The sequence below is a fragment of the Mesorhizobium sp. L2C066B000 genome, from assembly GCF_000502335.1.
GTDB lineage: Bacteria > Pseudomonadota > Alphaproteobacteria > Rhizobiales > Rhizobiaceae > Mesorhizobium.
Window position 1 is genome coordinate 1 of the sequence record NZ_AYWZ01000018.1, and the last position, 97,179, is coordinate 97,179.

Genomic DNA, 97,179 nt, shown 5'->3' on the forward strand with positions numbered 1-97,179 from the left:
GTCGGGGTCGGCGCAACCGTCGGCAGCGGTGTCGGGGTCGGCGCCGGTGTCGGGGTGGGCAATGGGGTGACGGCCGGGGTCGGGGTCGGCATTGGCGCACCGACCGCGCCCACCAGCCCTCGGGATCCCAACACGCCGGCGGTGCCGACGCGACCGGCGGTGGTTGCCATCAGCGCCATGTCGGCCGGCCAGATCGCCAAGATGAAGAAACGCTGCGCCAGCGTGCTCAGCGGCAAGGGCACCTACGACCGGGACCTGAAGGAGCTCTGCCGGATATTGGCGCGGCGCTGAGTACCGCAACATCGCATGTGCCGTGGTGCATCAGTCTCTCAGCCAGCCCCAATGCCGCAAGGTGGCGGGCATTCTTAGGGAGAGAGCTTTGCCGAGCGGTTCAGCGTTTCGCGGAAAGGCGGAACCGGTCAGGCTGTGCGCTTTCATCGGCGGTATTCTGCATGGCTTGGTCGCCGAGCCGAAGGAAGCGCGCCGCCCGGTTGCGGCCTTAATCTGACCTCTGCCGTCCGTCCGGTCACCCGTTTGGGCCGGCTCGAAGATTCGCCTCTGGCCTTTTGTATCACCCGCTCTAGCTGCTTTGTGTTAGGCTCGTCATGTTAGCCTTGTCTTGCTGATGGAGGTTTTGATGGATCGGCGATCATTCTTGACAGCATTGTTTGGCGTTGCGGGGGCCGCGGCGCTTGCTACCGCGGTTCGGCCTCTCGAGGCCGTGGCCGGGGTTCCCAATGTCGGCAACGGCATTCTCGATGAACTCGACAAGCAGGATGCCAATTCGTTTGATGACGACGAAGGCGCTGGCGATGTCGAGCAGATCTCGCATCGGCGATGGCACCATCGTCGCCACCACAGGCGGCATGTCTGGAGACGGCACTGCCGCACGTTCTGGCGGCATGGCCGGCTGCGCCGGCGCTGCTATCGCAGGCGCTCCTTTGTCGTCTTGCGGTTCTAACCGCGGCACGTTCCCGGATAGTCCCTGCCCTGAGGCACAACCACCAAACAGACCCATCCCGATTTGCATCGGGATGGGTTGGTTCAGCTTTATCCAGCCACAGCTGCCACCGACTCCCGCTCGACCAGCGGGCATTCCAGCTTGGTGATGGGATAGCGGCCGCGGCCGGCAGGCGGCGGCACTTCGAGCTGTTCGATCGCCCATTGGCCCATCGCCATGTGCGGCAGGATCGATGTCGTCAGCGGCGGGAACAGGTGACGGGCGATCTCCTCGTCGTCATAGCCGACGACGGAGATGTCCTGCGGGATGTGCAGGCCCGCCTCCTTCAGCGCTTCGTAACAGCCGATGGCCGTGCGGTCGTTCTGGCAGAAGATAGCGGTCGGACGCTCTTTCAGCGCCAAAAGCTTCACGGTCGCCGCGTAGCCGGCGCTCGCCGACCAGTCGCCCTCGACCACCAGTTCGGGATCGAACGGGATGTCGGCGGTGGCGAGCGCCCTGCGGTAGCCTTTGAGCCGGTCCTGCGCGGCCTGCATCCACGGCTCGCCGGTGATGGTGGCGATGCGGCGGTGGCCGTGGCCGATCAGATGCCGGGTCGAGTTCTGGCCGCCGGCGATCTCGGACGGCACCACGGCCGGGAAGGCATAATCGGCCGTGTAGCAGTTGAGCAGGATGACCGGGATGTCGAGGCCGTAGAGGAAGTCCGGTGCCGTGATCTCGCGGGTGAAGATGGTCATGTAGATCAGCGCCGAGATGCCGCGCCTGGTGAGCGCCGCAATGGCGCGCGGCTCCATAACGGAGTCGCCCATCGTCTGCGCCACGAGCAACACATTGCCGGCGTTCCACGACGCCTGGCGCGCGCCCTCGATGGCGACAACGGCTTCCGGGCTTGTCGCCAGCTGGTCGACAGCGAAACCGATGACACCGTCAAGTCCATCGAAGGCGGCAACAGGTTTGCGCAGCGCCGAGAAGGCGGGTGCTGCGTAGCCGAGCGCACGCGCGGCGTCGATCACCCGCTCGCGCGTCTGCTGCGACAGCCGGATGCCGGGCGAATCGTTGAGCACGAAAGAGACGGTCGCCTGCGAGCAACCGGCTGCCCTGGCGATGTCGGTCATGGTGACGCGGCCGCCCTTGGCGGCTCTCGCCGGCGCCTTGCGCCGCTTCGCCGTGTCGTCCGGATCCCTCGTCTCGCTCATGGCATTGCGTCCCAATCCCCAGCCTGTCTAGTCGCAAGCCTGCCACACCGACAAGATGGTGTCGCGCCGTCGACCAATGGAAATAGTCGAAGGCGTTTATCTTTATTAGCAGCTTTGAAGTTCGCCGCCATGCCGCTTCGGGCCGCGTGAAATTTGAGGACTGCAAGGCATCTGCTTGCGCGAAGCCGTGCTGCACCTGTTCGGGCAAACTAGACCTAGGGCCACCGCCGAGTGTCCGCGCGAGACCTCTGCTAATAGTGTTTACTAATACAAAACGACGCTGTAACGTCAATCCGCCGTGTCCGGTCAGGTGGGACCCCGTGCGGCGAGAAGTGCACGTGAATGGCCCGATGGCGAGCGGGGTTTGCCTCCGCAAGCCTGGTCTCGGACATGTGATATGTCAGACAAATCAGACTATTTACGAGCACGGGATGAGTCTCTAAAGTCCGTGATCGCGACCGACGACGCCATTCTTCAGCGCCGGGAACCCCTGAGGAGGAGGGCGTCCAAATCGCGAGCGGCAAGTCAGTGAATTCAGATCGGTCAGTCCGACGACTGAGCCAAAACGGGAGGTTGAACATGAAATCCTTGATACGACATGCATCCGTGGCCACCGCAGCCCTGCTGCTTGGCCTGACCGCGACAGCCATTGCGCGCGCCGACGACAAGCCGACGCTTGCCTTCGTCGTCAACGGCGCTTCCGATTTCTGGAAGGCCGCCGAAGCCGGCGTCAAGAAGGCGCAGGCCGAATTGCCCGACTACAATCTCGAACTCAAGTATCCCGAGCAGTCCTCGGTCGCCATCCAGCAGCGGCTGATGGACGATCTGGTGACCGCCGGCGTCAAGGGCATCATGGTCTCGGCCGTCGACCCCAAGACCTCGACCGACGGCCTGAACAAGATCGCGTCGGAAACGGCGCTGTTCACCACCGACTCCGATGCCCCGCAGACCAAGCGTGTTGCCTATATCGGCTCGTCCAATGTCGACGCCGGCAAGCAGGCGGCCGAGATCGCCAAGAAAGCGATGCCGGACGGCGGCAAGTGCCTCGGCTTCGTCGGCCTGCTCGGCGCCGACAATGCCAAGGAACGCATCCAGGGCATGAAGGACGGCCTCGCCGGCAGCAAGATCGAACTGGTGGACGTGCGCGGCGACGACATCGACCAGGCGCGCGCCAAGAAGAATGTCGAGGACGCGCTGGTCGCCAGCCCCGACATCACCTGCATGGTCGGCTTCTATTCCTACAACACGCCGCGCATCTATGAAGCGCTGCGCGACGCCGGCAAGCTCGGCTCGATCACCGTCGTCGGCTTCGATGACGATCCGATCACGTTGGGCGGCGTCAAGGAAGGCACCGTGGCGGCCACCGTCGTGCAGCAGCCCTTCGAATGGGCCTATCAGGGCATGAAGCTGATGGCCGCCTATCTCAAGGGCGACAAATCAGGCATTCCGGAAGGCGGCCTGATCATCATCCCGACCAAGATCATCGGTAAGGACGATGTCGACACCTATGCCGCCAATCTGAAGGCGATGTCCGGAAACTGAGACCACGAGCAGTTGCGCCGGCTCAGGGTTCGCCTTGAGCCGGCGATCGTGTTGACGGGTCGGCCAAGGCCCGTCAGTCTGTAGCCCACCGGCTGCTGGCAAGCCTGATCAAATATGGCGTGATGAATTATTCCGACCCATCTATCGTCGCAACCACCCCGTTCCTCGGCCTCGAGAACGTGCGCAAAACCTATCCGGGCGTGGTGGCGCTGGACGGCTTTTCCATGGAGGTCAGGCCGGGCGAGGTGATCGGCCTGGTCGGCGAAAACGGCGCCGGCAAATCGACCTTGATGAAGATCCTCGGCGGCGTCACCAGGCCGGACAGCGGCGCCATCACCGTCGACGGCGTTGCGCATGACGGGCTCACCGTCGAAGGCAGCCTGGGGTCGGGCATCGCCTTCGTCCACCAGGAACTCAATCTCTTCGAAAACCTCGATGTTGCCGCCAATATCTTCTTCGGCCGCGAGCCGTTGCGCGGCGGGCCGCTGAGATTGGTCGACCGCGCCAAGCTGCGCGAAATGGTGGCGCCACTGCTGAAGCGCGTCGGCGCCAATTTCTCCGCCGATACGCCGGTTGCCTCGCTGTCGCTGGCGCAGCAGCAGATGGTCGAGATCGCCAAGGCACTGTCGATCAAGGCGCGGCTGGTGATCCTCGACGAGCCGACGTCGAGCCTGCCGCTCGCCGAAACCGACAAGCTGCTCGACGTCATCAAGGCGCTGAAGGCCGATGGCATCAGCGTCATCTTCATTTCGCACCGGCTGCATGAGGTCGAGCGCGTCGCCGACCGCGTCGTGGTGCTGCGCGACGGCATGCTGGCTGGCACCTTGCCGAAGAGCGCCATCAACCACGACCAGATGGTCAAGCTGATGATCGGCCGCATGCTGAAGGAGCGCGAGAAGGCCTCCGAGGCGGCTCGGGCGCCGGGCGCCACTGCGCTCTCGGCCAAAGCCATCCGCACCCCCGCCTACCCTGCCCGGCCGGTCGACCTCGACATCAGGCGCGGTGAAATCCTCGGCCTCGCCGGCCTTGTCGGCTCCGGCCGCACCGAACTGGCGCGGGTGTTCTTCGGCATCGACAGCACGCTTGGCGGTGGGCTCGAACTCGACGGCAAGCCGCTTGTGCTGGGTTCGGCGGCCGATGCGGTCGCGCATGGCATTTTTCTGGTTCCGGAAGACCGCAAGCTGACCGGCATTTTGCTTGACCTGTCGATCGCGCAGAACATCTCGCTGCCCAACCTGCCGGCGCATGCGAAGCGTCGACTGGTGTCGGCAAGCGCCGAGACCGCCACCGCCGAGAAGCAGAAGAGCAATCTCGGCATCAAGGCGCCGTCGGTGCAGACGCGAACCGGCACGCTGTCGGGCGGCAACCAGCAGAAGGTGGTGCTGGGCAAATGGCTGGCGATGAACCCGAAGGTGATGATCCTCGATGAGCCTACGCGCGGCATCGATATCGGCGCCAAGGCCGAGATTTACGGGCTGATGCGAGCCTTGGCCGATGCCGGCGTCGCCGTGCTGATGATCTCCAGCGACATGGAAGAGGTGATCGGCGTGTCCGACCGCATCGCCGTCATGCATGAGGGCCAGATCTCGGGCATTCTCGACAAGGAACAATTCAGCCAGGAAAACGTGCTGTTGCTGGCGGTCGGCAAGCCGGCAAACTAGCGGGCTTCAGGCGATTGCCGGTCCGGCGCATTGGGGAGAAGACGATGAGCAAAAAAGATCTCGGCCTGCTGATCCTGATCCTGGTGGTCGGCGCCGTGGTGACCGCCATCAACCCGCGCTTCCTTTTACCGATCAACCTCGCCAACACCTCGAACCTGATCGGCCTGTTTGGGATCCTCGCCATCGGCCAGGCCTTCGTCATCATCACCGGCGGCATCGAATTGTCGGTGGGATCGCTGGTGGCGCTGCTCGGCACGCTGTTCATCGATTTCATCGCCGTGCGCGACATGCCATGGCCGGTGGCGCTGCCGCTGATCCTGGTGCTGGGCGGCATCATCGGGCTGGCGCATGGCTGGCTGATCACAAGGCTGAAATTGCAGCCCTTCGTGGTGACGCTGTGCGGCCTTTTGATCTATCGCGGGGTCGCCCGTTTCTATACCGCCGACGGCACCGCCGGCTTCGCCTTCGGCCAGAATTTTCCCGAGCTCGAATTCCTCACTGCGGGCCGCAGCTATGGCGTGCCCAACAGTTTCATCGCACTGATCGTCATTTCGATCGTCATGTGGGTGGTGCTGCACCGCTCGGTGTTCGGACGCTACCTCTATGCCATCGGCAAGAACGAAGAGGCGGCTAAATATTCGGGCATCCGCACCGGCCGCGTCGTGATGGCCGCCTATGTCATCTGCGGCGTTCTGACGGCGCTGTCGGCGATCTATTTCGCGATGTACACGCGCTCGATCTCGCCGGCCAGCCACGGCCAGTTCTACGAACTCTACGCCATTGCCGCCGCCGTGCTCGGCGGCTTCTCGCTGCGCGGCGGCGAAGGCTCGCTGGTTGGCGTCATCCTGGGCACCGTGCTGCTGCAAGAGTTGCAGAACCTGGTCAATCTGCTCGGCATCCCGTCCTCGCTCAACTTCGCGGTGATGGGCGGCGTGATCCTGATCGGCGTGCTGGTCGACCAGCAATGGGGCGTGTTCCGCGCAAGGCGGCTGATGCTCGATGCCAGCCGGAAGACTGTCGCGGCGGAGTAGCGCTACATCACGCCGGATATATCCGAGAAGGCCATCGCCTTGCGCAGCACCTCGGCGAAGCGTTCTCCGGCGGCTTCGCGCCGGCCGCCATTGTCGATCGAGGTGACGCCGGAGCCGGACAAAGCGATATTGGCGCTGCGGGCGAGCCGAGCCAGCACTTCGCCGCGCGATTCGCGGCCGCGCTGGGCGAGACGCTCGGCGAGGATTTCCGGCGAGGCGGTGATCTCGACGACAGCCAGATTGGCATAGCGCTCCCGCAGCACCGGGATGACTGCGCGCGAGACATTGGCGACCGCGACATGGCCATTGGCGATGGACCAGTCGACATCGGCCGGAATGCCGTAGCGCAGCCCGTGCGCCTCCCAGGAAATGGCGAAGGCGCCGTCGGCCTCGGCTTCGACAAAGGCCGCGTCGGCCAGCGTGTCGTGATCCTCGCTTGCGGCGTCGCTCGGCCTGGTGATGACCCGGCGGACGAACTCCAGCCTCGTCTCGTCGGCAAACAAGGTGCGGGCATAACCGATTACCGTATCCTTGCCGGCGCCACTCGGGCCGACGACGGCGACGAAGACGCCGTTGCGGACCGGAAAGGCCTCGCTGCTGAGTTCGCGCTCGATCGACGCCGAGACCATCAGGCGACCCGCCGCCCTTGGCGCCAGACGGTGCGCACGACCGGCACATGATCGTCGAGGCGCACCCGCACGAGGTCGGCGCGGCGGCCCTGTTCGATGACGCCGCGGTCGTTTAGGCCGATCGCCTCGGCCGGATTCTTCGACACCATCGCAACCGCCTGCGGCAGGGAAATGCCCTCGACGACGTCGCCGAGGAAGAAGGCCGACTGGATCAGGCTGAAGGGAATGTAGTCGGACGACAATATGTCGAGCAGGCCGTCGCCGGCCAGCGTGCGGGCCGAGACGTTGCCCGAATGCGAGGAGCCGCGCATGACGTTGGGCGCGCCCATCAGCACGCCGAGCCCGGCATCCTTCGAGGCCTTGGCGGCTTCCAGCGTGGTCGGGAATTCCGCGACGCGCACGCCTTGTTCGATCGCCTCGTCGACATGGCCTGATGTGGCGTCGTCATGGCTCGCCAGCACGATGCCCCGCTCGTTGCAGGCGGCTGATATCGCCACCCGGTTCGGTCCCGAATTCTTCGCCGATTCCGACATCCGCTTTTCGCAGAACAATTGGAAGTCGCGATCGGTCAATTTCAGCTTGCGCTGATAGTAATGGGCGTAGGTGTCGAGATTGACGAACTGACGCTGTCCCGGCGCATGGTCCATCAGCGAGGCCAGCTTGACCCGCTCGTCGCCATCGAAATTGGCGAAAGCCCGCAAGCAATCCGGCGCCGAGACCTCGCAGCGCAGGTGCAGGAAATGGTCGGCCCGCAACCGGTCTTTCGCGACGCTGTCCTCGATCGCGCCGGCGAGCTTGCGGATGTCGTCGGAGGTAATATCCGCGTCCTCGTCCATGCCGACACGCAACGCGTCGAGGACGGTGGTGATGCCGGCGGTGGCCACCTGCGCGTCATGGGCAAGGACGGCGGCGATCGGGTTCCAGCGCACTTTCGGGCGCGGCGCATAGTGGCCTTCGAGATGGTCAGTGTGCAGCTCGACCAGGCCGGGAATGATGTAGTCGCCGCCCATGTCCTCGCCGCCCATGCTCCCGCCGATTTGGCCGGTGCCGGCGTCGATGCCGGAGATAAAACCGTCGCGCAGCACGAGCGACCCTTCGACGATCTCGTCGGCAAGCACGATGCGGGCGTTGTGGAGAACGGTTTCGGCGGTCATTTCAGGCAGTCCTTGCTTACTCGGACGAATTGTGGTCAGGCAGTTTTTCGGGCAGCTCGGCGGCCGAGCGCATGATGCGAAAGCACCATGAACGGAGCGCCCGGTTCGGTCTCGACGAACAGCGTCAGCGCATCCACCAGCACCGGTTGCCGCAGCACCTGCGCAAAGAGGCTGTCGATCGCTGCGCGCAGACGTTGGCTTTCCTGCGGCCCGGCCCGGCCGGACAGCGTCATGTGGAAACGAAAGGTCTCAAACACATAGGGATAGCCCCACTGGCAGAGATTGCGGAACTCGGCTGGCTTCAGCGAATCCGGGCTGCGCCGCTCGATCTCGGCCTCGGTGAGCGGCGCGCGAAAACGGTCGAAGCTAAGCACGACATCGTCGGCGAAACGGTTGAGCGGCGGCAGCGGGCCTTCCGGCACCAAAGCGAAGAAACCATCGATCTGGCTGACGACCAGGCGCGGGATGGTGACCGTCGGCGTTGCTTCGGCAAAGGCGTCCAGCGCCGCGCGCAGCGAGCTTTCGGTTTCGTTGGCGGCCAACCGGAAGGGCGCTTTCAGCGTCGCATGGAAACCGTAGCGCCGCGCCGATGCGGTGTGAAAGGCGACTTCGGCCGCCGACAGCTCGCCCACCGCCTCGACCGGCCTGGTGGCGGCGCCAAAGGGGTCGCGGCCCAGCCAGTTGGCGGCGAGCCGCGCCAGCGGTTCGTCCTGCCTCGGGGTGAAATAGATGGCGTAGCGCATCGAAAAAAATCCTCGTCAGCCCGCTGCCATAGGTGATTTCCATGACGGATTGACGAAGCTTATGCGGGTTTTCGAAGGCAAATCGACCCCGTGGATCGTTAGCCGACGATTTTTCGCTGCTGGACCAACAGCTTCTGGCGCAAGCGAAGGCCGATCAGGCCTTCATGAGCCATTCGTGCTCGGGCGCGTTGTGGAACTTCCACGTCCGCTTCGGCCCGGCCATGACGTTAAGGTAATAGAGGTCGTAGCCGTGGCAGGCGGCGCAGGGGTGATAGCCCTTGGGCACCAGCACAACATCGCCGTCCTCGATCGCCATGGCTTCGTCCAGCTCGCGGGCGCCGGTCTTGTCGGCGTCGGTGTAGACGCGCTGGAAGGCAAAACCCTGCGGCGGGTTGAGGCGGTGGTAGTAGGTTTCCTCAAGATAGGATTCGGCCGGCAGGTTGTCCTGATCGTGCTTGTGCGGCGGGTAGCTCGATGTGTGGCCACCGGGCGTGATGACCTCGACCACCAGCAGCGAGTCGGCGGGCTTGCCCTCGGGCAATATGTTGGTGACGTAGCGCGTGTTGGTGCCTTTGCCCCGAGTCTCCTGGCCGAGGTCGTCGGGTGCGATGACGCGAACGGGCAAGCCGCCGCCCAGGCCCGGCGCCGAGCAGACCGCGAGTTCGAGATCGGTGTCGGCGGTGACCGACCAGTCCGAACCCTCCGGAATATAGACCGACCACGGCTTGCCCTCGAAGGGCGACATGCGCTCGCCGAGCAGGCCGAGTTCCTGGCCGCCGGCCCTTGCCGTGCCCTTGCCGGTGACGAACACCAGGCAGACTTCGCGATCCTGCGTCTTGCCGGATGCGGTCTCGCCCGGCTTCAGGCGGTGCAGGTCGAAGCCGACATAGGTCCATCCGGCGCTGTTGGGCGTGACATAGGCGACGCGGCCATGGCCCTTGTCGGCTTTGACGAGCAGTTTCGACATGTTTTGTCTCTCCTATCGCAAGTCTTCGAGGTCGGCCTCTCAACTTCGTCATCCTAGAGCGAAGCTCCGTCGCGAAGACCCTAGGATGACGAAGCGAGGGACGTTCCGGCCAATCACCGACGTAGGCGATACGCCAGGTGTCGAGTGTCCGACCCGCAAGCCCTTCCGAGCCACGGCCGCTTCATTCCTTCGGTTCGGCGTCCGCCTTCGCTTCGCCGGTCTTCGGTCGATCAGGCGCAGCCTTGCTCTCCTCCACCGGCTTGTAAAGATAGAAGAACTGCCACACCGCGTAGGCGGCAAAGCCGAGCGCAATGATGCCCCAGAATGGGGTGCCGGAGGCGAATTCTATTCCGGCCCAGATCACGCAGACGGCGACGACGGCAACGCGCCGCCACAGCGGCCGGAAGAACGGGTGCTCGTAATCCTTCATCGGACCGGCTTACGCATTGGGAAAGCCTTGCGTCTCGACCGTGTAGCCGGCCGCCGTCATCACCCGCATCAGCTCCTTGTAACCCACGTGGGCCATCTTCAGCGGCGGGTTCTTTTTCGGGTCCTGCTCGGCCTCGACGACGAACCAGCCTTCATAGCCATGGTCGGCGAAGCGCTGCACGATGGCGCCGAAATCGAGCGAACCGTCGCCAGGCACCGTGAAGGCACCGAGCGCCACGGCGTCGAGAAAGGACTGCTTTGTGCGGTCGAGCCCGTCGATCACGCCCATGCGCACATCCTTCACATGGACATGGCTGATGCGCTTGTGGTGGTTGTCGATGGCGCGCAGCACGTCGCCACCGGCAAAGGCGAGATGCCCTGCATCGAGCAGCAACGGAATGCCTTCGCCGGAATGGCGCATGAAGGCATCGAGCTCCGGCTCGGTCTCGACCACCGCCGCCATGTGATGGTGATAGGACAGCGGCATGCCTTGCTCGGCGCACCATTCGCCGAATTCGGTGAGGCGCCTGGCATAGGCCCTCATCTCGTCGTTGGACAATTTCGGCTTCGTGGCGAGAGGCCTGGAGCGATCACCCTGGATCGAGCGGCCGACCTCGCCATAGACGATGCAAGGCGCATTCACCGCCTTGAACAGGTCGATCATCGGCTGGATGCGATCCTTGTTCTTGCCCATGTCCTCATCGACCAGCGTGCCGGAGAACCAGCCGCCGCACAGCGTCACGTCGGCCTTTTTCAGGATAGGCAGCATGATTTCGGGGTCATTGGGAAAGCGGCGGCCCATTTCCATGCCGGTGAAGCCGGCCGAGCGCGACTGGCGCAGGCACTCTTCCAGCGAGACGTCGTCGCTGAGTTCGGCAAGATCATCGTTCCACCACGCAATGGGGGACATGCCCAGTTTGGCTTTCAAGTTTTAGCTCCGGTTTCTTGTTCACCCTCCCCCTTGTGGGGAGGGTCGCTGCGAAGCAGCGAGGTGGGGTGCGGCGCCAGACCCCCACCCGGACCTTCGGTCCGACCTCCCCACAAGGGGGAGGTAGGGGCCGGGTGCATGTACATCAATCGCCGATTGTCTGCATCTGCCGCTTTTCGTCGTAGGCCTTGCGGGCTGCGTTGACCTGCGGCCGTGCGGAGACTTCCGGCACCGCGACATCCCACCAATGGCCGCCGGCATCGGTGGAAATCAGCGGGTCGGTGTCGATGACCAGCACGGTGGTGCGGTCGTTGGTTTTCGACTTTTGCAGCGCGGTCTCCAGGCCGGTGATCGACGGCACCTTCTCGGCAATAGCGCCCATGCTCGCCGCATGCGCGGCGAAGTCGATGTCGGGCAGGATCTCGTGGCGCGCGTCCTTCAGGAGGTTGTTGAAGTTGGCGCCGCCGGTGGCCATCTGCAGCCGGTTGATGCAGCCATAACCCCTGTTGTCGAGCACCACTATGGTCAGCTTCAGGCCGAGCATCACCGACGTGGCGATTTCGGAATTCATCATGAGGTATGAGCCGTCCCCGACCATGACGACGACCTCCTGGTCGGGCTTGGCCATCTTGGCGCCGAGCCCGCCGGCAATCTCGTAGCCCATGGTCGAGAAGCCATATTCGCCATGGTACGAGCCGGGCGCGCCTGCCTGCCAGAGCTTGTGCAACTCGCCCGGCAGGCCGCCCGACGCGTTCAGCAAGGTCACGCCGGATCCCAGCGCGCGCTGCACGGCGCCGATCACCTGCGCGTCCGACGGGAAGGCGGCGTTGGTCGACGCCGTCACCTTGGAGGCTTCGGCCTGCCAAGCCTTCTTGCCTTGGGTCGCATTGTCGGTCCATGTCGCCGGTGCTTTCCAGTTCCCCAGCGCAGCACCGAGTTCGGCGAGCCCTTCGGCCGCATCGGCGACCAGCGGCAGCGCGCGGTGCTTGCCGGCGTCGAAAGGCTGCACGTTGAGGCCGATGATGGTCTTGCCGGAGTTCTTGAACAGCGCCCACGAGCCGGTGGTGAAATCCTGCAGGCGGGTGCCGATGGCGAGCACGACATCGGCTTCCTCGGCCAGCCGGTTGGCCGCGGACGTGCCGGTGACGCCAACCGCCGCCATGTTGAGCGGATGTGTGTCGGGCAGCGAGGACTTGCCGCCTTGCGTCTCGCAGACCGGAATGCCGGCGCTCTCGGCGAATTTCGCCAGTTCGTCCGAAGCCTGCGCATACAGCACGCCGCCGCCGGCGATGATCAGCGGTTTTTTCGCACCCTTCAGCGCGGTGACCGCCGCCGCCAATTCATGCCGGTCCGGACGCGGCCGGCGCTGGTGCCAGACGCGCTCGGCGAAAAAGCTCTCGGGATAGTCATAGGCCTCGGCCTGCACGTCCTGGCAGAGCGACAGCGTCACCGGGCCGCATTCCGCCGGATCGGTCAGCACCTGCATGGTCCGCGCCAATGCCGGGATGATCTGCTCGGGACGGGTGATGCGGTCGAAATAGCGCGACACCGGACGGAAGCAGTCATTGACCGTCGCGGTGCCGTCGGAAAAGTCCTCGGCCTGCTGCAGCACCGGATCGGGGATGCGGTTGGCGAAGACATCGCCCGGCAAAAACAGGACGGGCAACCTGTTTACGTGGGCGAGCGCCGCCGCCGTCACCATGTTGAGCGCACCGGGGCCGATCGAAGAGGTCGCGGCCATGAAGCGGCGGCGGAAATTGGCCTTGCCATAGGCGATCGCCGCATGCGCCATCGCCTGCTCATTGTGGGCGCGGAAGGTCGGCAATTCGTCGCGCAGCTGGTACAGCGCCTCGCCGATGCCGGCGACATTGCCGTGACCGAAGATCGCCCAGACACCGCCGAAGATGGGCACTCGTCTGCCGTCGATCTCGNCATCTGCTTGCTCAGAAAGCGGGTCAGCGCCTGCGCCATCGTCAGGCGGATTGTCTTGCTCATGGTGTTTTCCTCCGCAGTCCTCTTGCCGCGCCTTTATGCTGCTTTACGGCCACGCGCGGCAAGCCACGCTTCGGTCAACTGTTCGAAGCGCGCGGCCATGTCGGCGATAGCCTCGTCATCCGTCATCTTGCCCGCCAGCCATTGTTCGGCGGCGTGGACGAAGATGGTGCGGCCGACGGCAAAGCCCTTGACGATCGGCGCCTTGGCGGTGGCGGCAAAGGCCGCTTCCAGTTCGTCCTGCGGCGCTTCGAGACCCAGCAGCACGACGCCACGACACCAGGGATCGTGCTTCAGGATCACCGCTTCGATCTTGGCCCAGGCGCCGGCCGACGCCTGCGGTTCGAGCTTCCACCAGTCCGGCTTGATGCCAAGCGCATAGAGTTCTTCCAGGGCGCGCGGGATGGTCGTTTCGTCGAGCTTGCCGTGCTTGCCGGCGATGATCTCGACCAGAAGCTCCCGGCCGACCTTCCGCGCGGCTTCGAACAGCGAGCGCAGCTTCTGCTGCTGCTCTTCCTTGAGCGCTGCCGGATCGTCGGGGTGATAGAAGCACAGGCATTTGATGCAGTGGTCGACCGGCCATTCCACCAGTTGCGAGCCGATGTCCTGCGAGAACTCGAAGCGCAGCGGCCGCGAGCCCGGCAGTTCGACGGGACGGCCGAGCCAGGCAAAGGGGTGGCGGGCGAATTCGAACATCGCTTCGCGGCCATGCTTCTCGTCGATCAGCATGCCATAGCCGTCGCGGCCGGCGGCGACTTTCGCCGCAGCCTTGACCGCCAGCACCTTGAAATCGCGGATGCGCGCCGGATCGGCGCCGGTCTTTGCCGCGACGTCCTCAAGCTGCACACGGTGGTCGCAGGCGAGCGCCATCATCGAGGGGATATCGCGGCGGCGGGTCGTCGCCCAATGGATGTGGTTGATCGCCTCGTCCTTGCGCAGAGCGAGGTGCTTGCTGCCGTTCCTGAGGAAGAACTGCAATTCCTCGAAGGTCGGATATTCCGGCGCGCAGAGCAGCCGCGACACGGCGAAAGCGCCGCAGGCATTGGCCCAGGTCGCCGCTGTCGCATGATCTTCGCCACCCAGCCAGCCGCGCAGGAAACCGGACATGAAGGCATCGCCCGCGCCCAGCACATTATAGATCTCGATCGGAAAGCCCTTGCCGACGATACCGTCTTCCAGATCGTCGCTGACCGGCCCGTCATAGACGATGCAGCCCATGGCGCCGCGCTTCAGTACGATGGTTGCCTTGGACAGCGCGCGGATCGTCTTCAGCGCGCTCAGGCAATCGTCGGCGCCCGAGGCGATCATGATCTCTTCCTCGGTGCCGACGATGAGGTCGCAATCGGGCAGCACCGTCTTCAGCTGGGCTGAGACGCGGTCGGATTTGACATAGCGCTCAAAACCTTCGGCATGGCCGGCGAGCCCCCAGAGGTTGGGGCGGTAGTCGATGTCGAACACCACCTTGCCGCCCTTGGCCTTGATGATGCGGATCGCCTTGCGCTGGGCGGCGTCGCTGTTGGGCCGGGAAAAATGCGTGCCGGTGACGACGATCGAGCGGGCCGAGGCGATGAAGGCTTCATCGATGTCTTCTTCGGCGAGCGCCATGTCGGCGCAGTCGCTGCGATAAAAGATCATTGGCGAGACGCCTTCGCTCTCGACCGAAAGCAGCACCAGGGCCGTCAGCCGTTCCTGGTCGGTCTTGAGCCCATCGACATTGACGCCTTCGCGCCGCAGCTGCTCGCGGATGAAGCGGCCCATCTGCTCGTCGCCGACGCGGGTGAGCAGCGCCGAGCGCAGGCCTAGTCTCGCCGTGCCAACCGAGATGTTGGCCGGGCAGCCGCCGACCGATTTGGCAAAGGAGGTGATGTCCTCCAGCCGCGAGCCGATCTGCTGGCCGTAAAGGTCGACGGAAGCGCGACCGATGGTGATGACATCGAGCGTCGCCTGTTTGGCGTCCACGGCTTCGCTCATTGGAACCTCCCGTCGGTCTTGTTTTCTTGAGCAACGTAGTTGGGGGACACGCGCGAGCGGCAGCGTGGCGCCGGGAATATGAAATAATAATTCCAATCCATAGTCAATATGGAATGAGCATTCCTTCCTTTAAAAGTGCCGAAGAGCGATGGCTGCTGGAGACTTAGGATGGAGACCCGTTACCGCGCAACCAGATGTGGATCGAGACGAGTTTGAGGGGGAAAGCCGCCAGCCGACAAAACGATTCGGTTATGAAAAAGCACGCCAGACCACACTCCCAAGGTCGGGAGAGTAGCGGGCGATGATAGCCTCCTGATCATTTTCCTGCGTCAGAGTTACCTGCTTCCCAGTAGCGTCACCTAGCAATCGCACAAAGCGGTCAAGGTGCTCAATCTCAGTTTCTCCGCTGACTTGCCTAGGATCGAAGTCGAACTCGATTTCGACAACGGTGAAGAAGTGACATGCAAGCTGGATTGGCCCGACGTAAAAAGAAAGTAGGCTGTCTGTTTCGCTTTCCAGGGCGGCTTCGACCCCCAATGGCATCGATTCGATCTTGCCGGAGACACTGAAATTGGCGGGGTCCATTCGAGGAGGATGTCCCAGACGGCCTGCCAATCTGCCTCAGACGTGTTCAGAACGTAGATATCTCGCCATGAGCCGTCCCAAGCGAAATCCGATGCGATCTGTTCCCAATTCATGCATGAACCATTCTCGATGAACTTCGGTTCTAGCATGGCATACGGGATGATCCCTTTCCACAGATCCCAAGTCCGCATTTTCCGGACGGAAAACCGCTTCACGCCTTTTTCTGGGATTGCCTAGACCTTGCGCTTCTTTCCGGTGCTGCGCCGCTTCTCGCCGACGCCGACGGTGAGCGCCATGGCCAGCGCCATGGTGGCCGACAGCGAGCGGAAGCCGGCGAAATCGGCCTCGGCGACTTCGAACCAGACCTTGGCGAACTGCGCTAGTGGCGAAAACGAACTGTCGGTGATGGCGACGATCGGCACGCCCTGTTCGGAAATGGTGCGGGCTTCCTCGATGGTGGCCGGTGCGTAGGGCGAGAAGCTGATGGCGATGACGGCGTCGGCCGGGGTGGCGAAGGCGACCATTTCGGCATTGAGGCCGGCGGCGGATTCGATCAGCTGGTTGCGGATCTTCAGTTTGCCCAAGGCATAGGCGATATAGCTTGCCACCGGGTAGGAGCGCCGCTTGGCCAGGACATAGATGGTCTCGGCCTTGGCCAGCAGCGAGATCGCGTCTTCCAGATGCGCCTCGTCGAGCGTTCGCGAAATATCGTTGAGCGAAGTGCTGGCGGCGGCGACGAAGCCGTCGAAGATGGCTCGGTGTCCAGCACCCGCATCGGCCTTGGCGCGCAGCGCCTGAAGGCGTTCGTCATAAGAGGAATTGCGCTCGCGCAGCCGCTCGCGAAACACCTGCTGCAAGCTGGTGAAGCCGTCAAAGCCTAGTTGCTGGGCAAAGCGGATCAGGGTGGACGGCTGCACGCCCGCCGAAGCAGCGATGCTGGCGGCGGTGCCGAAGGCGATGTCATCAGGGTTGTCGAGCGCGTAGGCGGCGATCTGGGCGATGCGCTTGGGCAAGGTTTCACGGCGATCGAGGATCGTGGCGCGCAGCGTCTCGAAGTCGCGAGGTACCCGTTCGTCCATCGTCGCCCCGTCCAAGCTCATCTAGAGCATGATGCCGAAAAGTGTGCAGCGGTTTTCGGACGACATCATGCTCTCTTTAACTCAAGTGACGTCCTCTCTGCCCCATCATAGCGAGCCTGCGCAAGAAGGCCATAAAAAATGAGGCAGACATTCCATTCGGAGAAGAAATGGACTAATTCATCCATCGATCGCTTCAGGTATTGGGAGAAAGAAATGGTCGGCGTTGGTCTTATCGGCACGGGTTTCATGGGCAAATGCCACGCCATTGCGTGGAGCGCCGTCGGTGCCGTCTTTCCCGATGTCGCCAAGCCGAAGCTGGTCCATCTCGGCGAGGTCAACGAGGAGCTGGCCAAGCGCAAGGCCGGTGAGTTCGGCTTCGCCAAGGCGTCGGGCGACTGGCGTGCCGTCGTCAACGACCCCGAGGTCGATATCGTCTCGCTGACCACGCCCAATCAGTTCCATCCGGAGATGGCCATCGCTATTCTCGAAGCCGGCAAGCATCTGTGGTGCGAGAAGCCGATGGCGCCGAGCTTTGCCGAAGCAGCGGCGATGGCGGCCGCGGCGAAGAAGTCCGGCAAGGTCGCAGCGCTTGGCTACAACTACATACAGAGCCCGGCCATCCGCCACATCGGCGCGCTGCTCGAGGAAAAGATCATCGGCGAGGTCAACCATCTGCGCATCGAGATGGACGAGGACTTCATGGCCGATCCGGAAGCGCTGTTCTTCTGGAAGCATGAGGCCGCATCCGGCTATGGCGCGCTCGACGATTTCGCCGTGCATCCGCTGTCGCTGGTGTCGACGCTGTTCGGCCGCGTCGCAAAAGTCATCTGCGACATGGCCAAACCCTATGTCGACCGCAAGCTGGCCAGCGGCGGCCGCCGTGCGGTGGAGACCTACGACATCGCCAGCGTTTTGATGCATCTGGAAAACGGCATTGCCGGCACGCTGCTGGTCAACCGCTCGGCCTGGGGCCGCAAGGGCCGCATCGCCATACAGATTTTCGGCTCCAAGGGATCGATCCTGTTCGACCAGGAGCGGATGAACGAAATCCAGCTCTACGTCACCGCCGATCGCCCGACCGAACAGGGCTACCGCACCATATTGGTGGCGCCGCACCACAAGCCTTACGACGCCTTCCTCCCGGCGCCGGGCCATGGGCTAGGTTTCAACGACCTCAAGATCATCGAGTGTCACGAATTGCTGACGCGGCTTGCCGGCAAGCCGGCACGGGTCATCGAATTTGCCGAAGGGCTGGAGATCGAGCGCACCGTGCACGCGATGGCGAGGTCGTTCGAGGAAAAGCGCTGGGTGGATGTGCGGTAAGATCCGCTTCAGCCGCCAGCGACAGCGTTCGCCTCCCAGCCACTGACCCAGACCTGCCGCAGGCGATCGCCTTCGCCCTTGAAGCGCAGCCCGGTCGCCCGGCAATCCGCGATGCGGTCGCTGCGGAAATTGCGGATGGCCTGGCGCAATTCGCACCAGGCGACGATGTTGGCGGTTTCTGAATAGTAGATCAGCGCGATCGGACGGATCAGCCGCTCGGAGGCGCGGCCGATTTCGTCGCGATAGGACAGGTCGAGCTTTTCCTCGTCGCGGATGGCGCGGCGCACAAGCGCCAGATCGATGGTGCCGATTGCCGGTGCTGCGAACCCCCAGACATGCAGCGCGTTGGCGTCGAACGCCTGGCGCAACGGCGGCGGCACGGCGCTGGCGATCTTGGCGCTGACGCGCTTGGCCGCCTGCTTGAGTTCGCTGTCTCCCGTGCGCTCCAGCAGGGCGAGCGACAGGACGATCGCTTCCATCTCCTCGATCGAAAACATCAGCGGCGGCAGGTCGAAGCCGGGCCGCAATATGTAGCCGATACCGCGCCCGCCTTCGATCGGCACGCGCATTGCCTGCAGTGCGGCGATGTCGCGATAGATCGAACGCACCGTGACTTCCAGCTGCCCGGCGATCATCGCCGCCGTCACCGGCTGCCGCGCCAGCCGCAGGATCTGGATGATCTCGAACAGGCGCGACGCCTTGCGCATTTCCTCTCCCTGATTAAACGCTACTGACACATCCCCGTCAGTTGGGGTGATTTATTGGACTGCCTATCAGGTTGAAAATCAACAAATTCCTCAACGGCACCCCAGCAGGAAGCGACAGGCAACTGACATGAGTTACGCGGAAAATCTATGGCTGTTCTTTATCCTGCTGTCCGGCATCATCATCGTGCCCGGCATGGACATGCTGTTCGTGCTAGCCAACGCGCTCACCGGCGGCCGCGACCGGGGACTCGCCGCCACCGGCGGCATCATGGTCGGCGGCATCGTGCACACGCTGAACGGCGCCATCGGCGTCGGCCTGCTGATGCATTTCGTGCCGATCCTGTACAAGCCGCTGCTGATAGCCGGCGCAGCCTACATGGCCTTCATCGGCATCTCGCTGGTGCGCAGTTCCATCACCGTCGGCCACGACGGGCCCGCCGGCAGCCGTACGGCCTGGAAGGCCTTTCGCCAGGGACTGGTGACCTGCCTGATCAACCCGAAGGCCTATCTCTTCATATTTGCCGTCTATCCGCAGTTCCTGAAGCCGGATTACGGCCCGATCTGGATGCAGGCGACGGTCATGGGCTTGCTGACGATGCTGACGCAGGCCGCCATCTATGGCGGGCTCGCCATCACCGCCGGCCGCAGCCGCAATCTGCTGGTGGCCAATCCGCGGGCGACCGCTTTTGCGGGCCGGGCGGCCGGACTGCTGCTGTTTGCGGTCTCGGTGTTTACGGCATGGGAAGGGTTGAGGGCAGCGTGATCCCGATCAAGCGATGACGCCGCGTATCTTCGTCTCGGCGCTGCGCTTGCGGATCACTGTCGCGGTCTTTTCGTCGTCGAGGGCGGCAGCAACCCCGTCCCCGAGATCGATGACGTCATGACCGCCTCACGCTCTCGCCCAAGACGACGAGAAGCTCGTCCAATTGCTCGAACGTCTCGCCCATCGCATCCGCCGCCCCGGTACCGGCCGCGTCGAGAGCCTCCTTCGAGGGATAGAGTTCGTGCATGACCAGCAGCGTCTTGCCACCCTTTTCCTCGAAGGTCAGCGTGGTGACGGGTCCACCGTCACCACCTTCGTCATTGGTCCAGACGAGGCGTGAGTGCGGTGTCACTTCGATATACCTGCCGAAGAATTCGTGAAGGTCCGAGGCGTCGTGGCCGAACACCAGGCGGTACGTGCCTCCGGTACGAGCATCCATCTCACATGAACGCAGGAACATGCCCATCGACTTCGGCACCCACCACTGCTTGAACAGCTCGGGCTTGGTCCACGCCTCGAACACGATGCGCGCCGGACCGTTGACTGTTCGCGTGACGACCAGCTCGCGTTCGGACTTCCGTTCGACCGTGGTGCGGCTGTTCGTGGGCTCACTCTCGGTTCTTTGGCGCATCGGCTTTCTCCTTCCGTTTCAATTCCTCGACAACCTTGTCCAACTCGTTGAAGCGTGCGTCCCAGAGCAGGCGGTGCCGCTCGATCCAGGCCGCCTCTTCCTCCAGTCCGCGCAGGCCGAGCTTGCAGGTCCGCACGCGGCCAACCTTCTGCGTGGTGACGAGCCCCGCCTGCTCCAGGACGCCGACGTGCTTCTTCATGCCCGTGAGGGTCATTTGGAACTTTCCGGCAAGCTCGGTGATCGAAGCATCTGCGCGTCCGAGCTGCTCCAGAACGCCACGCCGGGTGGCGTCCGAGAGCGCGGCGAACGAGGAGTCCAAGTCGGCATACTGAACCATATGGTTCAGTATCTAGCAGACCGGTGGCCGGGGTGCAAGGGGAGCCGCAGCGTCCTTCCCGCGCATCGCCTCGTATCAGGCGGCGCCCGGCCGGTTCTCCATCATGGCGCGGCGGGCTGAGCGGCGCCATTCTACGGCGCCGGCGAGGCCGTGCAGCACCGTCTCGGTGGTCGCCCAGTCGATGCAGCCATCTGTGATGCTCTGGCCATAGACGAGCGGCTTGCCGGGCACGACATCCTGACGGCCGGCAACGAGATTGCTCTCGATCATGAGGCCGATGATGCGTTCGTCGCCCGCCGCGACCTGACCGGCGACATCCGCCGCCACCTTGGGCTGGTTCTCCGGCTTCTTGGCCGAGTTGGCGTGGCTGACGTCGATCATCAGCCGGGGTGCAACGCCGATGCGGGCGAGTTCGGCCGAGGCTGCCTCGACGCTCGCCGCATCGTAATTCGGCTGAACGCCGCCGCGCAGGATGACGTGGCAGTCCTCATTGCCGGTAGTAGTCGCAATGCCGCTGCGTCCGCCCTTGGTCACCGCCATGAAATGATGCGGCTGGGCGGCGGATTTCACCGCCTCGGCGGCGATCCTGAGATTGCCGTCGGTGCCGTTCTTGAAGCCGACCGGGCAGGACAGGCCGGAAGCCAGTTCGCGGTGGATCTGGCTCTCGGTGGTGCGCGCGCCGATGGCGCCCCAGGCGACGAGATCGGCAATGTATTGCGGCGTCGTCATGTCGAGAAATTCGGTGGCCGAGGGCAGGCCGAGATTGTTGACCGCCGACAGCACGTTGCGCGCCATCCGCAGCCCCTTGTCGATGTTGAAGCTGCCGTCGAGATCGGGATCGTTGATAAGGCCCTTCCAGCCGACGGTCGTGCGCGGCTTTTCGAAATAGACCCGCATGACGATCTCCAACCGGTCGGACAGGGTCTCGCGCAGCGCCACTAGCCGGCTGGCATAGTCAACGGCCGCGACCGGGTCGTGGATCGAACACGGGCCGACGATGACAAGCAGCCGGTCGTCGGTGCCGTTCAAGATGGCATGGGTGGCGTTGCGTGATGCGCTCACGGTGCGCGTTGCCGTCAGCGTGCGCGGGATCTCCCGCATCACCTCGTCCGGCGTACTCAATTCTCGGATTTCCTTGACCCGAAGATCGTCTGTGGTGGTCAACACGGCTTTCTGCTCCTGTTTTTAGGAGACCTGCCGGCTGATACAAAAAAGCCGCCAGGTCTGGCGGCTGTTCGGACTTGTTGCTGCAATCTTCAGATCGAGCGCAATCCTCCCGCCGCCAGCGAGCTGCTAAAGTACCAATACGAGGCGGTCAGGTTGATCATCAGGCGTCATATAGTCGATGCCGAGGCGCTTGTCACGTGGGGTATGCGGAGACAATTCGGGATGGGCCGAATCCTCGCGATTTCGTCATCCCTGGGCGGAGCAGGAGCGAAGCTCCGTCGCGGAGACCCTGGGATCCATTCCGTGACCTGGGCCGTGGAGTGCGGCGGAGCAGAATTCTGGACCGTAGCAGCGCTCTGAAGTCGCGGCATGGATCCTCGGGTCTGCGCTGCGTCGCTACGCTCCTTGCTCCGCCCGTGGATGACGAAGTGCCGGCGGTTTCGCCAATCGCCAACACGTATAACGCGGAGCGGCTCATGCCGTCCAGGGATCGAAGAGTTCAAGCCCAAAGCCTTCGAAATCTTTCGTATTGCACGTTGCCAAGGTGAGCTCGTGCGCAATCGCAGTGGCTGCGATCAGGCCGTCCATCGACGACAGACCACGACCGCGGCGCTTGGCAAGACCCATCAGGTCGCCCCAGGCCAAGGCAACTGCATCGTCCACCGGCAAAACCCGCTGTTCGAAGCGCTGGGGCAGGTCCCGGGCGAGCCATTCGGCCAGCGCCTCGCGTTTACGGCCCTCATCCATCGGAGAGACGCCGCGCCGGATCTCGGCGATCGACACTACGCTGATGAAGGAGCGGTCCTCATCAAGCTCGTCCAGCCAGCCCAGGACACTTGCGTCAGGCGCTGGCCTCGTCACCTCGGACAGGACATTCGTGTCGAGCAGCAGTCTCACAGCGGCAGGTCACGCGGTTCGTCGCGCTGACGTTCAAGCTCGAGATCGGCGCCGCGCAGCGGCGAGCCCAGCAGGAACTCGGCAAGCGTACCCTTGCGTGCGATCTTGCGCTGCCATTCCTCGGCCGAGACGACAACCACGCTTGGTTTGCCGTTCTTGGTGATCGTCTGCGGCGAGGACTGTGCGCGCTCGATGACCTCGGAGAGCCGGGCTTTTGCCCCGGCAACCGTCCAGTTGGTGTCTTTGGATGACGTTAGCATCGCATGCTCGTGACTAGCCTGACTATCATGACTATGTGGGAATGGCGATGTTGCTGCAACAGGGTTTGAGGCTACTCCGGCGAGGTCCCCGCGACGTTCTGGTCGTAGTCAACCAGCGAGCCGGTCATGACACCGGATTGCGGGCTGGCCATGTAGCTGATCAGCCGCGCCAGTTGGTCGGGCTTCACCAGTTGGCCCATGGGCTGGCCGGCCTCTGCCTTTGCCAGCCAGTCGTCGGAGGCACCGTGCCATTTCTTCTGCACGATGTCCTCGCCCTCGGTGTCCATCCAGCCCGGCAGCACGGCGTTGCAGCGGATGCGGTTGAAACGATAGGCGTTGGCGACGTTCTTGGTCAGCGTCGCCAGCGCACCCTTGCTCGAGGAATAGGGCGCCAGGAAGGACTGGCCGCAATGCGCCGACATAGACAGCACGTTGACGATCGAGCCCGGCGCCTTCTGGTCCAGGAGATGGGCCACCACGCCCTGCATCAGGAAGAACGGGCCGCGCACGTTGGTCTGGAAAATCTGGTCGAAGGTCTCCTCGGAGGTTTCGACCAGCGACCCGCGCGCGGAGGTGGCTGCGGCGTTGACCAGCGCGTTGATGGTGCCGAAATGCGAGACGGCGGTGGCGACGGCACGCTTGCAGTCGGCCACCTTCGAAACGTCGGCGCTGATGAAGATCGCGTCGACGCCGGCGTTGTTGAAGTGGGCGACCGCCTTGTCGCCCTTCTCCTGCGAACGGCCGATGAGCGCCAGCGCCTTGCAGCCCTCGTCGGCCAGCGCTTCGGCGACGGCAAAGCCGATGCCTTGCGCGCCGCCGGTGACGATAGCGCGCGTGTTCGAATTGCGATCGGCGGATGTGCTCATCGCTCTGCTCCTGTGCCTTGGTTCCGGTTCTTACTTGTCGAGACGGACGGTCTTGCCTGATGTCGCCGACTTCAGCGCGGCATCGGCCAGCTTCAGCGCCACGAGGCCGTCGGCGCCGCTCGGCGATGCCTTCTTGCCCGAGGTTGCAGCAGTGATGAAAGCGGCAATCTCGATGGCGTAGGCGTCGAGATAGCGGGTCATGAAGAAGTCGTGCAGCGGCGGGCGCGTATAGCCCTTCTCATTGGCGACCTCGATCGACACAGGCCGCTGGTTTTCGGCGGCGACCATGCCCTTGGAGCCATGCACCTCGATGCGCTGGTCGTAGCCATAGGTGGCGCGGCGCGAATTGGAGATGACGGCCTGCTTGCCGGACGCGGTTTCGAGGATGACGCTGACCGAATCGAAATCGCCGGCCTCACCGATCTTCTTGTCGACCAGAACCGAGGCATGGGCGCTGACCGCGACCACCTCTTCGCCGAGCAGGAAGCGCGCCATGTCGAAGTCGTGGATGGTCATATCGCGAAAGATGCCGCCGGAGCGCTTGATATAGTCGATCGGCGGCGCACCGGGATCGCGCGAGGTGATGGTGACCATCTCGACCTTGCCGATCGCGCCGTCGTCGATCGCCTTGCGCACGGCGGCGAAATGCGGATCGAAGCGGCGGTTGAAACCGACCATCAGCGTCGCCTTGGCCTTGTCGACCACGGCCAGGCATTTCTCGACACGCTTGACGTCGAGGTCGATCGGCTTCTCGCAGAAGATCGCCTTGCCGGCCTTGGCGAAACGCTCGATCAGATCGGCATGGGTGTCGGTCGGCGTGCAGATGACCACGGCGTCGATGTCCTTGGCCTTCTCGATCGCGTCGATGGTGCGCACTTCGGCGCCATAGGCGGTTGCCAACTCGGTCGCCGCCTTTTCAAAAGCGTCGGCAACGGCCACCAGTCTGGCCTGCGGGTTGGAGCCGACGGCGCGGGCATGGACCTTGCCGATGCGGCCGGCACCGAGGAGGGCGAAACGAACAGTCATGGGGTATTTCCTCTAGGGGGATGGGTTCGAGAGAGTTGTGTCTCCACCTTCCTTTTGAGAAAGGTGGCAAGATAATTTTTCGAGCACGCCAGAAAACAGGATGACCATCCTGTTCAGGCCGCGAGTTCCGCCTCCCCGGTCTTGGCGCCGGTGATGTAGGAGACGATGTCGTTGCCGTCGGTGTTTTCCTTGCGCAGGTTGGCGACGATGCGGCCGCGCCGGAAGACGACGATGCGATCGCACAGGTCGAACACCTGGCGCATGTTGTGGCTGATCAGGATCAGCGGCTCGCCATTGTCCTTCAGCGTGCGGATGATGTTTTCGACCTGCGCCGTCTCCTGCACGCCAAGGGCTGCCGTCGGCTCGTCCATGATGATCAGCTTGGAGGCGAAGGTCGCGGTCCGGGCGATCGCAACGCACTGGCGCTGGCCGCCCGACATGTGGCGAATGGTGTTGGACAAATTGGGGATTTTCACTGCCGTGCGGATCAGCGCCGCCTCGGTCGCCTTGCGCATGTATTTGCGGTCGAGGATCGAGAACGGGCCGAGATTGAAAAGCACCTTTTCGCGGCCGAGGAACAGGTTCGACGGCACGTCGAGATCGTCGGCCAGCGCCAGGTTCTGGAACACGGTCTCGATGCCCGCCGTGCGCGCTTCGATCGGCCCGGCAAAATTCACTTCCCTGCCGTCGAACCAGATCTGGCCACTGGTGCGTTGCTCGACGGCGGTGATCTGGCGCACGAAGGTCGATTTGCCGGCGCCATTGTCGCCCATGATGGCGACATGCTCGCCCTTGCGCAGCTCGAAATTCGCGCCTTCCAGCGCGTGGACGCCGCCATAACGCTTGGTCAGGTTTTCGGTCTTCAGGACGATGTCTGTCGTGGAGATATCTGGCATGGTCAAGCCCTCAATGCCCGCATGCGCTGGCGCCATTGGTCGAGAACGACCGCGCCGACGATGATCACGCCCTTCACCATCTCCTGATAGTAGGCGTCGAGGCGCAGGAAGGTGAAGCCGGAAATGATGACGCCGAAGATCAGCGAGCCGATCACGGTGCCGACGATCGAGCCGCGGCCGCCCGACAAAGAGACGCCGCCGATGACCGCCATGGCGATGGCGTCGAGTTCGTACATGACGCCCATGCCGGACTGTGCCGTCAGGTTCTTGGAGGAGAGCACGACGGCGGCCAGCGCGGCGAGGATGCCGGCAATGACATAGACGAGGATCTTGTGGTTGGCGATCTTGATGCCGGACATGCGTGCGGCATCCTCGTTGGAGCCGATGGCGTAGCAGTGCTTGCCGTAGCGTGTGTAGGTCATGATCAGCTGGAACAGCACCGCCAGCGACAGGAAGATGATGACCGGCATCAGGCCCTTGCCGATACCAGCGAAACTTTCGGTCGGAAACGAGATCGGCTGACCCTTGGACCACCATTTGGCAATGCCGCGCGCGGTCACCATCATGCCGAGCGTGGCGATGAACGGCGGAATGCGCGTGTATGCAATCAAGGAGCCGTTGACGAGACCGGCGAGCAGACCGCAGCCGATGGCGACCAGCACCGGCACGATGACCGGCAGGTCGGTCCAGCCTTGCGCCAGGAACATCGCCTTGGGGTTGGGGTTACCGTTGACCGTCGCCACCTGGGCAAAACTCATGGCGATCATGGCGGTGGCGCCGACGATCGAGCCCGAGGACAAGTCGATGCCGCCGCAAATGATCACCTGCGTGACGCCGATGGCGATGATGCCGACGATCGACACCTGCAGGATGATGATCTGCAGGCGGGCCTCATTGAAGATGCCGGCGACGTTGTCGCGCGTGTTGAACAGGAAGCTGTCGCCAAGAAAGATGCGGCCGATCATTTCAAAGATGACGACCAGAATGACCAGCGCCAGGAAGACGTTGAATTCGGCCGGCCATGTCCGCCTCTTCGCGTCATAGCTGACCCCGCCGACGCCATGAGATGTCTGTGACATGTCTGTCCTCCGTGAGGCGGCATTTGCCCTCCCGCACGTAAGGGCGGTGAGGGAAACGGGAGCGGCGCGATTGATGCGCCGCTCCGTTAGTCGAACGAGTCGCCGGCTCAGTTCTTCTTCAGGAACTTGTCGATGTTGGCTGGCGTCACGAGTTGGAAGGGCACGTAGACCTTGTGCTCGACCTTCTCGCGCTTGGCGAGCTTCAGCGCTGCGTCCAGAGCGCCGGCGCCCTGGCCGGCCGCATCCTGGAACACGGTGGCATCGAGGTCGCCGGCCTGCATGGCGGCAAGCGCGTCCTGCGTGGCGTCGACACCGCCGACGACGACCGTCTTCATGTCGATGTTGGCGGCCTTCATCGCCTGGATGGCGCCGATGGCGCTTTCGTCATTGTTGGCGATGACGCCGTCGAACGGCTTGCCGGTCGACAGCCAGTTGGTCATCAGGTTCTGCGCTTCGTCGCGGTTCCAGTTCGAAGTCTGCTTGTCGATGATCTTGATGAAGCTGCACTCCGGCGTGGCGATCACCTCTTCGATGTCCTTGGTGCGCTGCACGGCGGCCTGGTTGGAAAGCTCGCCCATGATGACATAGACATTGGCTTCCTTCTTGCCGGCCTCGGTGAACAGGCGGCAGACTTCCTTGGTCTCGAGCGTGCCGGAATCGGCCTCGTTCGACGCGACGAAGGCCTGGTTGTCCGGCAGCGTGTCGACATTGACCGGCTGGCGGTTGACATAGACCAACGGGATCTTGGCGGCTGCGGCGGCGTCCGACATCGCCTGCGTGGCCGAGGTATCGACCGGGTTGACGATGATGGCGTCGACGCCCGAGGCGGCGAAGTTCTTGATCTGGTCGAGCTGCTTGGCGACGTCGTTCTGCGCGTCCTCGACCTGCAGTTCCACGCCGCTCATGCCCTTGGCCTGCTCGATCATGCCGTTGCGCAGCACGGTGAGGAAGTTGTCGTCGAACTTGGCCATCGACACGCCGACCTTGGCGGCAAAAGCGGACGAACTCATCAGCGCCGCAAAGGCGACGCCCAAAATCAGTTTCTTCATTGTGTTTCTCCTCCACATTGGTGTCCGGCTGCACCGATCTACCCGGAATCCCCGATAGCCCGAGGAATCGCTCCCTGATGCCTTCCTGTTCCGTATGGCGTTTTGTCCAAGGGATGGAACGCCAGGCTCCCAGTTTGAAACAGATGTTCCGGAACGAAAGAACCAAAATACCAATCTGATGAAATATTTATTCCATTTTTTCGCAAGACGTCAAGAGCGATTCCTAAGTCGGAAAGCGGATTTTCGGTCGCCGCGCCGCAATTTCACGTCGAATCAAGGCCGACAGCGGCCCAGGCCGAGTCTGAAGGCAGAATCTGATAGATTCTATCATCGCCGGGAGAGCCCACGCCGAACGGGTCGGCGCGGCAGAACGCGTTAGATATTTTCCGGCAGATAGATGTCGAAGGGCAGAAAGGTCTGGCCCGGCGCGTTGGCGGCGCCGGCCTCGATGGAATGCGCCATCAGGTCGACAAGCTCGCGGCACAAGGCGGCGAGCGGAGTCGAGATCACCATTGTCAGGATGTTGTCGGCGAGTGCCGCGCGCGATTCGGCGTTGATCTCGTTGCAGACGACCACCGGCATGTTTGCGGGCTTCGCTGCGCGCAGCGCCGAGACCGCGCCTTCCATGCCGCCGCCGGCGACATAGCAGCCGGCAAGATCCGGATACCGCACCAGGAGATCGATCATCGCATCGTGGGTGACCTGGTTGGCTTCCAGATTGACCAGCGTTTCCATCACCGTGAAGTCCGGCGCATGTTCGCGGAAGAAGGAGCGAAATCCGATCTCGCGCAGTTCATGGCCGTGGAAGCGATGACTGCCGACGAAAAGGGCGACCTTGCCGGGGTTCTTTGCCGCCCTGGCGATCATCCAGGCCGCGGTGCGACCGACCTTGCGATTGTCGAGGCCGACATATCCCTCACGGATGCCAGCGGCAAAGTCGGACAGCAGCGAGAAGACAGGTTGCCCCCTCGCTTTCAGCGACTCCACGACCGCCGTCAGCGTCGGATGGTCCGGACCGACAACGGCGATTGCTCTGGATTTCGCTGCCAGCTTGCGCATCTGGGCGGCGATCTCGTCGGCGGCTAGCGAGCTGGCGAAATCGATGGTGGCGACGCCGCGGAAGCGCTGCGATTGCGAGACCGCCATTTCTAGCTCCCTCGCGAAATCGCCGTAAAAAACATCATTGCCCCGCAGCAGCAGAAAGCCGAGGCGGTATTCCGGCAATTCCTGGCGCATGCGCCGCTTGATCAGCCCGGCGGCGTGGTAGCCGATGCCGGTCGCCGCCTCATAGACGCGGCGCGCGGTTTCCTCGCGCACCGGCAGCCGGTTGTTCAGCACCCTGTCGACAGTGGCGACGCTAACGCCGGAGATGCGCGCCAGATCGGTGATGGTTGGCCGTTTTGCCATGACTGTCCCGCATGAGTGCCTGCAACTGCTTACATCGTTCTGATGGAAAATGATAGAAACTATCTTTGTGATATTGAGACTATCACCGCATGGCGCTATTTTGCGCTCGGACACAGGCGCCTGTAATGGACATATCCGTCCTGACGGATGCTGTGGCCGACGGAGGCAGCCCCTATGGAAGCGACACTATCCACACTACCGTTTCGGCGCGACTACAGCCTGATGGGCCGCGATTCCAAGCTCGCCGTCGAGACCGGGCTGGCGGCGGCCGAGTGGTATCACACCGATATTCCGCGCAAGCAGATGAAGGAGCTGATGCAGCGCTCCGACGGGCCGGCGATCCGCGACACCGCGATCTGGCTGGCCGCGCTGATCCTGAGTGCCGCCGGCGGCGCCTGGTTCTGGGGCAGCTGGTGGTGCGTGCCGTTCTTCTTCGTCTATGGCGTGCTCTACGGCTCGTCGACCGACTCACGCTGGCACGAATGCGGCCACGGCACCGCCTTCCGCACCCAGTGGATGAACGACGCGGTTTACCAGATCGCCTGCNGCTGGCACGAATGCGGCCACGGCACCGCCTTCCGCACCCAGTGGATGAACGACGCGGTTTACCAGATCGCCTGCTTCATGATCATGCGCAATCCGGTGACCTGGCGCTGGAGCCACACCCGCCACCACACCGACACCATCATCGTCGGCCGCGACCCGGAAATCTCCGTCATGCGGCCGCCGGATCTGTTCCGGGTCGCGCTTGGCTTTATCGGCGTGCTGGATGCCTGGCATGCGATGTCGGACATGCTGCGCAATGCCGCCGGCAATATCAGCGCGGCGGAAAAGACTTTTATCCCCGAACAGGAGCAGCCTAAGGCCATTCGCATCGCCCGCATCTGGACGGCGATCTATGCCGTGACGATCGCGCTGGCGCTTTATTTCGGTTCATGGCTGCCGCTGATGCTGGTCGGGCTGCCCCGGCTCTACGGCGCCTGGCATCATGTCATGGTTGGCCTGCTGCAGCATGGCGGGCTGGCGGAAAATGTCATCGACCACCGGCTGAACAGCCGCACCGTCTACATGAACCCGGTCAGCCGCTTCATCTACTGGAACATGAACTATCACGTCGAACACCACATGTTCCCGATGGTGCCCTATCATGCACTGCCTAAACTGCATGCGCTGATCAAGCACGATCTGCCGGCGCCGACGCCGTCGATCCTGGCCGGCTACCGCGAGATGATCCCGGCCTTTTTGCGCCAGCTGCGCAACGGGGACTATTTCCTCAAGCGCGAACTGCCGCCAACGGCGCGGCCCTATCGCGAGGAACTCCACAACGACGCCGTCGCCGCCGCGGCGGAATGATCGCGCGATTAAGCTTTTGTTTTGTCGCAACTCCGAACGGAAAACCGCAACGCACTTTTCCTGGAATTGCTTTTGGGAGGAACACATGAGCGACTGGATCGAGGCCTGCGCCGCCGGCGACATCGACGAAGAAGATGTGATGCGCTTCGACCATGGCGGCCGCACCTTCGCCATCTATCGCAGCCCTGACGACGATTATTTCGCCACCGATGGCCTGTGCACGCACGAAAAGGTGCATCTGGCCGACGGGCTGGTGATGGATGACATCATCGAGTGCCCCAAGCACAATGGCCGCTTCAATTACAAGACGGGGGCGGCACGCGGCGCGCCGGTTTGCGTCAATCTCGCCACCTATCCGGTAAAGGTCGAGGCCGGCAAAGTGCTGATCCAGATCGGGTAGGACCATGCACGCGGGAATGGTCATCATTGGCGCCGGCGAGTGCGGCGGGCGGGCAGCCCTTGCTCTGCGCGAACTGGGCTATGACGGGCCGGTGACGCTGGTGGGTGACGAACCCCATCTGCCCTATGAGCGGCCGCCCCTGTCCAAGGACGCAATGACGAGCGACGCGGCCGAGATCAAGACGATCGCCAGCGACGAAATTCTGGCCGAGAAATCGATCCGGCATATCCATTCCGTTCAAGCGGTGGCGATCGACCGCCCGGCGCATATGGTGCGGCTGTCGGACGGTTCGGCCCTGCCCTACGACAAGCTGCTGCTGGCGACCGGCTCGACACCGCGCAAGCTGCCGATGCCGGGATTGGGGTCGCGCTGCGTCTACCTCCGCACCTTTGCCGACGCGCTGGCCATTCGCGCCCACCTCAGCCCGGCAAACCGCATCGCCATCATTGGTGGTGGCTTTATCGGCCTGGAGCTCGCCGCTTCGGCGCGCAAGCTCGGGGCCAGCGTCACGGTCATTGAGGCGCAGCCGCGCATCCTCCTGCGCGGGGTGCCGGCGGAGATCGCTGAAATCATCCATCAGGCGCATGAGGCCGAAGGCGTGACCGTGCTCACCGGTCAGGGCATCGCTGATATCGCCGACGACGGCGCTGAGGTGCACATCATGCTCGCCGATGGGCAGGACATCGTCGCCGATCTCGCCGTCATCGGCATCGGCGCCGTGCCGGTGACCGGGCTTGCCGCGGAAGCGGGCCTGACCGTCGATAACGGCATCGCCGTCAATGGCGAACTCCAAACAATCGATCCCGACATCTTCGCCGCCGGCGATTGCTGCTCGTTTCCGCTCGCTGTCTATGCTGGCCGGCGGGTGCGGCTGGAAGCCTGGCGCAATGCGCAGGAACAGGGTGCGCTGGCCGCGAAGAACATGCTGGGCGCCCGCGAAGCGCATGCCGCGGTGCCATGGTTCTGGTCGGATCAGTATGGTTTGTCGCTGCAGGTCGCCGGCCTTTCGGACGAGGGCAAAAGCACGGTCCGCCGCGATCTCGGCGACGGTGCTTTTATTCTGTTTCATCTGGCCGAGGATGGCAGGCTGGTGGCGGCGAGCGGCCTCGGTACGGGCAATGCCGTGGCGCGCGACATCAGGCTGGCCGAGATGCTGATCGCCAAGCGGGCTAGGCCGGCGCCGGAGGCGTTGGGGTCGCCGGATGTGAAGCTGAAGTCGTTGCTGGCAGCGTGAAGGACTGACTTACCCTCCCCTTGTGGGGAGGGTCGCTGCGAAGCAGCGGGGCGGGGGTGCGGCACCGGNGCCCCCCACCCGGACCTGCGGTCCGACCTCCCCACAAAGGGGGAGGTAGACGGCTGAGCTAAGCCCGCTAAAACAGCGCCTTCAGCTCGTCCAGCTTGTCGTTGACCAGCCAGCCGTAATAATTCTCCTCGGGCAGTTTGACCGCCTCACCCGCCGCGCGGCGCTTGTCGTTCTCGGCCTTCAGCGCATAGGCGCGCTGCTCGGGATTGCCGACATTGTAGAGCGTGGCGGTCAGCCCCGGATTGCCTGAGATGTCGAAGCCGGCAATGTTTTTGTAGGCGTCGATCGACTTCCTGATCGTCGCTGCGACGTAGGGCAATGTCAGGTCCGGATCCATGATGGTCTTGTAGACCCCATTGGGATCGCCGACATCGAGCTCGGGCAGCCCCGACACCTTGTGCACGAGATCGCTCATCTGCAGCGCGGTCAGCGGGTTGAGCTGGCCGAGGCCAAAGGTCTGGCCGGCATAGTAGGGCTGGAAGAAGGTTGCGCCGAAGCGGTCGTTGGGAAAGCTTGTGCCGCCGACGGTCTTGCCGCGGAAGGAGCGGTTCCACGCCTGCTCGCGGCATTCCCACAGGTCGTAGCTGTCCGACATCGTGCACTTCTTGAATTCCGGCCGCTGCACGAAATCGGTGATGTCCTCTCCGTCATAGGCGAAGGACAGCTTGCTGGAGAGGTAGGAAATCGCCTTGACGTAGTAGGTCTGCAGCCGGTCGTAGGCGTCGACATTGTAGGTGTGCTCGCCGACGATGGCGCCGACGATGTGCAAAGGATTGATGCCGTAGGCAGCGGCGGCCTTCCTGATCTTGGCGCGCAGTTCGGCGTCGTTCTGAAGCAAGGCGTAGACCTTGCGGTATTTGGCCTGGAAGGTGGTGTTGGTGGCCTGGGTGCGGCGGCTGGAGGCGCCCGGTATGTCAGGTTGCACGGCATTGCGGTTGCCCGCCGGCACCAGTGTCGCCGCGTCGGCCGCGAACAGCGTCGCCGCCAGCGTCAAGCCGAGAATGACAAGGATCAGTTTTTTCATGCGCCGCCGCCCAAGCAATTCCAGGAAAAGTGTGAAACGGTTTTCCGTCCGGAATTGCGTCTAGAGAATTGCCGCGCAAACTAGGGAGTGCTCCCGGTTGAGTCGAGAGCGCCCTTGCACCCGGCAAGACGAAAGGTGGCCCGATGATACCATCCGGCCACACATCAAGCTGTTAGCCGGATTGTTGCCTAAGCATCGGCCCAAAGATCGAAACCGATTTTTGGAAAGTCCGATGCATCGATTCAATACTGCTAGAGCGACCTTTGCGTGTCCAAAAGACGCGCGGCGCCCTAATACCGGCGCCGGATGAACCGGCGCCCTCGTTTAAAGGATGAATCGCGACAAATCTGTGTTTCGCGAGAGGTCGCCGACATGCTTTTCCACATAGGCGGCATCGATGGCGACGCTGGTGCCGTTGCGGTCCGGCGCGTCGTAGGAGATCTCGTCCAACACACGCTCCATCACCGTCTGCAGGCGTCTCGCTCCGATGTTTTCGACGCTGGCGTTGAGGTCGACGGCAATGCCGGCCAGCGAATCGATGGCGTCGTCGGTGAAGGTGAGATCGACGCCTTCGGTCTTCATCAGTGCGATATACTGCTTGATCAGGCTTGCCTCGGTCTCGGTGAGGATGCGAATGAAATCGTCCTTCTCCAGCGCCCGCAACTCGACACGGATCGGCAGGCGGCCCTGCAATTCCGGCAACAGGTCGGAGGGCTTGGAGACATGGAATGCGCCCGAGGCGATGAACAGTATGTGGTCGGTCTTCAACGGTCCGTATTTGGTCGCAACCGTCGTGCCTTCGATCAGCGGCAGCAGGTCGCGCTGCACGCCTTCGCGCGAGACGCCGGCGCCCATGCCACCTTCGCGCGAGGCGATCTTGTCGATCTCGTCGAGGAAGACGATGCCGTCATTTTCGGTCGCATCCAGCGCCCGGCGCACGACTTCGTCCTGGTCGAGCAGCTTGTCGGACTCGTCGTTGACCAGCAGCGCGTAGGATTCCTTGACCGTCGTCTTGCGCGCCTTGGTCTTCTTGCCACCCATCGCCTTCGACAGCATGTCGTTGATGTTGAGCACGCCGATATTAGCGCCCGGCATGCCGGGGATCTCGAAGCCGGGCATGCCGCCGGTGCCGGTGTCGGCAACCTCGATCTCGATCTCCTTGTCGTCGAGCTCGCCGTCGCGCAGCTTCTTGCGGAAGGAATCGCGGGTTGCCGGGCTCGCCGTCTTGCCGACCAGGGCTTCCAGCACGCGCTCCTCGGCGTTGAGGTGCGCGCGCGCCTTCACGTCCTCGCGCATCTTCTCGCGCACCAGGCCGATGGCGATCTCGACCAGGTCGCGGATGATCTGCTCGACATCGCGGCCGACATAGCCGACCTCGGTGAACTTGGTGGCCTCGACCTTGACGAAAGGCGCGCCGGCGAGCCGCGCCAGGCGGCGCGAGATCTCGGTCTTGCCGACGCCGGTCGGGCCGATCATCAGGATGTTCTTCGGCATCACCTCTTCGCGCATCTGGCCTTCCAGCTGCTGGCGGCGCCAGCGATTGCGCAAGGCGATGGCCACGGCGCGCTTGGCGTCCTTCTGGCCGATGATGAAGCGGTCGAGTTCCGAAACGATTTCACGGGGAGAGAAGGTGGTCATATCACTAAATTCCACTTTGCCACTGCTTGATGGACTCGAACGGATGCAGCAGCATGATCACGTTGAGCGTCAGATTGTCCCGGATTAGGTAGCCGACACCCAGTTCGAAGATGAGGGCGAGGCCGACGATGCTCCATATAGGTAGCTTTCGCGCCATCACAAATCCCAGCATCATGGCCAGCGTGTCGGACACCGAATTGATGATGCTATCGCCATAGTAATCCAGCGAGATGGTGCCGGCGCGGTAGCGCTCGATGATGAACGGGCTGTTTTCCAGGAGTTCCCAGCCGCCCTCGATGACGACGGCGAATGCCAGGCGCAGACCGATTGGCGAGCGCGGGAACAGGAACCAGGCCAAGGCGTAGAACAGGAAGCCGTGGATGATGTGCGAGAACGTGTACCAGTCGGAAATATGCTGGGAATTCTCCGAACTGTTCACCACACCGTGCCAGAGTTTGACATAACCGCAGGTGCAGATCGGCGTGCGGCCCATGCCGTAAAGCGCGCCGGCCTGGAAGATGAGCAGAGCGAGCACGAGCAGAAGCCCCATCCGCCAGCTGTCTTCATAGGCCGAGTAATTTTTGGCAGTGCCCGGTGTCGCCATCAACTCATTCCCCTTCTTCCGCGTCGCTCTCTTCGGCATCGACGGCCATCAGCACGACGTCCCCATATCTAGAGTGTCTGCGATCGATAGCCCTGAAGCCCGCTTTTTCATAGGCGCGGATGGCGCGGCCATTGTCGGGATGCGGATCGATGATGACGCGTGGCGCGCCTTCCTCGAACAGTTGCTCGACGAATTGCCTGACGATCGCCGAGCCATGACCTCTGCCGACCAGGTCCGGCACGCCGATCGACAGGTCGATGCCGAGCGTGCCAAACGGCTGGTCGGCATAGGGATGGCCGTCTTCCAGATGCGGATCGTAGCTCTGCAGATAGGCAATCGGCCTGCCGTCGAGCTCGACGATCAGCGGCTCTACAGAAATAGAGTCAATGTGCTCCCGGATTTCGGCGATTTCCGTCTCCGGATCGTCCCACCATTCGGCGACATGCGGCTCGGCCAGCCAGCCGGCGATCATCGGCAGGTCTTTTTCGGTAACCGGTCGAAAATCATAGAGCACCGGCGGGTTAGCCGGCATCGAGCGTTTCGACAACAAAGTTGTTGTTGGTGTAGACGCAAATGTCGGAGGCGATCTGCATCGCCTTGCGGGCGATCTCCTCGGCATCCTTGTCGCTGTCCATCAGCGCGCGGGCAGCGGCCAGCGCATAATTGCCGCCGGAACCGATGGCCATGACGCCGAATTCGGGCTCCAGCACGTCGCCGGTGCCGGTGAGCGCCAGCGAAACCGACTTGTCGGCCACCAGCATCATCGCTTCCAGCCGGCGCAGAGAACGGTCGGTGCGCCAGTCCTTGGCGAGCTCGACGCAGGCGCGCGTCAACTGGTCGGGATATTGTTCGAGCTTGGCTTCGAGCCGCTCCAGAAGGGTGAAAGCATCCGCCGTGGCGCCGGCGAAGCCCGCAATGACATTGCCGCCTTTGCCGATGCGGCGCACCTTTTTGGCGTTGCCTTTCATGATGGTCTGGCCAAGGCTGACCTGGCCGTCGCCGGCGATCACCACCTTGTTGCCCTTGCGCACCGTCACGATGGTCGTGGCGTGCATGCTCAGTTCATTGGACATTTTTAGCTCCGATTCGCGCGATCCCGATAAGGCGATTGGCGCGCGGTACGAGTGATTTCGATCGGCCATATGTATGCATGGGGCGGGTGATTGCAAACGGCGTACGCCATGGCCGGTGGCTGTCCGCATCGCAACTGGCAATCGCCGGATCATGCTGCTAGAAGGCTTTCGTTTTCAAGCAAATGACAGCTTGGAACCCCGTCTTGAGTTTCGAACCCCTCAGCCAAGGACAAGGTCATGGCGTCCCGTTCCGCCGAAGTCAGCCGCAAGACCAAGGAAACCGAGATCAGCGTCTCGGTCCATGTCGACGGCACCGGAAAATCCGACATGTCGAGCGGCGTCGGCTTCTTCGACCACATGCTGGACCAGCTGTCGCGCCACTCGCTGATCGACATCACGGTGAAGGCCAAGGGCGACCTGCACATTGACGACCACCACACGGTCGAGGACACCGGCATTGCGATCGGCCAGGCGCTGGCCAAGGCGCTGGGCGAGCGGCGCGGCATCATGCGCTACGCCTCTGTCGACCTTGCCATGGACGAGACGCTGACGCGGGCCGCGATCGACGTGTCGGGCCGTCCGTTCCTGGTCTGGAATGTCGCCTTCTCGTCGCCCAAGATCGGCACGTTCGACACCGAACTGGTGCGTGAATTCTTCCAGGCGCTGGCGCAGAATGCCGGCATCACGCTGCATGTCACCAACCATTATGGCGCCAACAATCACCATATTGCCGAGACCTGCTTCAAGGCGGTGGCGCGCGCGCTGCGTTTCGCACTGGAGCGCGACCCGCGCCAGCCGGAAGCGGTTCCCTCCACCAAGGGATCTCTGAAAGGGTAGGCTGATGGCCATCTATGTCGTGATGGAACCGCCAGGCCGCACCGAGGCGGCCGACGCAACCATTTTTGTCCGCGACGGTTTTTCCTGGCTGGCTTTCCTGGTGGCGCCGCTGTGGCTCGCCTGGCACCGGCTTTGGATCGAGGCCGCGCTCGCCTTCGTCGCCATGGGGCTCATCTCGGTGCTCGGCCAATGGCTGGGACTGGACTGGGCCGGCTCCGCACTGTCTTTACTGGTCTCGCTCTATATCGGGCTGGAAGGCCAAGGGTTGCGGCTCGCAGCCCTTCGCCGCCGCGGCTGGCATGAATGGGGCGTCATCGAAGCCGACAATCCTGATGATGCCGACATTCGCCAGACGCTGGATGCCGAGGCGTTTGCCGATGAGCCGGCGCCGCTGCCGCGCATCGTGCCGGACGCCAGCCTTGCCCGACCGGCTCAGATCGGGCTGACGCTGGGCCTGAGCCATACGCCGGGAAAAGCCTGAGATGCGGGTTGCCATCATCGATTACGGGTCGGGCAATCTGCGCTCGGCCACCAAGGCCTTCGAGCGCGCCGCGCATGAAGCCGGCATTGCCGCTGCCATCGAGCTGACCGCCGATGCCGAGCGTGTGCGCAGCGCCGACCGCATCGTTTTGCCCGGCGTCGGCGCCTATGCCGATTGCGCGGCGGGCCTGCGCGGCGTCGCCGGCATGTGGGAAGCGGTGGAAGAGGTAGCGATCGCCAAGGCGCGGCCGTTCCTCGGCATCTGCGTCGGCATGCAGCTGATGTCGGAGCGCGGCCTGGAAAAGACCGTGACCAAGGGCTTCGGCTGGATTGCCGGCGACGTCGAGGAGATCACGCCCGCCGATCCGGCACTGAAGATCCCGCAAATCGGCTGGAACACCATCGATCTGGAGCGCAAGCACCCGCTGTTTTCGGGTATTGCGACCGGGCCTAAGGGTCTGCACGCCTATTTCGTTCATTCCTACCATCTCGACGCGACAAGGCCGGACGAAGTGCTGGCCGTCGCCGATTATGGCGGCCCGGTAACGGCGGCGGTCGCGCGCGGTAACCTTGCCGGCACGCAATTCCATCCGGAAAAGAGCCAGGCGCTCGGCCTGGCACTGATCACCAACTTCCTGCGCTGGAGGCCTTGAGATGAGCAAGAAGGGCTACTGGATGGCGATGGTCGATGTGACCGATCCGGAAAACTATCCGAAATACATCGCCGCCAACAAAGCGGCGTTCGACAAATACGGCGCGAAATTCCTGACGCGAGGCGGTCAGTCGTCAAGCCCGGAAGGGCCATCCGGCAATCGCCATGTGATCGTCGAATTCGAAAGCTACGAGGTCGCGCTGGCTTGCTTCCATTCCCCCGAATACCAGGCAGCGCTGAAATTCCGGCGCGCTTATTCGACCTCGCATTTCGCCATTGTGGAAGGGGTCTGAACGGTGATCCTGTTTCCGGCCATCGACCTCAAGGACGGCAAGTGCGTGCGGCTGAAGCACGGCGATATGGCGACCGCGACCATCTACAATGACGACCCTGCGGCCCAGGCCAAGGCCTTCGAAGAGCAAGGGTTTGAATGGCTGCATGTCGTCGACCTCAACGGCGCCTTCAAGGGCCAGAGCGTCAACAGCGCGGCGGTCGGCGCCATCCTCAAGGCGACGAAAAACCCGGTGCAGCTCGGCGGCGGCATCCGCACGCTGGCGCAGATCGAGGACTGGCTCGACCGCGGGCTGGCCCGCGTCATCCTCGGCACGGTGGCGGTGCGCGATCCCGACCTGGTCCGGGAAGCCTGCAAGGAATTTCCTGGAAAGATCGCCGTGGGCATCGACGCCAAGGGCGGCAAGGTGGCGGTCGAAGGCTGGGCCGAGGCCTCCAGCCTCGGCGTCATCGAACTGGCGCGGAAATTCGAAGGCGCCGGCGTTGCCGCCATCATCTACACCGACATCGACCGCGACGGCGTTCTGACCGGCATCAACTGGGACGCCACGATCGATCTCGCCGACGCGGTGTCGATCCCGGTCATCGCCTCGGGCGGGCTGGCCTCGATCGCCGACATCGTGCGCATGACCATGCCCGACGCAAAGAAACTCGAAGGCGCCATCTCCGGTCGCGCGCTCTATGACGGGCGCATCGACCCGGCCGAGGCGCTTGCGGTGCTGCAGGGCAAGGCGATGGAGACCCGGCCGTGAAAATCTCCATCATCCTGGCCTCCTATGACAGCGGCCACTATCACGGCGGCATGGGCCGAGGCCCGGATGCACTCATCGCCGGCGGGCTTGTCGACGCGCTGACGCTCTCCGGGCATGACGTCGTCGTCACCGATATCGGCAGGGTTGGCGACGAACAGCAGCGCGAGATCGCCACCGGCTTTGCCGTGTGCGGTGCCCTCTCCGGCGAGGTCCGCATCGCCATAGACCGCGGCCGGTTTCCCATCGTGCTGGCGGGCAATTGCCTGACATCGGCCGGTGCGGTTGCCGGCGAGGATGCCGATGCGATCATCTGGGCCGACCAGCATGGCGATCTCAACACCCCGGAGACGTCCATCTTCGGCTTTCTCGATGGCATGGCGCTGGCCACGGTTCTCGGCCTGTGCTGGAAGCCGATGGCCTCGGCCATCCCCGGCTTCAGGCCGATCGATCCGGCGCGCTGCGTGCTGGTCAACGCACGCGATCTCGATCCGGCCGAAACGGAGCTGTTGAAGACGTTGCCGGTCATCCGCACCGAATGCCCGGACTGGGCCACGGCGTGCGGCAGGCTGAAGGCGCCGGATGCGAAGCGGGTGCACCTGCATCTCGATCTCGACGTGCACGACCCCGGGGCGCTGCAGGCCAACCGTTACACCACGCCCGGCGGCCCGGAGCCGAAACAGCTGCGCCAGGCTGTCTGCGGCATGGCCGGCCTGCTGCCGATTTCCGGCATCACCATTTCCGCCTACGATCCGGCGTTCGATGCGCAGGCCGAGGTTCCGCCGCTGGTCGGCGAACTGCTCAGCGAGTTGCTGGCGACGATGGAGAAGGGCTGATGCTGAAGGCCCGAGTCATCCCTTGCCTCGACGTCAAGAACGGCCGCGTCGTCAAGGGCGTCAATTTCGTCGACCTCATCGATGCCGGTGATCCGGTCGAGGCGGCCAAAGCCTATGACGCGGCCGGCGCTGACGAGCTTTGCTTTCTCGATATCACCGCGTCGTCCGACAACCGTGAAACCATCTTCGACGTCGTCGCCCGCACCGCCGAACAATGCTTCATGCCGCTGACCGTCGGCGGCGGCGTGCGCCAGGTGGCCGATATTCGCAAACTGTTGCTGGCCGGCGCCGACAAGGTGTCGATCAACACTGCGGCGGTGAAGAACCCCGATTTCGTCGCGGAAGCCGCCGACAAGTTCGGCAACCAGTGCATTGTCGTCGCCATCGACGCCAAGAAGGTGTCGGCACCCAATGAAGCCGACCGCTGGGAGATCTTCACCCATGGCGGCCGTGAAAAGACCGGCATCGATGCGGTCGAGTTTGCGCGAAAAATGGTCGATCGCGGCGCCGGCGAGATTCTTTTGACCTCGATGGACCGTGACGGCACCAAGGCCGGTTACGACATTGCGCTGACCCGCGCGATAGCGGATGCGGTGCGCGCGCCGGTGATCGCGTCGGGCGGCGTCGGCACGCTCGATCATCTGGTCGAGGGCATTCGCGACGGCCATGCCGGCGCCGTGCTCGCCGCCTCGATCTTCCATTTCGGCACTTACACGATTACGGAAGCCAAGGCGCATATGGCCGAGGCCGGGCTGCGGATGCGGCTGGACTATCCGGTTCAATCCACTCCACAAAGGCTGTAGGCTGCGCCATGGCTGAATTTTCGCTGTCCGATCTGGAAACGATCATTGGCGAACGCGCCCGTTCCGGGGACCCGGACTCGTGGACGGCAAAACTGTTCGCCAAAGGCATCGACAAGGCGGCGCAGAAGCTTGGTGAAGAGGCAGTCGAGACCGTCATTGCCGCCGTCAAGGGCGACGAGAAAGCCCTCGTTTCCGAAAGTGCCGATCTCATATATCATTGGCTCGTCGTGCTTGGCATGGCCGGCGTTTCGCTGGGCGAGGTGCTGAAGGAGCTTGAGGGCCGCACCGGCCGTTCGGGCGTCACTGAAAAGGCATCCCGGCCGAAAGGCTGACCGCTAGAGCCGGATGATTTCGGGCCGAGGCCTTAAATCTGAATCCGTCTCTCAATTGATAGAGGGAGCATGATGTCGCTCGAAAACCGCTTCACACTTTTCGGCCTCATGCTCTAGAGGGCAGGAAACTCGATGGACCAGCTCGCTCCGACCGAGAAATATTCCCCCTATCGTTTCTTCTCGGCCGAGCAATGGTCGAACTTCCGCGCCGACACGCCGATGACGCTGGGCGAAGACGAGATCAACCGTCTGCGCTCGTTGAACGATCCGGTCGACCTGGAAGAAGTCAAGCGCATCTATCTGTCGCTCTCGCGGCTGCTTTCGGCGCATGTCGAGGCCAGCCAGCTGCTGTTTCGCCAGCGCCAGGCCTTCTTCAACGCGCTGGATGTGGTCAAGACACCGTTCATCATCGGCATTGCCGGTTCGGTTGCGGTCGGCAAATCGACCACGGCGCGCGTGCTGAAGGAGCTTCTGGCGCGCTGGCCGTCGAGCCCCAAGGTCGATCTCATCACCACCGACGGGTTCCTGCTGCCCAACAAGGTGTTGCGACGCGACAATCTGATGGAGCGCAAGGGCTTTCCCGACAGCTACGATGTCGGTGCGCTGCTGCGTTTCCTCTCGGGCATCAAGTCGGCGCAGCGCAATGTCCGCGCGCCCGTCTATTCGCATTTGACCTATGACGTCATTCCCGGCGAGTTCGTCACCATCGACCGGCCCGACATTCTGATCTTCGAAGGCATCAACGTTCTGCAACCCGGCAAATTGCCGAAGGACGGCAAGATCGTGCCGTTCCTGTCGGATTTCTTCGATTTCGCCATTTATATAGATGCCGACGAGAAGCTGATCCACCAATGGTACATCGCCCGCTTCATGCGCCTGCGCGAGACGGCGTTCCGCAATCCGGACTCCTTCTTCCACCGCTATTCGCAACTTTCGGAAGACGCCGCGCGCGCCATTGCGGAAGGCTTGTGGGCCAACATCAACCTGAAAAACCTGCGCGAGAACATCGTGCCGACACGGGCGCGGGCCGACCTCATCCTGCGCAAGGGCGCCAATCATCTGGTCGAGGAAGTGGCGCTCAGGAAACTGTGACGGCCGCCTCCGAGCGGCTGCCGCCAGCCGCCGATTGCCGGGCCGGGCCTGGCATCAGGATTTCGCCGTCGGGTACCAGCTTGCGGACGGCCGCACATAGGGCGATCGTGAGCGCGACCGCCGCATAACCATCGATCGCATAGTGCCAACCAAGATAGACCGAACTCGCGACTATGAAGGCGACATACAGAAATGCGATGGCGCCCAACCGCTGGTCGTACTCCCAGGTATACACCGCATTCAGGGTGATCAAGGCGACATGAACGCTTGGAAATGCCGATATTCCCGACGCGAGTCCAGTCACACCCTCGGTCTGGAGCGTCCACAGATACTGCTGGTACACGGCGGCGGAACTCGGCGACGGGCTTTGCGCAAGAAACGAAAGCTGTTCACCGAAGCGTGGCACATCGCCGGTGACATAGCCGTAGAACGCCGGTCCGGCCGACATGAACAGCCCGGCCAGGATGTTTCCGACGACCACCCACACCACCATGAAGGACAGCACATAGCGTCTCTTCAGATGCGTGGTGCGTGGTGACGTGACCATGAAAAACAGCATGCTGTAGCAAATGATGAACCACAGCATGTCGTAGTTCCATCCGACGGATTCCCGTACCCAGTCATGCTTGCCGATAACGTAGAGCCATCGCCACGGATCAGTGCCGAAATGCAGATAGGCATCGATATCCGCCAAGGCGCGATCATAGGGGAAACCTTGCCACAGGACGGACATGCCGTTCTTGACCGAGGTGAAGGTGCTTTGGAAAATCATGATGCCCATCAACAGACATATGCCGGAAAAGAGAACCGCCATCCGCTCGGCTGAGAACATCTTGCCCGCAGCAAATTTCCGCCGACGCTCAAATCGATGCAAAAGCCAGCCGGTTTCCAGGAGAAGCGATACCGCCGGCAGCACGAAACCGAAAACCATAAGCCATATCGGCACGTAGGTCTGGTATGCGGTGCGATGGAGCGCGCCGACCCAAGCCAGAAACCCCAGCCCCGTTGCAGTGTAGATGCCAATGAACAGGTAGAGCGATGCATCCGAGCGGGCGATCGAAACCGTGCGCCATGCGGCATTTCGAATGTAGCGCCAAATCACTTCGGATTCGATTTCGAGCATGGTATCCACACCGGGAATGATGACGTTTTGGCGCAGACTAGCGGCCGAAACCTTAAATTCCGTTAGGGACTTTTCATTCGCAAGGTCAGTGGTTCAGTAAGTGCAAGAATGCACTCTCACCTCTTCAAGGCAAGGTCACCCGCCGCAGCGTCAGATTGATCCTGCCGCCATTTTTCAGCAGCGCCGAGGTCGACGGATAGATTCGGTCGACGCCGTGGAAGCAGAGCCGGCCTTCGCCGCCGAGCACGACGACGTCGCCGCTTTTCAGGCGGAACGATTTGGTACCGCCGTCGCGTGTGGCCCCCCTGCCCGTCACTTGGCCGACCCGGAACAGGCAATCGTCGCCAAGTGACACCGAGACCACTGGGGCCGAGAAATCGGCTTCGTCGCGATCCTGGTGCAGACCCATTTTGGCGTCCTGCGTATAGAAATTGACCAGGCAGGCCTCCGGCGGATTCGGATAGGCGGCGACCTCCCGCCACAATTGCAGCAGCGCGTCCGGGATCGGCGGCCATGGCTCTCCGGTGAGTGGGTGCGTTGGCTGGTAGCGATAGCCCAGCTCCTTGTCGGTGACCCAGCCCAGCGTGCCGCAATTGGTCATGCGCACGCTCATCTCCTTGCCGGTCCGCGGCATCGCCGGCACGTACAGCGGCGCCCGCTGTACTATGGTCCTCACCTCTTCGACCAGCGCTTCCTGCGCCGCGCGGGACAGATAACCAGGCATGTGGCGGACGCCTTTGGGCAGAACGAGCATGACTTCGCCTCCGGTTGATACTGAAACCATGCCACCGCCAATCAGAAACGGCGACCCGAAAGCCACCGTTGTCGGCCTCCCTTGCTGTGGCAATGGTGAAACCTTGCGGCTGCGGCAGGGGAGGCCGCTTTATGCACGCAGTCGGCGCGGTCCTTAGTCGTTCTCTACCCGGCCGCGCAGCTTTTTGATCGTGCCGCGCCCTGCCTTGCTTTGCAGCCGCCGCTCTACCGAGCCTTTCGACGGCCTGGTCTTCTTGCGCGGCGGCGGCGGCGGTTCCGCGGCCTTGGCGACCAGCGCCGTCAGCCTTGCCCGGGCATCGGCCCGGTTCTGCTCCTGGGTGCGGAAGCGGCCGGCCTCGATGACGATGACGCCGTCCTTAGTGGCGCGCTGGCCGGCGAGCTTGATCGTGCGCGCGCGCACGCGTTCGGACAGGCCAGCCGCATTGGCGGCGTCGAAGCGCAACTGGACCGCGGTCGCCACCTTGTTGACGTTCTGGCCGCCGGGACCCGACGAACGGATGAAATCCTCGTGCAGGTCGCCCGGATGGATTACGGCTTCGTCTGATATGATGATGTCGTCGATCGGCATGCCGCAGTCATGGCGCGGCGGACCAAAAAAGAAAAGGCCCGATCGAGACCGCGCCTTTCAAGGATGCTTCGGTGAAGACGCCTCGACTATTCCGCAGCTTCCTGCAGGCGGGGTGCTGCGCCGAGCACGACGGCATCGACATGGCTCTCGAATTTCTCGAAGTTGACGGCGAACATGCCGACCAATCGCGCTGCCTGCCGGTCATAGGCTGCCTTGTCGGCCCAGGTCGAACGCGGGTCGAGAATGGCGCTGTCGACGCCAGGCACAGCAACCGGCACCTCGAAGCCGAAATTGGCGTCGGTGCGGAAACCGGACGCCTTCAGCGAACCGTCAAGCGCTGCGGCCAGCAAGGCGCGCGTCGCCTTGATCGGCATGCGCTTGCCGGTGCCGTAGGCGCCGCCGGTCCAGCCGGTGTTGACCAGCCAGCAATCGGCGCCGTGGCGGGCGATCAGCTCGCGCAGCAGATTGCCGTATTCCTTGGGGTGGCGCGGCATGAACGGGGCGCCGAAGCAGGTCGAGAACGTCGCTTCCGGCTCGGTAACGCCCTTCTCGGTGCCGGCCACCTTGGCGGTGTAGCCGGAGAGGAAGTGGTACATCGCCTGCGCCGGGGTCAGCCGTGCGATCGGCGGCATGATGCCGAAGGCATCGGCGGTCAGCATGATGATGTTTTTCGGGTGGCTGGCCCGTCCGCTCTTCGAGGCATTGGGGATGAAATCCAGCGGATAGGCGCAGCGCGTGTTTTCGGTGAGCCGGCCGTCGTTGAAGTCCGGCACGCGGTCGGCGTTGAGCACAACATTTTCCAGCACCGTGCCGAAACGCTGCGTGGTGGCGAAAATCTCCGGCTCGGCCTCGGCCGACAGCCGGATCGTCTTGGCGTAGCAGCCGCCTTCGAAGTTGAAGATGCCGTGCGGTCCCCAGCCGTGCTCGTCGTCGCCGATGAGCGTACGTGACGGATCGGCCGACAGCGTCGTCTTGCCCGTCCCGGAAAGCCCGAAGAAGATCGCTGCGTCGCCGCCCGGGCCCTCATTGGCCGAGCAGTGCATCGGCATGACGCCCTTTTCCGGCAGCAGATAGTTGAGCATGGTGAACACCGATTTCTTCATCTCGCCGGCATAGGAAGTGCCGCCGATCAGCACGATCTTGCGGGTGAGATCGACCGCAATCACCGTTTCGGTGCGGCTGCCGTGGCGGGCCGGATCGGCGCGGAAGGACGGCAGGTCGATGATCGTCATCTCCGGCACGAAATCCTCGAGCTCGGCGGCCTGCGGGCGGATCAAAAGATTGCGGATGAACAGCGAGTGCCAGGCGAATTCGGTGATGACCCGCGTCGGCAGCTTCAGCTCGGCATCGGCGCCGCCGACGAGGTCCTGCACATAGAGATCGCTATTCGCGGCGTGGACAAGGAAATCGGCGAGCAGCATTTCGAACTGGCCCGCCGAAATCGCCTTGTTGTTGTCCCACCAGACATGGGGCTCGGTGGCGCCATCGCGGACGACAAACTTGTCCTTGGGCGAGCGGCCAGTGTGCTGGCCGGTCTCGGCAAGCAGCGCGCCGCCGGCGGTCAACCGGGCCTCGCCACGACGGATCGCTGCCTCATAAAGGGCGGCCGCACCAAAATTATAATGCACCCTGCCGGTGGTTTTCAGGCCGATACGATCGATCGCGCAAGCAGAATTGCGTTTGCCGACTTCCGACATCAAGGGTCCCTTCTTCTGGATTCGCCGCACTTTGCCGGCGCGTTTCCGGCGAGCCCGCGTTAGGGGCTGAGACGGTGAGAACCAGAAAACTCGAACGATATCAAATCATTAATCGATTTAAAAATTTTAAAAGTTGTTTAAATCGTTTATATGTGCAAAAAATCACGGTGGTTGCCCAAAGGATTGGCACACAGTGTTCGTCCAACCCGTGTAGAGGTTCCGATGGGGCCGCCGGCAAGCCGTCCGCCACAGCGGGTGGAGCCTGTGCCACATTTTGTACCTAATTTGTCCTGCAAAAGCCCCTTCTCTAAGACAGAAGGGACAGCTCATGAGGGAGCCGCTTGAAATGGCAACAATCGCGCTTGTCGATGACGACCGCAACATTCTGACATCGGTGTCGATCGCCCTCGAGTCCGAGGGGTATCGCGTCGAGACCTACACGGATGGTGCGTCGGCGCTTGAAGGCCTGGCGGCGCGGCCGCCGAATCTCGCCATCCTCGACATCAAGATGCCGCGCATGGACGGCATGGAGCTGTTGCGCCGGATGCGGCAGAAGTCGGACCTGCCGGTGATCTTCCTGACCTCGAAGGACGATGAGATCGATGAGCTTTTCGGCCTCAAGATGGGCGCCGACGATTTCATCCGCAAACCGTTCTCGCAGCGCCTGCTGGTCGAGCGGGTGCGCGCCGTGCTGCGCCGCGCCAGCGCCCGCGAAGCTGCGGCAAAGGCGCCCAGCCAGCAGGCCCGTTCGCTCGAACGCGGCCAGCTCGTCATGGACCAGGAACGCCATACCTGCACCTGGAAGGGCGAGCCGGTGACGCTGACGGTCACCGAATTTCTCATCCTGCACTCGTTGGCGCAGCGCCCCGGCGTGGTAAAAAGCCGTGATGCGCTGATGGATTCGGCCTATGATGAGCAGGTCTATGTCGACGACCGCACCATCGACAGCCACATCAAGCGGCTGCGCAAGAAGTTCAAGGCCGTCGATGACGACTTCGAAATGATCGAAACCCTTTACGGAGTCGGATACCGGTTCCGCGAAGCTTGAGTTGATGCATGTCGCCCAAAAGTGGTCGTGGTTTTTGGGACGACGACATGCATAAAACCAAAGACTAGGCGGGAGCTGCTATTCGATGGCAGTGGATGTACAGCGGAGCAGACGACCGAGCGCTGTCAGGCGGCCGCGGATTCTACCCGCATTCCTGTCGAGGTTGACGGTGCCGATGCGCCGCTTCCTCGGCCACCACATCTTTTCCAGCCTGACCCGGCGCATCCTGTTCCTCAACCTGGCCGGCCTCGCCGTGCTGGTCACCGGCATCCTCTATCTCAACACCTTCCGCGACGGGCTGATCGACGCCCGCGTCGAAAGCCTGATGACGCAGGGCGAGATCATCGCCGGCGCCATTGCCGCGTCGGCAACGGTCGAGACCGATTCGATCAGCATCGATCCGGAAAAACTGCTCGAACTGCAGGCCGGTGAAAGCCTGGGGCCGGGCTCAGACCAGCTTGAGAATCTGGATTTCCCGATCAACCCCGAGCGCGTCGCGCCGGTGCTGCGGCGGCTGATTTCGCCGACGCGCACACGGGCCCGCATCTATGACCGCGACGCCAATCTGCTGCTCGATTCGCGCCATCTCTATTCGCGCGGCCAGATCCTGCGCTACGACCTGCCGCCGGTCGAGGACGAGCAGCCGGATATGCTGGAGCGCGTGCAGAAATTCGTCTTCGACTTCTTCCGCAACAAGGACCTGCCCGTCTACCACGAGCAGCCCGGCGGCAACGGTGCGGCCTTCCCGGAAGTGGTCAAGGCGCTGACCGGCAGTCCATCGACGATCGTGCGGGTGAGCGAACAGGGCGAGCAGATCGTTTCAGTGGCGGTGCCGATCCAGCGCTTCCGCGCCGTTCTCGGCGTGCTGATGCTGTCGACGGAAGGCGGCGACATCGACAAGATCGTCGCCGCCGAGCGCAAGGCTATTTTGCGCGTGTTCGGCATCGCCGCCCTGGTGACCGCCATCCTGTCGATGCTGCTCGCATCCACCATCGCCAATCCGCTGCGCCGGCTGTCGGCGGCGGCAGTGCGGGTGCGGCGCGGCGTCAAGAGCCGCGAGGAGATCCCCGATTTCTCCGATCGCCAGGACGAGATCGGCAATTTGTCGGTCGCGGTGCGCGACATGACCAATGCGCTCTATGCCCGCATCGAGGCGATCGAAAGCTTCGCCGCCGATGTCTCGCACGAGTTGAAGAACCCGCTGACCTCGCTGCGCAGCGCGGTGGAGACCTTGCCGCTTGCCAAGAACGACAATTCACGCGGCAGGCTGATGGAGATCATCCAGCACGATGTCCGGCGTCTCGACCGGCTGATCACCGACATTTCCGATGCCTCGCGCCTAGACGCCGAACTGGCGCGTGAGGATGCCGCCACGGTCGATTTGAAGAAATTCATCACCGATCTCGTCGCCGTGTCGCGCGAAGCGACGCGCAACAAAAAGGCTGTCGAGATCGAATTCAAGGCCGCCAAGCTGCCGCAAGGCGTCAAAGGCTATTTCGTCACCGGCCATGATCTGAGGATCGGCCAGGTCATCACCAATCTGATCGAGAATGCCCGCTCCTTCGTGCCGGAGGACCACGGCCATATCGCCATTTCCCTGGCACGCTCGGGCAAGGTCAACATCGTCACCGTCGACGACAACGGCCCCGGAATCCGCGCCGACGCCATCGACCGCATCTTCGAGCGCTTCTACACCGACCGCCCGGCGGGCGAGGCGTTCGGCCAGAATTCGGGGCTTGGCCTGTCGATATCCAGGCAGATCGTCGAAGCCCATGGCGGCACGCTGACCGCCGAGAACATCCCCGGCACCAAGCCCGGCGACATCAAGGGCGCGCGCTTCGTCGTTACGCTGCCGGCCGAAGGCTGATCGCGGCTGCGCATGCCCGATCCCACCGCGGAACCCGAGAACATCCATGCCACCGCAGTCCTGATTGGCGAGCGGGGCGTCCTGATCACCGGGCCGTCCGGCTCGGGCAAGACAACGCTGGCGCTGGCGCTCATCGACCATTTCAGCCGGCTCGGGCTGTTTGCGCGGCTGATCGGCGACGACCAGCTGTTTGTCGCGGCGCGTTTCGGGCGGCTGGTCTGCCATGCGCCCGCCAGCATTGCCGGCCTCGCAGAGGTGCCTGGACTTGGTCCGAAGCCGCTTTTGTTCCAACCTGTGGGAGTCATCGACCTTACGATCCAGCTGGTTGCCGCTAACGCTGTGGAGCGTTTCCAGGAAGAGTCGAGCGCGACCATTGCCGGCTGTGTGGTGCCGCGCATCGACCTCGTTCAGCGCAACGTCACTGCGGCTTTGCCGGCGGTAATGGCGCGGCTGGCGATTGCGCCTTTCGTATGATCCGCCGCCGGTTTTTTGCTGCAATGCGTCAAATTGGCCATGGCCGACGCAATTTTGGGCTTGTCAACGCGCCGCGCGTCGACAAGATAGCGCTCCCGCCGCCTGGGATGGCCGGCGAGCATAAAAAGCGCCTGTGAAGCGGCGATGACGGGAGCCACCATAGAATGATCGGACTCGTGCTTGTAACGCACGGTCAACTGGCCGCCGAGTTCCGCCATGCCGTGGAACATGTCGTGGGGCCACAAGACAATTTCGAAACCGTGGCAATCGGCGCCGATGACGATATGGAGCAGCGTAGGCGCGATATCGTCGACGCCGTCGGCCGCGTCGACACCGGGACCGGGGTCATCGTTCTGACCGATATGTTCGGCGGCACGCCTTCCAACCTCGCCATTTCGGTGATGGAATCCGGTCGCACCGAGGTCATCGCCGGCATGAACCTGCCGATGCTGATCAAGCTGTCATCGATCCGCAAGGGCGACAACATGGCGACCGCGCTCGACGAGGCGCAGGCCGCGGGGCGCAAATACATCAACGTCGCAAGTCAGCTGCTGAGCAGCAAATGAACGCGCTGTCGCCCGGTGAGATCGTGCGCGAGTTCCCGATCGTCAACCAGCGCGGCCTGCATGCGCGCGCCTCGGCGAAGTTCGTCCAGGTCGCCAGCGGCTTCGACGCCACCGTCCATGTCGAGAAGGATGGTCTCAAGGTCGGCGGCACCTCGATCATGGGGCTGATGATGCTGGCGGCGAGCCCCGGTTATTCGATCCGCGTCACCGCCAGCGGCGCTGAAGCCGCAGCGGCGATGGACGCGCTGGAGCAGCTGGTCGCCTCGCGCTTCGGCGAAGAGTGCTGAAGTTTTTGCTTTGGACGCCGTTGTCCCAAAACCGCGGGATACTTTTGGGCGGCATGCATCCCCGTAAACACATACGCGCATAAAGATTTCTTTATATCCCATTGTCGTCTTGGCGGCGATCTGCTAGTCAGGCCGGCATTCCGCGCCCTTCGACGCGCCGTGTGGCGCAGGCGCATTCTGAAGACAAATCACACCGGAGCACTGCCATGACAGGTAGCAAGGACTATGTGGTCGCCGACATCTCGCTTGCCGGCTGGGGCCGCAAGGAACTCGATATCGCCGAAACCGAAATGCCGGGCCTTATGGCCTGCCGCGAGGAATTCGGCGACAAGAAGCCGTTGAAAGGTGCGCGCATCACCGGATCGCTGCACATGACCATCCAGACCGCGGTGCTGATCGAGACGCTGAAGGCGCTTGGCGCCGATATCCGTTGGGCATCGTGCAACATCTTCTCGACCCAGGACCATGCGGCCGCGGCCATCGCCGAGGCCGGCATCCCGGTGTTCGCCGTGAAGGGCGAGTCGCTCGAGGAGTATTGGGAGTACACCGACAGGATCTTCCAGTGGGCCGATGGCGGCCTCTCCAACATGATCCTCGACGATGGCGGCGACGCCACCATGTACATTCTCATCGGCGCCCGCGCCGAGGCCGGCGAGGACGTGCTGTCCAACCCGCAGAGCGAGGAAGAGGAATACTTCTACGCCCAGGTCAAGAAGCGGCTGAAGGCTTCGCCCGGGTTCTTCACCAAGCAGAAGGAAGCCATCCGCGGCGTCACCGAAGAGACGACCACGGGTGTCAACCGACTCTACCAGCTGCAGAAGAAGGGCCTGCTGCCCTTCCCGGCGATCAACGTCAACGACTCGGTCACCAAGTCGAAGTTCGACAACAAATATGGCTGCAAGGAATCGCTGGTCGACGGCATCCGCCGCGGCACCGACACCATGATGGCCGGCAAGGTTGCGGTCGTCTGCGGCTATGGCGACGTCGGCAAGGGCTCGTCGGCTTCGCTCAAGGGCGCCGGCGCCCGCGTCAAGGTCACCGAAGTCGATCCGATCTGCGCGCTGCAGGCGGCGATGGACGGCTTTGAAGTCGTCACGCTGGAAGATGCCGCACCGACGGCCGACATCGTCATCACCACCACCGGCAACAAGGATGTCGTCACCCTCGACCACATGCGCTCGATGAAGGACATGGTGATCGTCGGCAATATCGGCCACTTCGACAATGAGATCCAGGTCGCGTCGCTGCGCAACCTGCAATGGACCAACGTCAAGCCGCAGGTCGACATGATAACCTTCCCGGACGGCAAGCGGATGATCCTGCTGTCCGAGGGGCGCCTGCTCAACCTCGGCAACGCGACCGGTCATCCGAGCTTCGTGATGTCGGCCTCGTTCACCAATCAGGTGCTGGCGCAGATCGAACTCTACACCAAGCCCGGCCAGTACCAGAACCAGGTCTATGTGCTGCCCAAGCACCTCGACGAGAAGGTGGCGCGTCTGCATCTCGACAAGCTCGGAGCCCGCCTGACCGAACTGTCCGGCGAACAGGCCGCCTATATCGGCGTAACCCCGCAGGGTCCGTTCAAGCCGGAACACTACCGCTATTAACAGAAGCGGCGTTTATCACTAGATATTGAAGCCGGGCGATTGACTTTTCGCCCGGCTTCTTTTTTGCGCGGATGATTCTTCACGCCGATTCCAGCACGCGCTATTGTGCTGATTCGTGGGCCGGGGACGAGGGCCGGCGTACGCATCGAGAGCATGATTCGAACCGAAGGACCGCGTCAGGGAAAAGTGGGAAGCGGTTTTCGGAAAGATCATGCTCTTCAAGAGAGAGTTAGGTCAGAAGGGCGTTTCTACCAACGTGATCCTGATCTGGGCGGTCTTGCATTCAGGCGGCGAAGAGGACCAAGACATGCCGGGGGAAAACCCGCCTCGCGCGGGATCGGCCGTTTCCGGCGGCCATGACGATTCCGATAGCACTGGCTCCGTCACGATAGGCGGTGGCCTGAAGAGGCGCGTCGGCGCCCGCACCGCCGGCTTTCTTGCCACCTCAGCTCTTGCCGGCCCGCTCACCTCGTTTGCCGCCCATGCCGAGCCGGCCATTGCGCAGAAGGCCGGACTGTCGGTCAGCGCGGTCGAAGTCATCCAGCTCGCCATGTTCGTCGGCGTCATGGGCGCGGCACTGGTCTCGGCCATCTTCCTGATCCGCGAAAGAGCCCGCACCTCGGCGCAGAATGTCGAACTCAGAGCCCGCATTGCCGACATCAATGCGGCGCTGCAGCGCTCCGAGGCGCTGCTCAATCTGCGTGACCAGCGCGTCATCGTCTGGGCGTCGGAGAACAAGAAGCCGGAGCTCATCGGCACACTGCCGCTGGAAAGCGGTGCGCCGGACGACCGTGCAGCCTTCCTCGCCTTCGGCCGCTGGCTGATGCCGCGCTCGGCGGCGGCGCTCGAAAATGCCGTCGCTGGTCTGCGCGAGAAAGCGAAACCCTTTGATCTCGTGATCGAATCGCAGGCCGGGGCGCCGCTTGAAGTGCATGGCCGCAAGAGCGCCGCGCATGTGCTGGTGCGCTTCGTCTCGCTGTCGGAAACTCAGAGGAGCCAAGCCAGGCTGAAGATCGAGAACCAGCGTCTGGCCGCCGACTACGAGACCATGATCGGCCTGCTCGACGCCTTGCCGATGCCGGCCTGGCTGCGCGCCACCGACGGGCGGCTGAAATGGGTCAACCGTGCCTATGCCGGAGCGGTCGAGGCACCGAACGCCGAGACCGCCGTGCGCGAAGCCAAGGAATTCCTCGGCGCCCAAGCGCGCGAACAGATCGCCGCGCAGCACAAATCGCGCCCAATCTTCGAACAAACGCTGTCGACGGTGATCGAGGGCGACCGCCGCGTGTTCGCCGTCACCGACTTCGCCGGTGCCGACGGCTCGGCCGGCCTTGCCTGCGACACCAGCGCCACCGAAACCATTCGCGGCGAATATGAGCGCACGGTGCGCAGCCATGCCGACACGCTCGACCAGCTCAACACGGCGGTGGCGATCTTCGATGCCAACGAGAAGTTGCGCTTCTTCAACCAGGCGTTCCAGAAACTGTGGGGGCTGGACCCGGGCTTCCTGCACAGCGCGCCCGACAATGCGCTGCTGCTTGACCGGCTGCGCAGCGAAGGCAAGATCGCCGAGCAGCCGGAATGGCGGCGTTGGAAAGAAGGCCTGCTTGGCGCCTACCGCGCGGTGGAATCGCAAGAGCATTGGTGGCATTTGCCCGACGGCAAGACCATCCGCGTGGTCGCCAACCCCCAGCCGAAGGGCGGCGTGACCTGGGTGTTTGAGAACCTGACCGAGAAGATGGACCTCGAAAGCCGCTACCAGACGGCGGTGCGGGTCCAGGGCGAAACGCTCGACAATCTGGCCGAAGGCGTCGCCGTGTTCGGTCCCGACGGGCGGCTGCGCCTGTCGAACCCGGCCTTTGTCGCGCTGTGGGGACTGAGCCAGGATGTGATCAAGCCCAACGTCCATGTCTCGGCGATCCGCGATCTCAGCGACCAGCGCGCCGTCGACAGCCCGTGGGGCGGGTTCGTCGCCGCCATCACCGGTTTCGACGACGAGCGCCGCGACCGCCATGGCCAGACCGAACTGAAGAACGGCACAGTGCTCAGCTACGCCGTCATCCCGCTGCCCAACGGCCAGGTGATGATGACCTTTGTGGACGTCACCGACAGCGTCAATGTCGAGCGCGCGCTGAAGGACAAGAACGAAGCGCTGCAGAAATCCGACCAGCTGAAGAACGAGTTCGTGCAGCATGTCTCCTACGAGCTGCGCTCGCCGCTGACCAACATCATCGGCTTCACCGAGCTTCTGTCGCTGCCGGCGACCGGGCCGCTCAGCCCAAAGCAGCGCGAATATGTCGAGCATGTCGGCTCGTCATCCTCGGTGCTGCTCACCATCGTCAACGACATACTCGACCTCGCCACCGTCGACGCCGGTATCATGCAGCTCGACATTTCGGAAGTAAGCGTCGAGCGCACCATCGAGGCCGCGGCCGAACTGGTCGCCGACCGGCTGCAAGAGCATTCGATCAAGCTCCGGATCGACGCCGCTGCGGCGCCGAAGAGTTTTCACGGCGACGAGACCCGGGTTCGCCAGATCCTCTACAATCTGCTCAGCAACGCCGCCAATTACGCGCCGGAGGCGAGCACGATCACGCTTGCCTGCCGGCATTTGGAGCAAGGTGTGGAATTCTCCGTCCATGACAACGGCCCCGGCATGCCGCCGGACCTGCTCGATTCGGTGTTCCGCCGCTTCGAGCCGCGCACCAATGGCGGGCGCCGGCGCGGTGCGGGCTTAGGCCTGTCGATCGTCAAGAGCTTTGTCGAGCTGCACGGCGGCAGCGTGCGCATCGAGACCGGCAAGGACAAGGGCACCACCGTCATCTGCACCTTCCCCGATGCACCGTCGGGCATCCGCGCCGCGGCCGAGTAGCGCGCTCGATGACTGTTGTTGTGCTGGAGCGTTTTCTCGCCGACGAGGCTGCGACCGCAAGGCTCGGCGAAGACCTGGCCATGGCGCTGCGGCCGGGCGACGTGCTGGCGCTCAAGGGCGATCTCGGCGCCGGCAAGTCGACGCTGGCGCGGGCCCTGATCAGGGCGCTGGCCGATGATGCCGGCCTCGATGTGCCGAGCCCTACCTTCACCTTGGTGCAAAGCTACGACACGCGCATCCCCGTGCACCATTTCGATCTCTATCGCCTGTCCTCGGCCGGCGAGATGGACGAGCTGGGTTTCGACGAGGCGCTGCTGCAGGGCGCTGCCCTTGTCGAGTGGCCGGAACGGGCGGAGGCCGCTCTTCCGAGAACGTCGATCTGGATCGAACTCGTCCATCAGGACGAAGGACGATTGGCGAAACTATCGGGCCAAGGCGTTGCCTTCGAACGCGTGGCGCGATCGCTGGCGATGCGCGATTTCCTCAAAACGGCCGGTTGGGGCGACGCCGCGCGGCGCCATTTCGTCGGCGACGCCTCGGCGCGCTCTTACGAGATTGTTTCGCTCGCCGGCCTTGCGCCGCGCGTGCTGATGAATTCGCCGCGGCTGGTGCTGGGGCCGCCGGTGCGCGACGGCAAGCCCTATGCCGTGATCGCCCACACGGCGCAGTCGGTCACCGCTTTCGTCGCCATCGACAAGGCGCTGCTGGCGCAAGGTGTCAGTGTCCCAAAAATCCATGCCGAGGATCTCGAACGGGGCTTTCTGCTGCTGGAGCATCTGGGCTCGGAAGGTTTTCTCGACGGCAATGATGAGCCGGTGGCCGAGCGCTACGCGGCAGCGGCCGAATTGCTGGCCATGATGCATGGGAAGACCTGGCCGCAGCGCATGGAGGCCGTGCCGGGCGTCTTCCACGAGGTGCCGCCGTTCGATCGCGACGCCATGCTGATCGAAGCCGATCTCTTGGTCGATTGGTATGTGCCGATGGTGACCGGCAGCCCGGCAAGCGAGGCTTTACGCGCCGGCTATCACAGGGAATGGAACGCGGTTCTCGATCGGCTGGACACACAGGAATACACGCTGATGCTGCGCGACTTCCATTCGCCCAACATCATCTGGCGCGGTGACCGCAAAGGCCACGACCGCCTCGGCATCGTCGACGTCCAGGACGCGCTGATGGGTCCTGCGGCCTATGACGTTGCGTCGCTGGCCATGGATGCCCGCGTCACCGTTTCGCCCGATATCGAGCAGCGGACCGTGGACGCCTATGTCGCTGCGCGCCACGCCGCCATCGGCTTCGACGAGCTCGCTTTCCGTGAGGCCTATGCCATCATGGCGGCGCAGCGCAATTCAAAGATCCTCGGCATTTTCGTGCGGCTCGAAAAGCGCGACGGCAAGCCCTATTATCTCCGACACCTGCCGCGCATCCGCGATTATCTCAGGCGGGCGCTGGCGCACCCGGCGCTGGCTCAGCTGAAGGAGTTTTACATGGCACATGGCCTGCTGGAGGAACGGCTCCCGTGACCTTGACCACAGCGATGGTGCTGGCGGCTGGTCTTGGCAAGCGCATGCGGCCGATCACCGACACCATGCCGAAGCCGCTGGTGCGGATCGCCGGCAGGACCTTGCTCGACTGGGGGCTGGACAGTCTCGAAGCGGCCGGCGTCGAGAAAGCCATCGTCAACGTGCACTATCTGCCGGACCAGATCGTCGCCCATATCGCCCACAGGCGGGCGCCAAAGATCGTCATTTCCGACGAGCGCGACGCACTGCTGAATTCGGCGGGTGGCATCGTCAAGGCATTGCCGCTGCTGGGCAGCGACCCCTTCTACATCATCAACGCCGATACGTTCTGGATCGACAGCGGCCAGCCCAGCCTCGAGCGCCTTGCCCTTGCATGGGACGGCGCGAAAATGGATATTCTGCTGATGCTTACCGATCTCGACTCGGCCACCGGACACGGTGTCGGCACGGATTTCCTGATGGCGCCGGATGGCGGCCTGCGGCGCTCGAAAGGCGATCCGGCCGGGTTGATCTATGCCGGAGCGGCAATCGTCAATCCCGCCATCTTCAGGGATGCGCCGGCCGGGGCGCATTCGCTCAACACCCATTTCGACAAGGCAATCGCCTCTGGCCGTCTGTTCGGCATGCAGATGCGCGGAAGCTGGATCACCGTCGGCACTCCCGACGCCATTCCGCAGGCGGAAGCGGCGGTCGCCGACGCTCTCGCGAAGGTGGTATGAGCGGCGCGCGCCGCGTTCTTTCGATCCCGCCCGGAGCGCCATTCCTGCCGACTCTGGCCGAGGCCTTGCTGGCCGGACGGCTGGTGCCCGGCTTCCGGTTCGACGGCGATCCGCTGGCGCTGGCTGATGTCACCATCTATGTGCCGACACGGCGCGCGGCCCGTGCGCTGCGCGGCGCTTTTGTCGACGCGCTTTCGGGACCGGGAGGGAGCCGCCGTTCGGCGATCCTGCCGGTCATCCGCCCGCTCGGAGAGTTCGACGAGGACGAAGCCGCCTTCGACGCCGGCACGCCGACCGAGCTTGAAATGGCGCCGCCGATCGCAGCCATCGAACGCCTGCTGCTGCTGGCGCCGCTGGTGCGGGCCTGGAAGCGCACCTTGCCGGCGCATGTCCTTGATATGTTCAACGAAGAGATCGTCGTGCCGGCCTCCGCCGCCGATGCGATCTGGCTAGCGCGTGACCTCGCCCGGCTGATGGACGAGATCGAAACCGAAGGCACGGACTGGACCAGGCTTGCCGATCTGGTCACCGGCAATCTTGCCGGATGGTGGCTTGTGACGCTCGATTTCCTCCGTATCGTCACCGAGGCCTGGCCGAAATTGCTGGAGGAGCGCGACCGCTCCAACCCGGCCGCGCACCGCAATGCGCTGATCCGGCGCGAGGCGAAGCGGCTGGAACGCAACCCGCCCAAAGGCCCGGTGATCGCCGCCGGCTCGACGGGCTCTATTCCCGCCACGGCCGAACTGCTTGCCACGGTCGCCAGCCTGCCCAACGGCGCCGTGGTGCTGCCCGGGCTCGATGGGATGCTGGACGAACCGTCTTTTGCCGCGATTGGGGCGCCCGGTGCGCTGCTTGGCCACCCGCAATACGGCATGGCCAAGCTGATCGGCAAGATTGGCGTGCTGCGTGGCGATGTCGAGGAAGTGGTCTCCGCCGAGCCCGCACTGGCGCTCCGCGCGGCCCTTGTCGGCGAGGCGCTGCGGCCGGCCGAGACCACGGAATTATGGGCCGAGACCCGCATATGCTTCAACGCCGTAGACATCGCCGAGGCCTTCGCCGACGTGACGCTGGTCGAAGCCGCCAGCGAACGCGACGAGGCGGCGGCGATCGCCATCGCGCTGAAAACCGCCGTGGAACAGCCGGGGCACAGGGCAGCGCTCGTTACCGGCGACCGCGGGCTGGCGCGGCGCGTCTCGGCCGAGCTGTTGCGCTTCGGTGTGATCGCTGACGATTCCGGCGGCACGCCGCTCGCCAACACGCCTGCAGCCAGCCTGCTGCGGCTCACACTTCAAGCGGTATTCCGGCCCGGCGATCCCGTCGGCCTTTTGTCGCTGCTCAAGCATCCGCTGCTCGGGCTCGGACTTGAGCGCACCGGCGTGCGCCATGCCGCCGAGCTCATCGAACTCGTGGCGCTGCGCGGCGGCACCGGACGCCCCGACATCGCCGCCTTGCCAGCACTGTTCGAGGAGCGTCTCGCCGGGCTGAGCGGGGACAAGCGCCAGCCCTTCTGGTTTTCGCGCCTGAGCGTGCGCGGCATCGACGATGCCCGCGATATGCTGAGCCGGCTTGTGACGGCACTGGCGCCCCTGACCGCCTTTCGCGGTGAAGAGAATGCCGATCTTGTCGCGTTGACCAGAGCGAGCGTCGCCGCGCTGGAAAATCTCGGCCGCACGGCGGAGGGCAGCCTGGCTGAATTTTATGCCGGCGACGCCGGCGAGAAACTCGCCGAGCTGCTGCGCGGTGTGGTCGCGGCCTCGGCGTCGTTCGACTTCCCGGCCGACGAATGGCCTGATGTGATGGACGCGCTGGTAGCACCGGAAACGGTCAAGCCCGGGCAAGGCACCGACCGCAACATCGCCATTTGGGGGGCGCTGGAAGCGCGGCTGCAGAATGTCGACACGCTGGTCATTGGCGGGCTGAACGAGGGCGTGTGGCCACGCAAGCCGGAAAGCGATCGCTTCATGTCGCGGTTGATGAAGACCGGCATCGATCTCGAGCCGCCGGAGCGCCGTATCGGCCTTGCCGNTTGCCGCCCACGACTTCCAGATGGCGATGGGGGCGAAAAAGGTGGTGCTGACGCGCTCCGCCCGAGCCGGCGACGCACCGGCGGTGCCGTCGCGCTGGCTGCAGCGCATCCTCACCTTCATCGGCAAGGATCCGGCGGCCGCATTGCGCGGGCGCGGCGACGAATTGCTTGCCTGGGCGCGCGCGCTCGATGCCGGCGAGCGGCAGCATTTCGCGCCGCGACCGCAGCCGAAACCGCCGCTGAGCATGCGGCCGCAGCATTTCTCGGTCACTGAGATCGAGACGCTGCGCCGCGACCCCTATGCAGTCTATGCCAAGCGTATTCTGAGCCTTCTGCCGCTCGAGCCGGTGATCCGCGACCCCGGCGCGGCCGAGCGCGGCACGCTGTTTCATCACATCCTGCATCTGTTCTCGACAGAGGTGGCGGATCCCCGCGCGCCCGAAGCTCTGGAACGCCTCATCGCTGCCGGCCGGACCTGCTTTGCCGAGATCGCCCTGCCCGCCGATGTCGAGGCTGTGTGGTGGCCGCGCTTCGAAAAGCTTGCCGCCAACATCATCGAATGGGAGCGCGGCCGCGCTCCCGCCGTCGCTCGGCGGCATGCCGAGGAGCGCGCCGAAAAGACCGCCGTCGGCCGCACCGGCGTGACGCTGTCCGGCTATGCCGACCGCGTCGACCTTTTGGCCGGTGGCATGGCCGACATTCTCGACTACAAGACCGGCTCGTCCCCGTCCAAGGCGCAGGCCCACACGCTGCTGGCGCCACAGCTGGCGCTCGAAGGGGCGCTGCTCCGGCGCGGCGCCTTCAAGGGGCTTGGCGCGCGCGAGCCCTCCCAGCTCGCATTCGTGCGGCTGAAGCCGAATGGCGAAGTGTTCGAGGAATCCATCCTTGACTACAACCGCCAGCCCCGGACCGCCGAAGACCTCGCCGAGGAGGCCTGGGCGCGGCTGGAAAAGCTGCTGGTCCATTATGCCGATCCAACGACCGGCTACCTGTCGCGGGCGCTGCCGTTTCGCGAGGGCGAGAGCGATGGCGATTACGACCATCTGGCACGCGTGCTCGAATGGTCGGCCGGCGGCGACAGCGATGACGAGGCGGGGGAGGCATGAAAAAAGCCTATCCCATCCCCAGCGAAACCGCCGCCAGCCAAGCGCGCGCCTCCGACCCGAAGAACTCGGCCTGGGTGTCGGCCAATGCCGGATCGGGCAAGACGCATGTGCTGGCCCAGCGCGTCATCCGGCTGCTGCTCAACGGCACCGATCCGTCGAAGATCCTGTGCCTGACCTATACGCGGGCGGCCGCCGCCAACATGTCGAACCGCGTGTTCTCGACCCTGTCGGAATGGACGGCGCTCGGCGATGCCGAGCTTGCCACAAAGATTGAGGCGGTGGACGGCCGTCGACCCGACCGCGACACGATGCGGCGGGCGCGCCGGCTGTTTGCCGAAGCGCTGGAAACGCCGGGCGGGCTGAAGATCCAGACCATCCACGCCTTCTGCGAATCGGTGCTGCACCAGTTTCCGCTGGAGGCCAACATCCCGGCGCATTTCGAAATGCTCGATCCGCAGATGGAGGCCTCGCTGTTTGCTGGCGCCCGCCGCGACATGATTTCGGGCACGTCAGCCGGAGACACCGGACTGGCCGAGGCCTTTGCCACCGTGCTGGAGCGCGGCGGCGAACACGGACTCGATGCGCTGCTCGCCGAAATCGTGCGCAAGCGCGACGGCTTACGCGGCTTCATCGATGCGGTCCGGCGCGACGGCGGCGGCTTTCAGGCCCTGTTCGACGAATTCCATTTTCGCCCCGGGCAGAACGCCGAAGACATCGCGGCATCGGTATGGCCGCTGCCGGGTTTCCTGCCGGACTTCTTTGCAGTGTTCGCCAGTGCCGCCGAGGCCGCCGACGCCCGCACCGTGCTCAACAATCTCCTGCCCTATGCCCGCTTGGCCTTTGCCGAGACGGACCCAATCCGCCGGCTGCAGATGCTCGGCAAAGCCTTCCTCAAGGCCGATGGCGAGCCCTATGATCCGGCAAAGGCATTCAAGAAGGCGCTGCTCGAGCGGCTGCCCGACCTTCCCGAGCGCTATCTGGCGGCCGTCAAGGCGATATCAGAGGTTTCCGACCGGCTGGCGCTGTTCCGAATGCTGGAAGGCACGGTCGCGGCGTTGACCATAGCCGACTGGCTGATCGTGCGTTACGAGCGCCTGAAGCGCGGCCGCGGCTTTCTAGACTTCAACGACCTCATCACCCGCACGGTCAACCTTCTGGCGCGGCCGGATGCCGGCCCCTGGGTGCAGTACAAGCTCGACCAAGGCATCGACCACATCCTGCTCGACGAGGCGCAGGACACCAGCCCCGACCAATGGGAGGTGGTGAAGCGGCTGGCGGAGGAGTTCTTTGCCGGCCACGGCCAGCGCGGCACGGCCAATCGCACGGTGTTTGCCGTCGGCGACGAAAAGCAGTCGATCTATTCCTTCCAGGGTGCCGCACCGGATTCCTTTGCCGACAGCCGGCTCTTGTTTTCCGGACGCGTGAACGCAGCCAATGCTTCGTTTGCCGACCTGAAACTGACCTGGTCGTTCCGTTCGACCGACGACGTGCTTGCCGCAGTCGACCGCGTCTTTGCCGATCCGGGCGTGCGGCGCGGCATCAGCCACGACCCCGATCCGCTCGACCACAAGGCGATCCGCAACGACGCGCCAGGCTATGTCGAGGTCTGGCCGTCGCTCGGCGCCGACGCCGTCGAGGAACCCGACGACTGGACGCTGCCGGTCAACCACGCCAGCGCGCCGGCGGTGCGGGTGGCCGAGCATGTGGCGGCGACCGTCCAGGCATGGCTCAAGGACCGCGAGATCATCGAGGGCAAGGGACGCAGGCTGAGAGCCGGCGACATTCTTGTGCTGGTGCGCAAGCGCGACCGCTTCGTCCATGCGCTGTCGCGCGCGCTGAAGGACCGCGATATTCCCGTCGCCGGCGCCGACCGGCTGAGCCTGCCCGGCCATATCGCGGTCAAGGACCTGATCGCACTCGGCCATTTCCTCATCCAGCCGCAGGATGACCTGTCGCTCGCCGCCGTGCTGCGCAGCCCGGTCTTCGACGTGTCGGAGCAGACGCTTTTTACGCTTGGCGCCGGACGGCCAGCCGGAACATCACTGATCGCGTCACTACGCCAGCATGCCGGCGACAATACCGCACTGACCGCTATCGTTGCCCGGCTCGATGGCTGGGCCAACGAGGCGGCGTTCCGGCCGGTGTTCGAATTCTACGCCGGGGTGCTGGCGCGCGACGGCCTGCGCAAGAAGATGATCGCCCGGCTCGGCCCGGAGGCCGGCGATATTCTCGACGAGTTCCTGAGCTTCTGTCTGGCCGAAGAACGCACCGGCTTGCCGGGGCTGGAGGCTTTCCTGGCGACGCTGGAAAACACCGGTCCGGAGATCAAGCGCGAGATGGACCAGACGCGCGACGAGGTCCGCGTGATGACCGTGCACGCCGCCAAGGGCCTGGAAGCGCCTGTTGTCTTCCTGGTCGATGGCGGGTCGGCGCCGTTCAGCGACCAGCATCTGCCGCGGCTGATGCCGTTCGACGCTTCGGGCCGCAATTTCGACGGCAAGGGCTATCTCTGGCGCTCGGCCGCCGATGTCGCGAACGGCTTCTCCAAGGCGGCCTCGGCCAGGGCGCGGGAGCTTGCCGACGACGAATACCGCCGGCTGCTCTATGTCGGCATGACGCGCGCCGAGGACCGGCTGATCGTCTGCGGCTATCACGGCAAGCGTTCGCCGAGCACCGGCACCTGGCATTCGATTGTCAGCCGCGCGCTGCTTGCCGCGCCGGAAAGCACGGAGCGCCATCATCCCGCCAGCGGCGAGCCGGTGCATCGCTTCGTCATCACCAAGCTGCCGCCGGTGGCGCTGGCAGCCGCCGACGAGGCGCGGCTGCCGCAATCGCTTTTGCCGTTCTTGCCGGCAAACCTGTTTCGCCCTTTGCCGCCTTATGAAGAACTGCCGCGCCCGCTATCGCCCTCTGGCGCTTCGGCGCTGATCGACGAGGGCAAGGAGGCGGTCGTCGATACGCGTTCGCCGGTGCTGGACAGCGAAGCGGAGCCCGGTTTTGCCGTGATGCGCGGGCTGGCGCTGCACAAGCTGCTGCAGATGCTGCCCGGTTTTGCCGAAGACGAACGGCAAGGCGCGGCGGCGCAGTATCTCATTCGAGCCGGCGCCGACTGGCCCGAGGCCGAGCGTAACAAGGCGCTGGCCTCGGTGATGGCGATCCTCGGAGATTCTCGCTTTGCCGGGCTGTTTTCGCCCTCGTCACGCGCTGAAGTCGCGGTCATGGGCAGCCTCGAAGTCAAAGGCAGACTGCGCTCGATCTCGGGCAAGATCGACCGGCTGGCGGTGACGCCCGAGCGCGTATCGATCGTCGACTACAAGACCAACCGGCCGGCGCCCGCAGGCCTGGCCCAGGTGCCGCCGGCCTATGTCCTGCAGCTGGCGCTCTACCGCGCGCTGCTCCAGCCGCTTTACCCCGGCCGCGCGGTGACGGCAGCACTGCTGTTCACCGAGGCGCCGAGGCTGATCGAACTCCCGGCGCAGGCGATGGACGACGCCCTTGCCCGACTCACGGGAGCGTGACACAAGTTCTGCTTGAAGAAGGGCAGCTCAACCACCACATTTGGTGCGAGATAAGTTTCGAAAGGATTTTCGCATGGCCACCGTCAAGGTCGACAAGAGCAATTTCCAGGCCGATGTGCTCAACGCCTCGCAGCCCGTCGTCGTGGATTTCTGGGCCGAATGGTGCGGCCCCTGCAAGATGATCGGTCCGTCGCTGGAAGAGATCGCCAATGAGCTCGGCGACAAGATCAAGATCGCCAAGCTGAACATCGACGAGAACCCCGAGCTGGCCGCGCAGTTCGGCGTGCGCTCGATCCCGACGCTGATGATCTTCAAGGGCGGCGAAGTCGCCGACATGAAGGTCGGCGCCGCCCCGAAGACCGCGCTGTCGCATTGGATCAATGGCAGTCTCGCCTGATCCTGTAGGAAATTTTAATATCTAAGCCCGGCCCTCGCGCCGGGCTTTTCTTTGGCGCCATCGCCCGACCGCCTCTGGCCCTCGCATGCGCGCACTCCATGTCGTCTGCTTGAGGCAGGACAGGGAGAGACAGAATGACCGGATCCGCCAAGGCCACCGTCTTCATCGACAATGAGCGCGTCATCGTCACCGAGTATCGGTTCCAGCCCGGCGACAACACCGGCTGGCATCGCCACGGCCACGACTATGTCGTGGTGCCGCTGATGGACGGCAAGGTGAAGCTGGTGACCAAGGAGGGCGAGAGTTTTGCCGAGATGAAGAAGGGTGCGCCCTATTTCCGAAAGGAGGGCGTCGAACACGACGTCGTCAGCGCCAATGACGGCGAATACGCCTTCATCGAGATCGAGCTAAGGTGATGGCTTGCCATCCTCTGCCATCTTGATGGCTCGTCCTAAATGGGGGATATATTTTCTCGAAGGTATTTTGAAATGGCCGAACCCCGGCTTTCCGTCCGCGCGCAAAAGCACGAGATCTTGCGCATCGTCTTGCTCATCGCGAAAACCGCTCGATAGCGGATATCGTCGAACGCGCGCTTGAATCCTATGAGATTCGGGAGGCGGGGCGAGAACCGCGTCCACCTTCTACTCCCGCCTGACGGCAAGCAGTGGCGCGGATATCGATCTGGAAGAAATCATCCGGAAAAGCCGCAAGGTCCATACAGGGCCGGAGCTTTGATCCTCGTCGACACCAACACAGCTCACCAGTCGGCGATGCGGTCGCCGCCGGCGAATTGCGCGCTTTTGGCGGTGTATTCGAACAGCTCGATCTTCACGCCGTTGGGATCTCGGATCCAGGCCTGAAAAGTGTCTTCGCAGGCATGCTTCTTGGCGGTAACATCGATGCTCTTCGATTTGATATGGGCGATCGCCGCGTCGAGATCTTCGACTTCCAGGCAGAAATGGTTGATCTGGTTCTGCTCGCTGTATGCAGTGCCGTCCTTCTGGAACACCTCGACATGGCTGCGGCCGCCGCAATTGAGGTAGAAGCCGAAGACCTTGTCGTCGCGCAGGAAATTGAACTGCGTGTCGAGGCCAAGCACGTCGCGGTAGAAGCTTCGCGTCGCCTATGCGCGAAGATGCAGACATGGGCGAGTTGCTTGACCTTGATCATGATGGGCTCCTCGCAGTGAAATGGCTTCAGGTTGGCGGCGTGCCGTTTTCGGCCAGCACCGCGCCGGCGAGATATAACGACCCGCCGATCAGGATGCGTGGCGCCGGCCCGTCCCAGGTGTCGCGCAGCAGCATCAGCGCACTGGCGACGGAACTGACCGGTTCGGCCGTGAGGCCGGCTTCGGTCGCCCGCACCGCCAGCTCGTCATTCGGCACGCCGGCATCGCTCATGCTCACCGGCACGGTGTAGACATGCCGTGCCAGGCCCTTGAAGGCGTGGAAGTAGCCGCTCTGGTCCTTGGTGTTGATCATGCCGGCAATCAAAAACAGCGGCCGCGGGTTCTTTTCCTCCTGCTCGGCCAAGGCTTCCGCCACCACCACGCCGGCGCCCGGATTGTGACCGCCATCGAGCCAGATGTCGGCGCCCTTGGGAGCGAGGTCCGCCAGCCGGCCCTGTGCCAATTTCTGCATGCGGCCCGGCCATGCGACTTTTGCCATCGCCTTTTCAGCGGCGCGATGGCTGATCTCGAAGCCGGCGGCCTTGACCGCGGCAATCGCCGCCGCCGCATTGGCGAACTGGTGGCGCCCGGGCAGGCGCGGCGGCGGCAGGTCCATCAGGCCGTCCTCGTCCTGATAGACCATGCGGCCGTTCTCCTCGAAGGCGAGAAAATCCTGGCCGTAGACGAAGGTCGGGCAATCCAGCCGCTCGGCGGTTTCGATCAGCACTTGCAGCGCCGTCTCGCTCTCCTGCGCGCCGATGACCACCGGGCAGCCGCGCTTCATGATGCCGGCCTTTTCGGCGGCGATCAGTTCGACCCGGTCGCCGAGATAGGCTTCGTGATCCATCGACACCGGCATGATCACCGACACCGCCGGCCGGGCAACGACATTGGTGGCGTCGAAGCGGCCGCCAAGGCCGACCTCGATGATGGCAGCGGCGGCCGGATGCTCGGAAAACAGCACGAAGGTGACAGCGGTGAGGATCTCGAAGACGGTGATCTTCTGGCCGGCATTGGCCCGGGCGACGCGGGCAATAGCCTCGGCGAAGGTCTCGTCGTCGACCAGCCGGCCGCCGCCCTCGGCCGCCAGTCGGTAGCGCTCGGCCCAGTTCACCAGATGCGGCGAAGTGTGGACATGGACAAGGTGGCCGCCGGCTTCGAGCAGCGCGCGCGAAAAGGCCGCGCACGAGCCCTTACCGTTGGTGCCGGCGATATGGATGACCGGCGGCAGCCGCTCCTGCGGATTGCCGAGGCGTTCGAGCAGCCTTGTGATGCGGTCGAGCGAAAGGTCGAAGCCTTTCGGATGCAGCGCCATCAGGGCTTCGATTTCACGATCTGCGGCAAGCGTTGTCATGAGCGAATCCTACGCATGCGCGCAGGTGCACGCAATCGCGGTTTGCGGCCAGAAATGTCGCGTCAGGCCTGCGGGCGGGCTTCCGTCGGGATGACCGACGGCGGCAGGATTTCCGGCTCCAGCGGCTTTTGCTCCTGCGGCAGTTTGAGCAGGATTTTCAACAGCCGTGAAATCGTCTCGCGCAGTTCCAGCCGCGACACCACCATGTCGACCATGCCGTGCTCCATCAGATATTCGGAGCGCTGGAAACCGTCCGGCAGTTTCTCCCGGATAGTCTGCTCGATGACGCGCGGGCCGGCGAAGCCGATCAGCGCGCCGGGCTCGGCGATATGCACGTCGCCCAGCATGGCGTAGGAGGCGGTGACGCCGCCGGTGGTCGGGTTGGTCAAGACGACGATGTATGGGAGGCCGGCTTCCTTCAGCCGATCGACGCCGATCGTGGTGCGCGGCAACTGCATCAGCGACAAGATGCCTTCCTGCATACGCGCGCCGCCGGAGGCGGCAAACAGGATCAGCGGCCGCTTGCGCTGCAAGGCGACCTCGAAACCGTGCACAATGGCGTCACCCGCGGCCATGCCGAGCGAGCCGCCCATGAAGGCGAAATCCTGCACCGTCACTACAACCGGCAGGCCCTCGACCGTGCCCAGCGCATTGATGATGGCGTCTTCCAGGCCGGTCTTGGCCTTGGCGTCCTTCAAGCGGTCGGTGTAGCGCTTCTCGTCGCGGAACTTGAGCGGGTCCTGCATGACCTTGGGGTTCTCAAGCTGCTCGTATTTGCCGTCGTCGAGGAAGAATTTCAGCCGTTCCTTGGCCGAAATCTTCATGTGATGGCCCGATGACGGGATGACGAACTGGTTGGATTCCAGGTCCTTGTGAAACACCATCTCGCCGGTCTCGGGATCCTTGATCCAGAGATTCTCGGGCATGTCGGTGCGCCGGCCGAGCATCGAATTGATCCTCGGGCGAACGTAATTGGTGATCCAGTTCATCGCTTCGGCTCCTGTCCTGACGAAGAGTTGGCTCGTGCATGTCGCCCAAAAGTGGAACCGGTTTTGGGATAACGACTTGCACAAGGCCTAAGTAGGGAAACTATTCGGCAGCAGCAAGGCGGGCCGAACGCACGCCCTGAGACAGTCCGCTGACCAGGGTGGCGACGGCCTCGGCCGGGTCGGCGGTCTTCTCGCCCTTCGGTCCCAACACATTGGCGACCGCGTTGACGATCGCGGTGCCGACGACGACGCCATCGGCATTGGCGCCGATAATGCGCGCCTGCTCGGCGGTCTTGACGCCGAAGCCGACGCAGACTGGCAAGTTGGTGTGGCCCTTGATGCGCTTGACCGCGGCGGCAACCTTGCCGGTGTCGGCCAAAGCCGAGCCGGTGATGCCGGTCATCGACACGTAATAGACGAAGCCCGACGTATTCTGCAGCACCTTGGGCAGGCGCTTGTCGTCGGTGGTCGGCGTTGCCAGGCGGATGAAGTTGATGCCGGCCTTCAGCGCCGGAATGCAGAGTTCTTCGTCCATCTCCGGTGGCAGGTCGACGACGATCAGCCCGTCAATGCCGCTGGCGATGGCGTCCTTGAGGAAGCGATCGACGCCGTAGATGTAGATCGGGTTGTAATAGCCCATCAGCACGATCGGCGTTTCATTGTCGGTGGCGCGGAAATCAGCCGCCGTCTGCAGCGTCTTGACCAGGGTCTGGCCACCTTTCAGCGCCCGCAGGCCAGCGGCCTGGATCGCCGGTCCATCGGCCATCGGATCGGAAAACGGCATGCCCATTTCAATGATGTCGGCGCCGGCCTTGGGCAGCGCCTTCATGATCGACAAAGCGGTGTCATAGTCGGGGTCGCCGCTCATGAAATAGGTGACGAGCGCCGGGCGGCCCTCGGCTTTCAGTTTTGCCATGCGGCGGTCGATGCGGGTCACCATGATCAGATCTCCATGCCCAGCATCGAGGCCACTGTGTGCACATCCTTGTCGCCGCGTCCCGACAGGTTGACGATGACGATCTGGTCCTTGTCCATATCAGGCACGATCTTCACCGCATGCGCGATGGCGTGGGCGGATTCCAGCGCCGGGATGATGCCTTCGACGCGCGTCGTCAGCTTGAAGGCTTCCAGCGCCTCGTCGTCGAGGATCGGCACATATTCGACGCGGCCGCTGTCGCGCAGCCAGGAATGTTCGGGGCCGACGCCGGGATAATCGAGGCCGGCCGAGATCGAATGGCCGTCCAGGATCTGGCCGTCGGCATTCTGCAGCAGATAGGTGCGGTTGCCATGCAGCACGCCGGGCGCGCCGGCGTTCATCGAGGCGCAATGCTCGATGCCGTCGAGGCCGCGGCCACCTGCTTCGATGCCGATGATGCGGACTTCCTTGTCGTCGAGGAAGGGATGGAACAGGCCGATGGCATTCGAACCGCCGCCGACGGCGGCGATGATGGTGTCGGGTAGCCGGCCTTCCTGCTCGAGGATCTGGGCGCGCGCCTCGGTGCCGATCACCGACTGGAAGTCGCGCACCAGCTCCGGATAGGGATGTGGGCCGGCGGCGGTGCCTATGAGGTAATAGGTGTCCTCGACATTGGTGACCCAGTCGCGCAACGCCTCGTTCATGGCGTCCTTCAGCGTGCCGTGACCGGCGGTCACCGGCCGCACTTCGGCGCCGAGCAGCTTCATGCGGAACACGTTGGGGCTTTGGCGGGCGACATCGGTGGCGCCCATATAGACGACGCAGGGAAAGCCGAAGCGCGCCGCGACCGTGGCCGCGGCAACGCCGTGCTGACCTGCGCCGGTCTCGGCGATGATGCGCTTCTTGCCCATGCGCTTGGCCAGCAGGATCTGGCCGAGGCAGTTGTTGATCTTGTGCGAACCGGTGTGGTTCAGGTCCTCGCGCTTGAAATAGACCTTGGCGCCGCCCCCGAGGCCCTTCGCCGAGGAAACCTCACGAAGATGTTTGGTCAGGCCTTCGGCGAAATACAGCTTTGACGGCCGCCCGGCATAGTGGGTCGAGAGGTTGGTCAACTCAGCCTTGAAGTCCGGATCGTCCTTGACCTCGTTCCAGTGCCGCTCGAGGTCGAGGATCAGCGGCATCAGCGTCTCGGCCACGAAGCGGCCCCCGAAGATGCCGAACATGCCCTGTTCGTCGGGTCCCGTGCGGAAGGAATTGGGTGTCGCCGGCTTGTTCATCGCCGATCTCCTGGTCTTGGTTCTGAGCATGTCTTATCGGAAAACCGGTTCCCACTTCTCCGGAACATGCTCGGGTTCGAAAGAAGTGCCTCAGGCAGCGCGGTCGTCGCGCGCGGCCCTGACGGCCCGGAAAAACTGCTCGATCAGCGCCGGATCCTTGACGCCCAGGCCGCTTTCCACCCCCGACGAAATGTCTATCGCGGGCGGATTGGCGGATCTCAGGGCGTCGCCGATATTGGCGGCGTTGAGCCCACCGGAAAGCATGTAATCGAGCCCGGCGTCAAGGCCGGCCAGGATGCGCCAGTCAAAGGCGACGCCATTGCCGCCCGGAAGTTGCGAGCCCTTTGGTGGCTTGGCATCGAACATGAAGCGATCGGCAACGCCGATGAACGGCTTTAGCCGCTCGAGATCGGCTACCTCACTGACGGAGAACACCTTCATGACAGGCAGGCCGTAGCGAGCTTTCACCTCGGCCACCCGCTCGGGCGTCTCCGTGCCGTGCAACTGCAGCATGTCGGGGCGCATCTTTGCGACGATCTCATCCAGGAACGCGTCATCGGCATCGACCGTCACGGCGACCGCCCTGGCCTTGCCGATTGCCGCCTCGCGCAGGCGGCCGGCTGCCGCAGGCTCGACATAGCGCGGGCTTTTAGCAAAGAAGATGAAGCCGACATGGCTGGCGCCGCCGGCCAGGGCCGCGGCCATTGCCTCATCGGTCTTCAATCCACAGATCTTGATATCGAGCGCCATGGCGCGGGGATTGGCACGAAACCGGCCAAGAGTCGAGAAAAAGCATGCTGTTTGCCGGCAACGCCAAAGGCGCTACCTATTGATGGGAGAAGCAAGGCGGAGCAGACGAATGGCCGACCAGAGCATAGCCGAACTCAGGCAGAAGATTGCGCAAGCCCGCGACGTCATCGCCCATCTGATGCAAAAGGCCGCCTTCGACGGGGCAGAAGCGCACCGGGTCCTGGATTATTTCGGCAGCGATGCGTTCGAGCAGAATTTCCTGCCATGGCCGCGCCATGGCGACGAAGGGCTGCGGCCTGAAGAGCTTAATGCGGCCAATGATGATTGAGCGCGGCGCCGGCGCAGGCTAATCGAACACGATCGCCTGCAATGCCCCACCATTCCGCTTCAGCCAGTCCTTGCAGCGGTCGGTATCGGGACAGAGCTGCTCGCACAATTTCCAGAATTTCGGGCCGTGGTTCATCTCCTTGAGATGCGCCACCTCATGCGCGACCAGGTAGTTTATCACCGGCGTCGGCGCCATCATGATGCGCCAGGAGAAGGACAGATTGCCATCGGAAGTGCAGGAACCCCAGCGGCTCGACGTGTCCTTGAAGCGGATCGCCTTGGCGCGCTTGCCGATGGCCTCGGTATGCTTGACCACCAGCTTCTCGATGTCCTTCTTGGCCTCACGCTTGAGGAAATCGGCGATGCGGCGCGGCAAATGTATCCGCTCGCCATGGACGATCAGCAGCGGACCGCGGTCGTCGCGCGACACGGTGACGGTGCCGCGTTTCGACGGTTCGTGGACGATGCGATGCGCGACGCCGCGTATCGGGATCTTGATGCCGGGGCGCACTTGCGGCCGTGTCGGCACCTTGGCCAGACGCTGCTCCAGCCAGTCCTGGTGGCGGTGAAGGAATTTCTCCACCTCGCCGCGGCGCAGGCCCGGCGGCACGGTGATGCGCAGCCCCTGGCCGCCCGAATCGATGCGCAGCGTCAGCCGCCGTGCGCGGGCGCTCTCGACGATCCTGAGCGGCAGTGTGCGGCCGGCAACGACGTGCTCTCGCTCTTCGACAGGCGAGGGTTTTGGTTTGGTCAGGTTGCGGAAAAAGCCGAAGGACATGGCTGAACGATACGCGATTCGAGGAAAACGACCAGAACAAAAAAGAAACGGCGCCGCTCGCGCGACGCCGTCCATCATGCCAAGGCCTGTCCTACAGCGCCGCGCGTCTCTGACGCGCAAAGGACGCTGTAGCACTCTAATTTGGCGCATGAACCTCTCCGAAAATCGGTTCCGATTTTCGGGGTCATGCGCGCAGCCTCAGTCGTCAAGCAGGTTCGGGCCCTTGCGCTTGGGGGTCGCGGGCTTGGCCGTTTCGGCCGAGCCTGTTTTCGCAGGCGCCGTCGACTTGTTGCGGTTGGCCATGAAGCGGTCGAACTCGTCCTGGTCCTTGGCGCGGCGCAATTCGCGGGCGTACTCGTCGAACTCGCTCAGCATCTCGTCGAGCTTGCGACGCTCTTCGGCGAGGCGTTCGAGTTCCTTCTCGCGCCAGTCGTCGAAAGCGACATTGCCGGTGCGGGCCGAACCGTGGCCCCAGCGCGCGGCCTTGTCGGAACCGCGGCGGCAGCCGGCGAAGATGCCGTCCGTGGCGCGGTTGACGTCGCGCTTGAAGCCGTCAAGCCGGTCGCCCCAGATGATGTAGGCGAGCATGGCGAAGCCAAGCGGCCAGAACACCATGAAGCCGATCACCATCAGCGCGATAGTCGCCGGCGTCCAGGCCGGGCGGATCAATGCGGATGTGTTCATTTTCTCCCATTCCTTCGGTTGGAGACAGCCAAGAGTGGCTGCGTGGATTCGAAATGGGATGAGAAAAACGGCGATTCAAGACAACGTCCGCCAAAACCGGACAAGGGCCTGAAATGATTATCGCTTTTTGAGCGCTTCGAGGGAAAGCACGACCAGGCCAGCGACCAGACCCCAGAAGGCGGCGCCAACGCCGAACAAGGTCAGCCCCGACGCGGTGACAACGAAGGTGACAGTAGCCGCCATGCGCTGGTCCTCGTCCTTGAGGGCGATCGACAGCGCGTTGGCGAGCGATCCCATCAGCGCCAGGCCGGCTACCAGAACGATCAGGCTCTGCGGCAGGACGGCGAAGATCGCCACCAGCGAGGCGCCGAAAACCGCGAAGATCAGATAGGCAAGTGCATAGAAGGGTCCGGTCTTCCAGCGCTCGGCCGGGTCGGGATGGACGTCCGGCCCGGTGCAGATCGCCGCAGAGATCGCGGCCAGATTGGTGGTCGAGCCGCCAAACGGCGCCGACAGCAGCGAGAACAGGCCGGTGACGCCGATCAGCGGGCCGGGTTCGGGGTGATAGCCGGCGGCGCGCAAGACGGCGAGACCCGACAGGTTCTGCGACGCCATGGTGACGAGGTAGAGCGGCAGCGCCAGGCCGATGACAGCTGCGGCGCTGAAATGCGGGGCAATCAGCGTCAGCGTCGACAGTTCCGGCGCCGGCAGTCCGCCGACGCGGCCTGTCAGGAATGCGGCGATGCCGCCGCCGATCAGCACCGCCAGCACCGACAGCGCCGGGTTGAACAGGCGAATGACGAAGAAGGCCGCGATCAGCGGCAGGATCAGCCAGGGATCGACCGGAATGGTCTTGACGGCATTGAGCGCGAAGGTGACGACGATGCCCGCCAGCATGCCGGACGCGACCGACGTCGGTATCCTTGATATCAGCTGGGTCAGCGGCTTGAACAGGCCGGTGGCGATCAACATCAAGCTGGTGACGATGAAGGCGCCGACCGCATCGGCCATGGTAAACCCGCTCGATGCCGCCATCAGCGCCAGGCCCGGTGTCGACCAGGCGGTGATGATGGGTATTTTCGTGCGCCAGGACAGCCACAAGCATTCGATCGCCATCGCCACGCACACTGCCGTCACCCAGCTCGCGGTTTCGGCTTGCGTGGCGCCAACCGCCTTGGCGGCGGCAATGACGACGGCCAGCGTGCCGCCGAAGCCGACGATTGCCGCGACAAAGGCGGATATCGGGACGGAAATGCGCATTCTCGCCTACCCCGCCCGCTGAACCATGTCGCCCACCGCCCTCAGCAGCATGTCGAGATCCTGCGGCCGCGACAGGCGGTGGTCGCCGTCGGGAATGAGCGACAAGGTGACGTCGTCGGCCGGCAGCAGCGAGACCAGCTTCAGCGCATGGCTTGCCGGCACGTCGGCGTCGGCCAGGCCCTGCAGGATGTGGACGGGGCAGTGGGTATCGATCGGCCCGGTCATGACCCGGTTCGCCCTGCCGTCCTCGATCAGCGCGCTTGTGTAGATGTAAGGCTCGTCGGAATAGTCCGAAGGTTCTTCGAAAAAGCCTTTCTCCCGGAGGTCGCGCCTCTGTTCCTCCGTCAGAGCCGGCTCGACCAGCTCGGCGGTGAAATCCGGCGCCGGCGCGAGCAGCACCAGGCCAACCACATTGCTGTCGCCCGCCTTGCGCAGTTCCTGCACCATGCGCAGCGCGATCCAGGCGCCCATCGACGAGCCGACCAGGATTTGCTTGCCCTCGGTGAAACGCCGGAAGACGGCGAGGCTCTCGCCAAGCCATTTCGAAATGGTGCCGTCGGCAAAGGCGCCGCCGGATTCGCCATGACCGGAATAATCGTGGCGCAGATATGCGCGGCCTTCCCTTGCCGCCCAATCCGACAACGTCTGCGCCTTCGTGCCCAGCATGTCGGATTTATAGCCGCCGAGCCAGACGATGCCGGGCGTTGCGCCCGAGGAATGGCGAACCGCGATATCAATGCCGTCGACATCCAGCAGGGTTGGGGTGGTCGCGGTCATGGCTGTGGATCAATCCTGGTTCTGGGGGCCTGATTGCGGGAGCCTGATTTTACTCGCCGGTCTTTTGACACAGGCACAGGCGAGGCGGAAAGTGCTCGCGACATCCTTTGTTTGGTGCAGGCCTGCGATCAGGGTGATTTTCTGTCAGCGCTGTGCTATTGACTCCGCCCGCGCGCTCACCACATTGGCGCGTCCCGAACATTTCTAGATTTGAACCCTGAACGAAACGGCCAAGGAGACCACGACCATTCGCAGACCTTTCAAAGCAGCGGCGCCCACCAAGGATGGCCCGCGCTCAAACCGTGATATCCGGGTTCCCCGGGTCCAGCTGATCGACGCCGATGGCCAGAACCGCGGCGATATTTCCATCAACGACGCATTGCTGCTCGCCGAAGAGGCAGGGCTCGATCTGGTCGAGATCTCGCCCAATGCGGTGCCGCCTGTCGTCAAAATTCTCGATCTCGGCAAATTGAAATACGCCAACCAGAAGAAGGCGGCCGAGGCGCGCAAGAACCAGAAGGTCATCGAGATCAAGGAGATCAAGATGCGCCCGAACATCGACAGCCATGACTACGAAACCAAGATGAAGGCCGTGCGGCGCTTCTTCGAGGAAGGTGACAAGGTCAAGCTGACGCTGCGCTTCCGCGGCCGCGAGATGGCGCATATGGAACTCGGCATGCAGCTCCTGAACAAGGTGCGCGAGGAGACGGCTACCATCGCCAAGGTCGAAGCCGAGCCGAAGCTGGAAGGCCGCCAGATGATGATGGTGCTGGCCCCGCGCTAGATCAGTTCGGGCGTTGCGCTCTAAATCCGCCTGAATCCTGTCTCATGGCGTCCCGGCGATCGGCGGGACGCCGATTCTCCTGTCCAGACGCCGCGATCGCCGGCAAAGCTTCTCGACGATCGGATTCCCGACATGGCCAATGAAATCAACCCTGCGCCCATCAAGGAGCTGGGCGGCTACCAGCACATGCGCCGGATGGTGCTTGCGGTGCTGGTGGTGGTGCTGTTTGCGGCACTGCTGTTCGGCCAGTCGACCTTCCCGCCCGATACCCCGGTGCATGAAACGATCGAGATGGTCGGCGTGCTGCTGATCTTCCTTGGCGTCGTCGGCCGCTTGTGGTCGACACTCTATATCGGGGGGCGCAAATCCTCCGAAGTGGTCACCGGCGGACCCTATTCGATCACCCGCAATCCTCTCTACGTGTTCTCGACCGTTGCCGCCGCCGGCGTCGGGGCGCAGATCGGCTCGTTCTCCGGCATCGTCCTGTTTGCGCTTTTGTGCGCCGGCGCCTTCCACATCGTCATCCTGCGCGAGGAACGGTATCTGAAGGAGGTTCTCGGCGCGCCCTACACAGCCTATCTGGCGCGGGTGCCGCGTTTCTTCCCCAAGCTGTCGCTCTACCAGGAAGGCGACACTGGCAGCTTCAAGCCGCGCCTCTTGCTGACCACCTTGCTCGACGGGCTGGTGTTTCTGGTGGCGTTGCCGGTGTTCNGGCAGCTTCAAGCCGCGCCTCTTGCTGACCACCTTGCTCGACGGGCTGGTGTTTCTGGTGGCGTTGCCGGTGTTCGAGACCATCGATGGCGCCCAGCAATCGGGCATTCTGCCGGTGCTGTTCAGGCTGCCCTGATCGCGGACAGAGCGTCGCAGCCGCTCGGGTGTTGCGCGCCAGCCCGCTTTGACGTATAGGACCGCCGTTCCAAGAAAACCGCCCGGCAGGGCATGCCGTGGCGGTTTCATTTGCTTTTCGGGCTTATGGTCCGCCCGAAGCGAACAAGAAGCGCGATTGTGCGCCACCAATACGGAGTAGCAAAATGCCCAAGATGAAGACCAAATCGGCCGCCAAGAAGCGGTTCAAGATCACAGGTACGGGTAAAGTCCTGTCGGCTGCGGCCGGCAAGCGTCACGGCATGATCAAGCGTTCCAACAAGTTCATTCGAAATGCCCGCGGCACGATGGTTCTGGCTGAACCGGATGGCAAGAAGGTCATCAAGAATTTTCTGCCGAACGGCCTCTGAGCATTCGGTTTCAGGAACAGCGTTTAAGGAGATCATGACATGGCACGCGTAAAAAGAGGCGTCACCTCGCACGCCAAGCACAAGAAGGTCCTGAAAGCCGCGAAAGGCTTCTACGGCCGCCGCAAGAACACCATTCGCATCGCCAAGCAGGCGGTCGAAAAGTCGATGCAGTACGCGTATCGCGACCGCAAGAACCGCAAGCGCTCGTTCCGCGCGCTGTGGATCCAGCGCATCAACGCCGCGACGCACGAGCATGGCCTGACCTATGGCCGCTTCATCGACGGCCTCAACAAGTCCGGTATCGAGATCGATCGCAAGATCCTGTCCGACATGGCCATCCATGAACCGCAGGCGTTCGCCGCACTCGTGGCCAAGGCCAAGGTCGCGCTCGAATATCTGAAGAACACCACCCCGAATGCTTTTGAAAGCGCTGTCGCCTAGAGCATGATGCCAAAAAGTTGCTGACTTTTTGGACAACATCATGCTCAGGGAAATTTAGCGAGGAGCGCGATCTTTCCGAAAAGTCTGCAACTTTTCGGGATCGGGCTCCGAGCCCAGCGCTTCCCAGCATTCGCAATTCTGATTGGGGAACCCGCGCTGGCACGGCTGGCGCGGGTTTTTCTTATGGCTGAACTTTCAACTTGAAAGTGACTTTCACCTCAAAGTTGACTCCCAACACAGCGAGTTTGACCGTGAACGACATAGCTACCGGCTTGGATACTCTCGAAAACTCCCTGATGGCCGACGTCGCGTCGGCCGCCGATGAGGCTGCTATCGAAGCCGTGCGCGTCGCGGCTCTCGGCAAAAAGGGGTCGATCTCGGAATTGCTGAAGACACTGGGCGCGATGAGCGCCGAGGAGCGCCAGGTCAAGGGCCCCGCGATCAACGGCCTGAAGAACCGCGTCACCGAAGCGCTGACGACACGCAAGGCCGAGCTGAAGGATGTGGCGGTCACGGCGCGCCTTGCCGCCGAGACGGTCGACGTGACGCTGCCGGTGCGGCAATCGCCGGCCGAGCGCGGCCGCATCCATCCGATCAGCCAAGTCATCGACGAGATCGCGGCGATCTTCGGCGATCTCGGCTTTGCCATCGCAGAAGGTCCCGATGTCGAGAGCGACTATTACAATTTCACCGCGCTGAATTTCCCCGAAGGGCATCCGGCGCGCGAGATGCACGATACCTTCTTTTTCCAGCCGGACGAAAAGGGCGAGCGCAAGCTGTTGCGCACGCACACCTCGCCGGTACAGATCCGCACCATGGAGAAGCAGAAGCCGCCGATCCGCATCGTCATTCCCGGCAAGACCTACCGGCAGGATTCCGACGCTACCCACTCGCCGATGTTCCATCAGGTCGAGGGGCTGGTGATCGACAAATCGGCCAATGTCGCCAACATGAAGTGGGTGCTGGAAGAATTCTGCAAGGCTTTCTTCGAGGTGCCGCAGGTCAAGATGCGCTTCCGGCCGTCCTTCTTCCCGTTCACCGAGCCCAGCCTCGAGGTCGACATCCAGTGCGACCGCTCGCGGCCCGGCGAAGTGCGATTCGGCGAAGGCTCCGACTGGATGGAGATCCTCGGCTGCGGCATGGTCCACCCCAATGTGCTGCGCGCCGGCGGGCTCGATCCCGACGAATATCAGGGCTTTGCCTGGGGCATGGGCATCGACCGCATCGCCATGCTGAAATACGGCATGCCGGACCTGCGCGCCTTCTTCGACGCCGATGTGCGCTGGCTGTCGCATTACGGTTTCAGGCCGCTCGACATGCCGACGCTGTTCGGAGGTCTTTCCGCATGACGGCGCCGCACGCCGGTGGCTGCCGCTGCGGCGCGGTACGGTTCGAGGCCTCGGTCGAACCGCACCATATCAGCTATTGCCATTGCGGCGATTGCCGGCGCGCCAGCGGTGCGCCGGTGTCGGCCTTTGTCGGCTTTCTGACCGAGCAGGTGGCTTTCACCGGCAAGGCACTGAAGATGTACGAGAACGGCCCGGTTACACGCTCGTTCTGCGGCATTTGCGGCTCGCCTATCGCCTATGTCGACGAGCGGCTGGAAGACCACATCTATTTCATGCTGGGCGCCATGGACATGCCGGCCTATTTCCGGCCGACGCACCATGCCTATGTGCGCGAGCAGCTGCCCTTCGTGCATATGCCCGACGACTTGCCGCGCCATTTGAAGACAAGCGTACCCAGACCCGATGGACAAGTTCCGGGCGGGTACAGACAAAACGGAACATAGTGATGAAACTCACCCTTTCCTGGCTCAAGGATCATCTCGACACCGACGCCACGCTCGACGAGATCGTCGAGAGGCTGACCTCGATCGGCCTCGAAGTCGAGCATGTCGACGACAAGGCCGGCCTGAAGCCGTTCGTCATCGCCAAGGTGCTGACGGCGGTGCAGCATCCCGACGCCGACCGGCTGCGGGTGCTGACCGTCGACACCGGCAATGGCGCAGCCCCTGTCCAGGTGGTGTGCGGTGCGCCGAATGCCCGCGCCGGCTTGATCGGCGCCTTCGCCGCGCCCGGCGCCTATGTGCCCGGTATCGACGTGACGCTGACCGTCGGCAAGATCCGGGGCGTCGAGAGCCATGGCATGATGTGTTCCGAGCGCGAGCTGGAGCTGTCGGATGAGCACAATGGCATTATCGACCTGCCGGCCGATGCGCCTGTCGGCACCAGCTTCGCGGCTTACGCGCATCTCGACGATCCGGTGATCGAGATCAATCTGACGCCGAACCGGCCGGATGCGACCAGCATTTACGGCGTCGCCCGGGACCTGGCGGCAAGCGGGCTTGGCCGGCTCAAGACCGCGCCGGTCGAAGCGGTCCTTGGCAAAGGTGAAACGCCGGTCAAGGTGACCATCGAGGCGCCGGAGCTCTGCCCCGGTTTCGCGCTGCGCCTGGTGAAAGGCGTGAAGAACGGGCCGTCGCCGAAATGGCTGCAGCAAAGGCTGATCGCCATCGGCTTGCGCCCGATCAGCGCGCTGGTCGACATCACCAACTACGTCACCTTCGACCGTGGCCGGCCGCTGCATGTGTTCGATGCCAAGAAGGTCGCCGGCAATCTCGTCGTGCGCCGCGCACGCGACGGCGAGAAGGTGCTGGCGCTTGACGGGCGCGAATACACGCTGACGCCGCAGATGTGCGTGATCGCCGACGACAATGGCGTCGAATCGATCGCCGGTGTCATGGGCGGCGAGCATTCCGGCTGCGACGAGAACACCACGGACGTGCTGATCGAATCCGCTCTTTGGGATCCGATCACCACGGCCCGCACCGGCCGTACGCTCGGCATCATCACCGATGCCCGTTACCGTTTCGAGCGTGGCGTCGACCCGGAATTCATTGTGCCCGGCGTCGAGCTGGCGACAAAGCTGGTGCTGGAGTTCTGCGGCGGAGAGCCGACCGAGACGGAGGTGGTCGGCTATGCCGGCTACAAGCCGAAGATCGTTTCCTTCCCGATCTCGGAAGTGAAGCGGCTGACCGGCATCGAGGTGCCGAAGGCGGAAAGCCTCGACATCCTGACCCGCCTCGGCTTCAAGCCGTCAGGCTCGGGCGACGTCGTCGATGTCGCTGTGCCGTCCTGGCGTCCTGACGTCGACGGCAAGGCCGACCTGGTCGAGGAAGTGATGCGCATCCACGGCGTCGACAACATCGCGCCGCAGCCGCTCGGCGCGCATGACGCGGTCAACTCCAAGATACTGACGACGCTGCAGGTTCGCACCCGCACTGCCAAGCGCTCGCTCGCCGTGCGGGGCATGCTGGAGGTTCTCACCTGGTCGTTCATCCCGGCCAAACACGCCGAACTGTTCGGCGGCGGCCAGACGGCGCTGAAGCTCGCCAATCCGATTGCAGCCGACATGTCCGATATGCGGCCCTCGTTGTTGCCCGGCCTGATCGTCGCCGCGCAGCGCAATGCCGACAAGGGCATCGGCGATGTCGCGCTGTTCGAGGTCTCCGGTACCTATGAGGGCGACGGCCCCGACCAGCAGCGGCGCGTTGCCGCCGGTGTGCGCCGCGGCACCGCCAAGCTCGACGGTTCCGGCCGCAGTTGGGCCGGCAATTCCGGTCCGGTCGGCGTGTTCGACGCCAAAGCCGACGCGATTGCAGCGCTGGAAGCCTGCGGCGCGCCGGTCGACAGGCTGCAGATCGAGCCAGGCGGTCCGGCCTGGTATCATCCCGGCCGCTCCGGCACGATCAAGCTCGGCCCGAAGACAGTGCTCGGCACCTTCGGCGAGTTCCACCCGAAGACGCTGGAGGGGTTGGACGTTTCCGGACCGATCTGCGGTTTCGAGGTCTATATCGACGCCGTGCCGGAGCCGAAGGCCAAGCCGACGAAAACCAAGCCGAAGCTGGAGCTCTCCGCCTTCCAGGCAGTGAAGCGCGACTTTGCTTTCGTCGTCGACAAAGGGGTCGAGGCCGGCACGCTGGTGCGGGCGGCGCTCGCCGCCGACAAGAAGCTGGTCACCGGCGTCTCGGTGTTCGACGTCTTCGAGGGCGCTTCACTCGGTGCCGCCAAGAAGTCCATCGCCATCGAAGTGTCGATTCAGCCGGTTGAAAAGACGCTCACCGACGAGGATTTCGAGGCGCTGGCCAAGCGCATCGTCGACAATGTCGGCAAGCAAACGGGCGGCATGCTGAGAACGTAGAGCGGCTAACGCCGCCCTACGTATTTCGACTTCACGCAATTCTTAGGGAAAGCGCGTCTTAGGGAAAGCGCGGCGCGCTTTCCCAGTAAAACCGCTACACACTTTTCCTGGAATTGCTTCTGAGGATTGCCGGCAGTTGCGAATCGCTCTCCAAAGGGCGATGGACCATCTGCGCTATTCCGGTCTGCCGTTCGAAGCCCAGCGCGAAGCGTTTCTCGCCATGGTGTTGGCGGATGCGCTCGTCAGCGACGCGCTGGAGCGGGCCCGCACGCTGGCGTTGCCGGACTGGCTGGTGGTGTCCGGCGCGCTCTACAACAGCGTCTGGAACCACCTGACCGGCAAGGCGCCGGGCTACGGCATCAAGGATGTCGATCTCTTCTACTTCGATGACAGCGACCTGTCCTACGAGGCCGAGGACGCGGTCATCCGTCGAGCCGCGCAGCATTTCGAGGGGCTGGCTCTGCCGGCCGAGGTGCGCAACCAGGCACGGGTGCATCTGTGGTATCCGCAGAAATTCGGCCAGCCCTGCCCGCGCTATACGAGTTCCAGCGAGTCGGTGAGCTATTTCGCCTCGAAGACGCATGCGGTCGGGGTGCGATACGATGCCGATGGGCAGCTTGAGGTCGTGGCGCCGTTCGGGCTGGATGACCTCTTCGCGTTTCGCATCACGCCCAACCGGCTGATGGATAACAGGCGCACGCATGAGGCCAAGGGGGCGAGGGCGAAGGCGTGCTGGCCGGAGATTACGGTGGTGCCGTGGTGAGACTTACCCTCCCCGTTGTGGGGAGGGTCGGCTCGCTGTCGCAGCGAGGCGGAGACAGAGAGACGGGGTGGGGGTGCGCCTCACGAGGACCCCCACCCCGATCCGCTTCGCGGATCGACCCTCCCCACAAGGGGGAGGGTAAAGGCACTCACCCATTCACCAGCGCCAACAGCTCCTCCGTATAGCGCTTGCCAACCACCTTGTCCGGCGACAGCGCATCGCCGATCGCCGCGACCTCAGCCGCGCTCAGCTCGATCCCGACCGCCGCCGTGTTCTGCTCGAGATGGCGTATCTTTCTTGCGCCGGGGATCGGCACGATGAAGTCGCCCTGGTGCAGCACCCAGGCCAGCGCCAGCTGGGCCGAGGTGACGCCTTTTTCCACCGCCAGCTTTTCCAGCGTCGCAACGACCTTGGCATTAGCGGCCATGGCGTCGGCCTGGAAACGCGGCAAGGTCCGGCGCCAGTCGTCGTCGCTGAGGGCCTCGGGCTTGGCGATGGTGCCGGTGAGCAGGCCGCGACCGAGCGGGCTGTAGGGGACGAAGCCGATGCCGAGTTCGCGGCAGACATCGAACACTTCGTCTTCGGGGTCGCGGCTCCAGAGCGAATATTCACTCTGCACGGCAGCGATCGGATGCACGGCGTGCGCCCGGCGGATGGTGGTGGCACTGACCTCCGACAGGCCCAGCGCCCGCACCTTGCCGTCGCGCACCAGTTCCGCCATGGCGCCGACCGTGTCCTCTATCGGCACGCCGGGATCGACGCGGTGCTGGTAGTAGAGGTCGATGACATCGGTATCGAGCCGTTTCAGCGAGGCTTCCGCCACTGCCTTGACGTGCTCCGGGCGGCTATCGACGCCAACCATACGTTCGAGGCCTGAGCCTTCCTCGGAAATCTTGAAGCCGAATTTGGTGGCGATCGTCACCCTGTCGCGCACCGGCTTCAACGCCTTGCCGAGAAGGATCTCGTTCTCAAAGGGACCATAGACTTCGGCGGTGTCGAAAAACGTCACGCCGATCTCGACAGCGCGGCGCAGCGTGGCGATTGCGTCCGCCTCGGCCTGACCGCCATAGGCGAAGCTCATGCCCATGCAGCCGAGGCCGACGGGGAAGACTTCGAGTTCAGTACCAAGTTTGCGGGTTTTCATGGCGCGTCTCCTTGTTGCGATGAAAGAGAGATAGCGCTTGGCTTTACGTTCGATAATTGGCTGTCATTCGCACGGGCTGTTCTATAAAATAGAGCAATGAACCGAGCGCATCTTTCTCAACTCGCTGTACTGGCAACAGTCGCCCAATGCGGCAGTTTTCGTGGCGCGGCGCGCGAACTGGCCATAGCGCCCTCGGCAGTGAGCCATGCCGTGTCCAGCCTGGAGGCGCGGCTCGGCGTGCGGCTTTTGGCGCGCAGCACCCGCAGCGTAGCGCCAACGGAAGAGGGCGCGCAGTTGCTCGAACGGCTGCGGCCGGCGCTGTCCGAGATCGATCTGGCGCTGGAAACGGCGATCGAGGCGCGCGACCGGCCGGCCGGGAACCTGCGGCTGACCGTGCCGCGCACCGCGGCCCACCTGGCATTGACGCCCAGGCTCGGCGGCTTTGCCGCGGCCTATCCTGACATCGTGCTGGAAATCGTCATCGAGGATCGCTTCACCGACGTCGTCGAAGGCGGCTTCGATGCCGGCGTGCGGCTCGGTGAGAGCCTGCAGCGCGACATGATCGCGGTGCGCATCGGACCGGACCTTCGCGGCGCCGCGGTCGGCGCGCCATGCTATTTCGCGACCATGCCAAGACCCCGCCATCCGCGCGATCTTGCCGACCACCGCTGCATCCGCTTCCGTTTTTCCAGCGGCATTCTTTACCGCTGGGAATTCGAGAAGGATGGCGAAGAGATCGAGATCGCGGCGCAAGGGCCGCTGATCCTCGACGAAGACCATCTGATCGCCCAGGCGGCGGTCGACGGCGCTGGGCTCGCCTTCGTCTTCGACGATTATGTGCGCGCGCCGCTCGCCGACGGTCGCTTGATCCGCGTGCTGGAAGACTGGTGTCCGCCCTTCGACGGTTTCTTCGTCTACTACCCCAGCCGCCGCCAGATGCGCCCGGCGCTGCGGGCGTTTGTGGATTTCTTCAAGGTCGGTGCTTAGCCACCTCCCCCTTGTGGGGAGGGTCGATCCGCGTAGCGGATCGGGGTGGGATCTTCGTAGGGCGCTACCCCCCACCCCGTCGCTTCGCGCCGACCCTCCCCACAAGGGGGAGGGTGGAAGAAAGCCCAGCTGCCATTCGTTCACCAACCATGCCGGCATTCATCACCAACAACTCAACCCGCTACGGCTGGGCGGCGATCGTCCTCCACTGGCTGATCGGCATCCTGTTCATCGGCCAGTTCATGCTCGGCTTCATCATGGTGCGGTTGACCAGCCAGCGCACCGCCTTCGAGCTGATCCAGCTGCACAAATCCTTCGGCTTCCTGCTGCTCGGCCTCCTCATCCTGCGCATTGCCTGGCGGCTCGGCAATGCGGCCCCGGCCTTGCCGGCCTCGGTCGGAGGGCTGGAGCGTCGGACGGCGCCGCTGGCGCATCTGGCACTTTATGGCTTCCAGCTCGCGGTGCCGCTGTCCGGCTGGGCACTGGTTTCGGTGTCGATGCTGGAGATCCCCAGCATGCCGTTCAACCTTTTCGTGATGCCGAACCTGCCGCTCGGCGTGTCCGATGCGGCGGAAAACTTCTGGGCGGTAGCACACTGGTATCTCGCCTATGCCGGCATTGCCTTGGTCGCGCTGCATGCGCTGGCGGCGCTGCGGCATCATTTCTGGCTGCGCGACAGCGTGCTCACGCGCATGATCACGCCTTCGTCAGATCAGGACATGGAATAGGGCGCGCCGCGCATTCGTTCATTGGGGTGAGGGCGCAACACTTCGCTTGCCCCAGAAGGACAAAACCCATGTATGCGCGCATCTTCGGATTGGCGGCTGTTGCCGCTTGCCTTGCCATGCCTGTCTCCGCCGCTGTGGACCTCGGCGACGCCGCCGGCAGCTACACGGTCAACCCGGCCAGCTCCAGCATTCGCTTCTCCATCGGCAAGGTCGGTGGCGGCGGCCTCGACGGCGCCTTTGGCCGCTTCAAGGGCTCTATCCGCATCGACAACAGCGATGTCGGCCGTTCCGCGGTCAACTTCACCATCTATCCCGAAAGCGTCGGCACCGGCCAGGGCCGCATCGACGCCTTCCTGCGCTCCGATGCGGTGTTCGACGTGGCCAACAGCCCCGAAATCCAGTTCCGCTCGACCAGCGTAACCCGAACCAGCGACACCACGGCGCTGGTCAGCGGCCGGCTGACGGCGCGCGGCAAGACGTTTGCGGAAAAGTTCACTGCCGAGCTCGGCGGGCTGAAGGGTGGCGTCATTAAATTCCACGTCACCGGCAAGGTGCTGCGCTCCCGCTACGGCATGGATGTCGGCACGCCGATCTATTCGAATATTGTCGATTTCGACATGACGCTGACGGGCAAGCGAGGCTAGCAGGACCAGCGATCCGCATTGGCTTTTCCCGCAATTTCGGGCAAACCTCTTCGCCTGTAAATCGATAGGAGAAGCCTGATGTTCCGATGGGGTGTTTTGTCGACGGCCAAGATCGGCCGCGAGCAATTGTTGCCGGCAATCGTCGAGGCCGAGAATGGCGTTTTGTCCGCGATCGCCAGCCGCGACCTGTCGAAGGCCGAGGCCCTGGGCGAGCGGTTCGGCGCCAGGCATGCCTTTGGTTCGTATGAGGAGCTGCTCGCTTCGAAAGACGTCGACGGCGTCTACATCCCGCTGCCGACCTCGCAGCATGTCGAATGGACGGCCAAGGCCATCGAAGCGGGAAAACATGTGCTGGTGGAGAAGCCGCTGGCGCTCGACGCCAAGGACATCGCGCCGCTGATCAAGCTGCGCGACAGCAAGAAGGTGCTGGTCTGCGAGGCCTTCATGGTCATCTACCACCCGCAATGGATCAAGGTGCGCGATCTCATCGCCGATGGCGCCATCGGCCGGCTGCGCCATGTGCAGGGCGCCTTCTCCTATTACAATGTCGATCCCACCAACATGCGCAACCAGCTCGATCTCGGCGGCGGCGCGCTGCCTGATATCGGCGTCTATCCGACGGTGTCGACGCGGTTTTCGAGCGGCAAGGAGCCGCTGCGCGTGCAGGCGACGATCGAGCGCGACAAGAAATTCGGCACCGACATCTATTCCTCGATCCGCGCCGATTTCGGCGATTTCGAACTGTCCTTCTATCTGTCGACGCAGATGGCGGCGCGGCAGGTGATGGTGTTCCACGGCGAGAAGGGTTTCATCGAGGTGTTCTCGCCGTTCAATGCCGGGCTCTACGACCATCACCGCATCGAATTGCACAACCAGAACCACACCGAGGCGCAGGTGTTCCGCTTTCCCGGCACGCAACAGTACCGGCGCGAGGTCGAGACGTTTGCCAGGGCGGCACAGGGCGGCAAGGAGCGTATCTTCACGCTGGAGGAGTCCGTACTCAACCAGAAGGTCATCGACGCCATCTTCCGCGCCGGTGCCAAGGAAGGCTGGGAGGCCGTCTGATACACCAATCTTAGCCGGTAATTTCATGGGAGAAGGGCATTGTGCATGCGGACGCTCCTTTCCTATTGGACTGACGATCTCACGCGCCTCTGAGCGTCAGGTGCAAGGTCTCGGCGAAGCGATCGGGATAGGGCGCAAAGCCCATATGGTCGCCGGGGAAGGCGGCGCGCTTGCTGCCGAGCCTGTCGGCCAGCGCCTTGCCCATGCCGTCGATCGGCTGGCCGATGGACTCTTCGCCGATGCCGACCACGACCGGGCGGCCGCGCAGCGCCTCGATATCAGGACGGTAGAGCGACAGCGGCATGACGCCATGCGCCAGCCAGTATTCGAAATTGCCGCTGACCCTGGCAAAGGTCTCGGCCTCCTCGGGCGACGGTTCGAACGAAGGCGGTCCGTCCTGCGGCCCGGCTTCATCCTGACCCGGCCCTTCCGACAGGCTGTTCTCGCTGAAGAATTTCTGCATCGCCGCCTCGACACCCTGGCTGCGATAGGTGTCGTGCAGGTCGCGCATGCCGGCCAGTGACGGCGACGGGTCGTGGAGCAGCATCATGCTGGGCGGCTCATGCGCCACCAGTGCACGAACCCGGCCGGGATGGCGGGCGGCGAGGTTGAGCCCGATCTGGGCGCCGCCGCTGGTGCCGAACACATAGGCCGGTCCGGCGGCAAGCGCCTCGATCAATCGCGCGGCATCGTCGCCATGGACATCGAGGTCCTGCTCTTGCGGCTCTCCGTCGAAGGTGCTGCGCGAATTGCCGCGCGGATCATAGGCGACCACCGTGTAGCGGTCGGCGAGGTGGCCCGCGACATCGGCGAAGACGCCGGCGTCCTGCGGTCCGCCGGGGATTATCAACAGTACGGGGCCGGAACCGCGCATCTCATAATAGAGGCTGGCGCCCGGTACTTTCAGCGTCGACGTTTGGGGGGTCATGTCCATCTCTCCTGTTGTTCTCATGTCAAAGTTCGGCTTTGCGCCGGGTCCGATCATTTGCTGGCGACAACCATGCGGTTGCCCTCGCTGTCGCGGAATTCGGCGACCGTGCGGCCCGGCTGCCAAGGCGCTTCCTGCGGCTCGGTGATGATTTCGACGCCGCGCGCCTTCAGGCCCGCGACCGTTGCCTCGACATCGCCATCAACGAGCACCAGCACGGGCTCAGTGCCCGGCGTGTCATCGGGGCGTTTGACGAAATGCAAATTGGTGACGGCGCCGGGAAATGTCAGCTCGATCCAGCGCCAGCCGCTGTCGCCCATCAGCTGGTCCTCCGCCACCTGGCAAGCAAGATGTCCGGTGTAGAAGGCCTTGGCGCGGTCCTGGTCGAACACCGGCAATTCGGCAAACTGGATGTGCATGATGGGTCTCTCCTGCTCCTGGACGGCTGCCGCGCAGCCGTCGACGGGAAAGACGATCCGGACGATCGAAAAGATTCGCCGGGCGACGAATCTTTTCGAGGCCGCGAAACGTCTTCTCTGTGCAGAGTTGAAAAACAGGAGACGACAATGGGCTGCAATCTCATCCGCTACGGCGTGAAGGACGAAAGCATCGCCGAGAACCGTATGCTGGTTGCACAGGTGTTCGACGCACTCGACGACACGAAGCCGCAATCTGTGCGCTACCTCGTCCTGGAACTGGAGAATGGCGAGTTCATCCATCTTGTCAGCCAGGATGGCGACGGCCTGACCGGGCTCGCAGCCTTCAAGGCCTTCAGCGCCGATCATGCCGGACGCCGCTCGACGCCGCTTGCCAGATCGCCGGCAAAGATCGTCGGCAATTATCGTATGCTGGCCGGCGAGGTCGTGCCGGCTTGAATGCAAAGACCGGCATTTAGGGAACGGACAGGATGAACACAGCAAAACTCGACCGCGTTGCCCTGGAGGCGATGCTCGGCTCCTTGCGACCGAAGCTGCACCGCTACTGCGCCCGCATGGCCGGCTCGGTGATCGATGGCGAGGACATCGTCCAGGAGACACTGATCAAGGCACTGCAGGCCATCGACGGCGACGCCGCCGTCGAGCGTCCGGAGCAATGGCTGTTCCGCATAGCCCACAATGCCGCGCAGGATCATCTGCGCCGGCGCCAGCGGGAGCAGGCGCGCATGAGCGAGACCGACATGACGACGATCGAAGACCCCTCCGCAAGCGCCGATGCGAGGCTCGCCACCGCCGCCAGCCTGCGAAGCTTCATGCAGCTGGCAACAGTGCAGCGCAGCGCCGTGATCCTTGTCGACGTGCTTGGCCTCAGCCTGCACGAAACCTGCGAAGTGTCCGGCGCGACCCTGGCCGCGACCAAGGCAGCGCTGCATCGCGGGCGGTCGCAGCTGCGCCTGCTGGCGTCACAGGACGAGCAGGCGCCTGCCCCAAAACTCGACACCGGTGACGAGCGGCGCCTGCGCCGCTATGTCGACCTGTTCAACGCGCGCGACTTCGACGCCGTGCGCGCGTTGATCGCCGAGGACATCCAGCTTGAAGTCGTCAATCGCACCCGCATGCGCGGCAAGGCGCAGGTTTCCAACTATTTCGGCAATTACGACCGTGTCCAGGATTGGGCGCTGTCGCTCGGCTTCGTCGACGGCAGGCCGGCCATCCTGATCCGCAGCCCGCAAGCGGGAGATGACGCCGTGCGCGGCTTCATGCTGGTCGACTGGCAGGATGGAAAGGTCAGCCATATCCGCGATTTCCGCTACGCGCCCTATTGCCTTGCCGATGCGGACATCCGCTTCATCGACGAGTAAGCATCGGCCAGAGAGCGCGGGCTTCGCGCCTCAGGCGAAGCTTTGCAAATTGGCGTCCTGCAGCTTGGAGCCGGCGAGCAAGGCCTCGAGCACCTGCTTCTTGAGCGACAGGCACTGCGAGCGGGCAAGCTTTGCGATGGCCGAGACTTCGGCCAGCTCGCAGGCAAGCACCAACTCCTTCTGCTGGCCGATGATCGCTTGCGTGAAGTCGCGCGATTTGAAGCCGAGATGGAGGACACGCTCCGACTGGTCGAGCGTTTGGTCGAGCAGGCGAACCAGGCGCAGATTGCCGGAGAGTTCAGCCAGGGCCAGGCGAAAGGCGCGGTCGGCTGCCAGAAAGGCGACATGGCTGCGCAGCGTCTCCGGCTTCAGCACCTTCTGCGCCGCCAGCCTGATGTCGTCGAGCCCGCGTTCGGTGAGGTTGGCCGCGGCCACCCGGAACACTTCCGGCTCGATCAGGCTGCGGACGTCGAAAATCTCGTTGACGTCGCGCAGGCTAAGCGGTGCGATGACATAGCCGCGGCGCGGCTCGCTCTTGATCAGCCCTTCCTGCGTCAGGCGGGCCAAAGCCGAGCGGATCGTCGCCTTCCTGATCTGGTAGCGGTCGCCGATCTGCTTTTCGGTCAGGCTTTCGCCGGGTTGCAGGACGCAGGCGACGATGTCGCTCTTCAGCTGCTCATAAGCTTCCTCGCTGCGCAATATGTCGGCGGTCGACGGCGCCTTGACGGCGGACGGTGACACTGATTTCGGAAGAGCCATATCTGCCTGCCCGTGTGGTCTGCCCGCGTGGTCTGCCCGCGTAGTCTGCCCGCGTAGTCTGCTTGCCGGTTTCGACCATCCGGTTGACGGGTCTGCCGGCATTCGCTACCTGAGCATCTCAGTTGTATTGATTGAGCTTCCCAATGGAGATGACGACAAATGTCTCTTGCCGCCAACTCGCCTCTCTACGCCGTAACCGCCGATATCGTCAACGCAGCCAAAGGTGCTCATGCCTTCGAACGGGTCAAGGCGGTGCTGCGCGAACACACCGATCGCTTCCATGCATCAGGCGTGCTCGCGCATGAGGAAGACGACGATGAGGTGCTGCTGCATGCCAGCCCTGACTTGACCATCTACCACATCACGCTTTCGCCCGGCCTGCAGTACCCGCCGCACAACCATCTGATGGATGCGCTGATTGGCATCTACAAGGGCAGCGAGACCAACTTCATCTATCCCGTCGACGGCAGCGAGATCGATGCGCCGGAACGCCACGACGTCGCGGCGCCCGCGGTGGTGCATATGAACCCGGATACGGTGCATGCGGTCGCCAACACCGGCAGCGCCCGCTCGGGCGCACTGCATGTCTATCTCGGCAATCTGACGGAGACCCACCGCCACATGTGGAGCCCGGACAGCACCCACGCCGAGCCGTTCGACAATGAGCGGTATCTGGCTGGGGCGAGGCCGATTGGGCCCTGACCGGGAAAGGCGGAATAACGGTCGCCGCATACCGGCCCATTTCAAGAACACCACAGCGCGTTGATTAGCGCAGTTAGTGCGGCAGGCTGATGCTGGCGACTGGGGTAATACATGAAGAAGCCTGGAATAGGCGGCATCCAGTTCTCCAGCACTCGAATGAGGCGGTGCTCGGCAACGTGTTCCGCGACCTGCTCTTCATATGTGAGCTCAAGACCGGCTAGCGGATCGCAGGAAATCACAGTTTCGGCGGAAATGGCGCGCCCGAAGAGATTCGAACTCCTGACCCCCAGATTCGTAGTCTGGTGCTCTATCCAGCTGAGCTACGGGCGCGCAACAGGCCATGCTTTACATAGCCCCGCTAACCGATCCTGACGACCGGCCGCGACAAGACGTGTTCCCTAGCGACTGAATTTCCGAAAAGCAAGCCAATCCGGCAAAAGTTTTGTCGCAGCTGCTTTCGACGGTGCCGATCAAGGGGTGCTGAGATTCAGCTCAGTCCGGCTTCGGCTGAATATCAAATACAGCTCAGGCAGGGCGGCGCAGGCCGTTGCGGGCCTGGTCGAGGCGGACCGGCTGGTCGGGGATGGTGACGGCGAAGGTGGTGCGGCCGCCGATCGATTCGACCAGTTCCACCGTGCCGCCATGGGCGCGGATCAGCTCGTGCGCGATGGCCAGGCCAAGGCCGGTGCCGCCGCTGCGGGCCGAGCCTCGAAACGCCGCGAACAGGTTTTCTCGCGCCTTCGCCGGCAGGCCGGGACCGGTGTCGGTGACAATGATGCGGCTTACGCTGCCTATGCGCTCGGCCGATACGGCGAGCCGGCGCACCAGCGCGCTCTCGGCGTCGGCCGCCATCGCCTGCACCGCGTTTCGGCACAGATTGGTGAGCACGCGAAACAGCTGGTCGGAATCGGCATCGACCTCGAAGGCGAGCTCGACGGCATTGACGAATTCGATGCCGCCCTCGATGTCGAGCAGGCCGTGGACGTCGTCGACCAGCTGGCGCAGCCGCAAGCGGCGGCGTGAGGGCGCCGGCTCCTGCGTGCGACCATAGTGGAGCACGCCTTCGGAATAGGAGACGGCTCGGTCGAGCGCGCGCAACAGCTTTGGCGCGAAGGCCTGCACCGTCGGGTCCTTGACCAGGCGCAAGCGGTCCGACATCAGCTGCGCCGAGGCCAGGATGTTGCGCATGTCGTGGTTGATCTTGGAGACGGCGAGGCCAAGGTCGGCAAGGTGCTTCTGCTCCGACAGCATCTTTTGCAGCCGTTCCTGCATCTGCGACAGTTCGCGCTCGGCAACGCCGATCTCGTCGGCGCGGGCGGCCGGGTGGATGATGCGCCCTGGATCGTCGGGCGCCTCGGAGAAGGACAGCATCGAGCGCGTCATGGTGCGGATCGGGCCGATCATGATCAGGTCGATCGCGGCATAGACCAGCATTGCGGTGAACAGCGAGATCAGCAGTGAGACGAAGGCGACGTTGCGCGAATAGCGCAGCATGGCGTTGCGCAGGGAATAGTCGGGCATGATCAGCTCGAATTCCTTGTCGCTGTCGCCGACCGGGCCGAACACCCGCAGCATGCGCTTGCCGCCGAAGAACAGCGTATCCAGCGCCCCGGTCATGCCCTTGATCATGCCGACATTGGCGATGTCGATGTGCTCGTCGACCTGCGGCGGCATCTCGGCCACCACCAGCAGGCGCGATACGCCGCCGTCGCGCACCGCGATCGCCTTGGCGCCGATTGCCATCAGCACGTCGTTCTGGGCGGCGCGGGAGAGCGAATTGGGCTCGCCCTGCACCAGCACGATCGACACCGCGGCAGCGGTGCTTAGCCGCTCCTTCAGCCAGGCCAGGCGGTAGCTGGCGATCCAGGGCAGGAAAATGAGGACTTCGGCCAGGAGCACGAAGACAATGGTGAGCAAGAGCAGCTTGGTCGACAGGCCGCGCGCCAAGGGCACTGAACGATTGGGCACCGAACGGCTCGCAACCGGGCGAACGGTCGCCGGGCTGGCATCGGCTGTCGCCGGGCCGCTCCCTTCATCCGCTGATGCAACTTCGCTCATTAAGGCCTGTCTTCACAAACGCTTGATCGGTTGAGATTAGGTGATTGCGGCTTTTTTGCCAATTTCATCCTTCGTTGGACGATGGTGCCAGCAATAAAGATAGCCTCGAGCTGGGTGTTCGCGCCGCGACGAACGGGGTGTCGCGTCGTGACGAACTGGCAGTTCGCACTGCGACGAACTGGCGTTCGCGCTGCGACGAACTCATAGTTCGCGCTGGATTGACTCCCAAAATCCTTCTTTCTATAAGCCGCTCACGCTCGGGCCATTCGTCCCGGCGCGGTTTCGATCGCGCCAATGCCGGCCCGGCAAAGCTCCTGTTACACAGTGACAGAATCAAGAAGGGCCGCACCCCGCGGTATTAAAACAAATGAAGCGTACCTACCAACCGTCCAAACTCGTCCGCAAACGCCGGCACGGTTTCCGTGCTCGCATGGCCACCAAGGGTGGTCGCGGCGTCGTCGCAGCTCGCCGCAACCGCGGCCGCAAGCGGCTCAGCGCCTGAACGGAAGACGAGATCGTTGCCCGCAACCGGCAAGCCAGTGGGACCAAACCCCAAGCGGCTTCTGAAACGTGCGGAATTCCTGGCCGTCCGCCGCGGTGAAAAGCGGCGCGGGCGGCTTTTTCTCGTTGAAGTTCTCGACCGCAAAGACGGTCTGCCGCCGCGCGTCGGCTTCACCGTCACCAAAAAGGTCGGCAATGCGGTTGTGCGCAACCGCGTCAGGCGGCGGCTGAAAGAAGCCGTGCGCACCCATGCCGCAAGTGACATGGCGCCCGGCAATGACTATGTCATTGTCGGGCGTGAAGACGTGCTCACCATTCCGTTCGGCCACTTGAAGGCCGAACTCTCCCGCCGTCTCAGCGGAACACGATAGGCCAAGGGCTTTCGATGGAAAATAACCGGAACTTCTACATCACCATCGTCTTGTCGGTGCTGATCCTCGGGCTGTGGCAATATTTCTATGTGCTGCCGCGGAGCGAACAGCAGCGCGAGGCGGCCCGCATCGAAGAGCAGCGGGCGGCGGAGCAGAAGAAGGCGGCCGAGGCCGCCAATCCCGGCGGCACGCCGGCGCCCGCGGCGCCCGGCGCCATTCCAAACGCGCCCGGCACCTATGTCACGACGCCGGAAGGCCGCGCGCAGGAAGTGGCCAAGACGGCCCGCGTCAACATCGACACGCCGAGCCTGTCGGGCTCGATCAACCTCACCGGCGCCCGCCTCGACGACCTAAAGCTCAAGCACTACACCGAGACGGTCGACAAGACATCGCCGCAGATCCAGCTGCTCAATCCGCAGGCGCTGCCCACCGGCTATTATGCCGAGATCGGCTTTGTCGGCAGCGACACGACCGGCACGGTGCCGGGCCCGGAAACGGTCTGGAGCGTCGACGGCAATGCGACGCTGACGCCGGCGACGCCAGTGACGCTGACCTTCACCAACGACAAGGGCCTGACCTTCAAGCGCACGATCTCCGTCGACGGCGACTACATGTTCACCGTTTCCGATGCGGTGCAGAATTCAGGCTCGACCCCCGTCACGCTGTCCAATTACGGCCGCGTCATCCGTTTCGACAAGCCGGCCGTCGCCAGCTCCTATGTGCTGCATGAAGGCCTGATCGGCGTCACGGGAACCGAAGGCCTGCAGGAGCACAAATACGCCGACATCGAGAAGAACAAGCTCTATACGCCGAGCAAATCGACCGATGGCTGGCTTGGCATCACCGACAAATATTGGGCGGTCACCCTGGTGCCGACCGAGAAGCAGCCCTTCCAGCCGCACTATGCCTATTACGACAATGGCCGCCCGCGCTACCAGTCGGACTTCCTCACCGACCCGATCACCATTGCCGCCGGCCAGTCGGCGACGGTCGAGACCGAGATCTTCGCCGGCGCCAAGGAAGTCAACAAGATCAACGCCTACGCCCAGGATCGCCAGATCAGGCTGTTCGACCGGCTGATCGATTGGGGATGGTTCATCTGGATCACCAAGCCGATGTTCTACCTGATCGACACGCTGTACAAATTCTTCGGCAATTTCGGTCTGGCCATCCTTGCCACCACCGTCGTCGTCAAAACCCTCTTCTTCCCGCTCGCCAACAAATCCTATGCGTCGATGGCGAACATGAAGAAGGTGCAGCCCAAGATGCTCGAGATCCGCGAGAAATACGCGGACGACAAGATGAAGCAGCAACAGGCGATGATGGAGCTGTACAAGACCGAGAAGATCAATCCGCTCGCCGGCTGCTGGCCGGTGGCGCTGCAGATCCCGGTGTTCTTCTCGCTCTACAAGGTGCTCTACATCACCATCGAGATGCGGCACGCGCCGTTCTTCGGCTGGGTCCAGGATCTGGCCGCGCCCGATCCGACCTCGGTCTTCAACCTGTTCGGCCTGCTGCCCTTCGCGCCGCCGGCATTCCTGCCGCATATGGGCGCCTGGGCGGTGGTCATGGGCATCACCATGTTCCTGCAGATGCGCATGAACCCGACGCCGCCGGATCCGACGCAGGCGCAGATCTTCACCTGGATGCCGGTGATCTTCACCTTCATGATGGGCAGCTTCCCGGCCGGCCTCGTCATCTACTGGGCCTGGAACAACACGCTGTCGATCCTGCAGCAGGGCGTGATCATGAAGCGCCAGGGCGCCAAGATCGAATTGTGGGACAATCTGACGGCATTGTTCCGAAAGAAACCCTCGCCAGCTGAATAAACAGCGTGGCAATCAAAGCCCCGGCTCGTCCGGTGTTTTTTGTGGACGAGGCGCGCATCACGTTCCCGTGAGGCGCGAAACTTGCGGCGTGCAACCGGCGTGGCTGCTGCTTGTACCGCCAAGGCCGATCAACACCGATCAGCTCTAATCCGAAGACCGCTGTTTTTGATCCGTGACCCCGTCATGTCCATCGCGGGGATGCGGCGCGCGGAATGGGCATTCGCCTTTAAATATTTGTTATCATTATCCTTTTTTACTCTGCACCGAAACTTTCCCGCAATCGCCGCGTAACTCTTCCCGACAATCGAATCAACAATTGTCGCACCAGAAGGGTTCTCCAATGGCAAAGTCCATCCTCAAGGCATTCTGCTTTTCCGCCGGCCTGGCTCTATCGGGCCTCGCAGCTACGACGGCCTATACGCTCGCCAATCCCGCCGTTGGCGGCGCTGCGATGCTGACCTCGAAGAACATCGTCGAGAACGCCCTCAACTCGCCGATCCACAAGACGCTGGTTGCCGCCGTCAAGGCCGCCGGCCTGGTCGACACGCTGGAAAGCGCGGGACCCTTCACGGTGTTTGCGCCGACCGATTCCGCCTTCAAGAAACTGCCGGCCGGCACCGTCGCCACGCTGGTGAAGCCCGAAAATAAGGACAAGCTGACCAAGATCCTGACCGCCCATGTCGTGGCCGGCAAGATCTCGGCCAAGGATATGATGACCAAGGCCAAGGCGATGGGTGGCAAGTATGAAATGAAGACCGTCAGCGGCGACACGCTGATCGCCGAGGTAAAAAAAGGCGCGCTTTATATCGTCGACGAATCCGGCGGCGCCGCCAAGGTAACGGTCGCCGACGTCAACCAGTCGAACGGCGTCATCCACGTCGTCAACAAGGTGCTGTTGCCGAAGTAACGGCTTTACGCAACGGGGAATGACGGCGGGCTGCGACGGGCTTTCTCGGTCTGCCTTCCCCACCTCACGAGCATAGGCGCTAAGATAGCTTTGGCATGGACTGAAACTTGCGCTTTCGTGGTGGTTCGCGCCAGCGATATCGC

Annotated in this window: 95 protein-coding genes, 1 tRNA gene and 5 pseudogenes; 52 read left to right on the forward strand and 49 right to left on the reverse strand. The window is 63.5% G+C overall.

The window, feature by feature from the left end; translation table 11 throughout:
* A pseudogene (locus tag X733_RS1000000170350) lies at positions 1-291 on the forward strand (hypothetical protein); the annotation flags it as partial.
* A gap of 358 nt (positions 292-649) precedes the next feature.
* Here X733_RS1000000170350 and X733_RS1000000170355 read toward each other — a convergent pair.
* Together X733_RS1000000170355 and X733_RS140295 are read right to left on the reverse strand one after the other, a co-directional pair.
* Positions 650-904, reverse strand: a complete 255-nt coding sequence (locus tag X733_RS1000000170355) for a hypothetical protein (protein ID WP_196813775.1) — start codon at positions 902-904, stop codon at positions 650-652.
* A gap of 146 nt (positions 905-1,050) precedes the next feature.
* On the reverse strand, positions 1,051-2,154 hold the full coding sequence (locus X733_RS140295; RefSeq protein WP_031193979.1) for a LacI family DNA-binding transcriptional regulator: 1,104 nt from the start codon (positions 2,152-2,154) through the stop codon (positions 1,051-1,053).
* A 579-nt stretch (positions 2,155-2,733) separates the two neighbouring features.
* Here X733_RS140295 and X733_RS140290 point away from each other — a divergent pair.
* The 3 genes from X733_RS140290 (at position 2,734) to X733_RS140280 (ending at position 6,388) form a co-directional block, all read left to right on the forward strand.
* Entirely contained in the window at positions 2,734-3,696 is a 963-nt protein-coding gene (locus X733_RS140290) for a sugar-binding protein (RefSeq protein ID WP_023672352.1), read from the forward strand.
* A gap of 122 nt (positions 3,697-3,818) precedes the next feature.
* Positions 3,819-5,357, forward strand: a complete 1,539-nt coding sequence (locus X733_RS140285) for a sugar ABC transporter ATP-binding protein (RefSeq protein WP_023672351.1) — start codon at positions 3,819-3,821, stop codon at positions 5,355-5,357.
* 44 nt (positions 5,358-5,401) lie between these two features.
* Positions 5,402-6,388, forward strand: a complete 987-nt coding sequence (locus tag X733_RS140280) for an ABC transporter permease (RefSeq protein WP_023684050.1) — start codon at positions 5,402-5,404, stop codon at positions 6,386-6,388.
* Between the two features lie 2 nt (positions 6,389-6,390).
* Here the strand turns inward: X733_RS140280 and phnN are convergent, their stop codons facing one another.
* The 10 genes and pseudogenes from phnN to X733_RS140240 all read right to left on the reverse strand — a co-directional run bounded on the left by phnN (position 6,391) and on the right by X733_RS140240 (position 16,865).
* Entirely contained in the window at positions 6,391-7,020 is a 630-nt protein-coding gene (gene phnN / locus X733_RS140275; protein WP_023684051.1) for a phosphonate metabolism protein/1,5-bisphosphokinase (PRPP-forming) PhnN, read from the reverse strand.
* Complete coding sequence (locus tag X733_RS140270) at positions 7,017-8,171, reverse strand: alpha-D-ribose 1-methylphosphonate 5-triphosphate diphosphatase (protein WP_023819879.1); 1,155 nt, start codon at positions 8,169-8,171, stop codon at positions 7,017-7,019. Before X733_RS140270 ends, phnN begins: the two co-directional genes overlap by 4 nt.
* Before the next feature lie 35 nt (positions 8,172-8,206).
* Positions 8,207-8,914 (reverse strand): DUF1045 domain-containing protein, encoded by a 708-nt coding sequence (locus X733_RS140265; RefSeq protein WP_023684053.1) that lies wholly within the window; start codon positions 8,912-8,914, stop codon positions 8,207-8,209.
* Between the two features lie 154 nt (positions 8,915-9,068).
* On the reverse strand, positions 9,069-9,881 hold the full coding sequence (gene iolB, locus X733_RS140260; protein WP_023684054.1) for a 5-deoxy-glucuronate isomerase: 813 nt from the start codon (positions 9,879-9,881) through the stop codon (positions 9,069-9,071).
* A 181-nt stretch (positions 9,882-10,062) separates the two neighbouring features.
* Complete coding sequence (locus tag X733_RS140255; RefSeq protein WP_023672345.1) at positions 10,063-10,311, reverse strand: hypothetical protein; 249 nt, start codon at positions 10,309-10,311, stop codon at positions 10,063-10,065.
* Between the two features lie 9 nt (positions 10,312-10,320).
* Positions 10,321-11,238, reverse strand: coding sequence for a myo-inosose-2 dehydratase (gene iolE, locus X733_RS140250; RefSeq protein WP_023814495.1), 918 nt, complete (start codon positions 11,236-11,238; stop codon positions 10,321-10,323).
* 145 nt (positions 11,239-11,383) lie between these two features.
* Positions 11,384-13,233, reverse strand: a pseudogene (gene iolD, locus X733_RS01000000166615) (3D-(3,5/4)-trihydroxycyclohexane-1,2-dione acylhydrolase (decyclizing)).
* Positions 13,234-13,266: 33 nt separating this feature from the next.
* Complete coding sequence (iolC, locus tag X733_RS140245; protein ID WP_023732712.1) at positions 13,267-15,201, reverse strand: 5-dehydro-2-deoxygluconokinase; 1,935 nt, start codon at positions 15,199-15,201, stop codon at positions 13,267-13,269.
* A 249-nt stretch (positions 15,202-15,450) separates the two neighbouring features.
* Complete coding sequence (locus X733_RS01000000166620; RefSeq protein WP_023744934.1) at positions 15,451-15,786, reverse strand: hypothetical protein; 336 nt, start codon at positions 15,784-15,786, stop codon at positions 15,451-15,453.
* A gap of 233 nt (positions 15,787-16,019) precedes the next feature.
* Positions 16,020-16,865, reverse strand: a complete 846-nt coding sequence (locus X733_RS140240; protein WP_023714510.1) for a MurR/RpiR family transcriptional regulator — start codon at positions 16,863-16,865, stop codon at positions 16,020-16,022.
* Between the two features lie 213 nt (positions 16,866-17,078).
* Between X733_RS140240 and X733_RS140235 the strand changes: the two genes are divergently transcribed.
* Entirely contained in the window at positions 17,079-18,188 is a 1,110-nt protein-coding gene (locus X733_RS140235) for a Gfo/Idh/MocA family oxidoreductase (protein WP_023748282.1), read from the forward strand.
* A gap of 8 nt (positions 18,189-18,196) precedes the next feature.
* On the opposite strand, the gene X733_RS140230 is transcribed toward X733_RS140235, so the two are convergent.
* Entirely contained in the window at positions 18,197-18,895 is a 699-nt protein-coding gene (locus tag X733_RS140230; protein ID WP_023819880.1) for a YafY family protein, read from the reverse strand.
* A 127-nt stretch (positions 18,896-19,022) separates the two neighbouring features.
* On the opposite strand from X733_RS140230, the gene X733_RS140225 reads away from it, so the two are divergent.
* Positions 19,023-19,658, forward strand: coding sequence for a LysE family translocator (locus tag X733_RS140225; RefSeq protein ID WP_023819881.1), 636 nt, complete (start codon positions 19,023-19,025; stop codon positions 19,656-19,658).
* A gap of 115 nt (positions 19,659-19,773) precedes the next feature.
* Here the strand turns inward: X733_RS140225 and X733_RS140220 are convergent, their stop codons facing one another.
* From X733_RS140220 to X733_RS140170, 11 genes are all read right to left on the reverse strand, one after another.
* Positions 19,774-20,289 (reverse strand): SRPBCC domain-containing protein, encoded by a 516-nt coding sequence (locus tag X733_RS140220; protein ID WP_023814499.1) that lies wholly within the window; start codon positions 20,287-20,289, stop codon positions 19,774-19,776.
* Entirely contained in the window at positions 20,267-20,626 is a 360-nt protein-coding gene (locus X733_RS140215; RefSeq protein WP_023819882.1) for a helix-turn-helix domain-containing protein, read from the reverse strand. Before X733_RS140215 ends, X733_RS140220 begins: the two co-directional genes overlap by 23 nt.
* A gap of 75 nt (positions 20,627-20,701) precedes the next feature.
* Positions 20,702-21,793, reverse strand: coding sequence for a 3-deoxy-7-phosphoheptulonate synthase (locus X733_RS140210; protein WP_023732717.1), 1,092 nt, complete (start codon positions 21,791-21,793; stop codon positions 20,702-20,704).
* A 474-nt stretch (positions 21,794-22,267) separates the two neighbouring features.
* The gene (locus X733_RS140205) at positions 22,268-22,690 is read right to left on the reverse strand and encodes a type II toxin-antitoxin system VapC family toxin (RefSeq protein ID WP_023732718.1); all 423 of its coding nucleotides are present in this window, start codon (positions 22,688-22,690) and stop codon (positions 22,268-22,270) included.
* Positions 22,687-22,950, reverse strand: coding sequence for a type II toxin-antitoxin system Phd/YefM family antitoxin (locus tag X733_RS140200; RefSeq protein ID WP_023732719.1), 264 nt, complete (start codon positions 22,948-22,950; stop codon positions 22,687-22,689). Before X733_RS140200 ends, X733_RS140205 begins: the two co-directional genes overlap by 4 nt.
* Before the next feature lie 71 nt (positions 22,951-23,021).
* A complete protein-coding gene (locus X733_RS140195; RefSeq protein ID WP_023710444.1) occupies positions 23,022-23,816 on the reverse strand; it encodes an SDR family oxidoreductase in 795 nt (264 codons plus the stop codon).
* Positions 23,817-23,846: 30 nt separating this feature from the next.
* Positions 23,847-24,842: an inositol 2-dehydrogenase gene (iolG, locus tag X733_RS140190; protein WP_023805775.1), complete on the reverse strand. Its 996-nt coding sequence runs from the start codon at positions 24,840-24,842 to the stop codon at positions 23,847-23,849.
* A 113-nt stretch (positions 24,843-24,955) separates the two neighbouring features.
* Entirely contained in the window at positions 24,956-25,738 is a 783-nt protein-coding gene (locus tag X733_RS140185) for an ATP-binding cassette domain-containing protein (protein WP_027049093.1), read from the reverse strand.
* Positions 25,739-25,740: 2 nt separating this feature from the next.
* Positions 25,741-26,817, reverse strand: a complete 1,077-nt coding sequence (locus X733_RS140180) for an ABC transporter permease (RefSeq protein WP_023687413.1) — start codon at positions 26,815-26,817, stop codon at positions 25,741-25,743.
* A gap of 107 nt (positions 26,818-26,924) precedes the next feature.
* The gene (locus X733_RS140175; RefSeq protein WP_023819883.1) at positions 26,925-27,866 is read right to left on the reverse strand and encodes a sugar ABC transporter substrate-binding protein; all 942 of its coding nucleotides are present in this window, start codon (positions 27,864-27,866) and stop codon (positions 26,925-26,927) included.
* 375 nt (positions 27,867-28,241) lie between these two features.
* A complete protein-coding gene (locus tag X733_RS140170; protein WP_023684066.1) occupies positions 28,242-29,273 on the reverse strand; it encodes a LacI family DNA-binding transcriptional regulator in 1,032 nt (343 codons plus the stop codon).
* A 174-nt stretch (positions 29,274-29,447) separates the two neighbouring features.
* On the opposite strand from X733_RS140170, the gene X733_RS140165 reads away from it, so the two are divergent.
* The 3 genes from X733_RS140165 (at position 29,448) to X733_RS140155 (ending at position 32,260) form a co-directional block, all read left to right on the forward strand.
* The gene (locus tag X733_RS140165; protein ID WP_031193985.1) at positions 29,448-30,626 is read left to right on the forward strand and encodes a fatty acid desaturase family protein; all 1,179 of its coding nucleotides are present in this window, start codon (positions 29,448-29,450) and stop codon (positions 30,624-30,626) included.
* 85 nt (positions 30,627-30,711) lie between these two features.
* Positions 30,712-31,026: a MocE family 2Fe-2S type ferredoxin gene (locus tag X733_RS140160; RefSeq protein WP_023672328.1), complete on the forward strand. Its 315-nt coding sequence runs from the start codon at positions 30,712-30,714 to the stop codon at positions 31,024-31,026.
* 4 nt (positions 31,027-31,030) lie between these two features.
* Positions 31,031-32,260: an FAD-dependent oxidoreductase gene (locus X733_RS140155; RefSeq protein WP_031193986.1), complete on the forward strand. Its 1,230-nt coding sequence runs from the start codon at positions 31,031-31,033 to the stop codon at positions 32,258-32,260.
* A 136-nt stretch (positions 32,261-32,396) separates the two neighbouring features.
* Here X733_RS140155 and X733_RS140150 read toward each other — a convergent pair whose 3' ends face one another.
* The 5 genes from X733_RS140150 to hslV form a co-directional block, all read right to left on the reverse strand.
* Positions 32,397-33,353, reverse strand: a complete 957-nt coding sequence (locus X733_RS140150; protein ID WP_023819886.1) for a DUF1402 family protein — start codon at positions 33,351-33,353, stop codon at positions 32,397-32,399.
* Between the two features lie 324 nt (positions 33,354-33,677).
* Positions 33,678-34,991 carry an ATP-dependent protease ATPase subunit HslU gene (gene hslU, locus X733_RS140145; RefSeq protein ID WP_023672325.1) on the reverse strand — a complete coding sequence of 438 codons (1,314 nt, stop codon included), beginning with the start codon at positions 34,989-34,991 and terminating at the stop codon, positions 33,678-33,680.
* A 4-nt stretch (positions 34,992-34,995) separates the two neighbouring features.
* On the reverse strand, positions 34,996-35,595 hold the full coding sequence (locus X733_RS140140) for a DUF2585 domain-containing protein (protein ID WP_023744925.1): 600 nt from the start codon (positions 35,593-35,595) through the stop codon (positions 34,996-34,998).
* Between the two features lie 4 nt (positions 35,596-35,599).
* The gene (locus X733_RS140135) at positions 35,600-36,127 is read right to left on the reverse strand and encodes a GNAT family N-acetyltransferase (protein WP_023744924.1); all 528 of its coding nucleotides are present in this window, start codon (positions 36,125-36,127) and stop codon (positions 35,600-35,602) included.
* Positions 36,117-36,668, reverse strand: coding sequence for an ATP-dependent protease subunit HslV (hslV, locus tag X733_RS140130; protein ID WP_023819887.1), 552 nt, complete (start codon positions 36,666-36,668; stop codon positions 36,117-36,119). Before hslV ends, X733_RS140135 begins: the two co-directional genes overlap by 11 nt.
* 237 nt (positions 36,669-36,905) lie before the next feature.
* On the opposite strand from hslV, the gene hisB reads away from it, so the two are divergent.
* From hisB to coaA, 9 genes are all read left to right on the forward strand, one after another.
* On the forward strand, positions 36,906-37,505 hold the full coding sequence (gene hisB / locus X733_RS140125; protein ID WP_023672321.1) for an imidazoleglycerol-phosphate dehydratase HisB: 600 nt from the start codon (positions 36,906-36,908) through the stop codon (positions 37,503-37,505).
* Positions 37,506-37,509: 4 nt separating this feature from the next.
* A complete protein-coding gene (locus X733_RS140120; protein WP_023714503.1) occupies positions 37,510-37,986 on the forward strand; it encodes a DUF2628 domain-containing protein in 477 nt (158 codons plus the stop codon).
* Between the two features lies 1 nt (position 37,987).
* On the forward strand, positions 37,988-38,638 hold the full coding sequence (hisH, locus tag X733_RS140115; RefSeq protein WP_023687421.1) for an imidazole glycerol phosphate synthase subunit HisH: 651 nt from the start codon (positions 37,988-37,990) through the stop codon (positions 38,636-38,638).
* Position 38,639: 1 nt separating this feature from the next.
* Positions 38,640-38,930, forward strand: a complete 291-nt coding sequence (locus X733_RS140110) for a DUF1330 domain-containing protein (protein ID WP_023672318.1) — start codon at positions 38,640-38,642, stop codon at positions 38,928-38,930.
* 3 nt (positions 38,931-38,933) lie between these two features.
* The gene (gene hisA / locus X733_RS140105) at positions 38,934-39,680 is read left to right on the forward strand and encodes a 1-(5-phosphoribosyl)-5-[(5-phosphoribosylamino)methylideneamino]imidazole-4-carboxamide isomerase (RefSeq protein WP_023694622.1); all 747 of its coding nucleotides are present in this window, start codon (positions 38,934-38,936) and stop codon (positions 39,678-39,680) included.
* On the forward strand, positions 39,677-40,513 hold the full coding sequence (locus X733_RS140100) for an arginase family protein (RefSeq protein WP_023672316.1): 837 nt from the start codon (positions 39,677-39,679) through the stop codon (positions 40,511-40,513). The genes hisA and X733_RS140100 overlap by 4 nt, the downstream gene beginning before the upstream one ends.
* Positions 40,510-41,316 (forward strand): imidazole glycerol phosphate synthase subunit HisF, encoded by an 807-nt coding sequence (gene hisF / locus X733_RS140095; protein ID WP_023819888.1) that lies wholly within the window; start codon positions 40,510-40,512, stop codon positions 41,314-41,316. The genes X733_RS140100 and hisF overlap by 4 nt, the downstream gene beginning before the upstream one ends.
* A gap of 8 nt (positions 41,317-41,324) precedes the next feature.
* Positions 41,325-41,648 (forward strand): phosphoribosyl-ATP diphosphatase, encoded by a 324-nt coding sequence (locus X733_RS140090; protein ID WP_023681408.1) that lies wholly within the window; start codon positions 41,325-41,327, stop codon positions 41,646-41,648.
* 132 nt (positions 41,649-41,780) lie between these two features.
* Positions 41,781-42,740, forward strand: coding sequence for a type I pantothenate kinase (coaA, locus tag X733_RS140085; RefSeq protein ID WP_023672313.1), 960 nt, complete (start codon positions 41,781-41,783; stop codon positions 42,738-42,740).
* Here coaA and X733_RS140080 read toward each other — a convergent pair.
* From X733_RS140080 to X733_RS140065, 4 genes are all read right to left on the reverse strand, one after another.
* A complete protein-coding gene (locus tag X733_RS140080) occupies positions 42,727-43,863 on the reverse strand; it encodes a phosphatase PAP2 family protein (protein WP_023819889.1) in 1,137 nt (378 codons plus the stop codon). The genes coaA and X733_RS140080 overlap by 14 nt on opposite strands.
* A gap of 124 nt (positions 43,864-43,987) precedes the next feature.
* On the reverse strand, positions 43,988-44,617 hold the full coding sequence (locus tag X733_RS140075) for an alpha-ketoglutarate-dependent dioxygenase AlkB (RefSeq protein WP_023681406.1): 630 nt from the start codon (positions 44,615-44,617) through the stop codon (positions 43,988-43,990).
* 153 nt (positions 44,618-44,770) lie between these two features.
* Positions 44,771-45,205: an alternative ribosome rescue aminoacyl-tRNA hydrolase ArfB gene (gene arfB / locus X733_RS140070; protein ID WP_023672309.1), complete on the reverse strand. Its 435-nt coding sequence runs from the start codon at positions 45,203-45,205 to the stop codon at positions 44,771-44,773.
* An 86-nt stretch (positions 45,206-45,291) separates the two neighbouring features.
* The gene (locus X733_RS140065; protein ID WP_023819890.1) at positions 45,292-46,902 is read right to left on the reverse strand and encodes a phosphoenolpyruvate carboxykinase; all 1,611 of its coding nucleotides are present in this window, start codon (positions 46,900-46,902) and stop codon (positions 45,292-45,294) included.
* 346 nt (positions 46,903-47,248) lie between these two features.
* Here X733_RS140065 and X733_RS140060 point away from each other — a divergent pair, with 346 nt between their 5' ends.
* From X733_RS140060 to X733_RS1000000168655, 14 genes and pseudogenes are all read left to right on the forward strand, one after another.
* Positions 47,249-47,950: a response regulator transcription factor gene (locus X733_RS140060; protein WP_010912942.1), complete on the forward strand. Its 702-nt coding sequence runs from the start codon at positions 47,249-47,251 to the stop codon at positions 47,948-47,950.
* Positions 47,951-48,035: 85 nt separating this feature from the next.
* On the forward strand, positions 48,036-49,817 hold the full coding sequence (locus X733_RS140055; protein ID WP_023819891.1) for a sensor histidine kinase: 1,782 nt from the start codon (positions 48,036-48,038) through the stop codon (positions 49,815-49,817).
* Between the two features lie 12 nt (positions 49,818-49,829).
* A complete protein-coding gene (locus X733_RS140050) occupies positions 49,830-50,291 on the forward strand; it encodes an HPr kinase (protein ID WP_023672306.1) in 462 nt (153 codons plus the stop codon).
* A gap of 164 nt (positions 50,292-50,455) precedes the next feature.
* Positions 50,456-50,857, forward strand: a complete 402-nt coding sequence (locus X733_RS140045; protein WP_023672304.1) for a PTS sugar transporter subunit IIA — start codon at positions 50,456-50,458, stop codon at positions 50,855-50,857.
* Positions 50,854-51,144, forward strand: coding sequence for an HPr family phosphocarrier protein (locus tag X733_RS140040; protein WP_023672303.1), 291 nt, complete (start codon positions 50,854-50,856; stop codon positions 51,142-51,144). The genes X733_RS140045 and X733_RS140040 overlap by 4 nt, the downstream gene beginning before the upstream one ends.
* A 206-nt stretch (positions 51,145-51,350) precedes the next feature.
* Positions 51,351-52,751, forward strand: a complete 1,401-nt coding sequence (gene ahcY / locus X733_RS140035; protein ID WP_023819892.1) for an adenosylhomocysteinase — start codon at positions 51,351-51,353, stop codon at positions 52,749-52,751.
* A 307-nt stretch (positions 52,752-53,058) separates the two neighbouring features.
* Positions 53,059-55,623 carry a PAS domain-containing sensor histidine kinase gene (locus X733_RS140030; protein WP_023819893.1) on the forward strand — a complete coding sequence of 855 codons (2,565 nt, stop codon included), beginning with the start codon at positions 53,059-53,061 and terminating at the stop codon, positions 55,621-55,623.
* An 8-nt stretch (positions 55,624-55,631) separates the two neighbouring features.
* On the forward strand, positions 55,632-57,143 hold the full coding sequence (gene tsaE, locus X733_RS140025) for a tRNA (adenosine(37)-N6)-threonylcarbamoyltransferase complex ATPase subunit type 1 TsaE (RefSeq protein ID WP_023819894.1): 1,512 nt from the start codon (positions 55,632-55,634) through the stop codon (positions 57,141-57,143).
* A gap of 14 nt (positions 57,144-57,157) precedes the next feature.
* Positions 57,158-57,862 (forward strand): nucleotidyltransferase family protein, encoded by a 705-nt coding sequence (locus X733_RS140020; RefSeq protein WP_031193990.1) that lies wholly within the window; start codon positions 57,158-57,160, stop codon positions 57,860-57,862.
* Positions 57,859-60,994 (forward strand): annotated as a pseudogene (gene addB / locus X733_RS01000000166625) (double-strand break repair protein AddB). The gene X733_RS140020 and the pseudogene addB overlap by 4 nt, the downstream one beginning before the upstream one ends.
* Entirely contained in the window at positions 60,991-64,512 is a 3,522-nt protein-coding gene (gene addA, locus X733_RS140015) for a double-strand break repair helicase AddA (RefSeq protein ID WP_023819896.1), read from the forward strand. Before addB ends, addA begins: the two are co-directional and overlap by 4 nt.
* Positions 64,513-64,585: 73 nt before the next feature.
* Positions 64,586-64,909, forward strand: coding sequence for a thioredoxin (gene trxA / locus X733_RS140010; protein WP_023672297.1), 324 nt, complete (start codon positions 64,586-64,588; stop codon positions 64,907-64,909).
* A 134-nt stretch (positions 64,910-65,043) separates the two neighbouring features.
* Positions 65,044-65,325 carry a cupin domain-containing protein gene (locus X733_RS140005; protein WP_023819897.1) on the forward strand — a complete coding sequence of 94 codons (282 nt, stop codon included), beginning with the start codon at positions 65,044-65,046 and terminating at the stop codon, positions 65,323-65,325.
* A gap of 72 nt (positions 65,326-65,397) precedes the next feature.
* A pseudogene (locus tag X733_RS1000000168655) lies at positions 65,398-65,644 on the forward strand (plasmid stabilization protein).
* Between the two features lie 22 nt (positions 65,645-65,666).
* Here the strand turns inward: X733_RS1000000168655 and X733_RS01000000166630 are convergent.
* The 6 genes from X733_RS01000000166630 to X733_RS139980 all read right to left on the reverse strand — a co-directional run bounded on the left by X733_RS01000000166630 (position 65,667) and on the right by X733_RS139980 (position 71,363).
* The gene (locus X733_RS01000000166630; protein ID WP_245274514.1) at positions 65,667-66,008 is read right to left on the reverse strand and encodes a VOC family protein; all 342 of its coding nucleotides are present in this window, start codon (positions 66,006-66,008) and stop codon (positions 65,667-65,669) included.
* 97 nt (positions 66,009-66,105) lie between these two features.
* Entirely contained in the window at positions 66,106-67,431 is a 1,326-nt protein-coding gene (locus X733_RS140000) for a folylpolyglutamate synthase/dihydrofolate synthase family protein (RefSeq protein WP_023819898.1), read from the reverse strand.
* Between the two features lie 62 nt (positions 67,432-67,493).
* Positions 67,494-68,420 carry an acetyl-CoA carboxylase, carboxyltransferase subunit beta gene (gene accD / locus X733_RS139995; protein WP_023687437.1) on the reverse strand — a complete coding sequence of 309 codons (927 nt, stop codon included), beginning with the start codon at positions 68,418-68,420 and terminating at the stop codon, positions 67,494-67,496.
* 100 nt (positions 68,421-68,520) lie between these two features.
* Positions 68,521-69,360 carry a tryptophan synthase subunit alpha gene (trpA, locus tag X733_RS139990; RefSeq protein ID WP_023819899.1) on the reverse strand — a complete coding sequence of 280 codons (840 nt, stop codon included), beginning with the start codon at positions 69,358-69,360 and terminating at the stop codon, positions 68,521-68,523.
* 2 nt (positions 69,361-69,362) lie between these two features.
* Positions 69,363-70,613 carry a tryptophan synthase subunit beta gene (trpB, locus tag X733_RS139985; RefSeq protein WP_023819900.1) on the reverse strand — a complete coding sequence of 417 codons (1,251 nt, stop codon included), beginning with the start codon at positions 70,611-70,613 and terminating at the stop codon, positions 69,363-69,365.
* Positions 70,614-70,703: 90 nt separating this feature from the next.
* Positions 70,704-71,363, reverse strand: coding sequence for a phosphoribosylanthranilate isomerase (locus X733_RS139980; protein WP_023819901.1), 660 nt, complete (start codon positions 71,361-71,363; stop codon positions 70,704-70,706).
* A gap of 109 nt (positions 71,364-71,472) precedes the next feature.
* Here X733_RS139980 and X733_RS139975 point away from each other — a divergent pair, with 109 nt between their 5' ends.
* The gene (locus tag X733_RS139975; RefSeq protein WP_023672288.1) at positions 71,473-71,691 is read left to right on the forward strand and encodes a hypothetical protein; all 219 of its coding nucleotides are present in this window, start codon (positions 71,473-71,475) and stop codon (positions 71,689-71,691) included.
* An 18-nt stretch (positions 71,692-71,709) separates the two neighbouring features.
* Here X733_RS139975 and X733_RS139970 read toward each other — a convergent pair whose 3' ends face one another.
* The 4 genes from X733_RS139970 to X733_RS139955 all read right to left on the reverse strand — a co-directional run bounded on the left by X733_RS139970 (position 71,710) and on the right by X733_RS139955 (position 75,189).
* Positions 71,710-72,468, reverse strand: coding sequence for a M48 family metallopeptidase (locus tag X733_RS139970; protein ID WP_023710424.1), 759 nt, complete (start codon positions 72,466-72,468; stop codon positions 71,710-71,712).
* Between the two features lie 198 nt (positions 72,469-72,666).
* Complete coding sequence (locus X733_RS139965; RefSeq protein WP_023672286.1) at positions 72,667-73,152, reverse strand: DUF2852 domain-containing protein; 486 nt, start codon at positions 73,150-73,152, stop codon at positions 72,667-72,669.
* A 117-nt stretch (positions 73,153-73,269) separates the two neighbouring features.
* A complete protein-coding gene (locus tag X733_RS139960) occupies positions 73,270-74,412 on the reverse strand; it encodes a benzoate/H(+) symporter BenE family transporter (RefSeq protein ID WP_023819902.1) in 1,143 nt (380 codons plus the stop codon).
* A 6-nt stretch (positions 74,413-74,418) separates the two neighbouring features.
* Positions 74,419-75,189 carry an alpha/beta hydrolase gene (locus X733_RS139955; protein WP_023710422.1) on the reverse strand — a complete coding sequence of 257 codons (771 nt, stop codon included), beginning with the start codon at positions 75,187-75,189 and terminating at the stop codon, positions 74,419-74,421.
* Between the two features lie 247 nt (positions 75,190-75,436).
* On the opposite strand from X733_RS139955, the gene infC reads away from it, so the two are divergent.
* From infC to X733_RS139920, 8 genes and pseudogenes are all read left to right on the forward strand, one after another.
* Positions 75,437-75,973: a translation initiation factor IF-3 gene (infC, locus tag X733_RS139950; RefSeq protein WP_023744911.1), complete on the forward strand. Its 537-nt coding sequence runs from the start codon at positions 75,437-75,439 to the stop codon at positions 75,971-75,973.
* 132 nt (positions 75,974-76,105) lie between these two features.
* Positions 76,106-76,820, forward strand: a pseudogene (locus X733_RS0135660) (isoprenylcysteine carboxylmethyltransferase family protein).
* A 184-nt stretch (positions 76,821-77,004) separates the two neighbouring features.
* Complete coding sequence (gene rpmI, locus X733_RS139945; protein WP_006201248.1) at positions 77,005-77,208, forward strand: 50S ribosomal protein L35; 204 nt, start codon at positions 77,005-77,007, stop codon at positions 77,206-77,208.
* A gap of 39 nt (positions 77,209-77,247) precedes the next feature.
* Positions 77,248-77,649 (forward strand): 50S ribosomal protein L20, encoded by a 402-nt coding sequence (gene rplT / locus X733_RS139940; protein WP_023672281.1) that lies wholly within the window; start codon positions 77,248-77,250, stop codon positions 77,647-77,649.
* A gap of 296 nt (positions 77,650-77,945) precedes the next feature.
* Complete coding sequence (gene pheS, locus X733_RS139935; protein WP_032891898.1) at positions 77,946-78,998, forward strand: phenylalanine--tRNA ligase subunit alpha; 1,053 nt, start codon at positions 77,946-77,948, stop codon at positions 78,996-78,998.
* On the forward strand, positions 78,995-79,441 hold the full coding sequence (locus X733_RS139930) for a GFA family protein (protein ID WP_023819904.1): 447 nt from the start codon (positions 78,995-78,997) through the stop codon (positions 79,439-79,441). The genes pheS and X733_RS139930 overlap by 4 nt, the downstream gene beginning before the upstream one ends.
* 2 nt (positions 79,442-79,443) lie before the next feature.
* Positions 79,444-81,852 (forward strand): phenylalanine--tRNA ligase subunit beta, encoded by a 2,409-nt coding sequence (gene pheT / locus X733_RS139925; RefSeq protein ID WP_023819905.1) that lies wholly within the window; start codon positions 79,444-79,446, stop codon positions 81,850-81,852.
* 160 nt (positions 81,853-82,012) lie between these two features.
* Positions 82,013-82,615 carry a nucleotidyltransferase family protein gene (locus tag X733_RS139920; protein WP_023672277.1) on the forward strand — a complete coding sequence of 201 codons (603 nt, stop codon included), beginning with the start codon at positions 82,013-82,015 and terminating at the stop codon, positions 82,613-82,615.
* Positions 82,616-82,763: 148 nt separating this feature from the next.
* Here X733_RS139920 and X733_RS139915 read toward each other — a convergent pair whose 3' ends face one another.
* Positions 82,764-83,759 (reverse strand): aldo/keto reductase, encoded by a 996-nt coding sequence (locus X733_RS139915; protein ID WP_023703777.1) that lies wholly within the window; start codon positions 83,757-83,759, stop codon positions 82,764-82,766.
* Between the two features lie 96 nt (positions 83,760-83,855).
* On the opposite strand from X733_RS139915, the gene X733_RS139910 reads away from it, so the two are divergent.
* From X733_RS139910 to X733_RS139895, 4 genes are all read left to right on the forward strand, one after another.
* Complete coding sequence (locus X733_RS139910) at positions 83,856-84,746, forward strand: LysR family transcriptional regulator (protein WP_023819906.1); 891 nt, start codon at positions 83,856-83,858, stop codon at positions 84,744-84,746.
* A 149-nt stretch (positions 84,747-84,895) separates the two neighbouring features.
* Positions 84,896-85,474 (forward strand): cytochrome b, encoded by a 579-nt coding sequence (locus X733_RS139905; protein WP_023687445.1) that lies wholly within the window; start codon positions 84,896-84,898, stop codon positions 85,472-85,474.
* A gap of 68 nt (positions 85,475-85,542) precedes the next feature.
* Positions 85,543-86,118 (forward strand): YceI family protein, encoded by a 576-nt coding sequence (locus tag X733_RS139900; protein WP_023672273.1) that lies wholly within the window; start codon positions 85,543-85,545, stop codon positions 86,116-86,118.
* Between the two features lie 78 nt (positions 86,119-86,196).
* Positions 86,197-87,183: a Gfo/Idh/MocA family oxidoreductase gene (locus X733_RS139895; RefSeq protein ID WP_023819907.1), complete on the forward strand. Its 987-nt coding sequence runs from the start codon at positions 86,197-86,199 to the stop codon at positions 87,181-87,183.
* 79 nt (positions 87,184-87,262) lie between these two features.
* Here X733_RS139895 and X733_RS139890 read toward each other — a convergent pair whose 3' ends face one another.
* Complete coding sequence (locus tag X733_RS139890; RefSeq protein ID WP_245274515.1) at positions 87,263-88,111, reverse strand: alpha/beta hydrolase; 849 nt, start codon at positions 88,109-88,111, stop codon at positions 87,263-87,265.
* 53 nt (positions 88,112-88,164) lie between these two features.
* Complete coding sequence (locus tag X733_RS139885) at positions 88,165-88,530, reverse strand: VOC family protein (RefSeq protein WP_023672270.1); 366 nt, start codon at positions 88,528-88,530, stop codon at positions 88,165-88,167.
* A 147-nt stretch (positions 88,531-88,677) separates the two neighbouring features.
* On the opposite strand from X733_RS139885, the gene X733_RS139880 reads away from it, so the two are divergent.
* Together X733_RS139880 and X733_RS139875 are read left to right on the forward strand one after the other, a co-directional pair.
* Positions 88,678-88,986, forward strand: a complete 309-nt coding sequence (locus X733_RS139880; RefSeq protein WP_031193992.1) for a hypothetical protein — start codon at positions 88,678-88,680, stop codon at positions 88,984-88,986.
* Positions 88,987-89,018: 32 nt separating this feature from the next.
* Positions 89,019-89,909 carry a sigma-70 family RNA polymerase sigma factor gene (locus X733_RS139875; protein WP_023819910.1) on the forward strand — a complete coding sequence of 297 codons (891 nt, stop codon included), beginning with the start codon at positions 89,019-89,021 and terminating at the stop codon, positions 89,907-89,909.
* Positions 89,910-89,939: 30 nt separating this feature from the next.
* Here X733_RS139875 and X733_RS139870 read toward each other — a convergent pair whose 3' ends face one another.
* Positions 89,940-90,668, reverse strand: coding sequence for a GntR family transcriptional regulator (locus X733_RS139870; protein ID WP_023714481.1), 729 nt, complete (start codon positions 90,666-90,668; stop codon positions 89,940-89,942).
* Between the two features lie 159 nt (positions 90,669-90,827).
* Between X733_RS139870 and X733_RS139865 the strand changes: the two genes are divergently transcribed.
* Positions 90,828-91,370 carry an autotransporter gene (locus X733_RS139865; protein WP_023819911.1) on the forward strand — a complete coding sequence of 181 codons (543 nt, stop codon included), beginning with the start codon at positions 90,828-90,830 and terminating at the stop codon, positions 91,368-91,370.
* A gap of 253 nt (positions 91,371-91,623) precedes the next feature.
* Here the strand turns inward: X733_RS139865 and X733_RS139860 are convergent.
* A tRNA-Arg gene (locus X733_RS139860) sits at positions 91,624-91,700 on the reverse strand.
* Between the two features lie 195 nt (positions 91,701-91,895).
* A complete protein-coding gene (locus X733_RS139855; protein ID WP_023687452.1) occupies positions 91,896-93,428 on the reverse strand; it encodes a HAMP domain-containing sensor histidine kinase in 1,533 nt (510 codons plus the stop codon).
* A 367-nt stretch (positions 93,429-93,795) separates the two neighbouring features.
* On the opposite strand from X733_RS139855, the gene rpmH reads away from it, so the two are divergent.
* The 4 genes from rpmH to X733_RS139840 all read left to right on the forward strand — a co-directional run bounded on the left by rpmH (position 93,796) and on the right by X733_RS139840 (position 97,036).
* Positions 93,796-93,930 carry a 50S ribosomal protein L34 gene (rpmH, locus tag X733_RS1000000168665; RefSeq protein ID WP_008833937.1) on the forward strand — a complete coding sequence of 45 codons (135 nt, stop codon included), beginning with the start codon at positions 93,796-93,798 and terminating at the stop codon, positions 93,928-93,930.
* Positions 93,931-93,946: 16 nt separating this feature from the next.
* Positions 93,947-94,300, forward strand: a complete 354-nt coding sequence (rnpA, locus tag X733_RS139850; protein ID WP_023681360.1) for a ribonuclease P protein component — start codon at positions 93,947-93,949, stop codon at positions 94,298-94,300.
* A gap of 14 nt (positions 94,301-94,314) precedes the next feature.
* A complete protein-coding gene (yidC, locus tag X733_RS139845) occupies positions 94,315-96,129 on the forward strand; it encodes a membrane protein insertase YidC (protein WP_023681359.1) in 1,815 nt (604 codons plus the stop codon).
* Between the two features lie 340 nt (positions 96,130-96,469).
* Positions 96,470-97,036 carry a fasciclin domain-containing protein gene (locus tag X733_RS139840; protein ID WP_023673244.1) on the forward strand — a complete coding sequence of 189 codons (567 nt, stop codon included), beginning with the start codon at positions 96,470-96,472 and terminating at the stop codon, positions 97,034-97,036.
* The last annotated feature ends 143 nt before the right edge of the window (positions 97,037-97,179 follow it).

What these genes read in the sequence shown, in the direction of transcription:
- X733_RS1000000170355 (WP_196813775.1), bottom strand. Translation starts at nt 904, where the DNA reads ATGCCGCCAGAACGTGCGGCAGTGCCGTCTCCAGACATGCCGCCTGTG.
- X733_RS140295 (WP_031193979.1), bottom strand. Translation starts at nt 2,154, where the DNA reads ATGAGCGAGACGAGGGATCCGGACGACACGGCGAAGCGGCGCAAGGCG.
- X733_RS140290 (WP_023672352.1), top strand. Translation starts at nt 2,734, where the DNA reads ATGAAATCCTTGATACGACATGCATCCGTGGCCACCGCAGCCCTGCTG.
- X733_RS140285 (WP_023672351.1), top strand. Translation starts at nt 3,819, where the DNA reads ATGAATTATTCCGACCCATCTATCGTCGCAACCACCCCGTTCCTCGGC.
- X733_RS140280 (WP_023684050.1), top strand. Translation starts at nt 5,402, where the DNA reads ATGAGCAAAAAAGATCTCGGCCTGCTGATCCTGATCCTGGTGGTCGGC.
- X733_RS140270 (WP_023819879.1), bottom strand. Translation starts at nt 8,171, where the DNA reads ATGACCGCCGAAACCGTTCTCCACAACGCCCGCATCGTGCTTGCCGAC.
- X733_RS140265 (WP_023684053.1), bottom strand. Translation starts at nt 8,914, where the DNA reads ATGCGCTACGCCATCTATTTCACCCCGAGGCAGGACGAACCGCTGGCG.
- iolB (WP_023684054.1), bottom strand. Translation starts at nt 9,881, where the DNA reads ATGTCGAAACTGCTCGTCAAAGCCGACAAGGGCCATGGCCGCGTCGCC.
- X733_RS140255 (WP_023672345.1), bottom strand. Translation starts at nt 10,311, where the DNA reads ATGAAGGATTACGAGCACCCGTTCTTCCGGCCGCTGTGGCGGCGCGTT.
- iolC (WP_023732712.1), bottom strand. Translation starts at nt 15,201, where the DNA reads ATGAGCGAAGCCGTGGACGCCAAACAGGCGACGCTCGATGTCATCACC.
- X733_RS01000000166620 (WP_023744934.1), bottom strand. Translation starts at nt 15,786, where the DNA reads ATGGACCCCGCCAATTTCAGTGTCTCCGGCAAGATCGAATCGATGCCA.
- X733_RS140240 (WP_023714510.1), bottom strand. Translation starts at nt 16,865, where the DNA reads ATGGACGAACGGGTACCTCGCGACTTCGAGACGCTGCGCGCCACGATC.
- X733_RS140235 (WP_023748282.1), top strand. Translation starts at nt 17,079, where the DNA reads ATGGTCGGCGTTGGTCTTATCGGCACGGGTTTCATGGGCAAATGCCAC.
- X733_RS140230 (WP_023819880.1), bottom strand. Translation starts at nt 18,895, where the DNA reads ATGCGCAAGGCGTCGCGCCTGTTCGAGATCATCCAGATCCTGCGGCTG.
- X733_RS140225 (WP_023819881.1), top strand. Translation starts at nt 19,023, where the DNA reads ATGAGTTACGCGGAAAATCTATGGCTGTTCTTTATCCTGCTGTCCGGC.
- X733_RS140220 (WP_023814499.1), bottom strand. Translation starts at nt 20,289, where the DNA reads ATGCGCCAAAGAACCGAGAGTGAGCCCACGAACAGCCGCACCACGGTC.
- X733_RS140215 (WP_023819882.1), bottom strand. Translation starts at nt 20,626, where the DNA reads ATGGTTCAGTATGCCGACTTGGACTCCTCGTTCGCCGCGCTCTCGGAC.
- X733_RS140200 (WP_023732719.1), bottom strand. Translation starts at nt 22,950, where the DNA reads ATGCTAACGTCATCCAAAGACACCAACTGGACGGTTGCCGGGGCAAAA.
- X733_RS140195 (WP_023710444.1), bottom strand. Translation starts at nt 23,816, where the DNA reads ATGAGCACATCCGCCGATCGCAATTCGAACACGCGCGCTATCGTCACC.
- iolG (WP_023805775.1), bottom strand. Translation starts at nt 24,842, where the DNA reads ATGACTGTTCGTTTCGCCCTCCTCGGTGCCGGCCGCATCGGCAAGGTC.
- X733_RS140185 (WP_027049093.1), bottom strand. Translation starts at nt 25,738, where the DNA reads ATGCCAGATATCTCCACGACAGACATCGTCCTGAAGACCGAAAACCTG.
- X733_RS140180 (WP_023687413.1), bottom strand. Translation starts at nt 26,817, where the DNA reads ATGTCACAGACATCTCATGGCGTCGGCGGGGTCAGCTATGACGCGAAG.
- X733_RS140175 (WP_023819883.1), bottom strand. Translation starts at nt 27,866, where the DNA reads ATGAAGAAACTGATTTTGGGCGTCGCCTTTGCGGCGCTGATGAGTTCG.
- X733_RS140170 (WP_023684066.1), bottom strand. Translation starts at nt 29,273, where the DNA reads ATGGCAAAACGGCCAACCATCACCGATCTGGCGCGCATCTCCGGCGTT.
- X733_RS140160 (WP_023672328.1), top strand. Translation starts at nt 30,712, where the DNA reads ATGAGCGACTGGATCGAGGCCTGCGCCGCCGGCGACATCGACGAAGAA.
- X733_RS140155 (WP_031193986.1), top strand. Translation starts at nt 31,031, where the DNA reads ATGCACGCGGGAATGGTCATCATTGGCGCCGGCGAGTGCGGCGGGCGG.
- X733_RS140150 (WP_023819886.1), bottom strand. Translation starts at nt 33,353, where the DNA reads ATGAAAAAACTGATCCTTGTCATTCTCGGCTTGACGCTGGCGGCGACG.
- hslU (WP_023672325.1), bottom strand. Translation starts at nt 34,991, where the DNA reads ATGACCACCTTCTCTCCCCGTGAAATCGTTTCGGAACTCGACCGCTTC.
- X733_RS140140 (WP_023744925.1), bottom strand. Translation starts at nt 35,595, where the DNA reads ATGGCGACACCGGGCACTGCCAAAAATTACTCGGCCTATGAAGACAGC.
- X733_RS140135 (WP_023744924.1), bottom strand. Translation starts at nt 36,127, where the DNA reads ATGCCGGCTAACCCGCCGGTGCTCTATGATTTTCGACCGGTTACCGAA.
- hslV (WP_023819887.1), bottom strand. Translation starts at nt 36,668, where the DNA reads ATGTCCAATGAACTGAGCATGCACGCCACGACCATCGTGACGGTGCGC.
- hisB (WP_023672321.1), top strand. Translation starts at nt 36,906, where the DNA reads ATGGCGTCCCGTTCCGCCGAAGTCAGCCGCAAGACCAAGGAAACCGAG.
- X733_RS140120 (WP_023714503.1), top strand. Translation starts at nt 37,510, where the DNA reads ATGGCCATCTATGTCGTGATGGAACCGCCAGGCCGCACCGAGGCGGCC.
- hisH (WP_023687421.1), top strand. Translation starts at nt 37,988, where the DNA reads ATGCGGGTTGCCATCATCGATTACGGGTCGGGCAATCTGCGCTCGGCC.
- X733_RS140110 (WP_023672318.1), top strand. Translation starts at nt 38,640, where the DNA reads ATGAGCAAGAAGGGCTACTGGATGGCGATGGTCGATGTGACCGATCCG.
- X733_RS140090 (WP_023681408.1), top strand. Translation starts at nt 41,325, where the DNA reads ATGGCTGAATTTTCGCTGTCCGATCTGGAAACGATCATTGGCGAACGC.
- coaA (WP_023672313.1), top strand. Translation starts at nt 41,781, where the DNA reads ATGGACCAGCTCGCTCCGACCGAGAAATATTCCCCCTATCGTTTCTTC.
- X733_RS140080 (WP_023819889.1), bottom strand. Translation starts at nt 43,863, where the DNA reads ATGCTCGAAATCGAATCCGAAGTGATTTGGCGCTACATTCGAAATGCC.
- X733_RS140075 (WP_023681406.1), bottom strand. Translation starts at nt 44,617, where the DNA reads ATGCTCGTTCTGCCCAAAGGCGTCCGCCACATGCCTGGTTATCTGTCC.
- arfB (WP_023672309.1), bottom strand. Translation starts at nt 45,205, where the DNA reads ATGCCGATCGACGACATCATCATATCAGACGAAGCCGTAATCCATCCG.
- X733_RS140065 (WP_023819890.1), bottom strand. Translation starts at nt 46,902, where the DNA reads ATGTCGGAAGTCGGCAAACGCAATTCTGCTTGCGCGATCGATCGTATC.
- X733_RS140060 (WP_010912942.1), top strand. Translation starts at nt 47,249, where the DNA reads ATGGCAACAATCGCGCTTGTCGATGACGACCGCAACATTCTGACATCG.
- X733_RS140055 (WP_023819891.1), top strand. Translation starts at nt 48,036, where the DNA reads ATGGCAGTGGATGTACAGCGGAGCAGACGACCGAGCGCTGTCAGGCGG.
- X733_RS140050 (WP_023672306.1), top strand. Translation starts at nt 49,830, where the DNA reads ATGCCCGATCCCACCGCGGAACCCGAGAACATCCATGCCACCGCAGTC.
- X733_RS140045 (WP_023672304.1), top strand. Translation starts at nt 50,456, where the DNA reads ATGATCGGACTCGTGCTTGTAACGCACGGTCAACTGGCCGCCGAGTTC.
- X733_RS140040 (WP_023672303.1), top strand. Translation starts at nt 50,854, where the DNA reads ATGAACGCGCTGTCGCCCGGTGAGATCGTGCGCGAGTTCCCGATCGTC.
- ahcY (WP_023819892.1), top strand. Translation starts at nt 51,351, where the DNA reads ATGACAGGTAGCAAGGACTATGTGGTCGCCGACATCTCGCTTGCCGGC.
- X733_RS140030 (WP_023819893.1), top strand. Translation starts at nt 53,059, where the DNA reads ATGCCGGGGGAAAACCCGCCTCGCGCGGGATCGGCCGTTTCCGGCGGC.
- tsaE (WP_023819894.1), top strand. Translation starts at nt 55,632, where the DNA reads ATGACTGTTGTTGTGCTGGAGCGTTTTCTCGCCGACGAGGCTGCGACC.
- X733_RS140020 (WP_031193990.1), top strand. Translation starts at nt 57,158, where the DNA reads ATGGTGCTGGCGGCTGGTCTTGGCAAGCGCATGCGGCCGATCACCGAC.
- addA (WP_023819896.1), top strand. Translation starts at nt 60,991, where the DNA reads ATGAAAAAAGCCTATCCCATCCCCAGCGAAACCGCCGCCAGCCAAGCG.
- trxA (WP_023672297.1), top strand. Translation starts at nt 64,586, where the DNA reads ATGGCCACCGTCAAGGTCGACAAGAGCAATTTCCAGGCCGATGTGCTC.
- X733_RS140005 (WP_023819897.1), top strand. Translation starts at nt 65,044, where the DNA reads ATGACCGGATCCGCCAAGGCCACCGTCTTCATCGACAATGAGCGCGTC.
- X733_RS140000 (WP_023819898.1), bottom strand. Translation starts at nt 67,431, where the DNA reads ATGACAACGCTTGCCGCAGATCGTGAAATCGAAGCCCTGATGGCGCTG.
- accD (WP_023687437.1), bottom strand. Translation starts at nt 68,420, where the DNA reads ATGAACTGGATCACCAATTACGTTCGCCCGAGGATCAATTCGATGCTC.
- trpA (WP_023819899.1), bottom strand. Translation starts at nt 69,360, where the DNA reads ATGGTGACCCGCATCGACCGCCGCATGGCAAAACTGAAAGCCGAGGGC.
- trpB (WP_023819900.1), bottom strand. Translation starts at nt 70,613, where the DNA reads ATGAACAAGCCGGCGACACCCAATTCCTTCCGCACGGGACCCGACGAA.
- X733_RS139980 (WP_023819901.1), bottom strand. Translation starts at nt 71,363, where the DNA reads ATGGCGCTCGATATCAAGATCTGTGGATTGAAGACCGATGAGGCAATG.
- X733_RS139975 (WP_023672288.1), top strand. Translation starts at nt 71,473, where the DNA reads ATGGCCGACCAGAGCATAGCCGAACTCAGGCAGAAGATTGCGCAAGCC.
- X733_RS139970 (WP_023710424.1), bottom strand. Translation starts at nt 72,468, where the DNA reads ATGTCCTTCGGCTTTTTCCGCAACCTGACCAAACCAAAACCCTCGCCT.
- X733_RS139965 (WP_023672286.1), bottom strand. Translation starts at nt 73,152, where the DNA reads ATGAACACATCCGCATTGATCCGCCCGGCCTGGACGCCGGCGACTATC.
- X733_RS139960 (WP_023819902.1), bottom strand. Translation starts at nt 74,412, where the DNA reads ATGCGCATTTCCGTCCCGATATCCGCCTTTGTCGCGGCAATCGTCGGC.
- X733_RS139955 (WP_023710422.1), bottom strand. Translation starts at nt 75,189, where the DNA reads ATGACCGCGACCACCCCAACCCTGCTGGATGTCGACGGCATTGATATC.
- rpmI (WP_006201248.1), top strand. Translation starts at nt 77,005, where the DNA reads ATGCCCAAGATGAAGACCAAATCGGCCGCCAAGAAGCGGTTCAAGATC.
- rplT (WP_023672281.1), top strand. Translation starts at nt 77,248, where the DNA reads ATGGCACGCGTAAAAAGAGGCGTCACCTCGCACGCCAAGCACAAGAAG.
- pheS (WP_032891898.1), top strand. Translation starts at nt 77,946, where the DNA reads ATGGCCGACGTCGCGTCGGCCGCCGATGAGGCTGCTATCGAAGCCGTG.
- X733_RS139930 (WP_023819904.1), top strand. Translation starts at nt 78,995, where the DNA reads ATGACGGCGCCGCACGCCGGTGGCTGCCGCTGCGGCGCGGTACGGTTC.
- pheT (WP_023819905.1), top strand. Translation starts at nt 79,444, where the DNA reads ATGAAACTCACCCTTTCCTGGCTCAAGGATCATCTCGACACCGACGCC.
- X733_RS139920 (WP_023672277.1), top strand. Translation starts at nt 82,013, where the DNA reads ATGGACCATCTGCGCTATTCCGGTCTGCCGTTCGAAGCCCAGCGCGAA.
- X733_RS139915 (WP_023703777.1), bottom strand. Translation starts at nt 83,759, where the DNA reads ATGAAAACCCGCAAACTTGGTACTGAACTCGAAGTCTTCCCCGTCGGC.
- X733_RS139910 (WP_023819906.1), top strand. Translation starts at nt 83,856, where the DNA reads ATGAACCGAGCGCATCTTTCTCAACTCGCTGTACTGGCAACAGTCGCC.
- X733_RS139905 (WP_023687445.1), top strand. Translation starts at nt 84,896, where the DNA reads ATGCCGGCATTCATCACCAACAACTCAACCCGCTACGGCTGGGCGGCG.
- X733_RS139900 (WP_023672273.1), top strand. Translation starts at nt 85,543, where the DNA reads ATGTATGCGCGCATCTTCGGATTGGCGGCTGTTGCCGCTTGCCTTGCC.
- X733_RS139895 (WP_023819907.1), top strand. Translation starts at nt 86,197, where the DNA reads ATGTTCCGATGGGGTGTTTTGTCGACGGCCAAGATCGGCCGCGAGCAA.
- X733_RS139890 (WP_245274515.1), bottom strand. Translation starts at nt 88,111, where the DNA reads ATGACCCCCCAAACGTCGACGCTGAAAGTACCGGGCGCCAGCCTCTAT.
- X733_RS139885 (WP_023672270.1), bottom strand. Translation starts at nt 88,530, where the DNA reads ATGCACATCCAGTTTGCCGAATTGCCGGTGTTCGACCAGGACCGCGCC.
- X733_RS139880 (WP_031193992.1), top strand. Translation starts at nt 88,678, where the DNA reads ATGGGCTGCAATCTCATCCGCTACGGCGTGAAGGACGAAAGCATCGCC.
- X733_RS139875 (WP_023819910.1), top strand. Translation starts at nt 89,019, where the DNA reads ATGAACACAGCAAAACTCGACCGCGTTGCCCTGGAGGCGATGCTCGGC.
- X733_RS139870 (WP_023714481.1), bottom strand. Translation starts at nt 90,668, where the DNA reads ATGGCTCTTCCGAAATCAGTGTCACCGTCCGCCGTCAAGGCGCCGTCG.
- X733_RS139865 (WP_023819911.1), top strand. Translation starts at nt 90,828, where the DNA reads ATGTCTCTTGCCGCCAACTCGCCTCTCTACGCCGTAACCGCCGATATC.
- X733_RS139855 (WP_023687452.1), bottom strand. Translation starts at nt 93,428, where the DNA reads ATGAGCGAAGTTGCATCAGCGGATGAAGGGAGCGGCCCGGCGACAGCC.
- rpmH (WP_008833937.1), top strand. Translation starts at nt 93,796, where the DNA reads ATGAAGCGTACCTACCAACCGTCCAAACTCGTCCGCAAACGCCGGCAC.
- yidC (WP_023681359.1), top strand. Translation starts at nt 94,315, where the DNA reads ATGGAAAATAACCGGAACTTCTACATCACCATCGTCTTGTCGGTGCTG.
- X733_RS139840 (WP_023673244.1), top strand. Translation starts at nt 96,470, where the DNA reads ATGGCAAAGTCCATCCTCAAGGCATTCTGCTTTTCCGCCGGCCTGGCT.